This is a genomic window from Humibacillus xanthopallidus (assembly GCF_044793955.1).
Lineage (GTDB): Bacteria > Actinomycetota > Actinomycetes > Actinomycetales > Dermatophilaceae > Humibacillus > Humibacillus xanthopallidus_C.
The window spans coordinates 1,835,173-1,950,515 of the sequence record NZ_CP084995.1; the positions used below are offsets into that span (position 1 = coordinate 1,835,173).

Below are 115,343 nucleotides of genomic sequence, written 5' to 3' on the forward strand. Positions count from 1 at the left end.
ACCGGCACGTTGAGGTCGAAGCGGATCCCGATCAGGCGGACGGCGAAGCACGCCAAGCCGGCAACCAACGCCGGGATCCAGCCATGCAGCCCGATCTCGAGGCTCACCACGGTGATCGCGGCGCCGATCAGGGCCGGGACGGCATAGAGGCCGCTCCGCAGGACCGTCGGGACCCGGCCGATGAGCACATCGCGGATCGTGCCGCCCCCGACCGCGGTCACCGCGCCCAGGATGACGGCCGGAAGGGGCCCGAGCCCGGCATCCATGGCCTTGGTGGCTCCCGTGATGGCAAACAGGCTGAGGCCCACGGCGTCGAGTACCTCGATCGGGAAGCTCAGCCGGTCGAGTTTTCGGCCCCACCCGAAGGCGATGAGGGCACCGGCACCGGCGACCGCCAGATAGCGCCAGTCACGGAACGTCGCTGGGGGCAGAGACGCGATGATGACGTCGCGGATGATGCCGCCGCCCAGGGCCGTGATCATGCCGAGCGTCAGCACCCCGACCAGGTCCAGCCGCGCCGCGCGAGGGCAGTGAGCGCTCCGTTGAGGGCGAAGACGGCGGTACCTGCGAGGTCGAGAAGGAGCAGGCCGGTCGTCGCGCTCACGCTCACGCGGGCTGCTCATGGGGATCCGGGCTCGCCATGCCGACACGGTACGCCCGGACAGGCTGGTGAGCCGTCGGACGGACCGGCCGCTCACTGTGGCAAGTGAGACTCGGAGCCAGGTCCCAGTCTTCGTGGGTACGGTCATCTCTCCGTGGGACCGTCTGCTTGAATCCACGAAGGGTGAGGCCGATGACATCCGCCGACGACGTGCTGGCCGGGCTGCACGACACGCGAGGCTGGCGGGAGGACTTCTACCGCGACCTGCACGCCCATCCGGAGCTGAGCGGCCAGGAGTCGCGTACGGCCGCCTCCTGCGCCGAGCGACTCGGCGAGTGGGGTTTCGAGGTCCACCGGCTCGGTGGTGGTGTCGTCGGCGTCCTGTCGAACGGGCAGGGCAGTACGGTCCTGTGCCGCGCCGACATGGACGCTTTGCCGGTGAAGGAGCTGACAGGCCTGCCGTACGCGTCCACCGCCACGGCGACCGACGAGGGGGGCGCGACGGTGGGGATCTCCCACGCCTGCGGGCACGACGTGCACGTCACCTGCCTACTCGGTGCCGCCCAACTGCTCGCGGATCGACGCGAGCAGTGGCACGGCACCTTCGTCGCCCTGTTCCAGCCCGCCGAGGAGACGGCGTCCGGGGCTCGGGCCATGCTCGAGGACGGGCTGGCACAACGCATCCCGAGACCCGACGTCGCCTTCGCCCAACACGTCCTGGGACTGGAAGCGGGCACGATCGGCACGACCATCGGCCCTGTGATGTCAGCGGGCGACAGCATCCGCATCACCGTCTTCGGTCAGGGCTCACACGGCTCGATGCCGCACCTGAGCGTCGACCCCGTCGTGCTCGCGGCATCCATCGTGATCAGGCTGCAGACCATCGTGGCCCGGGAGACCAAGCCCGGAAAGTTCGCCGTCGTGACGGTCGGAAGCAGCGTTGCCGGCACCAAGAGCAACATCATCGCCGACCGCGCAGTGCTGCTGCTCAACGTCCGCACGTACGACGACGACATCCGTCGCCAAGTGCTTAGCGCCATCGAGCGCATCGTGCAGGCGGAGTGCGACGCCGCGAGGTCACCGCAGCCACCGACATTCGAGTACTACGACCAGTACCCCCTAACCAGCAACGACGCCGCGGTCGCGGCGCGGGTGCGCAGCGCCTTCCAGCGACACTTCCCCGACCACATGGTCGACCTCGGACGGGTCACCGCCAGCGAGGACTTCAGCCGGATCCCGGACGCCCTCGGGACGCCATACTTCTACTGGGGCGTCGGAGGATTCGCCCCAGGCACCACCGCGCCGCCGAACCACTCCCCCTACTTCGCACCGCTGGTCCAGCCCACGCTCGACACGGGCACGTCGGCGCTCGTCGTCGCAGCGCTCGACTACCTCGCCCACGGCCGGGACCCCGTTGCCGTCGCGATTGCATGAACGACCGGATCTGCCGCGTTGAGGGCGGCTACGCTCGCCCGAACTGCCGCAAGTGGTGCTCGGCTGGCAGCAACGGTCGCGCCCAGTGAGTGTCCGGCGGGCGTCGCCGATGGACGGCAGCGCGCGCGGAGGCGGGGGACGTTGCCTTGGGGTTCGTACTCGTCTCAGGATCCGGCACCGCCCATCGTGCGGCCCGGCCGCGGTCAGACCCTCGAGCTTGACCGCCGTGCCGCAGTGACGATGACCACCGTCATCCCGACGAACAGGCCACCGAGCAACAACGCGACGATGCCGACGACCTGAGGACCCCAGGTCCAGAGCAGGTTGTCTCCGACCGCGACGATGGCGCCTTGGTCGGTGCTGCCGAGGGTGACCCGGTAGGCGCCGGGCTTCTCGGCCTGGAAACTCAGCACCGCGTCGCCGATACGGTTGGCGACGTTCGGGACGTCGTAGCGAAGCTCGCCGCGGTATGCCGCCACCGGCACCTCGGCTCCGGTCGGTCCAGTCACCGTGACAGCGGGCACAGACGGGACCGCTGCGGTCCGGTCGTGCTCCAGGTAGAGCAAGCGGGTCCCAGCGTCGGTCACGAAGACCACCGCAGTCTCCGTTGGCGCCACACGGACGAAAGCGTCGACGTGGGCTCGCCAGCCGAGGAACGCGAACGCCCCCCAGGTGACTGCGCCGAGCGTCGCCATGACGGCGACTACCGCGCCGATCCAGTACCCCGCCGTCCCGGGCCGTCGCTTCGTCGGTGTGGTCGACGGCGCAGCCCCCGGCACCAGCGCCGGCCTCTGATTGGTGGTGTGCGTACTCATGCTCCTCGCCCCTTGTCCGATCGCCGATGCCGCGTCGACGCGGTTCGCCGATGCGGCCCCGCGGGAGATCGTCACCGGCCCGGCGCGCGTCTCGGGGCTGGGTCCGCGTTGGCCCTGCGGGGCCGGCGCGGTACGGGGCTCAAGGGGTGACAGGTCGGGTGCCCGGTCTCTCCTGCACCATCAACGATAGGCAGGATCCTTGCTCGACGACGGTCTACCGTTGCCGAGATCACGTGCGCGACGGCCGGCCTTCGGGTGAGCGCCTCCTGGTGGTTATCGACGTGTTATCGACCCCTGCGCGTGGCGTCAGCAGCGCCAGCAAAGCGCCTGCCTACCGCGCACTGCTGGAGGGCGTCATGACACCTCCGCCCCCCTTTCGCCTCAGATGGCGGGAGCCGCGGAGCCGGCTCCTCTGGGTTCACCAGCCGTGTCTCCGAGCTGTCCTTGTTGAACGCCCTGAGCCCCGGCGGCCGCCCGGAACCGATCGTCGTGCCGCTGCTCCAGGGAACGGCCGCCGCTCCAGGGCGGCATCGCTGAAGGACGGCACGCGAGCGGGAGACCCGGGTGCACCAATGCATCCGGGTCTCTCGGGTTCGGCTGGTCAGGCGTGCGCCATCGGGGCGCCGTGCGCGTGCACGAGGCCGGCGTGGTCGACAATCTCGACCAGCCACACGACCAGGATCGAGGCCATGAACGCGGCGAGCAGCACCTCGGCGGCGGCCGCTTCGGCGAAGGCAAAGGCGACCAGTCCCAGGACCAGCGAGATGACCGCTAGCCCGGTCTCCACCTTGCCTGCCCGGTCGAAGGCATCACCGCTCCTCATCACGAGGAACGCGGCGGTACCCAACACCAGACCGACGGCGGACATCCCTCGCGGGTCCTTGACGAACGGCATCTCGCCGTTGACCAAGTAGCCGACATACGGCACGCCGATGGCGAGAACGAGGACAGTTCCGATCACATCTCTCAACTTCAGTTTCATGATCACACCTCCTTCCACCTCCCACGCTCGGCCGCCACACATGCACGCGTCAGAGCCGAAGGTCCCGACCCGGCTGTGTTCTCGAGCACCCCGGTCCGGCGTAAGACACGCCTCCGTCTCAGCCGCGCTGCGCGGTTGGTGACATCGTCGACGTCCTCCGCCGGCGCCCACTTGCGGGTGGCCCAGCCTCTGTGAACGCACTCACCTGCCGCGGACGGGACGTCCGATCCTGCCGCGACCCGCGCGGTCGTGGCGATGAGCATGCTGGCCCTTGCTCCAGTCTGAGTACTCGGCGAGCCTCAGCCGCCACGGCCTTGCGCCGCTGTGGCCGCGTGAGCCACCGGACGCCGAACGTCCGCGATCCGGAGTACGTTTCCAAGCATGTCCGACTTCGCGATCAAGGCGCTCACGCCGGAGACGTTCGACGACTTCGCCGCTCTCGTCGAGCGGAACAAGGGCATGTTCGCCAGCTGCTGGTGCACGCATTTCCATCCCGATGACCGCGAGCGGGACACCACCGCCGAGGACAACCGGGCGTTCAAGAAACGCCGCGTAGAAGAGGGGATCGCGCACGCGGCGCTGGTCTACAACGGCGACCTCGCCATCGCCTGGGCAGAGTACGGCACACCTGAGGAGCTACCCCGCATCCAGCACCGCAAGGAGTACCTCGCCACCGCCGAGCGACTGCCGGACTACCGGATCACTTGCATCCAGGTCGAGAAGGTCCACCGCGGAAAGGGCTTGGCGTCGGTGGCTCTGCGCGGAGCCGTGGACCTGATCGCGCAGGCGGGCGGCGGCCTGGTCGAGGGCTACCCCCACGACACCGGCGGGGTCCGGAAGAAGAACTCGTCATTCCTCTACAACGGCACACGCACGATGTACGAGCGCCAGGGCTTCACTTACGACCGTCCCAAGGGACTAGGCAACTGCGTGATGGTGCGCGAGGTGCCCCCGAGCACGGCTGCCTGAAACGCACTCTCATGCACTGAGGACGGCTACGGGACGTCCGAATCTGCCGCGGACGGGACGTCCGATCCTGCCGCGGACGGGACGTCCGATCTTGCCGCTCGGAGCCTGTTTGCCCAACCCGTCGCGGGACGGTCTCCGACGATTGATGATCGTTGCGTGGCAGAGTGCGCGCATGACTGAGGACCCCCTTGAGGGTGAGAGCCATTCGGAGTCTGGCCTGACCGACGGCGCCTTCGCGCCCGAGTGGTCCGATGACGACCGCCCACGGATCCCTCGAGTGGCCGGCGAGCGCGAGGCGCTCACGGCCTACCTCGAGTACTACCGGGCAACCGTCGAGATGAAGTGCCGAGGCCTCAGCACCGAGCAGGCCCGGACTCGCTGCATGCCGCCGTCGACGCTGTCGTTGCACGGGCTAGTCCGACACCTCGCCGGCGTCGAGCGCTGGTGGTTCCAGCAGAACTTTGAACGGCGCGACGTCCCGTTCCTCTTCTTCACCGAGGACAACCCCGACCTCGACTTCAACCCGCCGGCGGACGCGGACTTCGGATCAGACCAGGACGCTTGGCGAGCGGAGTGCGCGGTCTCCCGCGACATCGTCGCCGCCCACGGCCTCGATGATCCGGCGCGCCCGTTGGACTGGTACGAGGACGTCGACCTGCGCTGGCTGATTCTGCGGATGATCACCGAGTACGCCCAACACTGTGGGCATGTCGATCTGCTTCGCGAGGGGATCGACGGCAAGACCGGCGCGTGAGCGCTATCTGGGCGCCCCCGCCCGCGGGTGGTTAAGTAGCCCGCGGAAGACGCACCTTGATCTGCGTCCGCACGTGCCGCCGTCAGGATGGTCGACACGCGGCGGTGTGACGCACGTCGCGAACGCGCTCATTGCCGATCATCCGGAAGTTAGTCGCAGCCGCTCGCATCAGCATGAGCTGCCAAGTCGCGGTGTCCCGGGTGGTTGTTTGGCGATCCGCGACGCGCGCCTTGCTCACCGCGGCGAGGGCATCAGGAAGCGTGTAAGGCTGCCCTCTCGCGAAACGCGAGCGGCCACTCCTTACCGTCTCTCGGAACCAATGCCAGCGCCCCCATTGGCTGGCCGACCCGGGTTCGATACCCATGAACATGTGTGAGTGAGATCGTCCCCGGCAACGAGTCAGCCGCACCTCAGATTGCGCCGCCATCCGCATCGGCGGTACGCGGGGGCCCTTCAGGTCTCAGCCTGCCGGGATGCCGTGGTCATTGCGGTAGGTGCGCAACCGCTTGATCCGGCCGTCCTCGACGGTGAAGATGTGGCAAACCGTGCTGACGTAGTCATTTCCGTCGCGGCTGATGGTGGACAGTTGCTCGACCAGGACGTCCTTGCCGGCCTGGACCACGTTCGTGTTCTCGGTCCTGAGGACGGATCCCGCGTTAATCGGTGCACCGAGCCGCTCGACCATTTGGTCGGCGCTCGTGTACGCAATCCGCCAGGGCGAGTCCGTCCACGCGCTGGCCAGCTTCACCTGGACGTCGTCGGCGAGGAAGCGGCGCAGGGCCTCGTAGTCTTCGGGTTGCTGCGAGTTCCGGGCGCGCTGGCTCGCCTCGATCCACGCCAGGACGAGGGCGACATCGTCGGGCATGAGCTCGATTCAAGCAGCGATGACCGGCTCGGTCGTTGTCTATGGTCAAAGTCGCGCTGACGGTGGCCACGCTGGCCCTCAGAAACGATCGTTCTGGACCAGCAGTGCGCGCCTCAGGACGCCAGCGCCCACCGACAGGACCCGCACGAGGAGCGGCATAGGAAGGCGATGACCGGATGAGTCCGGCGCTGCTGGCTCCACGGCGACCCCGACGGTCATCGGGTGTCGGCAACCTCCGTGAGCCAGGAACCTACGATCGAGGCGAGTCGGTCCTCGGCAGGTGGCCAGTCGCTGAACACTTGGCGCCCCAGGTTGCCGATCGTCGAAGCTGGCACTTGCTCCCAGGCCCCGGCTCTCAGCATCGGCTTGTTCTGGTCGAGGTATCGCGGATGCGGGTCAGTCGCCACCTCCCACTTCGCCTCCGGGACGGCGCTCGTGATGATGTCGATCACGTAGGAGATCAGTCCGTCGAGCAGCTGGAGGGAGGCCTCGTCGAGTCGCTCGTGCTCCCCGAGCCCCAGCCTCGACCAGGACGGCTGATGTCCGGACGGACCGAGCCGGAGCCTCTCCTTCGCCCACACCCACAGCGGTCCGAGGCTCTCGACCGAGTGGTCCAGGTGGACAGCATCGCCCACGGCGAGCTCGAGATGCCGCAGGGCGGGGGACCGCTCCTGCAGGAACTCCTCGAGGGCGGCCGCCGCCTGCTGCTCAGTCAGGTGTGCGTACGGGGTCATGGAAGATGGTTAACGCAAAGATCCCGTTCTCGTCGAGAGGTTCAAGACGGCCGGGTCGGCACCCATCGACCTCAACTGCCCGCGGGCGACGAAGTTGCAGACCACCTGCTGGCCGTCCGCCCTGAGCAGGGCATCCGGGAAGCTGACGGAGAGCCCGACCACTCTTACGGCGGAGGACTTCTTCGGCCTCCCAGACCCGTGGCCACCAGGCGAGCCCGGGCCGGGCGAACGTTAGGACGGCGGCTGAAGGTGGCAGGGCATACTTTCCGGCTGCGTCGAGTACAACGTCTCGACCGGCAGCCAACAACTCGTGTGTACGTACACATCCGCGCATCGGCGTGTGGGTGAGAGACAGGCGTGCGCCCGAAAGGCGGCGGTGTGACCCATCGACGAGGTCACGGATTTGATGGTCACGGCGTCGTTACTGGCGGCGACCCGCCACTAGTCTCGCGGTGTGCCCGAGTTCAGCTGGCGACCGGCCAACCACGCGACGAGCGAGGACGTCGAGGCCGTGTTCGACGCCGGCGGCGCCGGCAAGTGCCGCTGCCAGGCGCTCAAGGTGCCGGGCTGGATCTGGCGCGACACGACCCAGCAGGAGCGCGACGCCGCACTCCTTGAGCAGGCCGGCTGCGGCACGAGCGGCCCCACATCCGGCCTCGTCGGGTACCTCGACGGCGGGCCGGCCGGCTGGGTCGCGATCGAGCCGCGGGAGAACTACCCGAGGATCTGGGCGCGGCAGAAGTCGTGGATGCGGATGGACCCCGACCTCGAGGGCGTCTGGTCGGTCACCTGCTTCGTCGTGCGCAAGGTGTTCCGTCGACAGGGACTGATGTACGAGCTCGCCGCCGCAACCGTCGAGTACGGCAGGCAGGTCGGCGCTCGCGTCCTCGAGGGCTACCCCACCGAGCCGCCGCCGGGTAAGACGGTGATCTGGGACGAGGCGTCGGTCGGGCTGCTCCAGGTCTTCCTCGACGCCGGCTACGAGGTCAAGGCGTCGCCCACCCTGCGCCGGAGGGTGGTGCGACACCGACTCGGCGTGTCGTCCTGACGGTCGGTTCCGTCCAAGCCCAGGCGGAGTTGTCGTATCCGGGCCTACCGCTCTGTGCGGCCGAATGAGGCTCGCGTCCAAGCCCCGGCCGCTTCTCACCCTGGCCGTGGCGCCATTCTTACGCCCCTATTCGGGCCGAGAACCTCCCCATCGCTCAAGAACCGTGGCCGGGTCATTCAGCGACATCGGCCCCCACGCGTCACCGGCGGGAAGCGTCTCGTCTATCTCGCTCCACCGCGCCCACGCCGACTCCCGCGTGACCCCCAGTGCGGCAGCGATTTCAGTCCACGACATGCCGGCCTTTCGGGCGTACCGCACAGTCATGAGCTCGGTGCTGTCACAGCTCCGCCGCACCTCCCCTATCGCGGACAGGGTGGCAAGCACCTCGCGCTCCCAGCCGTCCGGACTGGACCAGGAGCCCCCCGCGTTTCGAGGGCCCTTCATCGCTCTGTGGACCGTAACCCCGCCGCTATATCTCGCCATCCCGTCAGGGTGCCACCCCGTTTGTCCGGCGTCTTGGGATCTTGGTAGATGGTCGGCTCGCGGCGGAAGGACTCACGTCGAGTTCACGACATGTCGACGGGGGACGGCGCGGACAGCCCTGGGCGCGGGAGGAAGTCCGCTCAGCGAGAACTCACCGGCCGTCCAAGGAGCCAACGTCGGCGATCTCCCACGCTTCAGCGATCTTGCCGTCGTGAAGGTGGCAGATGACGGCCTGATCCATCTGAGAGGATTGCCCGCTTCCTGGGACGCCGGCGAGGTCGTGGCGCAGTGTCCCAGTGACGATGACGCGCGCCATTTCCACGTTCCCCTGGGCCACGACCTCCTGTACTCCGTGGCGAAGATCGGGCATGGCTGTCACTGCCTCGCGCCACACCTGCTTCTCTGATTCAAGGTCCTTCGTTGAGAGCCCCCGGGGGGCGTGGAGTACCACATCGCGATGGAGCAGGTCATCGAAGGCCTCAACATCACCGCAGTCACCGGCGGCCAGCCAGCGAGCGACGACGGACGCGGGCTGATCCATGCCTGATTGTCCCCCAATAGCGGCATGACCTCCGTCTTCGGCGCGGATCCAGGTCCGATGAGATGGGGTCAGGTCCGCCTCGAAGACTTGGGAGGTCGCGATCTCGGGAACCACTGGATGAAAGCAGCCCTGGTCTGGGGAGTCGACCTCGACGATGATTGTCCAGGTCTTCGGTCAGCCATTAGGTAGGAACCAGGCGGTGTGAACTTTGCCCTGCGCCGGGCTGACCGCGAACACGTCAATTTGCCCGACCCGGGCGGATTCCACCCCGAGCGGTGTGAGGGAGGGGAAGTCTTCGTCGCCGACCGGGGACCAACCTTGCCACCGCGGCGGGGCCGGGGCGGAGAACAGTGGTGCAGCAAACCAGGCTGTCCAGACGCGCTCGTCCTGACCGACAGCGAACAGGTCGATCTGTCCGGGGCGGGCGCTGATCGCAGCCACGGGGGTGCCCTGCGCGAACGTTCCGTGCAGGACCGGTTGCCAGCCCTGCCAGCCCTGCGGGGGATGGAACCACGCGGTGTACACCCGCCCGTCCTGACCGACCGCGAACAGGTCGAGCCAGCCTGGCTGGTCCGAGACCACCGCCACGGGGGTGCCCTGCGCGAACGTTCCGTGCGGGACCGGTTGCCAGCCCTGCCAGCCCTGCGGGGGATGGAACCACGCGGTGTACACCCGCCCGTCCTGACCGACCGCGAACACGTCGATCTCGCCTGGGCGGGCGCTGATCGCAACCACGGGGGTGCCCTGAGCGAACGTTCCGTGCAGGACCGGTTGCCAGCCCTGCCAGCCAAGATCTGTTCGCGTGACCAAGGTGCCGTCTGATACGACAGGGGCAGCCGCCTCGCAGTAGCGCCGAAGGGCATCCAGGCGGTTGAGGTCGGCATCGCCGACCGCGCGGGCGTCGGCGGTTGCCACGATGAACGCCAGCCGCCAAGGGACGGGGTCCCGGCGTCGCTGCTCGACCTCGGGGGACAGAACGACCTGGCTGGTCGTCGCGCGGGCCGCTTCCCCCCAGAGGATAGCCCCGCGGGCGCCGCCTGCGGCTGCCGGCCCGATCGCGCCCCGGACGATGGCCGTGACCGTTGCGACACCGAATCGCCCGGCTGGCGCTCGTACGAACAGCTTTGGGGCTTGGTCGACGCCCGGTCGGTGGTCGTAGGGCTGGTCCCACGGCGCGCCGAGAACAACCGAGGTGCCGGACTCGCGCATCTGGCTGTACGTCGCTTCCGGGTGCTCGGGAGCGGCCACGTAGGGCAGCGGTACGTCCCGGAAGGTCACACCATCGGGCACATTCAGCTGCGGGCCGCCCGGCCACGTCCGGACTCCGCCGACCAGCGAGATCGTCCGAGGCACCTCGCTCGCGTCGTAACGCCAGGTCACCAGCGTGTCGAACTGGCACTCCACCAACACGGCCGCCTCGGTCTTCACCAGTACGCCGACAGCGGTCGGAGTAGCCACCACCCGCAGGGTCCCGACGGTTTGCCACGTGCTCATGTCACCAGCCGTCGGCGCCGCTGCAGGATTGTCGACGCCGCCGAACAGGTCGTCGGCCCCGACGCCTGTCCGCTTCGCTTGGAAATACAGGAACGAGCCGTCGTAAGCGACGCGAAGCGCCACTTTCGCCCCACCGAGGGCGTCGTATGCCGCGCTCAGATCACTCAGGGGGCTGGCCCATCCTGTGGCCGGGTGAGTCGCACCCAACATGCGATGGTCATTGAGGAAACCGAAGTACGCGTAGCTGCCGTCGGCCAGTGCGACGTAGAGCCCGCTCTGGTACTTCATCGGCGTACCAGCCGCAAACTGCGGGTACAGCCAAGAAAAGCGGCCACCGGTCGCCCGATAGCACTCCTCGGCCCGCTTCAACCCGAGAATGAACAGGTCCAAGTCACATAACCGGCCACCCAAGCGAATCGTGGGCAGCCCGGTTGGCGAGACAGGCAGCGCGAGGTCCCGTTGGGTCCACTGCTGCTGCCCGTAGCCTTGCTCGGCGACATCCCAGTTGATGCCATCCATGAACGAGCCGTCCGCGTTGAAATAGATCCCCCAGTGCTGGTCCGAACGGCCGAGAAGTGCTGGCCCGTCATATCGCTGGCGACGGAAGATGTTGACCGTCAGGGGCCAGCTCCCCAAGACTGCGCGCGTGCCTTCGGGCAGAGCGAACCGCAGATCAGCTGGGACGAGCCATCCGTGTACCGCCTCGTGCAGAAGCACCCAGAGGGCGTCCGCCATGATGGCCTCTGACATGTCACCTGGGATGGCCCGCATGTCGCCGACGCCGCGAAGAGGTCGCGGGACCGCCTGAGCATCGTCCGGGGCCAGTGTCGCGAAGTTCGCCGAGTTCGGGTTCGCCGCGGGTTGAGCCGGATACGGAAAGACCACCCACAGCGTATGACTGCCCCGGGAAACGGGGCTGTTCTGCGCCGAGTAAATCGCCTGCTGAAGTGCCGGCCGGTAGTCGGCCTCGGGACGGGTGACATCGATTCCGTCGACGATGAGCAGGTTCGGAAACGGCCCACGCACTTGAAGCGTCATGATGAGCCCTCCTCGTAGGGCATGCGAACCGGGGCAACTCACGTTACCGCTCCGGAATCCTGAACTCCGGCTAGTACAAAGAACCCGCCGCCACCGGTCAAGGCGCCGGAGCCGCGGAGATGGGCCCTGCTGCTACTACGGACCCCCGCGGCCCTGCGGCACCCTGCAGAGATCGAACATGATCACTACCGTCACAACCACGTCAGCGCGCAACTGCTCGCGGCAGAACGGACCGGCTGACAGACCCGTTGCGATTCAGCCAGAGACCGCAGGCCGCCGCCCGGGCTGATCCGGCGTTCTGGCTTGTGGAAACAGGGATTGGGGCGCCGCGCGGGCAGTAGCGTATTTGTCGGAACGCGCACCCCTCTGAAAGTCGGGGCACTCCGCTCGTGGCCCCAGCGCGAACCGAGGGCAACGGTGATGGCAATGATCACGGTGCGGATATCACGGTGGTGGGTGGTGGCCGTGCTCTGCGGGCTGGCCTCCGCTGTACTTCTTACGGCTGTGACGTGGACAGCATCTCCCGTCGACGGCGCCCCGTTGAAAGGTTCGGTCTCCGGCCGCGCCGTGATGGTGGCTGCCGACCCCCCGAAGATGACGGCCATACCTGATCCAGCACCGGTCGGCGCGACGATGCTCGTCACTGGTTCGGGACACTGTTTCCTCTACTGGCAGGGGCACGACGGCTATTTCGAGGTGTCGCTGGGCTTCGGAGATGGCACAACTGTTCGGGCTCAGGGAGTCCGCGGCAACTTCACCGCGGAGATGACCGCGCCGACGTCCCCCGGCAGCTACGTCCTCACCAGTACCTGCCTGCACACCACGGCGGAGAAGGGCATTTCAATTGGCATCACGGTCATCGAGCCAGAGCGCCCCCAACCCCAGGCCTCCGTCAGGGTGGATCCCACGACCGTCGCTCCGGGCGACACCACCCTGATAACCGCCAGTTTGGTGCCGGCAGCGTGTACCGACGGAGAGATGGAGCTGAGCTTTGACGCAAAGCGTGTTGCGTCGATGTGGACGATGATGGGCGGCGCGCCTGGCGGCTCAACGGAGTTCGCAGTTCCCCCGGACACGGCGCCTGGCATTCACAGCGTTGCGGTGACGTGCACGGCACCTGACAACACCATCGTCTCGCTGCCCGTCACTGACCTCACCGTCACACGCACGGCAGGCCCCACGGACGGCTCCAGCGCTCCGAAGCCGGTCGTGACCGCACCGAGACTGTCCAGCACTACTTCCACCCCGCCCACTTCAAGCCAACCCCCCACCACTCAAACCACGTCAACCCTCACTAGCAGGCCCCCACCGACGTCACCGACTCCGGACGAAACAACCAGCGCTGGCACCACCTCGCAGGCGGCAGGCGAGGGGGCGGCCGGCGATCCTCCGGACGTCGACACCCCCCCAAAGCGGGCCGCCGTCGCCACATGGCTTCGTCCGCCGACGGACCCGGGACTCCTGGACACGACGCACCTCACAACTTCCGCCGTTCTGGCGCTGCTGCTCATGTTGCTCATCGGCTTCCCTGCGCAGCTATTCGAGGCCACCTACGAGGAAAACCACGAGCGCATCAGGGCGTTCCTTGGGCGGCACCGCTACCGGGTCATCCCTCGACGTAAGCAGCAGAGCAATGTGCCGGCACCGGTCGCGATCGCCGGTTTCGCGGTCCTCGGTGCCGTCCTTTACAGTCTCACCGACCCCAACTTCGGCAAAGACGGAACGCAGACCTTCCTGGATGCGATCGGCTTCCTGGTTGCCCTGCCATTGATCACCCTCGCCTTCGAGGTACCCGCGGAGCGCTACGCCCGCCGCGGGGGTCGCGTGCCGGCCCGGTTGCGAGTGCTGCCCACAGCGCTGGTCATCGCCCTGGTGTGTGCGGTCGTCTCCTACCTTGGGGAGTTCCAACCGGGCTATGTCTACGGCTTGATCGCAGGCTACGCGGCCCTGAAAACCTCGCGCTTGGATCCGGCGGCGTCGGCCCGCGCTGTTCTGTTCGGAAGTGGAACTGTGGCCGTGGTGTCGCTGCTCGCCTGGCTGGTGTGGGCGCCGCTCGACTCGGCACTAACAACCGCCGGAGTCTCCGGTGCACCACGGGTAGTCGACGCCGTGCTGGCGACCGGGGTGCTTGTGGGCGTCCAAGCACTTGCCTTCCAACTGCTGCCGCTCACGTTCCTCGACGGACACGCAGTGAACCAGTGGAGCCGAACGCGTTGGCGAGTCGTATATGCCATCGCGCTGTTCGCGCTCATCGCCGTCACGTTCCACCCCCGCACCCGGAACGACACCACCGATCCGCAAATTCTGATGATGGTGGCCTTGTTCGCCGTCTTTGGAGCAACCTCCATCGCGTTCTGGGCGTGGTTCCGCTTCACGCCCGAACCCATGCCCTCGGGTGGCGGCAACGGCGGCGCATGAACCGTACGACGTCACACCGACCGGCACAGCCCGATCCTCTCTGAAAGACACCGCTGGGCAGCCGCGCTCCGATCGAAGAGCAACCCCCCCTGGGGCACCTCCCGGCTTTCGCAGCCATGTGGTGACCCCCGAGATCACCGTTGCGGGCCGACACGGCCCGCTTGCGGCTCCAGTGGAGCCCGGCCTCGCGGAGCTCCTCAGCACAGCGAGGCGCCCAAATCGAGAGGCCTTACCAACCGATTGATGGTCCGCTCAACCTTCGGGTCTGCCTCCCAATGAGTCATCGGAGCGCTGTGAAGGTGTCCCGCTGCCACGGCTGCGCGGTCGGTATAGGCAGTCGACGTGAGACCCTCGGATGCGTACGCTCCGCATCCACCCGTCCAGAATCGACTACCGTCCGGACCTCTGTGTTGCCGCCAGACAGTGCGCGTCGGCTGGCGGCGCAGAGACGCACCCGTTGCGCCCTTGCCGGCACCGGCCGCTCGACCACGTATCGGGTCTCGCTGCCGCCAGCCCGCTCGAGTTCCCGTATCCAAGCCGGGTCGCTCCGTCGGCGGGCGACCCCGCTCGCACCATCTGTGGGGCTCATCCGTCGTGGGCGGCTCCGCCGGAGCCCTGATCGGCTACGTCGGCATTAGGGCTCAGCGAATACCCGTATGTCGCAGCCCTTGAAGTCGGCGAGGTAGACCTGAGAGCGTCCGTTCGGCTCGAGCAGCAGCGGGCCTTCGCCTCGGGGCACCGTGCCGAGGTGCACAAGCTGTCCGTCCGCGGCATCGTTCAGCTCGAAATCGCACTTGGCGTAGTTGTTGAACGCCAGGATCTGCACAGCGACTTTACCGGGCGCCTTCGGTGCCGCGAAGACGTCGGTGTCACCCGTGCCGGCCTTCCAGCTGAAGGGCAGCACGGCATTCCCGGACCCGGGGCGCTGGACCACGCGGCAGCGCGGGTCGTTGGCTACCCACCGGAACGTGCCTGTGGACTGCATCTGGAACGACTTGGTCCCCCAGACATCCTCGAATAGCTCCTCTAGGCCGGTGTCGGTGTCTGTCAGGGTGACATCGCAGCCGTTAGCCATCTTGTCGCTGATGAGGAGCCGCCACGGGCCTGCCGCGGTGATCTCATTGCCTGCCGGGGGTTCGCGGTCCGGGATGAGCAGGGTGGCCGCGGTCCCGGCGGCCGTCAGGACCAGCGCAGCCGCGGCAGCGTAGACCCGGCGGCGCCGCGGCCACACCCGCCGGGCGAGGCCAGTTGGTCCGCCGACCGTGAGCGCGCCCTCTGCTGGCTCTACCTGAAGAGACCGGGTGCGGGCCCCATCCCTTGGACCATCTGCCGGCGCGGTGCGCTCCATTCTTCGCGGGTCTGGCTCTCCTGTCGGCGAGACGGGACCTGCTATCGGAGGGACGGGTGCTGCACCGGGCTTGACCTCGAAGAGGCGGGTGTCGTCGCCGCGCACACAGAGAACCGGTGTCACCCACTCGAGCGTGTCTCGGGTGACGCCAAGGATGCCGATCCGCCCGCTGCGCATCGCCTCGTCGATGGCGCGACCGCGCGCGAGCGACATGTAGAAACCGCGCGCGAAGGCGATGGCCGCCTTGTCACTGATGGCGAACTGCATCGCAGCGACAGCGTTGATCCCGCTGCGTACCAACGCAGCCGCCGTACCCGAGAAGAGGTCGTCCGTGCTCTCGGCCGCGGTGAGGCACGCGTTGAGCACGACCAGTCGCGGCCTTTGCCTGGCTTCGTGCAGCAAGTCCGCGAAGCTGCTCGCGTTGACCAGGTCCGGTCGCCCGTCAGGTCTGACGAACGCGAGCACGCCCTCGTCTCGTGTGTGGTCGTACGAGCCGTGCCCGATGAAGTGCAGTACGTGCCACGTCTCGTCGAGCAGCTTCTCGTGCAGACGCTGCCAGCTTGCATCGAGGAGCCACTCGAGGTGGATCCATCCGGTTTCGACCTGCTCGCCCAGGGCCTCTTCCAAACGTGCCCGTTCGCCGGCAACGTCCAGTGCGGGCAGCGTACTCGGCGATGCGATGAGCGCGAGCACCCGCAGCGGCGGCTCGAGGGGCAGAGTCGGCGCGGAAGGCGTCGTCCCGATCTGCCGCAGCAGCGGCTCCTTGCGACACAGGTATATGCGCCCCTCACGGTCGTAGAGGGACTCCCAAGGCAGCGCAGCGAGCCCCGGCGCCGTGAGCCGAAGAAGCAGGCGCACCCCATCACCACGGGTGTCCGCGACGGCGACACTGGTGCGGTACGCCTCGCGCACCTGCCCAGCGAAAACAGTGTCGAAGAGCAGGGTGCCGACCGCCTCCAGCGATGACTCGTGCGCCGGCGTGACACGACGAGCCGCGATCGACGAGGCGAGAATGCTGTCCTCGAGGCCGTGCCGCTGCGCGAGCAGCCGCTCGACGTCGAGCGCGCACGTCGAGGTGGGCTCCCCCGCGCCGACCGAGCGAAGCACCCGCACGGTGAACCGACCGGCCACGCCCGCCGGCCCGATCTCGACCTCCATCACCGAATCCATACGCCGCCTCGCCGGTGCACTCTCGATCATCCCCTCGATTCGTCAGGGTGTCAGCCGAAACGCACCCCGCATCACCGTCTGACCGAGCCGACCGAACACTCCCGTTAGCCTCCTCTGCCGCAGAGTCGGCGCAGCTTTCCTGGGCGGCGACTGGGCTCACGAATTGTGCGACCCGTGGAGTCACCTCACGCGGCGACTGGCTACCGGACCAGACCCCGCTCGTCGCCGCACGGCGGCCGGGCGCTTGGCCCGCATCGACGCTAGACGCCTCCATCACGTGCGCCTGCAGGCGGTGGAGAGACGCATCTGCAACCCGAGCATCGGTGCTCAGCGCCGCCCATTCGGCGCGGCGGCGATTAGCGGCTTCAGGGGGTGAGGGCGGATGCCTGACCCCCAGGCCACCGCCTCAGTCCTGCACTCGGCGGTCGACGAACATCTCCAGCCGCCGCCGGGTGCTCTCCTCGTCGACGGAGAGATGCCCGTTGACAGCTCGGGCCGCCCAGCCCAGCCTGGTCGCGAGGCGCGCGGCCTCCACCAGGTCGGCGTGCGAGAGGTTCGGGTAGGGGGCCTCGTAGGGCGCGAGGAACGTGTCGCGGAACGGTCCGGTGTCAACGGAGCTCTCCACGTCGTCCAGGCCCCAGGCGATCTGGCCTTCCAGCGCGACGGCCAGCACGAAGAACGGGTGGGAGACACAGGCGTCCCCCCAGTCGACGACCCAGTGGCGACCATCGCGCACGAAGACCTGCCCGTCGTGGAGGTCGTCGTGCTGCACGGACTCCCTGATGCCGTAGGCCGCCAGCTGCTCACACAGCTCGGCCACCCGGTCCGCCGCGGAGCGGAAGCGAGGCCCGGCGTCGATCTCCTCCGTGAGCGCGGCGTAACCCGCCGGGAGGGTGGCCAGCCGCAGGTCGGGGACCCCGATTGCGAGCAGGGTATCGACGTCGTCCTCCATCGCGACGCTGATCCGCGCCACTGAGTCCAGGACGGGGTGCCACCGCTCCAGGCTCGCCTCGATGACCACCAGCTCACGCATCCGCGTCCCCGCGTCTCGCATCAACATCCAGCCGCGTTCGAGGTCGGCGGCCAGCAGCGGCTCGACCCGGTCTGGGACGCGTTCGGCGAGCAGCGTGATCACGGCTGCTTCGTGCTGGAGGGGGCCGTGGTTGGCCTTGAACCACACCGGCCCGGCGGTCGTCGGGACCTTGAGCACGGTCGACCACACCCGGACGTGCGGCTGCTCGACGTCCCCGGTGCGCACCAGCCCAAGCGCTTCGGTCTGCTCATCAACCCACCCCTGGGCACCGGCAAGCCACTCGGGGTCGGTCCAGAGTTCGGTCACGGTCCCGTTGTAGCGGCTGGCGCTCCGGTCCCGCACCCCGTTTTCACCGTTCACCGGGTCCGGGGCGTCGTAGTCGGCCACCTTCGCGGACAGGGTGCGGACCCAGGTGATCGCCGTCGCTGAGCAGGTGGTCGAGTGCGGAGCGCAACAACCTCATGCTCACCCGTCCGAGTGACTCCAGGCGCCGGCTGGCGGCGGATTGACGCACCTCTCTCGGGGCTGGCCGGTGGAGCGAACGGCGCCCGTGGCGGATGATGTGCGGGTGAGCACGGCGCGCTTCTACGACGGGTTGGCGGCGACGTACCACGCCCTCTACCCGGACTGGGAGAAGGAGGTTCACGAGCAAGCACGCGCACTGAGCAAGCTTCTTGGAAGCCCGGCCCCCGGTTCGGCCATCGCCGATGTCGCGTGCGGAATCGGCACCCAGCTGCTCGGACTGGCCGAGGCCGGGTACGACGTGTTCGGTTCGGACGTGAGCCGCGCGGCCGTGCACCGAGCACGAGCCGAATGTGTCAAGCGAGGCCTCGTCGCGCATGTTGTCGTCGCGGACATGCGAGCTCTGCCGTGGCCCGACGCCAGCATGGACGCCGCCATCTGCGCAGACAACGCGATCGCCCATCTCCTGAGTGATGACGAGGTGACGAGCGCCTTCGACGAACTGCGACGAGTCTTGCGACCTGGGGCGCGACTTGCAGTCACGATCCGCGATTACGACGCGGCGCTGCGCGAGCGGCCCTACGGCACTGCGCCGCAGGTGATGGGCACGCCGGGACTCGGACGGGTGATCACCTTCCAACTGTGGACCTGGCACGGCGCCAGCGACATCTACGACCTCGAACACTTCCAGCTGACATGTGAAGACGAGGGTGCATGGAAGACCTCACGACGGACGGCCACCTTCCGGGCCTATACCCGTGCCCATCTGCTCGAGCTGGCCTCCGGTGCGGGCCTTGCCGCAGCTCAATGGCTGACCCCGCGTCACGCAGAGGACTTCCAGCCCGTCCTGATCGCCGCCGGCCCAACCAGAGAAACGCCGCACCCCACCTGAACCCCACCCCGACCTCGCGGCAGTGCGCATCACGCGGCGGAAGGACACTGCCGCTTCGCGGCGGAGTGCCGCACCTCGCGAACGCCTTCAGTGCGTCATGAGCGCGCACTTTGGTGGCCGGGGGGGGGCGCGCCGGTCGGTCCCAAGGAGCAGCAGCAGTCCTCAGTGGTGCCCCTCCGCCTGACGCCGGGCGGATAACAAGCACCGGGCACAGTCGGACGTGCAAGCGCAGCGGCTCCCCGCCGACGGCGAGCACCTCGTCGGCGCCCCCGCCAGGTGTCGGCCCACGGCCGTTTGCTCTACAGCGGACACAAGCGCGAGACCGGCGCCTACGACGCATCGGGCCCGAGGTCAGCTCCGGGCACCGCCCTTGCACCCCCTAAAGTCCAGAGATGGAACAGATCACGATCCCGTGCCCGACCGATGGTTGTAGCGGCGAAGTCACGACGACGGCAGAGCCGATCATCTCCGGTACCGAGTGGGCGATCCAGGACCTCGGTGACGAGCCGGCTGTGCGGTGCTCCAAGGGTTGCAAGTCTCCGGCCGAGCTCGAAGAGCCGGTGAAGGCCGCCCTGCAGGCTGGCTGAGCGTGCGGCCGATGTCCGCATCTGGTGCTGGCCGGCCTCGACTGCCGCGGCGTGCGTAAGACGAGACGGTGCCGGTCAGTGAACCACCAGGAGCCGACCAGGCTGAGGTGGTTCCCGCGGCTCGGCGTCCCACCTGCGAGCATCGCGGTTGGGTGACCAGCAGGCGCGGCGAGAGGGGGCAAGAGAGGTGCCCCGCCCCTCCTCTGTCAGGCGGCGACGAGGTCGTCGATCAGGTGATCGCTGCGGACGCGCCCGCCACGACGCCCGGGTCGAGAACCTTATGCAGCGCCTCTGCGGTGGCGTAGGTGGTCACGAAGGTGGCGCGGCTGCCGCCGCCCCTAGCGCAAGCTCTTGGGTGGACCAATCGGCAGATCGCCACTGAGCTCTTCATGAGCGCCTTTCTGTATTCACTGCCAGCGTGCAGGCCCGAACGTGCCAACTCCAGCTTGCGCTGCTGGGGGCAGCACGTGCGGTCGTGGCCTACTGGGTATGGCACCGATGTGGTGAGAGCCCTGATATTCGGTGTTGTTGCATCGAGCGCCTTGGTCATTGGCGCCCTGGTCGGCGGCAGGGTCAGCCTGCCCAAGCGCCTGCTCGCCGCGATGCTGGCGTTCGCCTCAGGTGCGCTGATCACAGCGCTGGCCTTCGAGCTGTTCGAGGACTCCTACGAGAAGGGCGGCATCTGGCGCGCGGCCGCCGGGTTGTTCGTCGGCGCCGCAGTGTTCACCCTGATCAGCCAGCGGCTGGACCGACTTGCCGAAGGTCATCGCCCCAGCGACCCCGGCAGCGAGAAGCTCGACGTGGATGCCGCCACCTCCGACACCACGCCAAATCCCGCCTCCACGACCGGCGCCGCGGGCCTGGCCCTCCTGGCCGCGGTCACCCTGGACGGCGTCCCCGAGAACCTTGCCTTGGGCATCTCTTTGAGCGAGGAAGCCGGGGGTCTGGCGTTGCTTGTGGCGATCTTCGTCTCGAACTTTCCGGAAGCGCTGGTGGGCAGCGCGTCCATGAAGACGCAAGGTCGGTCGCAGCGCTTCATCTTGGTCACCTGGTGCTTGTGTGCCGTGCTGCTGACGATCGCGGTCGTGCTGGGCAGTGTCTTTCTCTCAACCGTGTCGGACACGGTCGTGTCCCTGCCTCTGGCGTTCGCGGCTGGAGCGGTGCTCGCCTCGCTGGCGGACACCCTCATGCCGGAGGCCTACGAGCAAGGGGGGCCGACGGTGGCCCTGAGCACCACAGCGGGGTTTGTTGTTTCGTTCGTCCTGTCAACGTTGTGACGATCGAGGCTGGATATGGTCGCGCTCATCCGGCTCGGAGGGGCTGCCCACGTCGCACCGACCTAGTAGCGCGAGCGGAGGGGAGATACACCGGGCCACCCGGAACGTGTCAACGCGGATGACCCCGCCGCCTTAGCGAATTCGCGCCTGATAGACGCAGTTCCGTGACAGCCCGGACCGCGGCAAGAGAGGGGGAGTGGCGCACTTTCGGTCATCCGGTTGGGTCAAGGCTACGGTGCAGCAAGGGGGCCTGAGGGCCTGAGATGAGGCGAGCGTTGAAAGGCCTCGGATCTGGGGGCATGCTCCCGCAAGCCGGAGGCACCGTTCGCAGGTCAGGGTCCGTTGTCGGTGAGTTCGCCATACCCAACCTGACTCAGATCCCGGGTGGCGTCCCCACGTGGAAGAGGTGATGAACCTTGATCGCCGTCACCGCGAGTTGCAGTCGGAGGGGCGCGGTCGTGCCCCCGCAGTTCCACTGCACCTCGGTCGGTTCCGTGGAGTCGACGTGAGCGGTCGCGGCAATACTCGTCCCTTGGCCGGGAGCCAGAGTCATTTGGTTCAGGGAACGATTGTCTGCGCCGACGAAGAGCGAGCATTCGACCTCGGAGGGGCCGGGAGCCTCGGCGGCGAGGCGGATGCTGGCGGCGGCGTTGACGATGAATGCGCCTGGCGGGAGATACAGCTGCGTGCAGTAGCCGTTGCTCGGGAGCGGGTCTTCCGGGGTCCATTCCTGCCAATATCCGTCAACCGGTGGCTCTTGTGGTGGCTTGGGGGACTTCCCCTGTGGGGCGCCGTGCCTCTCTGCCTTCGAAGGCTTGATCCTTGGCCAGTCCTGAAGCAGCTGAGTCATGTCCTTCTCTTTCTTCCTTGCCGGACGATGCGGCCTCGCCCGACAACTCCTGTCGGCGGTGCGGGGCCAGCAACCGAGGGCTCTCGGTATCGCGCTCGGTCCTCACCGGCCACAAGAGCCCTATCTCGATCATCCCCCCGCCAACGGGACTGGGCCGCTGCCAGACTGGATTGTCACATCGGTGCAGGAGCTGGAAACCCCGGAGCCGTTACGGAGACCTGGGTCCGAAACCGTCTCGTGTTGTTTGTCCCGTAGCACCCTTCGCGCAAGTACGCGGGTCAGTGAGGGAACGAACGATCCATGTGTGGAAGGTCGGCGTTCGTTCGTGCTGGAGCCCAACCGCTCTGGCGACGCACTCACTGGTTGGGCTTGAGGCGGTTGAGCATGTACGTCGCGAGCCTCCGGACGGAGTCGTCATTGTCGTTGCTCACCGCGTGCAGGTCTCGGATCAACTGATTCTTCAGAAACGGATTGGCATCCGCGATCTTATACATGGCAAGCATCGCTGACAGGCGCACCTTGTGGGCCGAGTGTGTCAGGCCTTCCCTGACCTTCCGGTATTTACGGATTGGCTCTTCGGAGCCGTGAGTCGCCGGCCCGGAAATCGGCACCGAGTAGATAACCGTCTTGGAAGCGTTTCCGGGCTTGCCGACGTCGAATCTCTTGCCTTCCACCAAGAAGTATTCACGCGAAAGCCTCATCCCGACAAATTTGAGGTCCTGAAGGGTGACATTGAGATCGCCACCCGGCGTCGCGTTCACCCAGTAGTCCGATTGGACGGTCACGATCGCCCATACCGTTTTCGCAGGGTCATCGGCGGCCAACCTGTTGAACACGGCCTCCTGCTCCTTCAGGGCATGCTGCAGCGCCGGGTCGATCTTTTTCGAACTCAACTCGCCATAGGCTTCGTTGTGAATGTGCACTTCGGGCGGAAAGAGAGACATGAGCAGCGCCTGCAGCAACAGTCCCGGGGCCTCCCTGGCCAGGAACCGCCCGGCGTTCCTGAATCGTGACGCCTCGATGCGCACACGCGTGCCCGCTCCCGCCTCTCCAGCTGGCGGAGCCTGCACTTTTGGTTGGGTCGCCGGCCCACCCTCCGAACCGCCTTTCACCTCCGAGGTGGGAAGAGGGCCGGGAACTTTCTCCACTTGAGCGGGGGCCTGCTCCGCCTTCGCGAGCGCGTCCGTCGCGGCCCTTTCTTCCGCGGCCTTCAGCTTAGCCTTTTCCTTCGAGCTCATGCCGCGTCGCTTCGAAATGTTGGGAGGCGCGTGCCGGACCCGCAGCTGCTCGGCCTCGTCGATGAACTGCGTTTCTGTCTGCGGTTTAGTATCAGGGATCCCCTGACCCGGACGGCCGAGCCTGGGACCCTTACCGGGCACACGCGTATTGTCCCAGGGCAAACGCGCTCCGGCTCTCTCGAGCCCCGCCCGAATCTCCGCCTCGAAGGCCTCGATGTTTATTGTGCTGCGGGCGCGGAACGTCCAAGCGTCCGCGGCGAGCTTGCGGCTCCACTTGTTCCCTGCGGACACGTACTCGTCGAAACGTTTGGCGATCTTAGCCACGGTTGTCTTTCCAACCTTAAGAAATTCGCCCGTCGTAGCGTCCCGCAAGACGTACACGATCTGCGTCTGACCGCCCTCGAACTTGAGCGTCTGACGCCACCGAGACTTCGTCAGGTCGATCTCGACCTGCTGCCCCGACTTCGCAATTTTGCGAGGCGCTCGCTGGATCGCCGGCGCTTTGAGTGGGGAGGGTGCGGCGGTCCCCGCTCGCGCCTCCTGTTCGGACGAATGCGCCGGGTCGAGCACCGGCGCCCCAACAAGCTCGTGGTCCTCGAACGCCGCCTGCTGGACGATGTGGGTCAGCTCGTGAAGAAGGTTCGCGTGTCCCTCATCCGTCGCGGGGTCGATTGCGCCGTCCTCCGCGACAATGTGCCGGCCCAGCGTGAAGGCCAGCGCTCCGACTGCTGAGGTGGCCTCGGCCGCCACTCGGCCGCGCTGCACGCGAACATTCCCGAAGTCGTGCCCGAAGCGCCGCTCGGCCTCGCGGCGCACCCCGGGCTCGAGCGGCTCACCCGGCACACGCATGAGCTGGTCGCCGAGCCCATCGACCCCAGGCGTCGATGGCCCGCGCGCCTGCGCTACGACGGCCGGCGATGACGGCCCATCCGCCCGCCCATGCTGAGATGCAGCGATCCTGCTGAAATCCCACTGGCGGCGAGGCGGACCTTGGAGCATCCAGGCTTGTTCAACGTCCGCCGGCTTCTGGTGCTGTTGTGTGATGCCGTTCGCCGGAACTTCCGTTGCCTTCGCGTGTGCCTTGGCGATCTTCGGAGCAAACACGGCGATCCTCCCGGCTCGAAGAAGATGACGCCCTTCCAGTATGCCCAGAGATGGCCGGTGGCAATCGCGGCTCACGTCGACGGTCCTCATTTCGTGCGACTGCGGACGCCGCTGTTCGACGAGGACGACGCGACGAGCGACGAGATCTGGCGCGGTCATGCGCGCGAGTGGGTCACGCAGGTCGTCCCCCAGCCCAGCGTCGCCCGATCCCGCTCATCGAGGCCGATGGCCAGATCGTGGCGACAGCGATCGGCACACTAGAGGTTGGTGTCCCGAGTCCGCACTGCCCTCGAGGACGCACGGTCCGGCTTGCGAACGTCATTACTCTCGCTTGCGCACCAGGGCGCCGGCCATGGCACCCTGCTCGTCAACGCGTGACCGAATGGGCCAGATCGATCAATGCGGACCGCGTCGACCTCGGCGCCACGCCGCAGGGCCAGCGGATCAACGCGAGGTCAGGATTCGTCCCTACTTCCGCGCCCTCATGAAGCTCGTCCTCCGACACCCGGCCGAGCACCAACGTGACCAGTCACGGTGATGACATATCCGTTGCGCGCCCGGGCTACATGCGGCGCAAAATCGCGGTTTCTCAGGGCGGCCTGGGGCCCGTGGGCCGTGGTTGTTCGACCCTGGCAATGGGCCCCCGATCGGACTAGCGTGCAGCCCACCAGGACGTTGGCGAGGTGTTGCATGGACATGAACGACGATCGGGTCGCCGAGTTCCAGCGGCTGCACTCCGCCGGGTGCTTCGTCATGCCGAACCCGTGGGACGTAGGCAGCGCGCGAGCCATGGAACGGCTGGGATTCAAGGCCTTGGCCACAACGAGTGCCGGACTGGCCTGGACGCTCGGCGTCGCGGACACGCACGTCACCCGCGACCAAACACTCGACCACCTACGTCTCATCGCGCGAGCGGTGAGGGTCCCGGTGAACGCTGACTTCGAGGGTGGCTACGCCGTCGACCCCGCTGATGTCGGCGCGAACGTGACATTGGCTGTGGCCACCGGGATCGCCGGCCTCTCGATCGAAGACTCGTCCGAAGACGAAGCCGATCCACTCTTGGGGTTCGACCTGGCCGTGCGACGTGTCGCTGCCGCACGGCGAGCTATCGATGACAGCGGCACGGGCGTCGTTCTCACAGGTCGCTCCGAAGGCTTTGTCTGTGGGCGTCCTGACATCGAGGAAACCATTCGTCGCCTCCAGGCCTATGCCGAGGCCGGCGCGGATTGCCTCTACGCCCCTCGAATCGACCAGCTCGAGCACGTCTCCGCGATCGTGGCCGCGGTGTCACCGAAACCGGTCAACCTGCTGATCAACGCTCCGTTCACCACCGTCGATGAGGCCGCCCAGTTGGGTGTACGCCGGATCAGCGTGGGAGGCACACTCGCGCGTACCGCATGGGGTGGATTCCTGGCGGCCGCCGAGGAGATCGCAGACTCGGGGACCTTTACTCGCTTCGAGCAACTGCCCAACGTCGACGCACTCTTCAGCCTCTGACAGGCTGCCTCGCCCTTCAACGAACAGCCCGTATCGCGGCGGAAGGTCGCAGGTCACGACCATCGGCTGCATGTGAATCGCGTGACGTCTGAGGCGTCGCTCGGGCTCTCACCTGAGCCCGTCGGATCGACTCCCAGCCTGAGTCGGCACTGGCCGTGGTGGCGGGCTTCGTAGGGCACGGCGGGCAGGTCCTAGTGACGGGTCGCGTTGGTGGCTTGCCTGGAACTCGTTCGCCTCGGAGAACCGGTGAGAGTCTTTGAGGTGCGTCTGTCTGGTCCTGGCCCAAGGTGCCAGATGGCGAGGTAGCTCCGGGCTTGTGCGACCCCAAGAACGTCCGCCAAGACCTGCGGCGAGCGAGGGCGCCAGGAGGAAGCGAGGCGCTCGCCAGCGCCAGAAGATCGGCCAGGAAGTCACGTCCCCAGGGGCGGAGGCGCTCGCTTGGCCCAGGACGCGGGTTGAGCTCGCAGAGTCGGGCAGGGTGCGGCCGGCGCCACAGGATGTAGCCGCGGTCAACGACAGCCATGGCCCTGCACTCGAGGAGGCCCTCGCAACGGACCCACCCGGCTCACAAGCGGGGCCTGGATAGCTGAAGAGCCCGGCCCATGGGGCCGGGCTCTTCACCTGCAGATTGGTGCGCCGCCAGGGACTCGAACCCCGAACCCAGTGATTAAGAGTCACTTGCTCTGCCAATTGAGCTAGCGGCGCAACGAGGGGAAACGTTAGCAGTCGCCCCGGGCCGTCACAAAATCGGCGGAGGCCTTGCCGGGGGCAAGGCGGCGGACGGGTGGCGGCACGGAGGCAAGTTGCCGCCGAGTGGGCAGGAGTGCTGCGGTGCAAGGCGTCTGGGTCACTCCTCGTTGACGATGATCACCTTGAGAGCGTGCTCGTCGGCCGCCTGCGCGAAGGTGTCGTAGGCCTCCATCATCTGGTCGAAGGTGAAGCGGTGGGTGATGAACTTGCCGGGGTCGATCTCGCCCGCCACGATCTTGTCGAGCAGCTCAGGAGCGGTGGTCGCGTTGACGAGGCCGGTCGTGATGGTGATGTTGTTGATCCAGTCGCGGTCGAGCGGGAAGCTCACTGCCTCGCCGTGGACCCCGACGTTGGCCACTCGGCCACCCGGTCGGATCGAGTCGAGGGCGACCCCGAAGGTGGCCGGCACCCCGACCGCCTCGATCGCGACGTCGACACCGAGCCCGTCGCGGCTGCGCTTCTTGAGCTCGGACACCACGTCGTCACCGGACGCGTCGATCGTGTGCGTCGCGCCGAACGCGCGGGACTCCTCGAGCCGGAACTTGTTGCCGTCGACCGCCACCACCTCGGCGGCTCCTGCCGCGCCGGCTGTCATGACGGCTGCCAGCCCCACGGGGCCGACGCCGATGACGGCGACGACGTCACCCTCTTTGACGGCGCCGTTGAGGACGCCGATCTCGTAGCCGGTCGGCAGGATGTCGCTCAGCATCGTGCCCTGCTCGGCCGTGACCCCCTCGGGCAGCGGGATGAGGCCGTTGTCGGCGAAGGGCACGCGGACGAGCTCGGCCTGGGTGCCGTCGATGAGGTGGCCGAAGATCCACCCGATGCCCCCGAGGGTCTGGCAGTGGGAGGTGAGCCCGGCCGTGCAGTAGTCGCAGGTCATGCACTTGCTGATGCAGGAGATGATGACGCGGTCGCCCACCTTCACCGTGGAGCAGCCCGGCCCCACCTCGGTCACGACGCCGACGCCCTCGTGGCCCAGGATCCGGCCCTCCTCGACCGTCGGCACGTCACCCTTGAGGATGTGCAGGTCCGTGCCGCAGATCGTCGTCGCCTCGACCCGCACGATGGCATCGGTGGGGTCCTGGATGACCGGGTCCGGCACCTCGTCCCAGGACTTCTTTCCGGGACCGTGATAGACGAGCGCCTTCATCGTGCACCTCCGCGTGCGATCGGGAACGGTCCGCCCAGCGAACACCCCCACGGTCGCCGCGGACGTCTCATTGTGAGATGGCGGCGCTGCGAGACCTCGACGTCCTAGGCGTCGACGATGACGGGGATGATGAGGGGGCTCCGACGGGCCTGGCGGTGGACCCAGGTCGACATCGCACGTCGGACGAGCTCCTCGACCTGCTCGATGTCCTCGATGTTCTCCTTCGTGGCGGTGGTGAGCGCCTTCTGGATGGCCGGGGTGGCCTTGGCGAAGTCACCGGGCTCGTGCTCGAACCCGTGCGCGAGGTAGTCGGGCTCCTCGGTGAGCTTGCCGGTGTCGGGATCGACGATGCAGACGATCGTGATGACCCCTTCCTCGGCGAGCGTGCGGCGCACGTGGAGCGACTCCTCGGTGGCGCCGCCGACCGTCATGGCGTCGACATAGACGAGCCCGGCGGGGACGGAGCCGGTGATGCTCGCCTGGCCGTCGACGAGGTCGATGACGGCCCCGTCGTGGGCGATGAGGGCGCGCTTGCTGTCGACCCCGGTGCGGATGGCGATGTCGGCGTTGGCCCGCAGGTGGCGCCACTCCCCGTGGACCGGCAGCACGCTCGAGGGCCGCACGATGTTGTAGCAGTAGGCCAGTTCGCCGGCGCTGGCGTGACCGGAGACGTGCACCTTGGCATTGCCCTTGTGCACGACGTTGGCACCCCAGCGGGTGAGCTCGTTGATCACGCGGTAGATGGCGTTCTCGTTGCCGGGGATGAGCGAGCTCGCGAGCAGCACCGTGTCACCCTCGGTGACGCGGATCGGGTGGTCGCGGTTGGCCATCCGCGACAGGGCGGCCAGGGGCTCGCCCTGCGAGCCCGTGCAGATCAGCGCGATCTGGTTGGCCGGCAGCCGTTCGAGCTGCTTGAGGTCGACGACGAGGCCCTTGGGGATGTCGAGGTAGCCGAGGTCTGCGGCGATGCCCATGTTGCGCACCATCGAGCGGCCCACGAAGGCCACCTTGCGTCCGTGGTCGCGGGCGGCGTCGAGCACCTGCTGGATGCGGTGGACGTGGCTGGCGAAGCTCGACACGATGACCCGGCCGGGCGTCGTCCGGAAGACCGCCTCGATGGCGGGGGAGAGCTCGCCCTCGGACACGGTGAAGCCGGGCACCTCGGCGTTGGTCGAGTCGACGAGGAAGAGGTCGACGCCCTCCTCGCCGAGGCGGGCGAACGCGCGCAGGTCGGTGACCCGGCCGTCGAGGGGGAACTGGTCCATCTTGAAGTCGCCGGTGTGCAGCACGAGGCCGGCGGCGGTGCGGATCGCCACGGCGAGGCCGTCGGGGATCGAGTGGTTGACCGCGACGAACTCGCAGTCGAAGGGCCCGAAGGTGCGGCGGTCGTCCTCGCTCACTTCGACGGTGACCGGCGTGATGCGGTGCTCCTTGAGCTTCGCCTCGAGGAAGGCGAGGGTGAGGCGGGAGCCGACGACGGGGATGTCCGGCCTCTCGCGCAGCAGGTAGGGGACGCCCCCGATGTGGTCCTCGTGGCCGTGGGTCAGCACGATGGCGTCGACCTTGTCGAGGCGGTCGCGGATCCAGGAGAAGTCGGGGAGGATCACGTCGACGCCCGGCTGGTGCTCCTCGGGGAAGAGCACGCCGCAGTCGACCACGAGCAGCCGGCCGGCGTGCTCGAAGACCGTCATGTTGCGACCGATCTCACCCAGCCCACCGAGGGGGACGATCCGCAGGCCGTCGCGCGCCAGCGCGGGGAGGTCCTGGGAGCGCCGGGAGCCTCTGCCCCGGCCGCGGGACTGCTGCCGTCGCCCGCCGCCGGTGCTCACAGGCCACGCTCGAGACGGCGTGGAGCGGTCGGTCGGCTCGGGGTGGTCGGGTGCGGTGTCATGGTGATCCTTCTGCTGCGGTGCGGCGGTGGCGGGCACGTGGTGCGGGGCAGGTGGTGCCCAGCGTCAGTGACCGGCTCCGAGGTGGCCGGCCAGCCGGTCGTGACGTTCGAGACTCGAGTCGTTGAGGCCGGTGATGGTGACGGTCTTGCCCTTGCGTTCGTACTTCGTCGTGATGGCATCGAGCGTAGCGACGGTCGATGCGTCCCAGATGTGGGACCTCGACAGGTCGATGATGACGTTCCTCGGATCGCCCACGTAGTCGAACTGGTGGACGAGGTCGTTGCTCGAGGCGAAGAAGAGCTCGCCCTCGACGGCATACACGACGGTGTCGGGGTCGGGGTGGGCGACCGGCACGACGCGGGTGAAGTGGGCCACGCGCCGGGCGAACATGACCATCGCGACGATGACACCGACGATGACGCCGATGGCGAGGTTGTGCGTGATGACGACGACGGCGACCGTGGCGAGCATCACCAGCGTCTCGCTCTTGGGCATCCGCCGCAGGGTCCGGGGCTGGATGCTGTGCCAGTCCATCGTGCCGACCGAGACCATGACCATGACGGCGACGAGGGCCGCCATCGGGATGACCGCCACGATGTCACCGAGCCCCACGACGGCCACGAGCAGGAAGACACCGGCGAGGAAGGTCGAGATGCGGGTGCGCGCCTGCGAGGCCTTGACGTTGATCATCGTCTGGCCGATCATCGCGCAGCCGCCCATGCCTCCGAAGAAGCCGGTGATGATGTTGGCCGCGCCCTGGCCCCAGGCCTCGCGGGTCTTGGAGGAGTGGGTGTCGGTCACGTCGTCGACGAGCTTGGCCGTCATGAGCGACTCCATGAGGCCGACGAGCGCCATGGCCAGCGCATAGGGAGCGATGATCGTCAAGGTCTCGAGGGTGAACGGCACGTCGGGGAAGAGGAGGCTCGGGAGGCTCTCCGGGAGCGTGCCCTCGTCGCCCACGGTCGGCACCGCGATCGAGGCGACCACGGTGAAGAGGGTCAGCACGACGATGGCGACGAGCGGGGCGGGCACGGCCGAGGTGATGCGGGGCAGCAGCACCATGATCGCGATCCCGACGGCGACAAGCGGGTAGACCACCCAGGACACGCCGATCAGGTACGGCACCTGCGCCAGGAAGATGAGGATGGCGAGGGCGTTGACGAAGCCGACCATCACCGAGCGAGGAATGAACCGCATCAGCTTGGCGACTCCGAGCACCGCGAGGACGACCTGGATGACGCCCCCGAGGATGACGGTCGCGATGAGGTAGTCGAGGCCGTGGTCGCGCACCACCGGCGCGACGACCAGCGCGATGGCTCCGGTGGCGGCCGAGATCATCGCTGGGCGGCCGCCGAGGAAGGCGATGCTGACCGCCATCGTGAAGGAGGCGAAGAGCCCGACCCGGGGGTCGACGCCGGCGATGATCGAGAAGGAGATCGCCTCGGGGATGAGCGCGAGCGCGACGACGAGGCCGGCCAGGACCTCGGTGCGCAGCCGGCGGGGGGAGCGGAGTGCGGCGCGCACCGACGTGACGTCGTGCTCGTGGGCGAACGGGGACGGGGGCGCAGTCGATCCTGCGGTGGGGGCGGGCACAGTCGGCTCCTCGGTGCGATGGGACGGGCTGCACGCCCCGGAGGGACGTGCAGCCGTGGGCACCCGGGACGACGGTGTCCGGGTCAGGTCGTTCAAGTCGGGTCGATCAGGTCGGGTCGTTCAGCTCAGGGGGGTCAGTCGCGTCGGCGCGTCTCGTCGGCGAGCTGGACCGCGAACGCCTCGGCGCTCTCGACGCGCTCGCGCAGGACGCCCAGCTTGTGCTCGACGAGTGCGTGGAAGGTGCGCAGGTGCTCGAGCAGCTCGGCCCGGCGACCGGCCGTCAGCCCGCCCCTCGAGAGCTGCTCGCGGACCTCGATCAGCTCACGCATCTGCTCGAGCGAGAAGTCGAGCGGCTTCATCCGCTTGATGAGCAGCAGGCGCTCGACGGCCTCGTGGCCGTAGAGCCGGAAGCCGCCGGGGCTGCGCTGCGGCTCGGGCAGCAGCCCGACCTCTTCGTAGTGCCGGATGGTGCGCAGGCTGAGGCCGGTGCGGTCGGAGACGTCGCCGATCTGCAGCAGGTCGGTCGGCTGGCGCGCCTCGGTCACGGACTCTCCTCGTCGTCGTTGTCGTGCGGTCAGCGAATCTACCCTTACGTGAGGGTAGGGTTCAAATCCGCGAGCGGGGCGGCCCGGGCAGCCCCGCAACCAGCCCCAGAACGCACGGTGGCCCGGTCCCTCGTGAGGGGGACCGGGCCACAGATACACCCCGCTCGTGCGGGGACCATGGGGTGAGTGACGGGACTTGAACCCGCGGCCACCTGGACCACAACCAGGTGCTCTACCAGCTGAGCTACACCCACCATGCACAGGACGAGCCGGGCCCGAGGGCTCGGCGTCGTGGGACTGCGTCGTCAATCGTACAGGCTGCCCGAGGGTGGTCGTGACCACCCTCAGCCGGACGGCATACCGGCTCGGCGGTGTGCCGTCGCGACGCTCAGGGGGCGATGACGTGGGGCTGCGCGAGCGCCTTGGCCGTGGCGCTGTCGGGACCCGGCTGGGGCACGAAGACGGCCTGGCGGTAGTAGCGGAGCTCGGCGATCGACTCGCGGATGTCGGCCAGTGCGCGGTGCCCGCCCGACTTCTTGGGGGCGTTGAAGTAGACGCGTGGATACCACCGGCGCGAGAGCTCCTTGATCGAGCTGACGTCGATGATGCGGTAGTGCAGGTAGGCCTCGAGGTCGGGCATGTCTCGGGCGAGGAAGCCCCGGTCGGTGGCGACCGTGTTGCCACCCAGCGGGGCCTTGCGCGGCTCGGGGACGAAGGTGCGGATGTAGTCGAGCACGATGTGCTCGGCCTCCTGGAGCGTCACTCCGGCGTCGAACTCGGTGATGAGCCCCGAGGTCGTGTGCATGTCGCGCACGAAGGGGTCCATCTGCTCGAGGGCCTCGGCCGGCGGCTTCACGACGACGTCGATGCCCTCGCCGAGCTGGTTGAGCTCGAAGTCGGTGACGAGCGCGGCGACCTCGACGAGCGCGTCGGCGTGCAGCGACAGCCCGGTCATCTCGCAGTCGATCCAGACGATCCGGTCAGCCATGGCCCTGTGGTTGGAGTCGCTCACCGCTCCACCATAAAGGCACCCGGCGCCGTCGTCGGTCGCGCTGCCCACACCGACCGTCCCTGCACTAGCCTGCGGGCATGACCTCAGGGGACGTGACGACCGGTCAGCCGAGCGGCGGGGGAGCGAACGCCGGTGGGCCGCAGTGGAGTCCGGTGCCCAACCCGACCCGGCGGCCGATGCTGCGCACCGCGACCACGATCGGCGTCGCGACGTCGGTCTTCCTCGTCGCGCTGCTCATCCTGCTCTCGATCCTCGGGGAGCGACTGACGGCGCAGACCATCACCACGGCCGCGCTGGTCGCGGTCATCCCGCTCCTCGTCATCGTGCCGACCTTCCTGTGGCTCGACCGTTTCGAGGCCGAGCCGGTGCGCTACCTCCTGTTCGCCTTCTTCTGGGGCGCGCTCGTCGCGGTCGTCGGTGCCTTCTTCCTCAACACCTACGGCCTGCGGCTGCTCGTCGAGTCGCAGTGGACCGACCCGCTCGAGACGGGAGCCGTCTACCTCGCACCCGTCACCGAGGAGACCCTCAAGGGTCTCGGCATCCTGCTCATCTACCTGCTGCGCCGTCGCGAGTTCGACGGCATCATCGACGGCATCGTCTACGGCGGCATCATCGGGGCCGGCTTCGCCTTCAGCGAGAACATCCTCTACCTCGGGCAGGCCTACGACACCTACGGCGACGAGGGCCTCACCGCCACCTTCATCGTGCGCGGCATCATGGGTCCGTTCGGGCACCCGCTCTTCACCGCCCTCACCGGCATCGGCATCGGCATCGCCGTCACGTCGCGCCGCCCGCTCGTGCGGGTGCTCGCGGTGCTCGGCGGCTGGATCTGCGCCATGCTGCTGCACGGCCTGTGGAACCTCTCGGCGCTCGCGGGCATGGAGGGCTTCCTCGCCGCCTACGTGACCTACCAGGTGCCGCTCTTCCTCGCCTTCATCGGCTTCCTCGTGTGGCTGCGCCGCCGTGAGGGCCGGCTCATCGGGCAGTACCTCTCGCCCTACGCCGACGCAGGCTGGCTCACCCACGGCGAGGTGGCGATGCTCGCCTCGCTGCGCCAACGTCGCGAGGCCCGGGCCTGGGCGCGCCAGACCGGAGGCGCCGCGGCCAAGCGCTCGATGAACGCCTTCCAGGACAGTGCGAGCGACCTCGCCCTGCTCCGCTCGCGGCTCGTCCACGGCACCGCCGAGGCGGATGCGACGCAGCGCGAGCTCGTGCTCCTCGAGGCCGTCACGGCCCACCGGCGCGACTTCGTGGGCTCGCCCGTCACCTGAGCCGGCGCACCCCGTCCGCTTGCCTATCATGGGACGTCGCCCACCCCGGTGGGACCAGCCCCCGTAGCTCAGCGGATAGAGCAAGAGCCTTCTAATCTCTTGGTCGCAGGTTCGAGTCCTGCCGGGGGCGCGTTGCGCGCATGGCGAGAACGGGTACTGACGGGTATACCCCTTCACCCAGGAGCCTCGGTTGCCACCGGTCCGACTCACCCCCGCACTGCGGGTGCTCGCCATCCCGAGCGCCCACCCCTACTCCGAGCGACTGCGCTCGACGAGCCCCGACGCGAGCGGGGTCGTGCACCTCGACGACCCCGCGGTGCCCGGTGCGCCCGCGGGGCAGTGGTGGCCACCGACGGCGCTCGACGCCGAGTGGGTGCGTCGTCACGCGGGCGAGGTCGATGTCGTGCACCTGCACTTCGGCTTCGACGCCGCCTCACCGGCTGACCTGAGCCGTTGGGTGCAGGCGCTGCGCGAGGCCGGCATCCCACTCGTCCTCACGCTCCACGACCTCGTCAACCCGCACTTCACCGACCAGAGCGCCCACCTGGCCCGCCTCGACGTGCTGGTGCCGGCCGCTGACGCGCTCATCACGCTGACGGCGGGTGCCGCGTCCGAGATCGAGCAGCGCTGGGGACGGTCGGCCGAGGTGCTCGCGCACCCGCACGTTGCTCCCCTCGAGCTTGTCGGAGCGCCCCGTCCGGGCGACCTCGACGAGACGCGTCCCTTCGTCATCGGCATCGACCTCAAGAGCCTGCGGGCCAACGTCGTCGCCGAGCCGGTCGTGCGCGTCGTGTCGGAGGCGGTGGCCACCCTCCCGCACGCGGAGCTCGTCGTCGACCTGCACCGCGACGTGCTCGACCCCGCTCACCCGCGCCACGACCGCTTCCTGCTGCAGTCGCTCGCCGATCTCGACGGCCGGGGACGGCTGCGCGTCGCAGTGCACGAGCGTCGCTCCGACGCGCAGCTGTGGGAGCACCTGCGTGGTCTCGACCTCGCCGTGCTGCCCTATGCCTTCGGCACCCACTCCGGCTGGGTCGAGGCCTGCCACGACCTCGGCACGACGGTGCTCGCGCCGCGCACCGGGCACTGGGTCGAGCAGCAGCCGATGCTGACGTTCGGCTGGCGGGTGGGGGAGGACCCCGACGAGGGCCAGGTCTTCTCCGCCGTGCAGCTGGCCTTCTGGGACCGCCCCCACTGGCAGGCCGACGCAGCCGAGCGCGCCGAGCAGCAGGCGGCCCTCGCTGAGCGCCACGAGCAGCTGTATGCCGGCCTGCTCGGTCGGTCGGTCACCGCACCCGCCGCGGCCGTGGGCCTCCACCCGCTGCCGACCAACGGGGTGCTCGAGCCGGCTGCCGCGACGTGACCGGCGTGGCCCCTGCTCATCCGGCTCACGCCGGCAGCGACATCGCGCGCCGGCCGGTCGTGGGCTGGTATGCCCACCACCTCGGCGTCGGCCACGTGGCCCGGGCCCGCGTGGTGGCTGCGCGGATGCAGGCCGACGTGACGATCCTCAGCTCGGCCCCGCGGCCGGACGACTGGCCGAGCGAGCGGTGGGTCGACCTCCCGCGCGATGACGCCGCCGAGGGCCACGACCACACCGCCGGCGGCGTGTTGCACTGGGCGCCGTTGCAGCACAGTGGTTTTCGCTCGCGTATGCAGATCATCTCGGCGTGGGTCGCCGAGCAGCGACCGGCCACCTTCGTCACCGACGTGTCTGTCGAGGTCGCGTTGCTCGTGCGCCTGCTCGGCGTGCCGGTGGCGACCTTCGTCAAGCCGGGTGACCGCAGTGACCGCCAGCACCAGCTCGCCTACGACAGCGCCACGGCGCTCATCGCGACCTGGCCCCGGGCGGCCTCGATCGTCGGGGGCTGGCAGCCCCGCTGGGACGACAAGACGACCTGGCTCGGGTCGTTCTCGCGCTTCGACGACCGAGCGCCCGTGGCACCGCCGCGCGGCCGCCGGGTCGCGCTCGTCTGGGGCGCCGGAGGCACCGACGTCACCGAGGCGCAGATCGACGCGGCCCGCCGGGCGACGTCCGACTGGTCGTGGACGGTGTGCCGCGACGTCGGTCCCGACGCGCTGTGGCAGAGCCTGCAAGACGCTGACGTCGTCGTCGGTCACGCCGGTCAGAACGTCGTCTCGGAGGTGGCCGCCGCGCGGCGCGGTGCGGTGATCATCGCCCAGCGCCGTCCGCACGACGAGCAGCACTTCACCGTGCGCGGACTCGAGGCGACCGGCGTGGGCCACGGCCTGTCGACCTGGCCCGAGCCCGGTGTGTGGCCGAGCCTGCTCGAGTCGGCCTCCCGGATCGACGTCGACGGGTGGAGCCGCTGGACCGACGGGGGCGGAGCGGCGCGGTGTGCCGCCCTCATCGACGCCCTGGCCGGCGTCGAGAGCTCGTGACGACGACTGCGCCGACGACCGCGCTCCTCACCCTCGCCCACGGTCGCCACCACCACCTCGAGGAGCTGCTGCGCGGGCTGGCGGCCGGGTCCGTCGCGCCTGACCTGCTCGTCGTGGCGGCGATGGACGACCCGGAGATCGCCTCTGTCGTGCGCACCCACGCCCCGCCCGAGGTGCCCGTCGACGTCGTCGCCGTCGACGCCCACCGGTGGGGGCTGCCGCTCGCGGCCGCGCGCAACCGGGCTGCGGCGCGTGCCATCGCCGCGGGGGCCGAGCTGCTCGTCTTCCTCGACGTCGACTGCATCCCGGGTCGCCGACTCGTCGAGCGCCACCGCGAGGTGGCCCAGGGTGCGAAGCCCGGCTCAGACGACGTGTGGTCAGGTGCCGTGCACTACCTTTCGCCGCGCACCCGTGGGGAGCGTTACACCGCAATGGAACTCGAGCAGTCGCGACCCCATGCGGCTCGCCCCGTGGCCCCGCCTGATGGCGTCGTTGCCACTGACGACCTCAGGCTCTTCTGGTCACTCTCCTTCGCCATCACCGCCGACACGTGGCAGCGAGTGGGCGGCTTCGACGAGGGCTACGACGGCTACGGCGGCGAGGACACCGACTTCGCGATGAAGCTGGCGCGAGCGGACGGCCGGTTGTGCTGGGTCGGCGGCGCACCGGCATACCACCAGCACCACGAGGTGGAGAGCCCACCGCGACGCCACCTCGCCGACATCGTGCGCAACAGCAACCGCTTTGCCGGGCGGTGGGGGTGGTTCCCCATGGAGGGATGGCTCGCGGCCTTCGCCGACGAGGGCCTCATCACGCTGGCTGGCCGGACTCCCAGGTGGCACCTGACTGCAGCCGGTCATAGAGCAGCTCGTAGGCCGTGACCATCCGGTCGAGCGAGAGGTGCTGACGCGCGTGGCGCCGCACGACCGTGCGGTCGAGGTCGACAGCCTCGACGGCGGCGGCCGCGAGCGCCGGCACGTCGCCGGGGCGCACGAGCCGCCCCACCGCTGACCGGGACCCGGGGGCGGGCTCGTCGGTCACGTCGTGGAGCACCTCCGGTATGCCGCCGCGGGCGAAGGCGACCACGGGTGTGCCGCACGCGAGCGCCTCCGCGACGACGAGGCCGTAGGGCTCGTCCCAGACCGGCGTCACGAGCGCGGCCGCCGACGACCCGATGAGCGAGACGAGGTCAGGAGTCGCGAGGTGCCCGGCATACGAGATCTGCGGTCCGAGGCGCGGACGCACCATGGCGTCGAAGTAGTCGGGGTCCGCGATCGGGCCCGCCAGCACGAGGGGCATCCCGGCGAGCCGGGCGGCCTCGATCGCCAGGTGCGGCGCCTTCTCGGGCACGAGCCGGCCCGACCACACCAGCCCGGGACCTCCGCGTCCCGCCTGCCAGGTGCCGAGATCGACGCCGTTGGGCACGACGTGGGCCTCGTCGTCGGGCCGCAGGACCCGCCACTGCCGGGCCACGAAGCGGCTGACGGCAGCGAACTCGCCCCGGCCGCTGTCACCCCGGGTCAGCTCGATCGCCGACTCCAGCCACGGGGTCGGCGGCGTGTGCAGCGAGGTGAGCATGGGCGGCACGAGCAGCGGGCTCATCGCGACGGGGAGGTGGTGCAGGGCATGGTTGTGCACGACGTCGAACTCGTCACCCCGAGGGCCGGCGAGCGACATCAGCAGGCGCAGGTAGGCGTGGTGGGCGGCCATGAAGCCCTCGACCGGCATCGACACGTCACCGGCGGCGGTGCGCGACGGGGCCCAGCCGCCCACGGGCAGCACGTGCTCCTCGTCGGCCTCGTCCGAGCCGTCGGCAGCAAAGAGCGTGACGTCGTGGCCACGGGCGACCAGCGCGCGTCGCAGCTGCCACACGAGGGACTCGAGGCCCCCGGCGAAGGGCTGCGCGATGGGGTGGTCGCACGGCGCGATGAGGGCGATCCGCAGTGGCATGGACGCGCGACCGTTGACGAGGTCGCGCACGACGCTGACGGAGCGGGCGGGGGTGCCGGAACGCTGGACGCCGTCGGGGCGCCCGAGGGCCGGCTGAGGGTCGCCGATCACCCTGCCGGGTTCTGGTCTGTGCCTGTCACCCCCCACTCCTACCCGCGTGCGGTGTCGGTCAAACCGGCGACCTCGGCCGCGGAGGGGCGCGGTCTCGCTGAGCGGGACCGTGTGAGGGGCGCGGGGCCCCTGACGGGTAGGGGCTCCATGTGACCCGGGACCTGACAGACGCGCGCTCGATCGAGCCCGATGCGCGCGACGCCTCCAGCGACGTCCGGGCGATCACGGCAGATCCCGCCCGCGCCCGCCACTACGGGCACTTCTACGGGCTCGAGCCGCTGCCCGACGGCGACCGGCCCCTGCTCGTCGTGCACGGCAACTGCCAGGCGGAGTCGCTTCGACAGCTGCTCCAGGACGCGCCCGGCGCGCCGTGGTCGAGCGTGCGCCTCCCGCCGGTGCACGAGCTGGCCGCCGACGAGGTGCCGCTGCTGCAGCGGCTGCTCGCCCGGGCCGACGTCGTGCTCACGCAGCCGATTGCCGACGACTATCACGACCTGCCGCTGGGCGCCGGTCAGGTGCAGCAGACGGCCACCCGGGCCCGCACCGTGGTGTGGCCCGTCATCCGCTACTCCGGGCTGCACCCGTGGCAGATCGTGCACCACCATGCCGAGGAGGGTGACCCCCCTCTCGTGCCCTACCACGACGCCCGCACGGTGCTGCGCGCCGCCAGTGGCGCCCCGCTCCGCCCGGCCGCGCAGGTGGCGGTCGCCGTCTCGGAGTCGTCGATCGCCGAGCTGCGGCGGCGCGAAGCGGCGGCAGGGGCCGTGCCCGTCAGCGACCTCGTGCTGGAGGCCGGAGCCGGGGCCATGCGCACCATCAACCACCCCGCCAACCCCGTGCTGGTCGGGCTCGCCCGACGGGCGGAGGAGGTGCTGGGTCTGCCGGCCACGGCCGTCGATCCCGGTCGCCGCCTCCTCGACGCGGTGCACGCGCCGGTCGAGGCGGAGGTGCTGGACGCCCTCGGGATCGACTCGAGCGCGGCTCGCGAGTCCTGGCTCATCGCGGGCGAGCCGGTGCCCGACGCGGAGGTGGCGGCGACCCAGCTGGCCTGGCTGCAGAGCCGGCCCCACGTCGTCGACGACATCGTGCGCAGGCATCGCACGCAGCTCGCCCTGCTGGCTGAGCTGGCAGAGGACCCCGCGGCGTCGGCGGGCCCGGCAGACCGATGAGCGCGTATGCCGTCGTGGGCCCCGAGCGCCACGGCGTGGTCATCCACGCCCTCCGTCTCGCAGCGTCCACCCCGGGTCTGGGCGCGCGGCTCGTCCGCATCAGCACCACCGACCCCACGACGGCTGCCGACGACCTTCGGCGCGCCCTCGTCGGCCACGACAGCGCGATGATCCACGTGACCGACCACCTCCTCGGGCGCAGTCCTGCCGAGGCCGCCGACCTCGTCGAGGACCTGGCCCGCACCAGTGCGCTCGCCCTCTGCCTACACGACGTCCCGCAGCCCGAGGAGGGGGAGGCGAGGCACGCTCGTCGGCGGGCGGCCTACCGACGCTTCGTCGAGAGCGCAGCGGTCGTCGTCGTGGCGAGCGAGCACGAGCGCACCCTCCTCGCCCGATGCCTCGACGAGTCGAGTGACACGCCGGTCGTCGTCCTCCCGCTGCCGCTCGAGCGGGTCGGGGCCGCCGCGACCGAGCGACCGGAGCCAAGTCCCGGAGTGCCTCAGGTTGGTGTGCTCGGATTCCTTTATCCCGGAAAGGGACTGGAGGAGGTCATCGATGCCGCTGCGATCGTCGCTCGCGGTCATGAGGTCGCCGTCGTCAACGTCGGGGGTGTCTCCTCGGGTCACGAGTCGCTCGTCGACGACCTGACCGCGCGCGCCGATCGTCAGGGGACGCGCTTCACCCTCACCGGCTACGTGCCCGAGCGCGACCTCCCCGAGGTGCTGCAGTCGGTGGCCGTGCCCGTCGCGGCTCACCGGCACATCTCTGCCTCAGGATCGATCAACACGTGGATTGCACTGGGGCGCAAGCCGATCGTCCTGGCCGGGGCCTACACGCGCGAGCTCGCGGAGCGCCTGCCCGGGGTCGTCACGCTCGTCGACGACGCTGCCGGCCTGGCGAGCGCGATCGGCAGAGCCCTGCAGTCGCCCGACAGCACCTGGGTCGACGACGCCGTCCGTCTCGGCCCCACATGGGCCGACAGCGCCCTCGCACACGAGGCCGTCCTGAGGAGCATCCCTTGAATTCCCCTGTCCAGCAGTGGCCCTCGCAGGTGCAGTCGTCGTCGCCCGAGCTGCGGGTGAGTGTCGTCGTGCCCTTCTATGAGCGGCAGGACCAGCTCGACAGGCTGCTCGCCGGACTCGACCTCCAGACCCTGCCCGCCTCGCGCTTCGAGGTTGTCATCGCCGACGACGGGTCGAGCGTGGCCCCACGCGTCGGCGACCGCGACTTCGTGACCACGGTCGTCCGGCAGCGCGACGAGGGCTTCCGGCTCGCAGCGGCGCGCAACCTCGGGGCCTCGGCCGCGGTGGGTGACGTGCTCGTCTTCATCGACCAGGACTGCGTGCCTGCCCGTGACTACCTCGAGAAGGTCCTGTCGGTGACCACGTCGCCGTGGGACCTCACGGTGGGTCACCGGCTGCACGCCGACCTCGACGGCTGGACGGGTGATGCCGTGCGCAGCTGGCTCGGCGGGGACGGCGAGCAGCCCGAGCCGATCGACGAGCCGGAGTGGCTGCTTGACGGCTACGAGCGCACCGCCGACCTGACGCGCCCCGATGACCGCGCCTACCAGCTCGTCATCGGCGCTGCCGTCAGTGTGAGCCGTCACCTGCACGAGCAGCTCGGAGGCTTCGACGAGACCTTCCGTGCCTACGGCGGCGAGGACTGGGACTACGGTCACCGGGCCCACGTGGCCGGTGCCGAGATGCGGTGGCTCGCTGACGCGGTGGTCTGGCACGACGGGCCCGACCTGCCCGGCCGGGGTGACCTCACCGCCACGAAGAACGCCGAGACGGTCGCGCTCGCGCGCCGTCTGCCCGATGCCGACGTGCGCGGCACCCACCTCGTGTGGTCGATCCCCGAGGTGGTCGTGCAGGTCGACACCGGGGGCGCCGACGATGCCGTCGTCATCGCGAGCGTCGAGTCGCTGCTCGCCGGCACCGACGCGCACGTGTGGCTGGGCGACGGCGTCGAGAGCCCGCTCGAGGACCCACGGGTGCACGCAGGCCGGCCGGGCCCCGCTGTGCTGGCGCGAGCGCGCTGGCTCGTAGACTGCGCGGCGGTGCTCCTGCACGGCACGACGCTGCGCGAGCTGACCCGCGCCGCCCCGGTCGGGAGCCCTCACCTGCAGATCTGCTCGACCCGCGATGCCAACCGGCAGAGTCGTGGCCTCGAGCCGGTGCGGCCTCGGTCGCTGCCTGCCGGTGTGCGAGTGGAGCACCTGGTCGAGACGCCCGTCCTCGAGCGCCACTGGCAGTCACGCGCGACGCGGTGACGGCGTGACGTTCGAGGGGCTGGTCGAGGTGCCGACGAAGGGCCCACGACGATGCCTGCAGATCCCCTGCGAGACAGGGGCGTTTCGGTTTGGTGAGTTCGTGCTGACAAGGGAGGATTGCGCTCGTGGCGGGTGAATCAGGGGCGGGCAATGCCCGGCTGCTCGGGGCGGTGCAGGGCCTGAGGTCCGCCGTCTCGGAGGTCAGCCTCCCGCTCGACCTCCCCGGTTCGGCCGAGGGACGCTCCACGCGCACGCGGCTGCTCCACCAGCTCGACGACTACGTCCTCCCACGGCTCACCTCGATCGACGCTCCCCTCCTCGCGGTGGTGGGCGGATCGACGGGCGCCGGCAAGTCGACCCTCGTCAACTCGGTGGTCGGCGGCGAGGTCTCGCTCTCCGGGGTCCTGCGCCCCACGACCCGATCACCTGTGCTCGTGCACCACCCGTCCGATGCCGCGTGGTTCTCCGGCCAGCGCATCCTGCCCGGCCTCGCGCGCATCACCGGGCGGCACTCCTCCTCTGACGGCCCCGGCGCCGTTCGCCTGGTGTCGAGCGAGGCCGTGACCGCGGGCCTCGCCCTTCTCGACGCCCCCGACATCGACAGCGTCGTCGAGGCCAACCGCGAGCTCGCCGGCCAGCTGCTCGCCGCCGCCGACCTCTGGATCTTCGTCACGACCGCCGCCCGCTATGCCGACGCCGTGCCGTGGCACCTGCTGCGCGAGGCGAGCGAGCGCGGCACCGCGGTCGCCGTCGTGCTCGACCGGGTGCCGCCGGCCGCTGTCGACGAGATCCGCACCCACCTCGCGACGATGCTGCGCGAGCAGGGCCTCGATCGGGCCCCCATCTTCACCGTGCTCGAGTCCGACCTCGTCGACGGGCTGCTGCCCGCCGACCAGATCGAGCGACTGCGCGGCTGGCTCGCGGCGCTGGCCGGCGACGCGCAGGCGCGGGCCGTCGTCGTGCGCCAGACGCTCGAGGGGGCACTGACCTCGCTCGACCTGCGCACCCAGGCGCTGCTGACCGCCGGAGCCGAGCAGGCAGCGGCAGGCGAGGCGCTCCTGGAAGCCGCCCGCACGGCATACGGCGATGGCCTGACGCAGGTGCACGAGGGCATGGAGGACGGCAGCCTGCTGCGCGGCGAGGTGCTCGCCCGCTGGCAGGAGTTCGTCGGTACGGGGGAGTTCTTCCGTCAGGTCGAGTCGACGGTCTCGCGGGTGCGCGACCGCTTCACCTCCTTCCTCAGAGGCGAGCCGGCGCGCGCCGACAACCTCGGAGAGGCGCTGCAGTCCGGTGTCGAGGCCCTCATCACCAACCGCGCCGAGCTCGCGGCCTCGACGACCGCCCGCGCCTGGCGCGTCCTGCCCGGGGGTGAGCAGCTGCTCGCAGCAGACCCCGGTCTCGCCCGGTCGAGCGACGCGGCCCGGCCGCGGGCCGAGCGGCTCGTGCGCGACTGGCAGGGCGACATCCTCGAGATGGTGCGGGCCGAGGGCAAGGACCGTCGCACGACGGCCCGCATCATGGCCTACGGCGTCAACGGTCTCGGGGTCGTGCTGATGCTCGTGACCTTTGCGAGCACGGCCGGGGTCACCGGCGCCGAGATCGGCATCGCGGGCGGCACGGCCGTCGTCGGTCAGAAGCTGCTCGAGGCCGTCTTCGGAGACCAGGCCGTGCGCGAGCTGGCGCGCCAGGCGCGCGAGCGTCTGCTGGCCCGCGTCGAGGAGCTGTATGCCGCCGAGCGTGAGCGCTACGAAGGAGCCGTGACGACGGTGCACGTCGACGCCGACAAGACCCGGACGCTCGAGCAGGCGGCTGCCGCCGTGCGGGCCGCCCGATGAGCCCGCTGAAGATGGGTCGCGCCAAGGTCAAGGCGGTGCCGGCCGCCGAGGTCGGGGAGCGCACGAGCGCCCTCTCGATGGCGCTGCTCGCGGGGGCGGCCGAGCTCGACCCGCTGGCGGTCGACCGGGCGCGCCGCGTCGTCGACAAGGCGGTCGAGCGCGGCGGCATCACCGGGGACCACACGGTCGTCGCCCTGGCAGGTGCCACCGGCAGCGGCAAGTCCTCGCTCTTCAACGCCCTCGTCGGGTCCGACGTCGCCACGATCGGCGCCCGTCGGCCGACGACCTCGCTGCCCACCGCGGCCATCTGGGGTGACTCCGACGCCAGCGAGCTGCTCGACTGGCTCGCCGTCGACACCCGTCACGTCGTCGAGGCGACCCCAACGTCCGACGTCGCCGCTGCCGGAGGTGGCTCGGCCGGCTCGGCCGGTGCCCTCGACGGCCTCGTGCTGCTCGACCTGCCCGACTTCGACTCGCGCGAGGTCGCCCACCGCGTCGAGGCCGAGCGCATCCTCGAGCTCGTCGACGTCTTCGTGTGGGTCACCGACCCGCAGAAGTATGCCGATGCCCGGCTGCACGACGACTTCGTCTCGATCCTCTCGCGTCACGGCGCCGTCACGCTCGCGGTGCTCAACCAGTCCGACCGGCTGTCGGAGGCCGGGGTGAAGGCGGTCGTCAGCGACCTCGGCGCCCTCCTCGAGTCCGACGGAGTCAGCAAGGCGACGGTGCTGCCCACCTCGACGGTGACCGGGGCCGGCATCGACAAGCTGCGCCAGCGCCTCGCCAATGCCGTTGCAGGACATGCGGCCTCGCGTCAGCGACTGCGCTCCGACCTCGTCGGCGCAGCCTCGACCCTGCGGCACGGCGTCGCCGACAGCGAGCCCGACACCGCCTCGCTCGACCGCCGGGCGCTCGACACCTCCCTCGCGAGGTCGGCCGGCGTGCCCATCGTGCTCGACGCGGTGGCGCGCGACTACCGACGTGAGGCGTTCGCCCACACCGGTTGGCTCTTCGCCCGGTGGACCAAGGGCTTCGCCGCCGACCCCCTGCGCCGGCTGCGCCTCGACCGCACCGGTGGGCGGCCGCCGATCCCGGTCGAGATCCAGGGCGCCGACGTGCGTGCGGTGCTCGGCCGGTCGTCGATCCCGACGCCCACCGCGGCGACCGTCTCGGCGGTCGACCTCGCGACCCGCACCTTCGTGCGCGACGCCACCGACGGGCTTCCGGTGCGCTGGCAGCAGTCGGTCGAGGACGCCGTCGACGGGGGAGATGGCGCACTCGCCGACGCCCTCGACCAGGCGATGCTCACCACCTCGTTGCGCGCGCGCCGGCCGATCTGGTGGCTCATCGTCAACATCGTGCAGTGGGCCCTCGGACTCATCGCGATCGCAGGCCTCGTCTGGCTGGCGGTGCTCTGGGTGGTGGGGCTGCTCGCGCTGCCGCGTCCCGAGACGCCCTCCTTCGGCATCCTCCCCGTCCCGTTGCTCATGCTCGTCGGGGGAGTGCTGCTCGGCCTCGGCCTCGGCGTGCTGTCGCGGTGGTGGGCCCGCATCGGCGCCCGGCGACGACGAGCCGTCGTGGGCGAGCGCCTGACCGCCTCGGTGGCCGCGGTGGCCGACGAGCGCATCCTCGCCCCCGTCTCCGAGGTGCTCTCACGGCACCGCGAGACGCGCCAGCACCTCGACGTCGCCGCGCGCTGAGGATCGTCCACACCTCCCTCCGTGCGGCACGGCGTCGTCCACAGGCTCGCTGCACGGGCTTCTGCGGGCCGTGAGCTGCGACGCAGAGTGGTCCTCAGCGGCGGCGATCGCGTCGCCGCACCGAGATGAGGAGCACTGCGCATGAACGAGACCCGCATCACCGTGCACGGCAACGTCGTGACCGACCCGGTGCAGCGCACCGGCCGCACGGGCAGCATCTACACGACCTTCCGAGTCGCGCACACGCCCTACCGCCGCGGCGCCGACGGTCGCTACTACGACGGCGAGACGAGCTTCTACAGCGTCATCACGTTCAGTGCACTGGCGGCCAACGCTGCCGTGGCGCTGCGCAAGGGCCAGCCGATCGTCGCCGAGGGCAACCTCACGGTGAAGCAGTACGTCGGCAACGACGGCCAGCTGCGCACCACGGCCGAGATCGACGCCGACCACGTCGGGCACGACCTGTCGTGGGGACGGGCCACCTTCGAGCGGGTGAGCCGTGCGGCCGCGCTCGGTCACGACCGGACGGCCGACCCCGACGTGCAGGCCACGGTGCGCGCGATCGCGGAGGGAGCGGCCCCGCCCGCCGAGATGCGCCCCGCCCACGTCGACGCCGATGGGGTCGTGGGCGACGACTACGACCCCGACCTCGATGCCCTCGATGACCTCGACGGCCCGGACGAGCACGACGAGATCGAGCCGCGCCGGTCGGAGCTCGGTGACCCCGAGACCGACGACTACGAGGTCGTGCCCCCGCTGTCGGCCTGACCCCGGGGTGAGCCCCGATCCAGGTCAGCGCATCCGGCTCCCGGGATCGAGTGGGCACGGCCGCCACGTGGGTCAGACTGGTCTGGTGGACCGAATCAGAGCGGACGTCGACAGCCGCCCGCCCGTGCCTGCACGCACGCACGATCGTCCGTATCGCGGTGATGACGACTTCTGGCGCGTGCGTGGCCTGCTGCTCGAGACCTACCCGATCACTCCGGTGGACTTCAACTGGGAGATCCGGCGGTGGGACGGGCAGCGCTTCTACCGCGAGCACCAGGACCCGGCCGGTGATGGACGCATCCATCTCTGGGAGGACGAGGGTGGGCGGCTCATCGGCGCGGTGCACCCGGAGGATGCCGGCGACGCCTTCCTCGAGCTGCACCCGGACCACCGCCACATCGAGGAGGAGATGATCGCCTGGGCCGAGCAGCACCTCGCCGTGACGGTGGAGGAGGGAGCGCGCAGGCAGCTGGACGTCTTCGCCTTCGACTACGACGTACCCCGTCGGAGGATCCTGACGCGCCGGGGGTTCGAGCGGCTGCCAGAAGGCGCGGTGACGCGGCGCCTGCGCCTGGGTGCCGGCCTGATCCCGGCATCGCAGCTCGCTGACGGCTACGGCATGCGCACGACGTGTCCCGGGGTGGGGGATGCCCAGCGCATCGCGGACCTCCTCAACGCCGCCTTCGACCGGACCGTTCACAACGCCGCTGAGTACCAGGCCTTCACCACGACGTCCCCGTCCTTCCGACATGATCTCGACCTGGTCGCAGAGGCGTCCGACGGCTCCTTCGCGGCCTACGCCGGTGTCACCTACGACAGCGTCAACCGACGAGGCATCTTCGAGCCCGTGTGCACCGATCCCCGCCATCGGCGCCAGGGGTTGGCGCGCGCTCTCATGCTCGAGGGGGTCCGGCGGGTGAGGGCCCTGGGAGCCGTCGATGTCTACGTGGCGACCGGCGAGACCAATCCAGCGAACGAGCTCTATGACTCCGTCGGTTTCACCGAGGCGTACACCGGGGGCTCCTGGCGGAGGGTGTGGTAGCCCTCCGCTCCGCGCAGGGCACCGGGAACGGGCCGCGTGCACCGCGCGGATTCGGTGTGGCACGCGCGGGCCGATAGCCTTCGGGACATGGCCGAGTACATCTACACCATGACCCGTGCCCGCAAGGCGCACAACGAGAAGGTCATCCTCGATGACGTCTCGATGTCGTTCTACCCGGGCGCCAAGATCGGCATGGTCGGCCCCAACGGCGCCGGCAAGTCGACGATCCTCAAGATCATGGCCGGCCTCGATCAGCCGTCCAACGGCGAGGCCCGCCTCGCGGCCGGGGCGACGGTCGGCATCCTCCTGCAGGAGCCGCCCCTCAACGAGGACAAGACCGTCCTCGGCAACGTCGAGGAGGGCGCCGGCGAGATCAAGGCGAAGCTCGACCGCTACAACGAGATCTCCGCCGAGATGGCCGACCCCGACGCCGACTACGACGCCCTGCTGACCGAGATGGGCAAGCTCCAGGAGGACATCGACCACGCCGACGCGTGGGACCTCGACAGCCAGCTCGAGCAGGCGATGGACGCCCTGCGCTGCCCGCCCGGTGACTCGCCCGTCACCAACCTCTCGGGTGGCGAGCGCCGCCGCGTCGCCCTGTGCAAGCTGCTCCTGCAGAAGCCCGACCTGCTGCTCCTCGACGAGCCGACCAACCACCTCGACGCCGAGTCGGTGCTGTGGCTCGAGCAGCACCTCGAGAGCTACCACGGCGCCGTCATCGCCGTCACCCACGATCGCTACTTCCTCGACAACGTCGCCCAGTGGATCGCCGAGGTCGACCGCGGCCGCCTCTACCCCTACGAGGGCAACTACTCGACCTACCTCGAGAAAAAGTCCGAGCGCCTCACGATCCAGGGGAAGAAGGACGCCAAGCTCGCCAAGCGACTCAAGACCGAGCTCGAGTGGGTGCGCAGCAACGCCAAGGGCCGTCAGGTCAAGAGCAAGGCGCGCCTCGCCCGCTACGAGGAGATGGCGGCCGAGGCCGACCGCACGCGCAAGCTCGACTTCGAGGAGCTGCAGATCCCGCCGGGCCCGCGCCTCGGGTCGACGGTCATCGAGGTCAAGAACCTCAAGAAGGGTTTCGGCGACCGCGTCCTCATCGACAACCTGTCGTTCTCGCTGCCGCGCAACGGCATCGTCGGCGTCATCGGACCCAACGGTGTCGGCAAGTCGACCCTCTTCAAGACGATCGTCGGCTTCGAGCAGCCCGACGGCGGCGAGGTCAAGATCGGTGACACCGTGAAGATCTCCTACGTCGACCAGGGCCGTGAGGGCCTGGACCCCAAGAAGAACCTCTGGGAGATCGTCTCCGACGGCCTCGACTACATGAAGGTCGGCCACGTCGAGATCCCGTCGCGCGCCTACGTGTCGCAGTTCGGCTTCAAGGGACCCGACCAGCAGAAGCTGGCCGGCGTGCTCTCGGGTGGCGAGCGCAACCGCCTCAACCTCGCGCTCACCCTCAAGCAGGGCGGCAACCTGCTGCTGCTCGACGAGCCCACCAACGACCTCGACGTCGAGACGCTCGGCTCGCTCGAGAACGCCCTGCTCGACTTCCCGGGCTGCGCCGTGGTCATCACCCACGACCGGTGGTTCCTCGACCGGGTCGCGACGCACATCCTCGCCTTCGAGGGCACCGAGGACAACCCGGCCAACTGGTACTGGTTCGAGGGCAACTTCGAGTCCTACGAGGCCAACAAGATCGAGCGACTCGGCCCCGACGCGGCCCGCCCGCACCGGGTCACTTACCGCAAGCTGACCCGCGACTGACCACCGCGTCAGCACCTCAGCACGAAACGTGCACCCATCGACCCACCGTCGACCCCCGGGGGCTCGGGTCAGATCCAGCCCTTGCGGCGGAAGACGACGTAGAGCAGCCCGCCGATGCCGGCGATGATGACGGTGCTGAGGAGCACGCCGGAAGGCTGGCCGAAGCCCGGGTAGGGCACGTTCTGGCCGAACCACCCGGTGACCGCCGTCGGCACGGCGATGATGGCGGCCCACCCGGTGAGCTTCTTCATCACGGTGTTGAGCCGGGCGTCCTGCAACGACAGGTTGGTCTCGAAGATCGTCGTGATCATGTCGCGCAACGACTCGGTCCACTCCGAGGCGCGCAGCACGTGGTCGTAGAGGTCGTCGTAGAAACCGTCGAGCTCGGTGTGCCGCTCGGAGAGCTCGCCGCGGTGGCGCAGCACCGCGTTGACGACGTCGCGCATCGGCAGCACGACCCGGCGCAGCTCGACGAGTTCCTTGCGCAGGCGGTAGGTGCGCACCTGCACCGCGTGGGTCTGGCCGTGCTCGCCGAAGAGCTGGTCCTCGAGCCCCTCGATGGCGTCGTCGAGCCGCTGGATCGTCTCGAAGTGGCCGTCGACGACCGTGTCGAGCAGTCCGTGCACGAGGGCACCGACCCCGAGGCAGAGCAGCTCGGGGTCGTCGTTCCAGCGCTCGAGCACCGGGCCCATGTCGAAGTGGGCGCTGCCGCGCACCGTGATGATGCCATTCGGCAGGACGAAGGCCGAGATGCGGCTGGTGTGCAGGCGTGACTCCCTGCCGACGGGAGCCGTGGGGTCGTCATCGACGTCGAGGTCGGTCGCGTAGACGGTGAGGAAGGTGTGCTTCGCGTGCCGGGTCGCCTTGGGCCGCTCGCCGCTCGTGATCGCGTCCTCGACGGCGTGGGGGTCGAGACCGAGCTCGTGGGCGAGGGAGAGCAGCTCGCTGTGGTCGGGCTCGCAGAGGTCGACCCAGACGAGCGACCCGTCGCGGCCCAGGTGCTCGGACACCGCGTGGAGGGGGAAGTCCTCCTCGACGACCTTGCCGTCCTCCCACCGGCGCGTCGTGATCTGCCCTGCGCGCGCGGTCGAGCCTGTGCTGGTGTCCACGCACCCAGTCCTACACCCGGCGTGAGTGGTCAGGCGATGAGGGGGCTGACCTCGCGCGTGGTGGGTCGCTCGCCGAGGGCAAGTCGCCACGCCTCGGCCAGCCTGCGACCCACCTCGTCGGCCTGGTCGGGTGCGACACAGAACGGCACGCGCACGAAGCGCCCGAGCCCGCCCTCGACCCCGAACTGCCCGCCACGAGCCAGGCGCACGCCGGCCGACTCGGCCACGCGCGCGAGGTCGTCACCGCGGTCGTCGGGCAGCTCGCACCAGAGGTTGAGGCCGCCGCCCGGCACGGTGAAGCGCCACTCCGGCACGTGCCGCCGCAGGGCCTCGACGATCGCGTCGCGTCGGGCCCGCGCCTCGCGTCGACGCTCGGCGAGCAAGGCCTCGCCCTGGGTGAGCAGGTCGACGACGACGAGCTGCTCGAGCACCGCCGTGCCGAGGTCGAGGCTGTGCCGTGCCTCGATGACGCGCTCGACCGACCCGCGGGGCGCGCGCACCCAGCCGACGCGCAGGCCGCCCCACCACGTCTTGCCGGCGCTGCCGAGCGTGTGGGCCTCCGGGGCCGAGACGGCGAACGGCGCCACCCGCGCGGGTCCCCCGTCGGCACCGTCGTCCAGCCCCAGCTCGACGAAGGTCTCGTCGATGACGGGCACCGCGCGCGCACCACGGAGCACGTCGCCCACGGCCCGGCGCGTGGCGGCGGGCATGAGGAGCCCCGTGGGGTTCTGGTGGTCGGGGATGAGGTATGCCGCCCGCGCACCGCTCTGACGCAGGCCGAGCTCGATGCCGTCGACGTCCCACCCCCGCGCCGTCAGCTGGGTGGGCACCGCGCGGTAGGCCGAGCGCCGCACTCCCACAATGGCATTGGGGTAGGTCGGGCTCTCGATCAGCACTCGGTCGCCGACCTCGAGCTCGGCCCGCAGCACGGCCGACAGCCCGGCATGGGCGCCGGAGGTCATGATCACCTGGTCGGGGGTGGTGGGCAGCCCGCGACCGTCGAACCACGCCGCGACGGCGGCCCGCGCCTCGGGCAGGCCGTGCGGGTGGTAGCCCGCAGTCGCGAGGTGACGCGGCAGCTCCGTGAGGGCGCGCTCGTAGGCGGCGGTGACACCGGCTGCGGCCGGCAGGGCGGCATACGTGAGGTCGATGACGTCGGGCGGCACGTCGGTCGGGATGAGTCCGGCTTGCGACAGCGCGAGCCCCGACGGCCCGGCCGGGAGGCAGACGACGCTGCCGGACCCACGGCGGGTGGCGACGAAGCCCTCGTCGCGCAGGGCGTCGAGCGCCGCGCCCACGGTCGTGCGCGAGAGTCCGAGCTCGGTGGTCAGGGTGCGCTCGCTCGGCAGCCGGGTGCCGACCAGGAGGCGCCCGTCGGAGACGAGCCGGCGGATGCCGTCGGCCAGACCGCGGTAGGCCGGGCGCGGCAGGGGAGCGGTACCGAGCAGCAGGGCCAGTGAGCGAGCGGAGATGGTGCGCACCAGACCACTGTCGCACGATTGGCCCTTAAAACCCAGACCACTGAGGTACAGACTGGTCGTCATGCGACGCCACGTCCCCCTGCGCAACCTCTCGCCCCGCCAGCAGCTGCAGGCCGGGCGACTCCCTCGCCGGGTCGTCCAGCTCATGGTCGGGCTCACGCTCTACGGGGTCTCGATGGCGATGCTCATCCGCTCGACGCTGGGCCTCGACCCGTGGGACGTCTTCCACGCGGGCATCGCGACGCACGTGCCGCTCACCTTCGGCCAGGTGACCATCATCGTCGGCGCTCTCGTGCTGCTGCTGTGGCTGCCGCTGCGCCAGTGGCCGGGCCTCGGCACCATCGCCAACGTCGTCGTCATCGGTCTGGCGGCGGACGCCGGGCTGGCGCTCATCGCTCCTCCCGAGGACCTCTGGGCGCGCGCCCTGATGCTCGGCACCGGCATCGTGCTCAACGGCATCGCCGGCGGCCTCTACATCGGCAGCCAGCTCGGCCCGGGACCGCGCGACGGCCTGATGACGGGCTTCGCCCGCCGCACCGGACTCTCGATCCGCTTGGTGCGCACGACGATCGAGGTCGTCGTGCTCGGTGCGGGCTGGCTGCTCGGTGGCCCCGTGGGTCTGGGTACGGTGCTGTATGCCGTGACGATCGGCCCGCTCGTGCAGTTCTTCCTGCCGCGCCTCACGGTCGACCTCGGGCCGAAGATCACGCCCCCCGTCACCGACCGAGCCAGCCTCCTCGCCGACGAGCGCGCCTGAGCCGTCGAGCCTCCCGCGGTCAGCCTCCCAGCCGCCACGAGTGCAGGACCCGGCAGTCGCCTCGTGCATACCACGCCAGGTCGAGCCGGTCGGCTCGTGAGCGCGCCGGCACGTGGGGCGCGGCGAGCCGCAGCGTCGACTCCGCGGTGACCTCGTCGGAGACGGCGTCGAGCGTCAGGTGGGGCACGACGGCGCCGAACTCGCCGGCATACGGCGGGCACTGGGGGAAAGCCCGCCACAACCTCCCGGTCAGCGCCTCGAACGGGGCCGTCGGCTCCGGGAGGAGGTGGATGATCCCGTTGGGGAAGACCCCCAGCTCCTCGAGCGTGAAGTCGAAAGGCGCTGTCGCACCAGCGATCTCGGCGACCTGTCCGAGCGCCTCCGGCGTGAGCTCGGTCGGCGGGAGGAAAGGCCCGAGCGCCGTGACGTGGGCGTGCACGAAGCACGGGTCCGCCGAGACGTAGTCGCGGTCGTAGTGCTCGCTGCGAGCCCGCACGAACGGCTCGAGAGCGGGCACCGGCACGAGGAGGACGCTGTGACCGCTCATCGGCTGGCCCGTGGGTGCAGGGTCAGCGACCGGCGCCGACGAGGCGCAGCGCGAGCGCGGCGTTGGTCGCACCGATCTGCGTCGGCGTGCGCTTGATGGTGGGGGAGTACCACCGGGCCACGTCGACGGCGATCGACAGCAGGGCGAGCGCCGTGTCGGCGCTGTCGTCGACCGCGAAGGTGCCGTCGGCGACGCCCCGGTCGAGCACGTCGCGAACGAGCGAGTCCATCTCCTTGCGCAGGGCGAGGACCTCGGCGTGGTGCTCGGCCGTCAGGTGGTGGTGCTCGTACTGCACGACGCGCGCGACCTGGTACTGCTCCACGTGCCACTCGGAGAAGCGCGCCATCAGGGTCTCGAGCTGCTCGGTCGGGGTCGTTCCTTCGGCGATGGCCCGTCGAAGCAGGCGCAGGGCCGACTCGTGGCCGCTGCGGCTGAGGTTGAAGAGCAGCTCCTCCTTGGAGCCGAAGTGGACGTAGACGCCGGCGGGCGAGAGGCCCGCCCCGGACGCGATGTCGCGTGTCGTCGTGGCGTGGAAGCCCTTCTCGGCGAAGGCGTGGGAGGCCGCCTGCATGAGCCGGTCGACGGTCGAGGCGTCGGGGTCCGACGTCGACGTCGTGGTCGGACTCGGGGTCGTCGTGGGGTGCGGCACGTTGACAGCATGCCGCAGGGGAGAGAAACTAAGCAAGCGCTTAGTTACCCGTCGGTATGACGGGTCGGCGCGTCGCACCCAGTGATCACGCCCGATGGAGGACGGATGCCCCGCAACATCTATGACGAGGACCACGAGGCGATGCGCGCGTCGGCGCGCGAGTTCGTCGCCCGCACACTCGCGCCGCGAGCCGAGGAGATGATCGCGAGCAAGTCGATCCCGCGCGAGATCTGGCTCGAGGCCGGCAAGCAGGGCTTCTTCGGCCTCGACATACCGGAGGAGTTCGGGGGCGCCGGCGTCGACGACTACCGGTTCAACGCCGTCGTGGCCGAGGAGATGTCGCGCTTCAACGCCGCGACCAGCTCGTGCTTCGGCATCCACTCCGATGTCTGTCCGCCCTACATCGTCGACCTCGGTACGGAGGAGCAGAAGCAGCGCTGGCTGCCCGGCATGGCGAGTGGCGAGCTCATCTGCGCCATCGCAATGACCGAGCCCTCCGGTGGCTCCGACCTCGCCGCCCTCAAGACGACCGCCGTGCGCGACGGCGACGGCTGGATCCTCAACGGCTCCAAGACCTTCATCACCAACGGCTACCAGGCCGACCTCGTCATCGTGGCTGCGCGCACCGACCCGAGCAAGGGCGCCAAGGGCATCACCCTGCTCATGGTCGAGCGCGGCATGCAGGGATTCGTCAACGGCCGCAAGCTCGACAAGGTCGGCATGGACGAGTCCGACACGGCCGAGCTCTTCTTCGAGAACGTCCGCGTGCCTGACGAGAACCGCCTCGGGGAGGAGGGCATGGGCTTCATCGCGATGATGCAGCGCCTCCCGCAGGAGCGCGTGGGGGCCGCCGTCTCCAACGTCGCCCACGCCAAGGCGATCCTCGAGGAGACGATCCAGTACGCCAAGGACCGCAAGGCCTTCGGCCAGCCGATCGGCGCCTTCCAGCACAACAAGTTCCTGATGGCCGAGCTCGTGACGAAGATCGAGGTGGCCGAGGCCTACGTCGACGACTGCATCTCCGCCCACGCCGAGAGCAAGCTCTCCGCCGTCGACGCGGCCAAGGCGAAGTGGTGGAGCTCGCAGGTGCAGAACGACGTGCTCGACCACTGCGTGCAGCTGCATGGTGGCTACGGCTTCATGAACGAGTACCGCGTGGCCCGCGCTTGGCGCGACGCCCGCGTGACGAAGATCTGGGCCGGCTCCAACGAGATCATGAAGGAGCTCATCGGCCGGGACCTCGGCTTCTGATGGGGGCTCACGAGGGAGCGGTCGCGATCGTCACCGGCGCGAGCCGCGGCATCGGTCTGGGCATCGCGGAGCGGCTCGTCGCCGAGGGCGCCAAGGTCGTCATCACGGCCCGCCGGCCCGAGGCGCTCGCCGCCGCCGTCGAGCAGCTCGGCGGCCCGGTGAACGCCCTAGGCGTCGCCGGCAACGCGGCCGACGAGGCCCACCAGGACGAGGTGATCGCCACGGCACGCGGGACGTTCGGCGGCCTGCACCTGCTCGTCAACAACACCGGCATCAACCCCGTCTACGGGCCCATGGTCGACACCGACATCGAGGTCGCCCGCAAGGTGCTCGACGTCAACGTCGTGGCGGCCTTCTCGTGGATCAAGAAGGCGATCGCCGCCGGCTTCGGCGACGAGGCGCACCCCGCCGCGGTCGTCAACCTCGCGTCGGTCGCCGGTCAGGGTGCGTCGGGCGTCATCGGGTGGTACGGCGTGTCCAAGGCCGCGCTCATCCACCTGACGACCGAGCTCGGCTTCGAGCTGGGTCCGGACGTGCGGGTCAACGCCGTGGCCCCCGCCGTGGTCAAGACGAAGTTCGCCGAAGCGCTCTACGAGGGGCGCGAGGAGAAGGTCGTGCGCGCCTACCCGATGAAGCGGCTCGGGCTCCCCGAGGACATCGCCGGTGCCGTGAGCTTCCTGCTCAGTGCCGACGCCTCCTGGATCACGGGACAGACGCTGACGATCGACGGCGGCGTCACGCTGGGTGGCGCCCTCTAGGCAATCTCATTGTCCTGCAACAGGACTCACCGCTGTCGTATGCCGTCCGGTCCCGTACGCGAGCACGGGGCCGGACGCATGTCGGGCGCGGTTTGACAATGCTTAGGTGACCCTTACTAAGGTAAGCCTCACCTAAAGCGGGCACGTCGGTGCATCGCGGCAGGTCCGAGTCCCTGACAGAGAGAGCCCACCGTGTCCCGCCTCAGAACCGCCGCGCTCGCGGCCGTCGCCTCGCTCCTCGTCCTCGCCGGCTGCACCACCGGCCCCACCGGTGGCGGCGCCGCACCGGCCCCCGCGACGACTGCAGCGGGCGGCAGCGGGGCCACGGGAGCCGACCCGGCGGCATACCCCGTCACCCTCAAGGACGCCTTCGGTGAGGCCACCATCACGAAGGAGCCCCAGCGCGTCGTCACCCTGGGCTGGTCCGACGCCGACCACGTCGCCGCGCTCGGTGTCGCACCGGTGGGCGCCCCCAAGGTGAGCTGGGGTGGCAACGCCAACCTCTCCACCGACTGGTTCGACGCGCAGCTCGCGACGTTCGGTGGTGTCGCGCCGACGCGCTTCGACGACGCCGACGGCAACCCGATCGAGGAGATCGCGAAGCTCCAGCCCGACCTCATCCTCGCGACGAACTCCGGCATCACGAAGGACGAGTACGACAAGCTGAGCAAGCTCGCGCCCGTCGTGGCCTACCCGAAGGTCGCCTACGGCACCTCGTGGCAGGAGTCGCTCGAGACGATCGGCAAGGCGCTCGGACGCCAGACGCAGGCGTCGGCCGTCGCGGCGAAGACCGTCGCTGCGCTCGACGCGGCGAAGGCGACGTACCCGCAGCTCGCGGGCAAGACCTTCATCTACGGCTACATCGCCCCGACCGACCTCTCGCAGATCGGCTTCTACACCCCGAGCGACCTGCGCCCGCAGATGCTCACCGAGCTCGGGCTCAAGAACGCGCCGTTCGTCGAGGAGCGCGCCCAGGGGTCGAAGGAGTTCTACCTCACCGTCAGCGCCGAGCAGGCCGCCACCCTTGAGTCCGACATCTTCCTCACCTACATCACCGAGGACTCCGAGGTGGGCGTCATGACCAAGGACCCGCTCGTCGGGCAGGTGCCGGCGATCAAGTCGGGTGCGCTCGTGGCGACCAAGGACCAGAAGGTCGGCCTGACGATGAGCTCGCCGACGCCGCTGTCCATCCCGTTCATGACCGAGCTCTTCGTGCCGCTCATCGCAGCGGCGGTCGACAAGGCCGACGCGGCCTGATGAGCGACCTCCGCACCGCCGACCGAGCAGGTGGGACGGCTCCGGCCGCTCCCGCCGGCTCGGCCGACGGTGTGGCCCCGGCGCGCGGGGGGCGCCACGGTCACGGGGGGCGCCACGGTCACGGGGGGCGCCACGGTTACGCGGGGCATGGGGGACACGGTGGTCGCGGGGGTGCTCGTCGACGCACCCCCGCGCTCGCCGCCGCCCTGGTCGGACTCCTGCTGCTCACGGTCGCTGCGTCGATCATGCTGGGGTCCAAGGCGATTCCCGTGGGGGACGTGCTGCAGGTGCTGACCGGCAGCGGTGACGCCGTCGCCGACCGCGGCATCGTCGAGGCACGCCTGGCGCGGACGGCCGTGGGGCTGCTCGTCGGCGCCGCTCTCGCCGTCGCCGGCGCGGCGATGCAGGGTCTCACGCGCAACCCTCTCGCGGACCCGGGCCTGCTCGGGGTCAACGCCGGCGCCTCCCTCGCCGTCGTCATCGCGATCGCGATCTTCGGCGTGGGCTCGCTCACGGGCTACGTCTGGTGGGCCATGGCCGGCGCCGGCCTCGCGGCCGTCCTCGTGCACGCGCTCGCGGGTCTCGCCGGGGGAGGGGTGACGCCGCTGCGGCTCACCCTGGCGGGCGCCGCCGTCACCGCGGGTCTCGCGAGCTGGTCGTCGGGGCTGCTCGTCTCGAGCAAGCAGTCCTTCGACTCCTTCCGCTTCTGGCAGGTCGGCACGATCGGCGGGCGGGGCCTCGACCTCGTCGTCACCGTGCTGCCGTTCTTTGCCGTCGGGCTCGTCGTCGTGCTCCTCGCAGTGCGGCAGCTCAACGCCCTCGCGCTCGGTGACGACCTCGCCCGCGGGCTCGGCGAGAACGTGCTGCTCGCTCGCGTCACGGTCGCCGTCGGTGTTGCTGTGCTCTGCGGCGCCGCCACCGCCCTCGCCGGCCCGATCGGCTTCCTCGGGCTCGTCGTGCCGCACGTCGCCCGCTTCGTCGTCGGTCCCGACCACCGCCGGATCATCCCGGTCTGCCTCGTGGCCGGGCCCGCCCTGCTGCTGGCCGCCGACGTCGTCGGCCGGCTCGTCGCACCGCCGAGCGAGGTGCAGGCGGGCATCATGACCGCGGTCGTCGGGGTGCCCTTCTTCATCGTGCTCGTGCGGCGTGGACGGATGGCGAGCCTGTGACCGCCGACCTGCTCAGCCGAGCGGCCCCCCGCACCGGTGCGGTCGGGGGGAGCGCCGACCTCCGGAGGATCGTGCGGGCCCGGCGCCGTCCCCTGCGTCGGGTCCGTGTCGTCATCGCGCTGCTCGCCCTCGCCGCCGTCGCCGCGGTGCTCGTGCGGGTGCTGCTCGGCGACTACGTCGTGGCGCTGACCGACCTCGTGCCGATCCTGCGCGGCGAGACCCTCCCCGATGCCCCCGGCGCCTCCTTCATCGTCATGGAGGCGAAGCTCCCGCGCGCCCTCCTCGGCGCCCTCGCCGGCATGGCCTTCGGAGCGTCCGGCGCGATGTTCCAGACGACGCTGCGCAACCCGCTCGCGAGCCCCGACATCATCGGGATCAGCCTCGGTGCCTCCGCTGCCGCGGTCATCGCGCTGACCTTCCTCGACGCCCAGGGGCTCTGGCTCCCCGCCGCGGCCCTCGCCGGCGCCCTCGCCGTGAGCGTGCTGATGTATGCCGTGTCGCGCGGCACCGCGATGGCCGGCCAGCGCATGGTCCTCGTCGGCATCGGCATCGCGGCCCTGCTCGGCAGCGTCATCCAGTTCGTCATGACCCGCACCTCGATCCAGGACGCCCAGGCTGCCCTCGTGTGGCTGACCGGCAGCCTGGCCCGCGCCACGTGGCCGGTGATCGGTCTGCTCACGGTCGCCGTCGTCGTGCTCGCACCCCTGCTCGCCGGGTGCGCGCGGTGGATGCGCCTGGCCGAGCTCGGCGACGACCTCTCGACCACGCTGGGTGCACCCGCGGTCCGAGCCCGGCTCGGCCTCCTCGTCGCCGTGGCGCTGGCCGCCGTCGCGACGAGCGCCACGGGTCCCATCGCGTTCGTCGCCTTCCTCGCCGGCCCGATCGCGCGCCGCCTGTGCGGCGGCCGGCCCTCGCTCTGGGCCGCCGCCCTGGTCGGCGCGGTCGTCGTCGTCCTGTCGGACTTCGCCGGCGACTACCTCATCCCCGACGTCAACCTGCCGGTCGGCGTCGTCACGGGTGCCCTCGGTGCCCCTCTGATGCTCGCGGTCGTCGTGGCCGCGGGCCGCGCCGGAAAGGCATGACATGGCTGCCCTGACGATGCGCCCGACCACGAGCGGCTCGTCCGCCCTGCGAGCACGCGGGCTGACCCTCTCCTACGACGGCCGGCGCGTCGTCGAGGGCCTCGACCTCGATGTGCCCGCGGGCCGGGTGACCGTCGTCGTCGGCCCCAACGGCTGCGGCAAGTCGACGGTGCTCCGCGGGCTGTCCCGGCTGCTGCGACCCACAGGGGGCACGGTGCACCTCGCCGCGGGGGGCGACGACGACGACGTGTGGTCGTTGCGGCCCAAGGAGTTCGCCCGCCGCGTCGCCCTGCTGCCGCAGAGCCCGCCCCTGCCCGAGGGCATCACCGTCGTCGACCTCGTCGGACGCGGCCGCCACCCGCACCACACGCTCGTGCGCCGGTGGTCGGCCGCCGACGACGAGGCCGTGCTGCGAGCCATGCAGGCCACCGGCACGGTCGACCTCGCCGAGCGGCACGTCGAAGAGCTGTCCGGCGGCCAGCGGCAGCGGGTCTGGATCGCCCTGACGCTCGCGCAGGAGACCGACATCGTGCTGCTCGACGAGCCGACGACCTATCTCGACGTCGCGCACCAGATCGACGTGCTCGACCTGCTGTGCGAGCTCAACCGCACGCGGGGCACGACCGTCGTCATGGTGCTGCACGACCTCAACCTCGCGGCCCGCTACGCCGACCACGTCGTCGCGATGCGTGACGGCCTCCTCGTCGGCAGCGGGGCGCCCGGCGACCTCATCGACGAGGACTTCGTCTCCCGGGTCTTCGGCCTGGGCAGCCGCGTCATCCCCGACCCCGTCACCGGCTCGCCGCTCGTCGTCCCCACCTCCACCCACCCGCAGACCGGAGCCCCCTCGTGACCTCCACCACCGTCAGCCCCGTGCTGCTCCTCACCGCCGTCGTGCGCCGGGTCGAGCGGCTGAGCCCGTCGTTCGTGCGGATCCGCTTCGGCGGGCAGGGCTTCGAGCACCTCGGCCCCGAGGGCCCGACCCTCGACCAGCGCGTCAAGCTGCTCATCCCCGCCGCGGGCCGGTCGGTGCCCACGGCGCTGCTCGACCCCGAGAGCTGGTATGCCGAGTGGCTCGCCCTCCCCGAGGCCGAGCGTGGGCACATCCGCACCTACACCGCCCGCGCTGTCGAGGGGGAGGGGGAGGAGCGCCAGCTCGTCGTCGACGTCGTGCTGCACGGTCCGGATGCGCACGGTTCGGGAGCCGGCCCCGCCGGCACGTGGGCTGCACGTGCCGCGGTCGGGGACGAGATCGGGCTGCTGGCGCCCCGCCGCGGGCACGAGCGCACCTTCGGCGGCATCGAGTTCGCGCCGGGCGGGGCCCGGCGTCTCGTCTGCGTCGCCGACGAGACGGCCGTGCCGGCGCTGGCCTCGATCCTCGAGTCCCTGCCCGACGACGCCACCGGCGTCGCCGTCATCGAGGTCCCCGACGCCACCGACTTCCTCGACGTGCGCGTGCCCGCAGGCATCGAGGCGCACTGGATCGCCCGCGGCCGACGTGCCCGCGGTGAGCAGACCCTCGCCCTCCTGCGGGAGTGCCTGCGTCTCGACACCGACGGGCGAGCCGTCGCCGACCTGCCCTCCCTCGGACGGGCCGACCTCGACGACGACGTCTGGGAGACGCCCGTCTACAGCTCGTCCGGTGACGACGTGACAGCCGCCGCCGACGATCCGAGGGCTCTCGGGCCGGACGACACCTATGCCTGGGTCGCCGGCGACTCGGACACCGTCAAGGCCTGCCGCCGGCTCCTCGTGGGTGAGGGTGGCATGCCCCGTGCGCAAGTCGCCTTCATGGGGTACTGGAAGCAGGGACGCGCCGGCTGAGACAGCGCTCCCGCGCCACCCGGCATACCCCGGCGGTTGTGCACGGGGGCTCCGGGCACGCAAGAATGGCCCCTGCGGCCACTGTCGTCCGCCTGTCGCCACGCCGTGGCGCCGTGGCCCGTGCCGCGAACGACGACGGAAGAAGGTCCATGGAGATCTGGCCCGGCAAGCCCTACCCCCTCGGAGCCACCTACGACGGATCGGGTGTGAACTTCGCCGTCTTCTCCGAGGTCGCCGAGCGCGTCGAGCTCTGTCTCATCGACGACGACCTCGTCGAGACCCGCATCGACCTGCCCGAGATCGACGGCTTCGTGTGGCACGGCTACGTGCCCTACGTGCAGCCCGGCCAGCGCTACGGCTTCCGCGTGCACGGGCCCTACGAGCCGGCCAAGGGGCACCGCTGCAACCCGAGCAAGCTCCTCCTCGACCCCTACGCCAAGGCGATCGAGGGGCAGGCCGAGAACGACCAGTCGCTCTACTCCTACACCTTCGGTGACCCGAAGGCCGCGACGACGAAGAAGGTCAACCTCGACGACAGCCTGCGCCACACGATGCACTCGGTCGTCATCAACCCGTTCTTCGACTGGGGCGACGACCGCCCCCCGCGCCACGAGTACCACGAGAGCATCATCTACGAGGCCCACGTCAAGGGGCTGTCGATGATGCACCCGGAGATCCCCGAGGAGATCCGCGGCACCTACGCGGCCATCGCCCACCCGGCGATGATCAAGCACCTCAGCGACCTCGGCATCACCGCCATCGAGCTCATGCCGGTGCACCAGTTCGTCCAGGACGCGCCGCTCGTCGACCGCGGCCTGTCGAACTACTGGGGCTACAACACGATCGGCTTCCTCGCGCCGCACAACGCCTACGCCGCCGGCGGCGAGCGGGGTCAGCAGGTGCTGGAGTTCAAGGCGATGGTCAAGGCGCTGCACGCGGCCGACATCGAGGTCATCCTCGACGTCGTCTACAACCACACCGCCGAGGGCAACCACATGGGCCCGACGCTCGCCTTCCGCGGACTCGACAACAACAGCTACTACCGGCTCGTCAGCGACGACCTCACGCACTACTACGACACGACCGGCACCGGCAACAGCCTGCTCATGCGCAGCCCGCACGTGCTGCAGCTCATCATGGACTCGCTGCGCTACTGGGTCACCGAGATGCACGTCGACGGCTTCCGCTTCGACCTCGCGGCGACCCTGGCCCGCCAGTTCCACGAGGTCGACAAGCTGTCGGCCTTCTTCGACCTCATCCAGCAGGACCCGGTCGTCAGCCAGGTCAAGCTCATCGCCGAGCCGTGGGACGTCGGCGAGGGCGGCTACCAGGTCGGCAACTTCCCGCCCCTGTGGACCGAGTGGAACGGCAAGTTCCGTGACACCGTGCGCGACTTCTGGCGCGGCGACGGCGGTGCGCTCGGTGAGTTCGCCTCTCGCTTCACGGGATCCAGCGATCTCTACGAGCACTCCGGCCGCAAGCCGATCGCGTCGATCAACTTCGTCACCGCGCACGACGGCTTCACCCTGCGCGACCTCGTGTCCTACAACGAGAAGCACAACGAGGCCAACGGCGAGGGCAACAACGACGGCGAGAGCCACAACCGCTCGTGGAACTGCGGCGTCGAGGGCCCGACCGACGACCCCGAGATCCGCGACCTGCGGCTGCGCCAGCAGCGCAACTTCCTCACCACGCTGATGCTCTCGCAGGGTGTGCCGATGCTGCTGCACGGCGACGAGCTCGGGCGCTCCCAGGGCGGCAACAACAACGGCTACTGCCAGGACAACGACATCTCGTGGATCCAGTGGGTCCTCGACAGCGACGACCAGAAGCTGCTGACCTTCACCCAGTCGCTCGTCAAGCTGCGCCGCGAGCACCCGGTCTTCCGCCGGCGCCGCTTCTTCGCGGGCAGCGCCGACCACGGCGGCGAGAGCGAGCTGGGAGACATCGCGTGGTTCACGCCCGAGGCGGAGCACATGGACGAGGACGCGTGGCACAACGGTCTCGCCAAGTCGCTCATGGTTTTCCTCAACGGCTCGGCCATCCCGGCACCCGACCCTCGCGGCAACCGGGTGCTCGACGACTCGTTCCTCGTGATGTTCAACGCCTACAGCCAGCCGTTGAGCTTCACGCTGCCGGACGAGGAGTACGGCTCGGAGTGGATCCCCGTCGTCGACACCGCGGCGCACGACCTCGAGAGCAACCCGCTCGACCCGTCGTGGCAGATCCAGGTGCAGCCGCGGAGCATCGTCGTGCTGCGCTGCCCCCGGGTCTCGGTGCCGGCCAGCGTCCCCGGGCTCACCGAGGAGGCCACCGCGTGACCGGCGACCGGACCATAGTCTCGACCCACCGGCTGCAGCTCGAGCCCGACTTCACGCTCGACGACGCGGCTGCCCAGGTCGAGCACCTCGCGACCCTGGGGGTCTCGCACCTCTACCTGTCGCCGGTGCTGCAGGCGTCGTCCGGCTCGAAGCACGGCTACGACGTCATCGACCACACGCAGATCGCCGAGGGGCTGGGCGGTGACGAGGCCTTCGCGCGGCTCGTCTCGGCGGCGCACGCTGCCGGGCTGGGACTCGTCGTCGACGTCGTGCCCAACCACATGACGACGCCCACGCCACTGTCGCTCAACCGACCGCTGTGGTCGGTGCTGCGCGAGGGCCGGTCCTCGGCGTATGCGTCGTGGTTCGACATCGACTGGAACGCCCAGGGCGGGCGCATCCTCGTGCCCGTGCTCGGCGCGACCCTCGAGGAGGCGCTCGCCGCGGGTGAGATCGAGGTCGGCGAGCACGACGGCGAGCCGGTCGTGCGCTACTACGACCACGTCTTCCCCCTCGCCCCCGGCGTCGACGCCGGTATGCCGCTGCGCGAGCTGCTCGACGCCCAGCACTACCGCCTCGCCTCGTGGACGATCGCCGACGACGAGCTCAACTACCGTCGCTTCTTCGACGTCACCTCGCTCATCGCGGTGCGGGTGGAGGACCCCGCCGTCTTCGACGCGACGCACCAGGTGCTCGTCGACGGCATCCGCGGCGGCGCCATCGACGGCCTGCGCATCGACCACCCCGACGGTCTCGCCGACCCCGAGGGCTACCTCGAGCGGCTGGCGGAGCAGACCGGCGGCGCGTGGGTCGTCGTCGAGAAGATCCTCGAGGGTGACGAGCAGCTGCCCCGATCGTGGCGCACGGCCGGCACCACCGGCTACGACGCGCTGCTGCGGGTCGGTGGGCTCTTCGTCGACCCCGACGGCGCCGCGCCCCTCGACGATCTCTCGACCGAGCTGCTGGGGGAGCGGCAGGACCTTGAGGCGATCGTCACCGAGTCCAAGCGCTGGGTCGTCACCGTCATGCTCGCGACCGAGGTGAGCCGCCTCCTGCGCCTCGTGGCGCGGGCCAGGCCCGACCTTGCCCTTGATGCGGCCCGCGAGGTCATCGAGGCGATGCTCGTCGGCATGGACCGCTACCGCGTCTACCTGCGCCCCGGCGTGCCGGCAGACGCGGCTGACGCTGCAGAGCTCGAGGCGACGGTGGTCCGGGGATCGCACGGACGCGCCGAGGAGCTGCCGCGACCGGTGGTCGAGGCCGTCATCGACCTCGCTCTGGGCCAGGCCTCTCCCGTCGACCAGGAGGCGCAGGACGAGTTCGTCGTGCGTTTTCAGCAGACGTGCGGGCCGGCCATGGCCAAGGCGATCGAGGACACCGCCTACTACCGCTACGTGCGCCTCGTCGGACTCAACGAGGTCGGGGGCGACCCCACTCGCGTGGGGGTCTCCGCTGCCACCTTCCACACCTTCGCGCAGGGCCTGCTCGAGCGGTCACCTGCGACGATGACGACGCTCTCGACGCACGACACGAAGCGGGCCGAGGACGTGCGCGCCCGCCTCTTCGTGCTGTCGGAGCGTCCCGAGGCGTGGGCGACGTGGGTGCGCACCGCCCGCGAGCTGGCCGGGCCGGTGCGTGCCGACGAGCTCGACGTGCTGACCGAGTACTTCCTCTGGCAGACCGTGGTCGGCGCCTGGCCGATCAGTGAGGAGCGGCTACAGGGCTACGCCCTCAAGGCGATCCGCGAGTCCAAGCTCTTCACCCGGTGGACCGAGCCCGACGAGGCCTACGAGGCTGCTGTCGCGCGCTTCGTCTCCGGTGTCGTGACGAGCCCCGAGATCGTCGCTCACGTCGAGTCGTGGGTCGAGGCGACGCGCCCGGCGACGCGGGCGGCAGTGCTCGGTCAGAAGCTCGTGCAGCTGACGATGCCCGGCATCCCGGACGTCTACCAGGGCACCGACCTGGTCGACCTCTCCCTCGTCGACCCCGACAACCGCCGGCTCGTCGACTACGACGAGCGCAGCCGCCGCCTGGCGCGACTCGACGCGGGCGCCGCCCCGGCCGACCTGCACGACGAGAAGCTGCTCGTCACCGCTGCCGCCCTGCGCACCCGCCGCGAGTGGTCGGAGTGCTTCGTCGGGCCCGACGCCGACTACCAGCCGCTCGACACGACGAGCCCTCACGCCGTGGCCTTCGGTCGTGGCACGCCGGGTGAGGTCTCGGTCGTCGCGGTGGTGACCCGGCTCGCCGGCCGGCTGCACGACGCCGGCGGTTTCGGCGACGCCACCGTGATGCTGCCGGACGGATCGTGGAGCGACGTCCTCTCGCAGCGCGCCCTCGAGGGTGGCCCCGTGCCGCTCGCCTCGCTCGTCGGGGCGTCGGACGGGCTGCCGGTCGCACTGCTCGTGCGCGTGGAGGACGACCAGTGAGCACCCTGCTCGGCGTGTGGTCCCCCGGGGCGCGGCAGGTCGCCGTCGTCTGGTCGGCAGTCACAGCCGAGCCCGACGCCGAGCGGACGGGTGACGTCACCCTGTCACCCATGACGGCCGAGGCCGACGGGTGGTGGAGCTGCACGCTGCCCCACGCCGGCGACGGTGTGCCGATCGACTACGCGTTCAGCATCGACGGCGGCGACCCGCGGCCCGACCCGCGCAGCCCGTGGCAGCCACGCGGGGTGCACGCGCCGAGCCGCACCTTCGACCCGGCGGCATACCCCTGGGGTGACGGCGACTGGCGGGGCACCCGCGGCGGGCGTGGCGTGACCGGGGGCGTCGTCTACGAGCTGCACGTGGGCACCTTCACGCCGGAGGGCACCTTCGACGCGGCGCTGGCGCACCTCGACCACCTCGTCGCGCTCGGCATCGACCTCGTCGAGGTCATGCCCGTCTCGGCGTTCGACGGCCCGTGGGGCTGGGGCTACGACGGCGTGCACCCGTATGCCGTGCACCACGCCTACGGTGGCCCCGCGGCCTTCCAGCGCTTCGTCGACGCGTGCCACGAGCGGGGGCTCGGTGTGGGCCTCGACGTCGTCTACAACCACCTCGGGCCGACGGGCAACTACCTCGCGGAGTTCGGCCCGTACTTCACCGACGCCCACCACACGCCGTGGGGCCCGGCGGTCAACCTCGACGCCCCGGGCAGCCACGAGGTGCGGCGCTGGATCATCGACAACGCTGCTCGCTGGCTGCGTGACTTCCACGTCGACGCCCTGCGGCTCGACGCCGTGCACGAGCTGCGCGACGACTCCGAGCGCCACATCCTGGCCGAGCTGTCCGACGAGATCGCCACTCTTGCAACGGAGCTGGGCCGTCCCCTCGACCTCATCGCCGAGTCCGACCTCAACGACCCGGTCATGGTGACCCCCACCACCGAGGGTGGTCTCGGCATGACCGCGCAGTGGGACGACGACATCCACCACGCGCTGCACGTCGCGCTGACGGGTGAGACCGAGGGCTACTACGCAGACTTCGCGGGTGGCACCGAGGCCTGGCCGGAGGGCGGGTCGCTCTCCGTGCTCGCCAAGACGCTGACCGACGCCTTTTTGCACGACGGGCGGGTGTCCACCTTCCGCGGACGCCCGTGGGGTGCCAAGGTCGACCCCGAGGCGCGGTCGGGGCACCAGTTCTTCGCCTACCTGCAGACCCACGACCAAGTGGGCAACCGCGCCACCGGCGACCGCATCAGCGACTCGGTCTCACCGGGGCAGCAGGCGGTCGGCGCGGCGCTCTACCTCCTGTCGCCCTTCACGCCGATGGTCTTCATGGGCGAGGAGTGGCGCGCCAGCACGCCCTTCGCCTTCTTCACCTCGTTCTCCGACGAGGCGCTGGCAGACGCCGTGCGCCACGGTCGGCGCGCGGAGTTCGCCGCGCACGGCTGGGCCGAGGACGACGTGCCGGACCCCCAGGACCGCTCCACTCGCGACGCGAGCGTGCTCCGGTGGGCCGAGGCGGTGACACCGGGACACGTCGAGATGATGCACTTCTACGTCGCGCTCATGAAGGTGCGCCGCACCGAGCCCGACGTGGCCTCGGGTGACCTGCGGGCCACCTCGGTGCAGGTCGACGAGGACGCGCGCTGGATCATCATGTCGCGCGGCAACGTCCACGTCATCGCCAACCTCGCTGGCCGCTCGCAGGTCGTGCCGTTCTCTGGTGAGGTCGCCAAGGTGCTCGCGTCGTGGGGGCGTGCCCCGATCATCCGCGGCGAGGGCGTGCGGCTCGACGGCCACGACGTGGTCGTGGTCCGCACCTTCTGACCTCCCCGACGCGCCGCCCTTCCGACTAATCGAAGGAGCATTTCGTCGGGCCGCACCCGGCCATCGCCCTCCTCACCAATCGAAAGAGCAGTTCGTCGCCCTTCCGCGCGACCGCGCGGCCGCGCTCGACGGCGACGAACTGCTCTTTCGATTGTCCTGGGGGTGGTGGCGTCGCGACCGTTTGAGTGTCGTCGTCAGGACTGCTTGACGCGGATCATGCCCTCTTGGGCCGTGGTCGCGACGAGCACGCCGTCGCGCGAGAACATGTGGCCGATCGCGAGGCCACGTCCACTGATGGCCGAGGGCGACTCCTGCGCGTAGAGCACCCAGTCGTCGGCGCGGGCGTCGCGGTGGAACCACATCGAGTGGTCGAGGCTCGCGACCCGCAGGCGGGGGTCGGTCCAGACGAGGCCGTGTCGCCGCAGCACCGGCTCGAGCAGGGAGTAGTCGCTGGCGTAGGCGAGGACGGCCGCATGGAGCAGCGAGTCGTCGGGCAGGCGGTCGACGGCACGCATCCACACGTGGTTGCTGGCGACTTGGTCGGCGCCGGCGTCGAGGAAGAGGTTGCCCTCGACGGGCCGCAGCTCGATCGGGCGGGACTCCGCGATGTGCCGTGCCCCGGGGTGGTCGACCCCGCGGAACTCGTCGGCAAGCGAGCGCAGGTCCTCGGGTGAGGGGACGTCGGGGGCGGGCTCCTGGTGATCGAGCCCACCGGCACGCTCCTGGAAGGAGCAGACCATCGACATGATCGGCGCGCCCTTCTGCACCGCGTGCACCCGACGGGTCGAGAAGGAGTTGCCGTCGCGCATCTCCTCGACGGCGAAGCGGATGGGCAGCGTGTCGTCACCGGGTCGCATGAAGTAGCCGTGGAGCGAGTGGATCGGCCGGGCGTCGTCGTCGTCGCTGACGTCGCGCACCGTGATGCCCGCCGCCATGACGCACTGGGCCAGCACCTGACCACCGAAGACGCGGCCGTGCGGCATCTTCTGGCTGCGCCCCTCGAAGACCCGGGCCGACGTGGCGCCGATCGACTCGGCCGCGTCACGCCCGGCGACATCGGTCACGGAGATGCGCGCCGTGCCGACGTCCCGGAGGTCGAGCACGTCGAGCAGGTCGTCGATGGGCGACAGCGCGGGGGAGGTGTCGGTCACGATGTGACCTTACCGAGGCTGCCCCGGATCTCTGTGACGCGCCTTCCGCTGGACGCGGTGCCGGCCGGCTCTCGCGGTGCCGCCGGCGGCGCGTCAGGCCTCCTGGGCGAGGACGAGGGGCAGCACGCCCGGCACCCCGGCCTCGCGGAGCAGCCCGGCGCAGACCGTGAGGGTCCATCGGGAGTCGGCGACGTCGTCGACGAGCAGCACCGGTCCGGGGATGCCGCTCAGCGCGGTCGCGAGGTCGGGCCCGACCGCGAGGCGGCCCCACACGTTGGCGAGCCGGAAGGCACTGTTGCCGCCAGGGTCGCCGACGGGCCCACCCTCGACGAGGTCGAGCGCGCCGAGGTAGGGCAGGCGGCCCAGCTCGCCGAGGCCGGCCGCGAGCGACCGCACGAGCTCGGGGCGACGCCGCGACGGGATCGACACGATCGCGACCGGCCGCTCCTGCCAGCCCCACCCAGCGAGCACCTCGACGCAGGCCCGCACCACCTCGGTCGGCACCTCGCGGTCGGGGCCGCGCAACAGCTCGCGCAGCCGCTGGCCCCAGCCAAGGTCGGACAGGCGAGCGACGGCGCGGCCCTCGTCCATCGCGATCGCCGGCGCGATCTTGCCCTTGAGCGGCACCCCCAGCCGGTCCATGCCCGTGGGCCACTGGGCCCGCGCGTCGAGCACCACGCCCGGCCGCTCGAGCCGTGAGCGCGCCGTGTTGACCGCAGCCTGTGGGACGGAGGTGTCGAACCACGGCGTGACGCACCGGTCGCACCGCCCGCAGGGCTCGGCCGTGTCGTCGTCGAGGCACTCCTGCAGGAAGGCCATGCGGCACTGGTCGGTGCGCTCGTAGTCGACCATCAGCTGCTGCTCGCGCTCGCGGGCCTCCGTGACCCGGTCGTAGCGCTCGGCGTCGTAGCTCCACGGCGCGCCGGTCGCCGTCCAGCCGCCCTGGACACGCTGCACCGCCCCGTCGACGTCGAGCACCTTGAGGAGCAGCTCGAGACGAGTGCGCCGCACGTCGACGATCGACTCGAGCGCGACGGTCGACAGGGGTCGGCCGGCCTCGGCGAGCGCCCGCAGCACCGCGTCGGCCTGGTCCTGCCGCGGCATCGACGCCGAGGCGAAGTAGCGCCAGATGTCCTTGTCCTCGGGGCCGGGCATGAGCAGCACGTCGGCGCGCTCGGTCGCGCGGCCGGCACGGCCGACCTGCTGGTAGTAGGCCACGGGCGAGCTCGGGGCCCCGAGGTGGAGCACGAAGCCGAGGTCGGGCTTGTCGAAGCCCATGCCCAGTGCCGACGTGGCCACGAGGGCCTTGACCTCGTTGTCGCGCAGGGCGGTCTCGAGGCGCACCCGCTCCGAGGTCTCGGTGCGACCCGTGTAGGCCGCGACGGTGTGGCCGGCCTCGCGCAGGGCCACCGCGACGTCCTCGGCAGCAGCGACCGTCAGGGCGTAGACGATGCCCGAGCCCGGCAGCTCTCCGAGGTGGGCGATGAGCCAGGCGAGGCGCTGCTCGGGGGCGGCGAGGGGCAGCACGCCGAGACGCAGGGAGGCGCGCGCCAGCGGCCCCCGGAGGGTGAGCACGTCGCGCCCACCGGCACCGAGCTGCTCGACGACGTCGGTGACGACGCGCGCGTTGGCCGTCGCCGTGGTCGCGAGCACCGGCGTGCGCTCGGGAAGCGTCGTCAGCAGGTCGCGGATGCGGCGGTAGTCGGGCCGGAAGTCGTGGCCCCAGTCGCTGATGCAGTGTGCCTCGTCGACGACGAGCAGCCCGCACGACTCGGCGAGCGCGGGCAGCTGCTCGTCGCGAAAGCGCGGGTTGTTGAGGCGCTCGGGGCTGACGAGCAGCACGTCCACCTCACCGCGGGCCAGGGCCCCGGAGACAGCGCCCCACTCGTCGGCGTTGGTGGAGTTGAGGGTGACCGCGCGGATGCCTGCGCGCTCGGCGGCGGCGATCTGGTCGCGCATCAGGGCGAGCAGCGGGCTGACGATGACGGTCGGGCCGGCCCCCTCCGCCCGCCGCAACGCCGTGGCGACGAAGTAGACGGCCGACTTGCCCCACCCCGTGCGCTGCACGACGAGGACGCGCCGGCGGCCGTCGACGAGCTCGGTGATCGCCTCGAGCTGGCCCTCGCGGAAGTCGACGTCGTCGCGCCCCACGAGCCGCCGCAGGGCCGCCGTGGCGCGCTCGCGCAGGTCGACCAGGACGGGGGCGGTGGGGGAGCTCGACATGGCACCCAACCTACGGGGCCCCACCGACCTCGCCGGACGGCATACCGGCTGCTGTGGACGGGCGACGCCAGACGGCGCCGCGCGGCGGGGGTGTGGACGGGCTGGAAGGATGGGCCCATGACCGACCGCGCCGACCTCGCTGACCACGCCGACCGTGCCCGACCGCCGTATGCCGCGCACGTCTCGCTGCGCTGGTCCGACATGGACGCCTATGCGCACATCAACAACGTGCAGTTCCTGCGCCTGCTCGAGGACGCCCGCGTCATCGCCTTCCGCGACTGGTTCGAGGCGGGGGGCGCGACCGACCGGTCGCTGCTCGAGGAGGGTGTGCTCGTGTCGCGCCACGAGATCGAGTACCGCCGGCCCCTCGGCTTCCGCCACGAGCCCGTCGAGATCCACCTGTGGGTCTCGCGGGTCGGTGGCGCCGGTTTCGACGTCGCCTACATAGTGACGGACCCCGAGGGCGTCGGCGAGGGGCCGGGAGGCACGATCTACGCCGTCGCGGAGACGGAGCTCGCGCTCTACGACTTCCGCACCGCGATGCCGCGCCGCATGCGCCCCGACGAGCGGGCCTCGGTGCTCGAGCACGTGGGTGACGCGGCTCCCTTCCGACGCCGGAAGCGGTGACCGCGTGCCGACCCCGGTGACCGAGATCGACCTCGGCGACCCCCGCGCGGTCTCCGACCTCGCGACCTTCGTCGGTCGCGCCAAGCAGGCCAGCCCCGAGGGCGCCGTGCGGCTCCAGCTCATGGGGCCGCTGCTCGTCACGACTGTCGCCGTGATCGAGGGGTCGGGGCTGCTCGGCGAGGGCACGGTGCTCGGCCTGCGTGCCGTGCGGGTCGCGTCGGAGGGGCTGCTCGACACGACGGTGGCGCTCGCTGCGGTGTCCGACCGCCTCGCGCGCGCCGACGGCACCACGCGGGTGCTGACGGTGCCGCCAGCCGAGGTGCGCGTGCCCTGGGCCGCGATGGCCGCCCCCCGCAGCGGCTGGGAGCCCGTGGGCAGCCTGGCGTGCGAGGACGTCGACTCGATTGCGCGACAAGGCATCTCGCAGGTCGCGGAGGGCACTCCCGACGGCGCGGGGGGTCAGGCTGTCGCTGCGCTCCGGAGACGCGTGTGGTCGGCGATGAGCGAGACCGTGCCACCGATCGCCGCGGGGCTGGCCTTCGGGGCGCACGTGCTCGGCTTCACCGCGCCGGGTGAGCAGGCGGCCGTGGCAGCACACGGCCGGTGGACGCGCCTCAGCACCTCACGAGGTCACGTGCTCGTGCGCTGACGCGCCGCACGGCCCAGCCGGTATGCCGCTCAGGGCGCTCCCGTCCACGCCCCGCGCTCCACGAGGACGTCCTTGAGCACGTCGATGCGGTCGCTCACGAGGCCGTCGACGCCGAGGTCGAGCAGGCGGTGCATCTCGTAGGCGTCGTCGATCGTCCAGACGTGCACGTGCTTGCCGTGGCGGTGCGCGGCAGCGATGAAACGTGCGGTGACGATCTGGAGCCGGCGGCCCCGCAGCGGCACGCTGGCCGGCACCTGGAGCACGTCGGCCGGGGTGCGCACCAGGGAGGTCAGCCAGTCGGGGGAGAAGCGCAGCAGTGCGGTGCCGGGCACGCCGGCCGCGGTGGCGACGCGGCCGCGCGAGAGCCGGCGGAAGTCCGACAGGTGACGCTGGTGGAAGGAGCCGACGCACACGCGGTCGTGCAGGCCGTACTCCTCGACGAGCCGCCAGAGGGGCGAGGCGGTGCCCGGCGCCTTGAGGTCGATGTTGAGGCAGATGCCCGGGAAGGCCTCGACCACCTCGCTGAGAAGGGGGACCCGCTCGTGCTCGGGCCCCGACCCGAGCCGCGCGGCCTGCACCTGCTCCCACGGGAGGTCTCGCAGCCGACCGGCACGGTCACCCACCCGGTCGAGCCGGGAGTCGTGGAAGGCGACGAGCTGGCCGTCCTTCGTCACGTGGACGTCGGTCTCGAGGTGGGTGTAGCCGAGGGCGACGGCATGGCTGAAGGCCGTCAGCGTGTTCTCGAGGCCGAGGTTGGGGGCATAGAGCGCGCCCCCGCGGTGGGCGAGGGCGACGGGAGTGTGCGCGAGGTAGGGGCGCGGCGCGGCCATGCCTGCGAGGCTATCGCCGCGCTGAGTCAGAGGCCCAATGCGTCGGCGGTGGTGCCCCGGCCGGCCTCGAAGGCCGCGCCGTCATTCATCATCCACATCACGACATCGTCAGGTGTTCGACTCTCGAGCTCGCGGTAGATCTCCCACTGTCGCGTCGGCGAGGGACCCTTGACGGTGATGTCGGTGCCGGCCTCAGGTGTGGCATCGGACCCGTAGGCGACGACCCCGTCGGAGAAGGACAGCGAGAAGCCTTCGGCGAACACGGTGAGCAGCCCCCCGGGCACGCCCGCGAGGAGGCTCTGCACCTCTGACACGGGCAGGTCGATGTTGATCATCCATCCGGACACGTCAGGGTCTTCTCTCCACGATCTCGCCGCCACGCGTGATGACGAGCACGACGTCGATGCGATCGTATCGACGGATGGCCAGGTCGACCTGCCGGAGCGCCTCCTCGAGGCTCAGCGGACTGCGGGCGAGGTCGATGACGATGCGGGGCGACTGGTCACGCGCGAACCTCACCGCCTGGACGACTGTGCCGGAGCCGCTGCCGACGGGCGACTTGAACTCCCATGGCGCGCCGCGGATCAGGGCATCGGGTGACTTGGCGTCGTTGGACCGTGGGAGGAACTCGAGCTCGAAGCCGGCACGACGCAGGCGCTCGGCGGTGTAGAGCTCATGGGCCTCGGGCCGAGGCTGGGCAGCTGCCTCAACCCGTTGCGGCTCTCGGTCCGAGATGACGCTCGTCAGGGCGTCGAGTCGCTCCTGTCGGCGGGCAGCCGCGACCTGCTCGCTCGTGGGCAGCGTCGGTGCTCGCCGGGCCCCAGCGGCGAGCAGAGCGGTCGTGGGCACGTCGGAGCCACCACCGAGGGAGCGCAGGTGGTCGAGTCTGGCCGTGATCGCCGCGGTGCGTTGCTCGTCGACCCTCGTCTGCTCGAGCTCGGTGTTGGAGCGCACGAGGGAGATGACGAGGTCGTCCTGCGTGCTGCGGTTGGTGCCCCCGCTGGCCAGGGTGGCGAGGGCAAGACCGACAGCCTGGGGTCCCTCGCGCCACGACAGCGCGAGGGCCTTGGCCTCGGCCAAGGTGCGCCACATCGACCGGTTGGCGACATCCCGACGTCGAGCGACCTCGATGAGAGCCGCTGACGTCGCCTGCTCGAAGAAGCCGATGCGGGTCGTCACGTCGTCGAGGCCGCCCTGCCCCTCGCCCGGCGTGGACTGCTGCACGGCCCGCGCGACCTCACCCTCGATGAGGCGCTGGTGGGCCGGTGAGGGCGATCCGCCCGCCCCGGTGGCGCGTGAGGGCTCCGCCCCCACCGCCAAGGCTCCGATGAGCCCGGTCAGCTCCTCCAGCCGGAGGCGAGGCTGGTGCCGGTCGCCCACGGGGGTGCTCCAGGCCACGGCCGCCCCGGCATCCGGCTGGGCGAGCGTCGCATCGATGGACTCCGGCATGTCGAGCACCCAGTCGACAGCGGCAGACTCGAGCACCGAGGAGTTGCCCTCATAGAGCAGGATGGTCGAATGCTCCTGCTGGGCAAGGGAGTTGGTCCGACTGATCTCGGCCATCACGCGAGCCCTCAGGGTGGCTGCGTCGTCATGGCCGGTCAGACCCACGGTGGCCGCCAGCAGTCGGGAGAGGTCGTCGTTGGTCGCCAGGGCCAGGTCGGGGTGGGTCGAGGTCGAGCTCGACTCGTAGGTGAGCCAACGTCGGACCAGGGCCTCGGCGAGCACGAGCGGCCCGCCTCGGGAGTTGGTCAGACCGTGCCCCTCGACCGGCGATGACAGCAGCTCGACGACTGCCGTGGGGTCGTCACCCGCCTCGAGCAGCAGGGTGTGGAGCGCGTCTCCGGTCCTGTCCGCGTCGTCGAAGAGAGACGCGAAACGGGCACCACCCGCAGGGGCGAGCGTGCTGCCGTGCACCCGCTCCGCATCGGCGTCGCGGGTCTCGCCGATCTCGGCCGCGGCGGCACCGGCGGTGAGGCGACGCAGCAGCGATGGTGGCACGCGCGCTGACCACCCCGACTGCCTCGCGCCGATGACGAGCTGCCCGAGGAGCCAGTAGCCACTGGCCCGGGAGGTGGTCGAGTCGGCAGCGACCACCCTGCTCAGTGACGCCACGAGGTCGTCGCGGAGCAGGGCGGCTGTGGAGTCGAGACGGCGGGCGGTGCCGGCGTCGTGCCCGGCCGAGGCTCCCGGCGCGACGGCGGTCAGCAGGAGCCGGCCGAGGGCCCCGATCGCCTGCCTCGACACGTCGACCGGGACGTCTGCGTCGCCGAGGGCCAGCACGAGTCGGCCCAGGCCGTTGACGCCCAGCGTCTCGACGAGGGCCTGGGCATAGCGGGGGTCATCCCCGCGGTCCTGGGCGGTGCGCACGAAGGCACGCAGGGCATGGGCCGTCGCGGGCTCGGCAGGTCCCACCGTCAGCAGGCGCCGGAGGACCTGGGCATCGGACCCGGCCACCCGCCCGATGTCCGCAGCGGCAGCAGCTCCGCTGGCCAGGGGCAGGCCGTGGATCAGCCTGTCGCGCAATGTTGTTGCCGTCAGACGGGTGCCGATCGGAAAGGTCTCGTCGTTGAGGGCGGCAAGCGCCGCCGCGGTGCGGTTGGCCGCCCGGTCCAGCTCCTGCCGGAGCTCGGCGTGCTGGTGCGAGAGCCGCACCAGGCGCGCCTCGTGCTCCTGCGTGAGGCGCATGATGAGGCCGGCCGCGTCGGGATCGCTGCCCACCCGGAGGCGCACGGCCGCAACGGCCAGGTGATGCTGCTCGACGTCACGGTCCCAGTCGCGCTGCAGCCGCGCGACGGCGTGCTGGCTGTGCTCGAGGAGGGCTGCATGGCGCTCGAGAGCCCTCGCGGCGGCTGGCAGGTGGAGCAGTCCCGAGGTGCACCGACGGACCAGCTCGATGGACTCGTCCACGGCCGCCTCGGCGGCGGACCCGGTCCAGACGAGCGGCAGGATCGTGGCCAGTCGGCCGCGGAGGGTGGCGGTGGTGTGCGCCGAGTGAGCCGCCCGGCGCAAGGCGACCGCGGCTGCCCGCAGTGCGCCCGTGTCGCCCGGAGGGGTGGGCAGCGCGGTGGTCCCGGAGCCGGGCAGTCCGCCGGATCCGGGGGATCGGCCACGGCTCACGGTTGCCTCGGGGCGCCGACCCGTGGCCCGAGCGTGCCGGAGATCCCGGAGATCGAGCCGAGGGCCGATGCTGCCGCGAGCTCTGTGTCGCGCTCGCTGCGCACGGCGAGGTCGAGCCCGCCCCGAAGAGCGGTCACGGCATCGGCCATGGCGTCGATGGTCTGCGCGTGCACGTGACGGAAGCGGTCGACCTCGGCGGAGAGCCCCGGCTGGCCGGTGCCGACCGCACACCTGGCGGCAGCCGACGCGGCAGCCACGGCGTCGGCCACGGCGCGCAGCGTGTCAGCGTCACGGCTGATCTCTCCGCCGACCGTGGAGACCTCCCCGCGGTCCATCTCGTAGCGCGCCATGAGCAGACCCTAGGGAGGTCCGTCGAGCCGCCTTCCGACTTCTCCACAGGGACGCGCAGAGGGCACCCCGCTGGTGCGGGGTGCCCTCTGTGAGTCTCGCTCTCGTCAGTGCCAGACGGCCCAGACCGTCGTGTCGCGCGGGACCCGGCCCTCGTCGAGCGCGCCGGAGGCGACGACGACCTCGGCGCCCGCGGGCAGGTCGACGGGCGTGTCGCCGAAGTTGCTCACGACGAGCACGCGGTCGCGGGCGTCGCCGCCGTTGGCGAGCGCGAGGACGTCAGCGGCATACCCCTCGACGAAGGTGAGCGAGCCGGTGCCCAGGCCCAGCATGCGGCGCTGGTGCAGGAGCGCTCGGTAGAGCTCGAGCGTCGAGCCGTCGACGCCCTGCTGACGGTCCACGGCGTAGTCGGCGTAGACGGCCGGCTGCGGCAGCCAGGTCGCGTCGGACGGTCCGAAGCCGAGGCTCGGGGCGTCGGCCTCCCAGGGGATCGGCACGCGGCAGCCGTCACGGCCGATCTCCTTGCCCGCGGTGCGCGCGAAGGTCGGGTCCTGACGGAAGGCGGCCGGCATGTCGGTCGAGTCCGGGAGGCCGAGCTCCTCGCCCTGGTAGATGTAGGCGCCACCGGGCAGCGAGAGCATGAGGGCCGTTGCGGCGCGGGCCCGCTGGAGGCCGAGCGCGCGGTCGGGCTGCGGGTCGGTCGCGGAGATGCCGTTCATCCGCGGCGTGCCGACGGGGAAGCCCAGACGCGAGGCGTGACGCACGACGTCGTGGTTGGACAGCACCCAGGTCGACGGTGCGCCCACGGAGTCGGCCGCCTCGAGCGATGACCGGATGACCGCGCGCAGCGCGTCGGAGTCCCACGGCGCGGCGAGGAAGTCGAAGTTGAACGCCTGGTGCATCTCGTCGGAGCGCACGTAGCGCACGGCGCGCTCCTGCGGCTCGACCCACGCCTCGGCGCAGAGGATGCGGTCGGGCGTGCCGTAGGAGTCGAGGATCGCGCGCCAGGAGCGGTAGACCTCGTGCACGCCGTCCTGGTCCCAGTAGGGGGTGTTGACGCGGTGGTGGTCGGACTCGAAGTCGGTGTTGCCGAGCATCACCGTCCGCTCCTCCTGCGTGTCCGGCAGGCCCTGCTGCTTGATGAGGCCGTGCGCGACGTCGACGCGGAAGCCGTCGACCCCGCGGTCGAGCCAGAAGCGCAGGATCGCCTCGAACTCGGCGCGCACCTCCGGGTGCTCCCAGTTGAAGTCGGGCTGCTTGGGGTCGAAGAGGTGCAGGTACCACTGACCGGGCTCGCCGTCCGCCTCCGTGACGCGCGTCCACGCGGCGCCGCCGAAGACCGACTCCCAGTTGTTGGGAGGCAGCTCGCCGCGCTCGCCACGGCCTTCGCGGAACATGTAGCGCTCCCGCTCGGCCGAGCCGGGGCCGGCCGCGAGAGCCGCCTGGAACCAGACGTGCTCGTCGGAGGAGTGGTTGGGGACCATGTCGACGATGATCTTGAGGCCGAACTCGTGGGCCCGCTCGATCATGGCGTCGGCGTCGGCGAGCGTGCCGAAGAGGGGGTCGACGCTCCGGTAGTCGGCGACGTCGTAGCCCGCATCGGCCTGGGGGGAGGTGTAGAACGGTGAGAGCCACAGAGCGTCGACGCCGAGGTCGCGCAGGTGGTGGAGGCGTGCGGTGATGCCGGGCAGGTCACCGATGCCGTCGCCGTCGCTGTCGGCCCACGACCGCGGATAGATCTGGTAGATCACCGCGTGGCGCCACCAGGCCGCGTCGGGCCGGTCGGCGGCGTGCACCGGGGTGAGGGCCTCGCGGATGGCGTCGGCGCCCTCGTGGTCGGGCCGGTGGTGGGTCATGGTGGAGGCTGCTGCTCGGGTCACGACGCACCATCGTTCCCCATGGAGGGCAAGATTCAAAACAGGTTTGCAAGAAATTGCACGACTTGGCGCCGACGGGGGTGGGCCCGCAGTCGGCGCGGAGCGGTAGAACGGTCGGATGAGAACCGGCTTCGTCGTCCCGTATGCCGCTGAGCGTGAGTTCGTGGATCTCGCGCGCCTGGGTGAGGAGCGGGGGTGGGATGCCGTCTTCGGCTGGGAGGCGCTCTACGGGATCGACGCGTGGGTGCAGCTCGGAGCCGCGGCGATGGTGACTGAGCGCATCCGGCTCGGCACGCTGCTCACGCCCGCCTCGCGGCACCGTCCGTGGGACCTTGCCTCCACAGTCGGGTCCGTCGACCGGATCAGCGGCGGGCGGGCGATCATGTCGGTCGGTCTCGGGGCGCTGCACCCCGGGTGGACGGCCTTCGAGCCCGACGAGGGTCGGGCCGTGCGGGCCGCAAAGCTCGACGAAGGCCTCGCCATCTGGGCAGGGCTCCTCGAGGACGCCGGGTCCTTCACCTTCGAGGGCCGCCACTACAGCGCGGGCGCCAACGACTTCATGCTGCCGCCGCCCACGCCGCAGCGTCCCCATCCGCCGGTATGGGTGGTCGGTGCGCCGACCCCTGGCGGTGGCCGGCAGCGCTCGCTCGAGAGGGCTGCCCGCTGGCAGGGAGTGCTGCCGGCGATCCACCCACCGCAGGAGGGCACTCCGAAGTCACTGGACGACTTCGCCGCGGTCGTCGAGGGTGTGCGCGCCATCCGCTCCGAGCTGGGTCTGCCGTGGGACGGCTACGACGTGGTCATCGAGGCGGACTCGTGGGGCTCGTTCACCTCGCTCGAGCCCGCCGAGCCGGCGGCCTGGGAGGAGGCCGGGGCCACGTGGTGGGTCGAGAGCTGGTGGGACGTGCCCCAGGGGCCGGAGGGGCTGGCCGAGGTGCGTCGCCGCGTCGAGGCCGGCCCGCCGCCGCTCTCCTGATGGGGTGACGCCGCGGGCTGGGACGGAGCGGGTGACGGTGTCATGCGTGGGGCCACCGCTACCGTCGGGGCATGACGACCTATGTCACTGCAGCCTTCTGCCTCGTGCGAGACGGTCGGCTGCTGACCGTCCGCAAGGCTGGATCGACGCGGTTCATGCTGCCGGGCGGCAAGATCGAGCCGGGGGAGAGCCCACGCGACGCGGCCGTGCGCGAGGTGATGGAGGAGGTCGGCGTCGACGTCTCTGGCGTCGGCACACCGCTCGGCCGCTTCCACGACGTCGCCGCCAACGAGCCCGACGCGTGGGTGGACGCGACCATCTACGTCACCGACCTGCGGGAGCAGGACGCGCCGGCTCCGCTCGCCGAGATCGCCGAGCAGCGGTGGCTCGGGTTCAACGAGGAGCTGCCCGAGGACCTGGCGCCACTGCTGCGCAACCACGTCGTCCCCGCCCTCCGCGCCCACCTCGCCACGCCTCGACCGGCGCACTGAGCGGCACCGACGGGCACGAAAGTCGTCCTGACGGGCGCTGTCCCTGCACCCATCGGTGCGCTCGGGAGCACGCTGAAGGGGACGTCGCCCGGATCCGGGCGACGTCCCCTTCAAACATCAGGGTCAGCGCGGGCCGCGGCCCATGCCGATGACGCCGGCCTTGGCCGCCTTCTTCACCGCGTCGGCCTCGGCCTGCGTGAGCTTGCCGTCCGTGACGGCCTGGGCGAGCTTGTCGTCGAAGGCCTTCAGGTGCTCGGCCTCCTCGGCAGCCCGGAGGTCGGCGATCGCCGTCTTGACCTTAGCCGCGTCGATGCCGAGCTCGGCCGCGAGCTTGGTGGCGAACTCGTCCTGCATCGCCGTGGGGTCGGGCTTGGTCGTGCTCCCGCTCGACTGCCGGGCGGCCTTCATCTCGTCGCGGACCGCCTTGACGGCGTCCTTCAGCTTCGTCTCGTCGACGCCGAGCGCCGTCGCGAGGCCGGCGAGGTCAGCGCCCTTGCCCATCCCCATTCCCATGCCCTTGCCCATGCCGCCGCCGTGGCGACCGCCCGGACCCCAGCCCTTGCCCTGGCCGGGGGCCGCGGCGCCGGGATCGGCCGCGCTCTTGTCAGCGTCGCCTTGGGTGGACGTCGCCGACGGGTTGGGCGTCGGTGTGGCGTCGTCGGCCCGGGCCACCTGCGTGACGCCGAGCCCGATCGCAGCCACCGCTGCACCTGCCGCGGCGAGGCCGACTGCCTTCGTGCTGATGGAGGCCATCTGTGTCCCTTCGTCTGGACGCCGGGCTGACGCCCGACGCCGGATGTGTCTCTCTCCAGAGAACACCCGACGGATGTGCGTCGCACCGTGATCCGCCTGTGACTTGCTGTGAGTCGGCGCGAGTCGTGGAACCCAGCGGGGGTGGGACCAGTGCGGGTCAGAAGGACTCGGTCGGACCACCGCTGTTGACGAGGGAGTAGGCGGCCCGCGTCAGGTAGTCACGCAACCGGTCGTCCTGCTCTGGCTCGAGCTCGAGGGAGTCGACGGCGTTCATCATGTGCAGCAGCCAGCGGTCGCGCATGTCGGGCGTCACGGCATACGGCATGTGGCGCATGCGCAGCCGCGGGTGACCGCGCTGCTCGGAGTAGGTCGTCGGACCGCCCCAGTACTGCTCGAGGAACATCCGCAGCCGCTCCTCGGCGGGCCCGAGGTCGTCCTCGGGATAGAGCGCCCGCAGCGGCTCGTCCTGTGCGACGCCGCGGTAGAACTCGTGGACGAGTTTGGCGAAGGTCTCGTGGCCTCCGAAGTCGTCGTAGTAGGTCACGCGGACGAGTCTCCCAGAGTGCTGCGGCCGGTCACGTGGCGGTGCCCTGCGGCGCCGCACCGCCGTAAGGGGGCAGGACCGGATGGGGACTGCGCACGCCGGCTTCGTCGAGGGCCCGCTTGATGCGCTCGCGCATCTCGCGCTGCACCCCGAACTGCTCGTTGGCCAGCGTCTTGGCGAGGACCCGGATGGTGATGGCTCCTGCGGTGATGGACTCGACGCCGACGACGTTGGGCTCCTCGAGGAGCACGTCCTTCCAGGCCTCGTCATCGTCCATGACGCTGACGACGTCGCGGATGACCATGATCGCCGCGTCGACGTCCTGGTCGTAGGCGATGGCCACGTCGACGATCGCCGTCGACCAGCCCTGCGTCTTGTTGCCGATGCGGATGATCTCGCCGTTGCGCACGTACCACGTCATCCCGTTGGCGTCGCGCAGCGTCGTGACCCGCAGCGAGACGTTCTCGACGGTGCCGATCACCTCGCCCGTGTCGATGACGTCACCGACGCCGTACTGGTCCTCGATGATCATGAAGATGCCGGACAGGAAGTCCTTGACGAGGCTCTGCGCGCCGAAGGCGAGGGCGACGCCACCGACACTCGCCGACGCGAGCATGGGCCCGAGCGGGATGCCGACGAGGGAGAGGACCGTGAGCGCGGTGATGCCCCCCACCACGAAGGTCGAGATGCTCTTGAGCAGCGCCCCCATCGTCTGGGTGCGCTGCACGTGCCGGGTCTGCGCGACGCCGACCGCCTGCAGGGCGAGCCCCGCCCCGGGGATCGACGCCAGTCGCTCCGCACGCCGCGAGGTCGCCGACGCCACGACCCGGTCGATGAAACGGTGCAGCAGGAAGCGCGCCACGTAGCCGACGACGAGCGTGATGATGATGAGCAGCGGAGTGCCGACCAGCCAGGCGCCGACCTCCTCCCAGGTCAGGGTCGACAGGCCCGCGAGCGTTGTCGAGACGGTGTCCACGGGGTCCTCCCCCCAGGGTGTCGGCGGCGGCTGGGTGGCACTCGGGGCGACGGTGCCGGTCGAGGCGGTCAGGGTGGTCAGGGCAGTCGTGAAGGGAAGGATCACAGCGTCTCAGTCGGGAGGGGTCGGGTGGTGCTGTCAGGTGGGCTCGTGGACCCGGCGGGTCGACGTGCCCCGACGGTATGCCGTGGGGCCGGGCCGCGTGAAGCAGCCCGGCCCCAGCCGGGTGGGCTCAGCCCTGGCGGTCGCGAGCCTGGGCCAGCAGGGCACGGGCCACGGTGTCGCGGTTCTCGGCCACCGTGCGCACGAGGCCGGGTGCGGCGTCGGGGTGCTCCGCGAGCCACCGGTCGGAGGCCTGCTTGAGCTCCTCGCTCGCGAGCGCGAACGGGTAGAAGCCGCCGACGACCCGCTCACCGATCGCGACGCTGCGCGCCTCCCAGGCGTCGACGAGCATCGCGTGGTACTTCTCCACGTAGGGCTCGAGCAGCGACAGGTCCGTGCTGCGCCGGAAGCCCGCACTCACGGCCTCGACCATCTGGTTGGGCAGCACGTTCTGCTCGACCGCCTTGGCCCACGCGTCGGCCTTGGCCTCTGCCGTCGGGCGGGCCGCGAGCGCCTCGGCGTGCCGCTCCCGGCCCGTCGAGGTCGGGTCGCGGTCGAGCTCGCCCTGCAGCTCGGCCTCGTCGGCGACGCCGAGAGCGGCGAGCGCCTTGACGAACGTCCACCGCAGCTCGGTGTCGACGGTCAGGCCCTCGAACGCCGACTCACCCGAGAGCAGCGCGCGCAGGCGCGGCTCGTCGGACGCGTCCCGGGTCGTGTTGGCCCAGGCCTCGACGAGCTGGAACTGCGCGTCGCTGCCGGGTGCCGCGGTCTCTGCCAGCGCGGCGAGCGACGAGCTGAGCCGGGCGGCGGTCTCGGCCCGGTGCTCGGGAGCCGTGTAGAGGCGCGTCGCCGTCACGACCTGGCCGACGAGGACGCGCAGCAGGGTCGAGTCGGTCTCGCCGGGCAGCGTCTCGAGCACGAAGCGCACGAAGTCGCGAGCCGGCATCTCGGCGTCGCGGGTCATGTCCCACGTGGCGCCGAGCACGAGCGAGCGGGGAAGCGAGTCGGCGAAGCCCCGCGGCAGCGACAGCGCGGTCGCGAGCGAGCGCTCGTCGAGGCGGATCTTCGCGTAGGCGAGGTCGTCGTCGTTGACGAGCAGCAGGTCGGGCTGCTGCTGGCCCACGAGGGCGTCGATGTCGGTGCGCGCCCCGTCGATGTCGACCTCGTCGTAGCCGACGCGCTCGAGCACGTCGCCCGACTCACCCGCCCGGACGGCATACCGCCCGATGCCGAGACGGTGCGGGCGCAGCGTCGGGTGGGAGGCGGCGGCGCTCTGCTCGACGGCGAAGGAGGTGTAGCGCCCGTCGGCGTCGACCTCGAAGACCGGCCGGAGGGTGTTGACCCCGGCGGTCTCGAGCCACAGCGTGCTCCACTGCGTGAGCTCACGGCCCGAGGCCTTCTCGAGCTCGCTCAGGAGGTCGGCGAGGGTCGTGTTGCCCCACGCGTGCTTGGCGAAGTACTCGCGCAGCGCGGCGACGAAGGGCTCACGGCCGACGTAGGCGACGAGCTGCTTGAGCACCGAGGCGCCCTTGGCGTAGGTGATGCCGTCGAAGTTGACCTCGACGTCCTCGAGGTGGCGCATGTCGGCCGCGATCGGGTGGGTCGAGGAGAGCTGGTCCTGGTCGTAGGCCCAGGCCTTCTCCGACGTGCCGAAGGTCGTCCACGCGCTCGTCCACTCGGTGGCCTCGGCCTGGCACGTCGTCGACGCCCACTCGGCGAACGACTCGTTGAGCCAGAGGTCGTCCCACCACCTCATCGTCACGAGGTTGCCGAACCACATGTGCGCGAGCTCGTGCAGGATCGTCAGGGCGCGGCGCTCGACCTTGGCCTCGGAGACCTTGCTGCGGAAGACGTAGACCTCGGTGAAGGTCACGGCACCGGCGTTCTCCATGGCGCCCATGTTGTATTCGGGCGTGAAGATCTGGTCGTACTTCTCGAAGGGGTAGGGCTGGTCGAACTCCTTCTCGAAGAACGCGAAGCCCTGCTTCGTGCACTCGAAGATGTTGTCGGCATCGAGGTGCTCGGTGAGCGACCTGCGGCAGAAGATGCCGAGCGGCACGACGCCCGCGCGGGTCGTCACCTGGTCACGCACCTCGTCGTAGGGGCCGGCGATGAGGGCCGTGATGTAGGAGGAGATGCGCTGGGTCGGCGCGAACGTCCACGTCGCGCGCTCGACGCCCTCGGCCACGCCGGCGGCCTCCGGCTCCGGGGTCGGCGAGTTGGACACGACCTTCCAGTGCGCGGGGGCCGTGACGGTGAAGGCGAAGCTCGCCTTGAGGTCGGGCTGCTCGAAGACGGCATACATCCGCCGCGAGTCGGGCACCTCGAACTGCGTGTAGAGGTAGACCTCGTTGTCGACGGGGTCGACGAAGCGGTGCAGTCCCTCGCCGGTGTTGGTGTAGCTGCCCGTCGCGTCGACGACGAGCTCGTTGTCGGCCTGCAGACCGGGCAGTGCGATGCGGGAGTCGGCGAAGACCTCGCTCGGGTCGAGCTGTGCTCCGTTGAGGGTCACCGACTCGACCGAGGCCGCGATGAGGTCGATGAAGGTGTCGGCCCCGGGCTCGGAGCAGCCGAAGCGCACCGTCGTGACGGTGCGGAAGTGCTCCGGGCCGGTCGTGAGGTCGAGCCCGACGGCATAGCTCTCGACGGTCAGGATGCTGGCGCGAGCGGCAGCCTCGTCGCGGGTCAGGTTCTTGCCGGGCACGGGGGTGACCTCCTGGGCAGGTTGCGTGGGCACGACGCGTCGGTCCGACGGCGACGTCGGCGGCCATCCTCGCACGAAGGGAGAGGGGTGCCACCACCGCTTTGCCGCTCCGGCGGCGGTGCCATGATGGGGCGCATGGCCGATGCGAACGAGACCACCCCGACCGTCGACGAGCGCAGCGGGGGAGCCGCGACGGGCAAGGAGTCCGTCGAGATGTGGTTCGACCCGATGTGCCCGTGGGCGTGGATGACCTCCCGCTGGCTGATGGAGGTCGAGAAGCACCGCGACATCGAGGTCACCTGGTCGGTGATGAGCCTTGCCGTCCTCAACGAGCACGCCGAGAGCCTGCCGCCCGCCTACCAGGCGATGATGCAGCGCGCGTGGGGTCCGGTCCGCGTCGTCATGGGCGCCGCGGCGCAGCACGGTGACTCGGTCGTCAAGCCGCTCTACGACGCGATGGGCACGCGCTTCCACCCGGGGGGAGAGCAGGACGTCGCGACCGTCATCCGTGAGGCGCTCGAGGACGTGGGCCTGCCCGCCGAGCTGGCCGAGCTCGCGAGCACCGACGCCAATGACGAGCCGCTGCGGGCCAGCCACCAGCGTGCGATCGACCTCGTCGGCACCGACGTGGGGACCCCCGTCATCGCCGTCAACGGCGTCGCCTTCTTCGGCCCCGTCGTGACGCCTGCGCCCAAGGGCGAGGCAGCCGCCAAGCTGTGGGACGGCTGCGTCCTCGTGGCCGCGACCCCCGGCTTCTTCGAGCTGAAGCGGACGCGCTCGCGCGGCCCGGTCTTCGACTGAGCCGACCCGCTCGACCCCCCTCACCTCCCACGATTCCCACAACGATTCCGGCAACGCACCCAAGGACGGACATGCGCATCCACATCGGCGGCGACCACGCGGCATACGAGCTCCAGCGAGCCCTCGTCGCCCACCTCACCGAGGGCGGGCACGAGGTCGTCGACCATGGTCCGACGGACTACGACGCCCAGGACGACTACCCCGTCTACGTCCTGCGGGCGGCGGAGGCGGTGGCGGCCGACGAGGGGTCGCTCGGCGTCGTGCTCGGCGGCTCCGGCAACGGTGAGCAGATGGCGGCCAACAAGGTGCGCGGCATCCGTGCAGCCTTGGCGTGGTCGGGCGAACTCGCTGCTCTCGCAAGAGAACACAACAACGCGCAGGTCGTGTCGATCGGTGCCCGCTTCACGTCGGTCGACGTCGCCAAGGAGATCGTCGACACCTTCGTGCGGACCGAATTCACCGATGAGGCACGGCACAGCCGCCGGCTGGGTATGGTGACCGCGTACGAGAACACGGGCGACCTGCCGGCGCTCCCGGAGTCGGGCGCGAGCTGACCCGGCGCGGCCCCGGCCCGGTCCGACGCGAGCCGCGGAGAGGGGGCCAGGTGCCCACCAGCGAGAGCATCGTCTCTCGGCGCCCACGCTACGCGGCCGGACCCGTTCGTCGGCTGCGGTTGCTGGGCCAGTGGCTCGTCCGCAAGCCCTGGGTGATCGTCACCTTCTTCCTGCTGCTGGGGATCGTGGCGAGCGTCGCCATCGCCCTCTGGCCGATGCAGGTGCCGTGGACGACGTTCACCTTCCTCGCTGTCGCGGCCGGGCTCTTCCTCGAGCCGCGTCTGCTCGTGACGGTGTATGTCGGCCTCTTCCTCGCGCTGGTTTCGCTCGGTGTCGCGCTCGGCGCGACGAAACCGGCGACGATCGGTGCGCAGATCGTCACCCTCGGCACGATGGGCCTCATGCTCTGGCTCTCCAACGCACGCGCCCAGGCGGGTGTGGTCGGCGTCGGCGGCGAGTCGATGCTCGTCGACATGCGCGACCGCCTGCGCGCCCAGGGCGAGCTGCCCACCCTGCCGCCGTCGTGGGGCGCTGAGGTCGCGCTCGAGTCGGCCTACGGCGACGGGTTCGCCGGGGACTTCGTCGTCGCGAGCCGCTCGACGAACGGCCGGATGCTCGAGGTCGCGCTCGTCGACGTGTCGGGCAAGGGCCGCGAGGCCGGTGCTCGCTCGCTGCTCCTGTCGGGCGCCCTCGGCGGCCTCCTCGGCGAGATGAGCGAGGGCGGCTTCCTCCAGTCGGCCAACAACCACCTGTTGCGGCTGCGCTGGCCCGAGGGCTTCGCCACAGCGGTGCACGTCGCCATCGACCTCGAGACCGGCCACTTCACCATCGGGTATGCCGGCCACCCGGCTGCCGCGCAGTACGCCGCGGGGTCGGGTCGGTGGCGAATGCTCGCCGGTGGCCGCGGGCCGCTGCTCGGCGTCATCGAGCGGGCCGAGTTCCCGCGCGAGTCGGGCACCATCCGCCGCGGCGACGCCCTCGTGCTCTACAGCGACGGGGTCATCGAGGCGCGCGACAGGGCCCTCACCGACGGCATCGACCGCATGCTCGGTCGGGCGGAGTCGTTCATCCGCACCGGCTTCGAGGGCCTGGCCCAGCGGCTCTGCGACCAGGCGGCGGCGGGCCTCGGTGACGACCGGGCGGTCGTCACCATCTGGCGCAGCTGAGCAGCGAGATCGACTGGCGTCACTACGATGCCGAGGTGACCGACCACTTCGAGCAGGACGAGCAGACCGACCGGCCCGAGCCCGAGCACCCCGCGCGGGTGCGCAGCTTCGTGCGACGCGGCCGGCTCTCGAGCCTCACCCGTGACCGGATGGAGCTGCTCGGGCCGTCACGGGCCCTGCCCGAGGGGCCCTTCGACCCACCGGCGGCGTTCGGCCGGGTCGCCCCGGTCGTGCTCGAGATCGGATGCGGCCACGGCCACGCCGCCATTGCCTATGCCGCGGCCCACCCCGAGCACGACCTCGTCGCCATGGACGTGCACACTCCCGGACTGGCGCGCATGCTCGCCGACGCCGAGGAGGCGGGGGTGCCCAACCTCAGGGTGGAGGTCGGCGACGCCGTGCTCTTCCTGCAGGAGCGCGTCGCCGACGACACCTTCGACGCGATCCACCTCTTCTTCCCCGACCCGTGGCGCAAGAAGAAGCACACGAAGCGGCGCTTCGTCAGCCCCACCAACCTCGACCTGCTCGCCCGCGTGCTGCGACCCGGTGGCCACATGCTCATCGCCACCGACCAGGACTTCTACGCCGCCCACGTGCTTGCCGAGGTGGCCCAGCACCCGCGCTTCGAGGCGAGCCGTGCCCCACGACCGGCCTGGCGTCCGTCCGACGGGTTCGAGGCCAAGGGCCTGGTCGCCGGCCGCACGATCACCGAGCTGCGCCTCGATCTCGTCGGCTGACCCGCACGTTCCCCGCAACACACCGAGAAATCGTCAACTCGCCGTGGCACACCACGCAGAGTTGACGATTTCTCGGTGTGTTGCCGAAGTAGCTGGTCGGGGCAACAGGACCCGTGCTTGCTGCCGCGGCTCGTTCCTCGCCGCGCCTGTTCGCCCTCCCGGCAGCCTGTGTGCCCCGACGAGCGAAAGGCCCCGCTGGAGGCGACTTCGTCGCGACCAGCGGGGCCATCCGGTTCGGTCGGGGCAACAGGATTTGAACCTGCGACCTTCCGCTCCCAAAGCGGACGCGCTACCAAACTGCGCCATGCCCCGTCGTGCTCTGCCGTGTCCCGTCGCTGCTGTCCGCGACACGCGCACACCCGCGGGCCGAGTCGATTTCGGCTCTCGGGACGCGAACCAGTAGGCTAGCGCCTCGGATCGCCGGGTCACGTCGGCGGCCTGCGGGCGTAGCTCAATGGTAGAGCCTCAGTCTTCCAAACTGATCACGCGAGTTCGATTCTCGTCGCCCGCTCCAGAGCCTGAAATGCCTTGGCCCCCAACACCGGCGCCCTTACGGTGGAGCACATGTTCCGACCCGACCTGCAGGACGCCCTGCGTGACAGGGACGCGGTCATCCGGTCGTTCTTCGCCGCTGACGGCAGCCTCACGAGCATCCCGACCAAGATCCGCAAGCGCCTCGTCGTGCTCGACCGCCTGTCGCAGGAGTTCGAGCCGGGGGAGAGGTACGACGAGACCGCGGTCAACAACCGGCTCCGAGCCTTCCACCCCGACGTCGCCGCGTTGCGCCGCTACCTCGTCGAGGAGGGCTTCCTCGACCGGGCCGACGGACAGTACTGGCGCAGCGGGGGCTCGGTCGACTGACCCGGCCGGACGGCATACCCCCGGCCGTGCGACGCGCCGGGGACGTGGCGTGTCAGCGGAAGCCGAGCACCTCGCTGAGGTAGCTCTCGGCGCCGTCGGCCTCGAGGCCCTCCTCGAGGGCAGCAGCGGTGCGCGGCGACGGCCACGCATGGATCCAGAAGAGCGCCAGACCGCCGGGCAACGCGATGAGCAGCGTCAGCCAGCTGTGCGGGGTGAAGGCGAACGACACGGCGAAGGCGACGAGCACCGGCGCCTCGGCGAGCGCGGTGCGCAGGATCGTCGTCGAGGTGAAGAAGCGCAGGCTCGTCGCCTCGGCGTTCTCGCGGGGCAGGCCGTGGGGCAGGGCCGGCACGGTGTAGCCGATGCGGCGGATGAGCAGCGCCGACCCGACGAGGGCGACCAGCACGATGCCGATCGCGAGAGGGGAGGGCATCGGTGCCGACGGATCGACGATGATGCGCACCGCCGACAGCATGAGGGCGCCCATGCCGACCATGGCGCTGACCATCTGGATCGGCCGCAGCGCCGCACGATCCGGGGCACCGGACGGCGGGGGCGACGGGGCCGGCGACTCGCTCATGGAGCCCGAGCCTAGGCGATGCGCGACCCGCCACGATCCGCGCATTTAGCCATCTGCGTGCGGGCCGATAGCATGGTGCGCTGGCCCGTCCGTTCACCGTCGACGTCCACGTCGGCACCACCCAATGGAGTACCCGCAGTGAAGAGTGCGCTCGAGACCCTCAGCCCGACCCGGGTCAAGATGACCGTCGAGGTCCCGTTCGAGGAGCTCAAGCCGAGCCTCGACGCAGCCATCAAGCACATCGGTGAGCACATCCAGGTGCCCGGCTTCCGCCAGGGCAAGGTGCCCGCCCGTATCATCGAGCAGCGTGTCGGCCGCGCCGCCGTGCTCGAGGAGGCCGTCAACAACGCCCTGCCGACCTTCTACGGTCAGGCCATCGAGGAGAACTCGGTGCGCCCGCTCGGCCAGCCCGAGATCACCGACCTCACGGTGCCCGCCGCCGACGGTGACGACCTCAGCTTCACCGCCGAGGTCGACACGCGTCCCGAGATCGACCTGCCCGACTTCTCCGACATCGAGCTCACCGTCGACGAGGCCAAGGTCGAGGACGAGGCCGTGCAGCAGCGTCTCGATGACCTGCGCGCCCGCTTCGGCACCCTCAAGGGTGTCGAGCGCGCCGTCCAGGACGGCGACTTCGTCTCCATCGACCTGGCCGCCGAGATCGAGGGCGAGAACATCGACGAGGTCACCGGCGTCTCCTACGAGGTCGGCTCCAAGAACATGCTCGACGGTCTCGACGAGGCCCTCATCGGCATGTCGGCCGACGAGACCAAGACCTTCACCGCCCCGCTCGCCGGCGGTGACCGCGAGGGCCAGGAGGCCGTCTGCACCGTGACCGTGACCGCGGTCAAGGAGCGCGAGCTGCCTGAGCTCGACGACGAGTTCGCCCAGCTCGCCTCGGAGTTCGACACGCTCGAGGAGCTCACCGCCGACCTCACCACCAAGGTCGAGATCGACGCCAAGTTCGCGCAGGGCGTCGCCGCCCGCGACAAGCTGCTCGAGGTCATCCTCGAGCAGGTCGAGGTGCCCATCCCCGAGAGCATCGTCTCCGCCGAGGTGCACAGCCACCTCGAGGGCGAGGGTCGTCTCGAGGACGACGAGCACCGCGCCGAGGTCGACGAGAGCACCCGCAAGGGCCTCAAGACGCAGCTGCTCCTCGACGCGATCGCCGAGAAGGAGCAGGTGCAGGTCCAGCAGGAGGAGCTCATCGAGTTCCTCGTCATGAGCTCGCAGCAGTACGGCATGGACCCCAACCAGTTCGCGCAGTCGCTCGACCAGGAGGGTCAGATCCCCGCCATGGTCGCCGAGGTCGCCCGCCGCAAGGCCCTCGCGTCGGTGCTCGAGAAGGTTGCCGTCAAGGACACCGCGGGCAACGTCGTCGACCTCAACGAGGCCGTGCCCGGCACGGAGGGTGACGAGGACGCCGAGGTCGTCGCCGACGAGTCGGTCGAGGACACCGCCGACGTCGAGGCCGCCGCGAAAGCCTGACCCACCGCTTGACGTATGCCGTGAGGCCGGCTCCCGCTCGGGAGCCGGCCTTCGGCATGCCCGGCCTCCACCCCCCGCTGGGCCGGGCCGGCCGGATTGGCGTGACTCACGCACGGGTACGTCCTGAGCAGTCGCCACCGCGGCGGCGCAGTGTGACAAGGGAGTCAGAGATGAGCACCATCGACGAGTCGGGCGCCTCCATGGCGGACTCCGACATCAACAGCACCCACCCTGACGGCACCGACGACCCGGCCGGTGGCACCGCCGCTGGTGACACGACCGCGGAGCAGGCCTCCGGTGGTGACGCGAACCGCGGCAACCTCGATGGCAGCACCGCCGTCAACGAGCCTCGCGAACGCTCGCTCGACGAGGCCGGCGGCAACGGCTCGTTCGACGACGCCTCCGAGACGAGTGGCACCGGGGATGCCGCTGCCTCCGACGCCGGGGAGTCCGGCCAGGACAACGGTCTCTCCGAGTAGGCCCCCCAGCCCGGCGGGCGCACACCGGGCATGATGGCGCGGACCCCGCCTGACGGCATACGTCGGCGGGGTCTGTCGTGTCACGCGAGCGCGCTCTTGCGCGCGCCCCGCTCAGGTTTGTGCGCTCAGGGCGAACACGGCGCGGTTCGGGAAATCTGGTCCCCACCTCGGGCGTTAGGGTCAGTGACGAGCCAGCCGGCGGCTGCTCCACCCTCGGGTGGGGCCCGCGCGACTGGACCACTTCGAACGATGGAGACACGGTGATTTCGGAGACCTCCGCCAACGGCAACGGCATGCCGGGTGGTCTGGACGACCACATCTACAACCGCCTGCTCAAGGAGCGGATCATCTTCCTCGGGTCCGACGTGCGCGACGACAACGCGAACGCCATCGCGGCGCAGCTGCTGCTGCTCTCGGCCGAGGACCCCGAGAAGGACATCTGGCTCTACATCAACAGCCCCGGTGGCTCGATCTCGGCCGGCATGGCCATCTTCGACACGATGAACTGGATCCCCAACGACGTCGCCACCGTCGCGATGGGCATGGCTGCCTCGATGGGGCAGTTCCTGCTCTCGGCCGGCACCAAGGGCAAGCGCTACGCGACGCCCCACGCCCGCGTCATGATGCACCAGCCCTCGGGCGGCATCGGCGGCACGGCCACCGACATCAAGATCCAGGCCGAGCAGATGCTCTACGTCAAGAAGCAGATGGCGCGCCTCATCGCCGAGCACACCGGTCAGTCGATCGACCAGATCGAGAAGGACTCCGACCGCGACCGCTGGTTCAGCGCGGAGGAGGCCAAGGAGTACGGCTTCGTCGACCACGTCTTCAGCCGCGCCGACCAGGCGGTCGAGGGCGCTGGCGTCGGCCAGGCCGATGCGAAGACCGACAGCTGAGCCCGGCGGCACCCGAAGGATTGTGGAGACAGACATGATGATCAACCCCACCGCGCGCCTCGGCGACGTGGCCCAGCCCTCCAGCCGCTACATCCTGCCGCAGTTCGAGGAGCGCACCTCCTACGGCATGAAGCGCTCGGACCCCTACAACAAGCTCTTCGAGGACCGCATCATCTTCCTCGGCGTGCAGGTCGACGACGCGTCGGCCGACGACATCATCGCCCAGCTGCTCGTGCTGGAGTCGCTCGACCCCGACCGCGACATCCTCATGTACATCAACAGCCCGGGTGGCTCGTTCACCGCAATGACGGCGATCTACGACACGATGCAGTTCGTCCGGCCCGACATCCAGACGTTCGTCATCGGCCAGGCGGCCTCGGCCGCGGCCGTGCTGCTCGGCGCCGGCGCTCCCGGCAAGCGCTTCGCCCTGCCCAACGCGCGCATCCTCATCCACCAGCCGGCGCTCTCGGGCGGCGACTACGGCCAGGCGTCCGACATCGAGATCCAGGCCAACGAGGTGCTGCGCATGCGCACCTGGCTCGAGGACACGATGGCCCACCACACGGGCCGCACGTCGGAGCAGGTGCGCACCGACATCGAGCGCGACAAGATCCTCTCGTCGGAGGCGGCCAAGGAGTACGGCCTCATCGACGAGGTGCTCGCCTCGCGCAAGGCCTCGCTCGAGCAGTGAGCTGAACGCACCCAGCGCGTATGCCGTGGGGCCCGGTCCGTCTGGACCGGGCCCCGCGGCATTCCGGCTATGTTGGGCTCATGGCCAGTGCTGAGTTCGAGTCCGCCGTCGAGAGCGTCAAGGGACTGACCCGTGACCCCGGCAACGACGTCAAGCTGCGTCTCTACGCGCTCTACAAGCAGGTCACCGAGGGCGACGCCACCGGATCGCGGCCGGGGATGATGAACCCCGTCGGTCGGGCGAAGTACGACGCTTGGGCCAAGGTGTCCGGCACCGCACCCGAGGCGGCCGAGGAGCAGTACATCGCGATCGTGCGCGACCTCACCTCCGCCTGACGTCGCCTGACCCTGCGCGCGCTGCGACGATCCCGCCACGGCTGGATGGTTGCGGCGGGTCCTCCCCGTAGACCGCAGCCGTCCCGCCACGGCTGGATGGTTGCGGCGGGTCCTCCCGGTTGATCGCAGCCGTCCCGCCGCGGCTGGATGGTTGCGGCGGGTCCTCCCGGTTGATCGCAGCCGTCCCGCCGCGGCAGAGATCCGGTGGCCTGTGGATGAGGATCGGAGCCGTTGGCGCCGTCCCGACAGGATCGGGACATGGCGACAGACGAGTCCTCGCCCTTCCGTCGGGGCCAGCGACCAGCGGGTGTGACGGACTGGCACCTGCCCACGCCCGCCTTTCGTCGGCTCTTCCACGACGTCTACATCGACCGAGCGGCGGAGCTGTCGCCCGCGATGCTCGCCCGGGCAGCCCTCCTCGTGGTGCCGGACGCGACCGTCTCGCACCACAGCGCCGCTCGACTGTGGGGAGGTGTCGTCCTCGGAGACTCGCTCTTGCGGCGCAGACGGGTGACGGTGGACCTGCTCGTCGAGGCTGCGACGGCTCACCGCGGCACAGGAAGTCGCTTGGCCCGCAGGGCCGCCTCGCTGGTGCGCGCCGACGTCGACTCGGGCATGGAGACGCGGCTGCGGATGCTCATGGTGCTGTCCGGCCTGCCGGAGCCCGTCGTCAACCACAAGATCCGCTGGCCGGACGGGCAGGTCCGTCAGCGCGGCATGACCGTGCCGCCCGTCGACGACGAGTGGCGGCGGCACTTCGCCAGCCTCCCGGAGGACCTGCACGAGCCGGCGTGAGCCCGGGCGGTGCGGTCCATCCATCGTCCCTCCGTGGCGGGATGGATGCGGAGGATGCGGCCCAAAGCCCACAACCATCCAGCCACGGCTGGAAGATGGCACTCTCGCGCGGCAGACGTCGGCCTGGGTTGGGTGCGGGCGGGGGAGGGACGGCATACGACGTCGGGGTGGTGGGCTGCGCGCAGCCCGCTGACCTGCGGATATTCAGTGGAAGCGGGTTCTAGTCACAGGGGCGTCGTTTGTCAGCCATCAGCGGACAAACGGCGTTGCGCGAGCGGGCACGGCCCGGTCCGTCGTCTAATAGGAGTCGGCCCCGGACGTTGGGGCCAGCCGGGTGCACCCCAACGCTCGGCGCCGACGGACCAGGAGCGAATCGGTGGCACGCATCGGAGAAGGCGGAGACCTCCTCAAGTGCTCTTTCTGCGGAAAGAGCCAGAAGCAGGTCAAGAAGCTGATCGCCGGTCCGGGGGTCTACATCTGCGACGAGTGCATCGACCTCTGCAACGAGATCATCGAGGAGGAGCTCGCCGAGAGCAGCGAGCTGGGCCTCGACCACCTGCCGAAGCCGCGCGAGATCTTCGACTTCCTGCAGAACTACGTCGTCGGCCAGGACACCGCCAAGAAGTCGCTCGCGGTCGCCGTCTACAACCACTACAAGCGCATCCAGGCCGGTGAGGGCCCCAAGCGCGACGACGACCACGTCGACATCGCGAAGTCCAACATCCTGCTCATCGGGCCGACCGGCTCGGGCAAGACCTACCTCGCCCAGACGCTCGCCAAGATGCTCAACGTCCCGTTCGCCATCGCCGACGCGACGGCCCTGACCGAGGCCGGCTACGTCGGCGAGGACGTCGAGAACATCCTCCTCAAGCTCATCCAGGCCGCCGACTACGACGTCAAGAAGGCCGAGACGGGCATCATCTACATCGACGAGGTCGACAAGATCGCCCGCAAGAGCGAGAACCCCTCGATCACGCGCGACGTCTCGGGCGAGGGCGTGCAGCAGGCGCTGCTCAAGATCCTCGAGGGCACCACGGCCTCGGTGCCGCCGCAGGGCGGGCGCAAGCACCCGCACCAGGAGTTCATCCAGATCGACACGACCAACGTGCTCTTCATCGTCGGTGGCGCCTTCGCCGGCCTCGAGAAGATCATCGAGTCGCGCTCGGGCCGCAAGGGCCTCGGCTTCGGCCAGCCCCTGCACAACCCGAAGGACCTCGGCGACAGCTTTTCCGACGTCATGCCCGAGGACCTCCTGAAGTTCGGGCTCATCCCCGAGTTCATCGGCCGCCTGCCCGTGCTGACGACGCTGACGCCGCTCGACCAGCAGGCCCTCGTCAACATCCTCACGGCGCCGCGCAACGCGCTCGTCAAGCAGTACCAGAAGATGTTCGAGATCGACGGCGTCGAGCTCGAGTTCACCGACGAGGCCATCGAGGCCGTGGCCGACCAGGCCCTCCTGCGCGGCACCGGTGCCCGTGGCCTGCGCGCGATCATGGAGGAGGTGCTGCTGCCGGTGATGTTCGACGTGCCGAGCGACGACGGCATCGCCCGCGTCGTCGTCACGCGCGAGGTCGTGCTCGACAACGTCAACCCGACGATCGTGCGCCGCGACGTGGAGCCCCGTGCCAAGCGTCAGCGCAAGGAATCGGCCTGACCCGCCCGGCTGTGCGCTGAGGTCTGTCCGAGGTGACCGCGCCGTTCCGGCCGCACGCCGGTGACACCGCTCCCGTGCAACAGACGGGGACGACCTGCGGCTCGGCGTCGTTGACGATCGCCCGGATGCTCGTCAACCCGGCCTTCGCCGAGTGGATCCGCGCCGGCGTTCGTCGCGACGCGCGCGCTGCCGGCGTGTCCGGTGCGCCCGACGTGGGCACGGTGGCCCAGCGCTTCGCCGCCTACGAGCAGGTGGTCGCCGGACGCACGAACGCGCTCGTCAGCGCTGGGGGCAAGCTGCAGCTGCCGTGGCCGCGGGCCCTCGGCACGCCGCCGTGGGGCGCGCGTCACGAGCTCGAGTTCGGAGCCGCCGACCCCGACGCCGACTACGACGTCACGTGGCTGCGCCTGCGCAGTCGCGCCGGCCTCGAGCGGGCGTATGCCGCCTTGCGGGCTCGTGTCCGCGACGGCCGACCCGCTCTGCTCTACATCGGCAACGCGCAGCTGCCCCGACACGTCGTGCTCGTCATGCCGCCGTCGGGGGAGCAGGAGCTCGACGTCTACGAGCCGTCGATCGGACGCATCGTCGACCTGCCGAGGCAGGCCTTCGTCGGCAGGCGGCTGCGGATGGCCGGCTGGGACGTGCCCTGGGCCGCCGTCTGGGACGATTCTCACCCCTGACCTGGAGTCCACTCAGATCGAAAGAGCAATCCGTCCGGCGTCCCGTGGGACCGCGGGGTCGCGCTTGCGCGGACGGATTGCTCTTTCGATTGGGGCTCAGCCCATGTGGGCGGGGGCGGCGCCGTCGTGGGCCAGCTCCTCGTGCTTGACGTTGAGGAAGACCAGCGTGATGACCCCGCCGATGGCGATCATGATCGCGGCGACGAGATAGGCCTTGCTCGCGCCGTAGGTGAAGGCCTCGTCGGCGATCATCTTCTGCGCGGCGGCCATCTGCTCCTGGGTGGGGGCGGGACCACCCTGGGGCATCTTCGCGGTCAGCTCGGCGACCTTGTCGTTGAGGTTGTTGACGAAGATCGTGCTCAGGGTCGCGAGACCGAGCGTGCCGCCGACCTGCTGCATCGTGTTGAGCACGGCCGACGCGACCGAGCTGTCCTCGTGCGCCACCGCGTGCACGGCGGTCAGGGTGAGCGGCACGAAGATCAGACCCAGCCCGAAGGCGAGCACGACGATCCAGGGAAGGAGGTTCGCGGCATACGTGCTCTCGGGCGTGAGGTGGGTGAAGCCCCACATGCCGAGCGCGGCGAAGGCGGCGCCGGCGCCCGAGATCCAGCGCGGGTCGACCTGCGCGATGAGCCGGGAGGCGATCTGCGCGGCGACGACGATGCCGACCGAGAACGGCAGGAACGCGAGGCCGGTCATGAGGGCCGAGTAGCCCAGGATCGTCTGGATGTAGATGCCGAGGAAGTAGAACATCGCGAACATGCCGGCACCGACGATGAGCATGACGAAGTAGGACGTGCCACGGGTGCGGTCACCGGGGATGCGCATCGGCAGCAGGGGGTGTGCGACGCGCGTCTCGATGACGACGAAGGCGATGAGCAGCAGCACGCCGGCGGCGAGGTAGGTGACCGTCGTCGGGTCGCCCCACGACGTGGTCGCCGCGTGCGTCAGGCCGTAGACGAGCGCGGAGAGACCGGCGATCGAGGTGATGGCGCCCGGGATGTCGAGCGAGCCGCGACCGTCCTCGGACTCGGTGAGGATGCGCTGTGCGAAGAACGCGACGAGGATGCCGATCGGCAGGTTGATGAAGAAGTTCCAGCGCCAGTCGATCTCGGTCAGCGCGCCACCGAGGATGAGGCCGATGGCCGCTCCGGCGCCCGACATGGCGGCGAAGACACCCATCGCCTTGTTGCGCTCCTTGCCGGCCGGGAAGGTCGTCGTGATGAGCGCGAGGGCGTTGGGCGCCGCGAGTGCGCCACCGAGGCCCTGCACCGCGCGCGCGATGAGCATCTGCGACTCGGTCTGGGCGATGCCCGCGACCAGCGAGGCCAGCGTGAAGAGAGCGACACCCCAGACGAACATCCGACGACGGCCGTAGAGGTCACCGAGACGGCCGCCGAGCAGGAGCACGCCACCGAAGGCGAGCGTGTAGATGGTGATGACCCACTGGAGGTTGGCCTGGCTGAAGCCGAGGTCCTCCTCGATGTGGGGCAGGGCGATGTTCACGATCGTGCCGTCGAGCACGATCATGAGCTGGGCGGCGCAGATGATGAAGAGCGCCAGACCGAGCTGCTTGGGCGGTGCGTCGTGGGACGTGAACTCCTGTGACGGGTCGTTCACCTCGTCGACCGAGGCCGAGGACGAAGACATGGGTGTTCCTCTCGAAGACGTGCGGGTTGCGGTGGGTCGCCCCGTCGCGACCGGTCAGCCGTGGCTGGCGGGGTCGGTGACGGTTGCGGCGCAGGCCGGCAGGACGACGGTGTCCACGAAGTCGGCAATGCGATCCGGGCCGGGCCGTCTCCCCGAGAGCAACGTCTCGTGGACCGACATGGCCGGGAGGATCATGACGAGGGTGTCGAGGTCGGCGTCGGGGCCGAGCTCACCCCGGGATCGGGCGCTCTCGAAGACCGCTCGCGCGGCCTTGAGCTTGGGAGCGATGAAGCGCTCGTGGATGCCACGGGCCATCTCGGGCTCGCGGTGGATGACGGGGAGCAGGGCGCTCCACGTCTGCATGACGGCCTCGTCGTCGAGACCCCCGACCGCGCACGCCTGAGCGATGAGATCGCCGCGGAGTGAGCCGGTGTCGGGGTCCTGGTCGGCGGGGCAGCCGATGAAGAGGGCGAGCGCGTCGATGACGAGATCGCTCTTGTGGGGCCACCTGCGATAGAGGGTGGCCTTCGAGGCCCGCGCAGCAGCCGCGACGGCGTCGAAGGTCAGTCGGTCGTAGCCGACCTCCCGCAGGACCTCGATCGCTGCCTCGAGGAGCTCCTGCTCACGGTCACCGGAGACCCGGGGACGGCTGACAGGGGCGCTCGCGACGCTCACGTCGTCCATCCCCACCTCGACCCCCTCGGTCACGTTCACATGAAACGAAACTGTTTCGTTTCATGAGGAGCGTAGGTCGCGGATGCGACGGATGCAAACACGTTTCGGCCCGGCCCCTGACCAGCGGCCGGTCACTCGGGTGTCGCGGGCGGGCTCGTGCGCACCCACCAGAGCCCCGCTCCAAGTCCGAGGAGACCGACGACGAGGCCGGCGGCCCCGAGCTGCAGCTCGCGTCCCACGAGGGCCGCGACCGTCACGGCGACGGCGCCCGCGGCGCAGAGGGCGACGAGGACGTGCCGCGACCACTGCGCCACCGTCGCCCGGCTGAACGACCCAGCCGGAGGCGAGGCCGCCGACAGCGCCGGAGCCGCGTGTCCCGCGATCACGCCGGCCGCCGCGACGAGCGCCCACCACGAGAAGGTCCCCTCGGGCGTGAGCACGAACCAACCCACGAGCAGCACCACCCACAGCGCGAGCGGGACGGCCGACCCGGCCCACGGCATCGTGACGACCGGCACCAGCACGAGGAGCCACCACACCCCGTCGAAGCCCCCTACCGCGCGGTGCATCGCCCCGAGGTAGACCAGGACCCCGGCGGTCGTGACGGCGGTGGCCCCCAGCTGGGCGAAGGACCACTCCGGCCCGGCCCCGAAACGCAGGGTGCGTCGCCGCTGCGGCGCAGCGGATGGTGCGTCGGGCAGCGTGGCCGCCGTCGTGCGTCGCCGGCCGGTCAGTCTCTCCCAGGGCCGCATCGCGTCACCGCCTCGCGAGGCGCGGCGCCGACGCGCGACGCGCGATGTCGCGCAGCACCAGGTCGAGTGATCCCGGCCCGCGCCAGGGGACCACGGGGACGCCGCGCATGCGCAGGCTGGTCACCTGGGCCTCCCGGGAGAGCAGCCGCATCCGCCAGGCGAGCGACTGGTAGACGTCGCCGGTGCCGGCGACGAGGTGGTCGGGGAAGGTGTCGACGACGACGACCGTCGCGCCGCGGGCCGCGAGGGTGTGGGCGAGCGAGACCATCGTCTGGTCGATGAGCGGCGAGAGCACGAGGCAGAGGGCGTTGGGGTCGATGCCGCGCAGCGCGTGCTCGCCGGTGTCGTGCCGCTCGGTGGCCGGAGTGATGAGCGAGAGGGTGTCGAGCACCCGCCGCAGGTGGTTGGTGCCGGACCCGGTGCCGAGCGGCGGCACCTCGGCGGCACCGACGGTGCGCAGGGTGAGCCGGTCGTTGCTGCGCAGGAAGTGCTCGCTGATGGCCCCGGCCGCTCGCACCGTCACGTCGAGGCTCGTCGGGCGACCGTCGATCCCCTCGCGCGGGCCGAGGTCGCTGAAGGCGTCGACGAGCAGCACGACGTGGGCGTCCTCGTCGGTGAAGGTCGAGGTGACGTGCAGCGTGCCGGTGCGCAGGGAGACCGGCCAGCTGATCCGGCGGAGGCGGTCGCCGGGGTGGAAGGCCCGGATCGTGTTGAACTCGCTGCCCGAGCCGGGACGGTTGGACCGGTTGAGCCCGACGATGCCGCGCGGGTGGGGGGTCGGTGCGCTCGCGTCGAAGGCCGCGGGCAGCGGGAGCGTCGCGGTGTCGAGGTCGGGCAGGTCCTCCGGTCCGACCCGGTAGGCACCCCACGCGCTCGTCAGGCACACCGACACGGTGCCGAGTCGACGCCGGCCCCAACGCGTGCTGCGCAGCCCCATCGTGGCGCTGCCGGCGTCGAGCGTGGCCACTCCGCCCGCGGGCTGCCGGTCGACGAAGGGCACCCGCGCGACCGTGACAACACCGTGCACGTCGGGCAGGCTCGGCTCGGTGACGACGCGCAGCCCCGCGGCCTGGCCCTCACGCAGCGTGACGTCCGAGAGCCGGGCCGTTGCCGTCACCGTCTCGCGTGGTCGGGCCAGCTGCCCCCACACCGCCGCCACCGCGAGCGGCGCGACGAGCACGAGCAGGTCGGGCCGCCGCCCGAGCGCCGCCAGCACCGCTCCGAGCCCGGCGAGGGCGATCGCGCGCTGGTGCGCGGCGGTCGGGTGCCACGCGCCCAGGGTGCGCGAGGCCGTCGCCCGCAGCGTCCGCGTGCTCATGGGGTATGCCGTTCGCCGCCTGAGCCGGACGCCGACCCTCGGGTGGCCTCCCGGGCCGACGGGGTGTCGACCGTGCGCAGGATGCCCGCCACGACCCCGGCGCCGCTGACGTTGCTCATCCACAGCTCGGGCTTCACGGTGATCCGGTGCGCGAGCACCGGCAGGGCGACGGCCTTGACGTCCTCGGGGGTCACGTAGTCGCGGCCGTCGATCACGGCATACGCCCGGGAGCAGAGCAGCAGGCCGAGCGCGCCGCGCGGCGAGGCGCCCATGAGCACGTCACCGTGGGTGCGGGTGGCGGCCGCGAGGGCCACGCAGTAGCGCCCGATCGACTCGTCGACGACGGTCGCCTCGATCGCGGCCTGCATCGCGAGCAGCTCGTCGGGGGTGACCACGGCGTCGAGGACCTGCTCCTCCTGCTGGCGGGCCATCCGGTTGGACAGGATCTGCCACTCCTCGTCGAGCGACGGGTAGCCGAAGGAGACCCGCATGAGGAAGCGGTCGAGCTGGGCCTCGGGCAGCGGGTAGGTGCCTTCGTACTCAACGGGATTCGCGGTCGCGAGCACGTGGAAGGGGCGGGGGAGCGGGAAGGTGCGACCCTCGACGGTAACCTGCTTCTCCTGCATCGCCTCGAGCAGCGCCGCCTGGGTCTTGGGGGGCGTGCGGTTGATCTCGTCGGCGAGCAGCAGCCCGGTGAAGAGCGGCCCGGCTCGGAACTCGAACTCCCCCGAGCGCTGGTCGAAGATGAACGACCCGGTGATGTCGCCGGGCAGCAGGTCGGGCGTGAACTGCGCTCGCTTGAAGTCGAGCCCGAGGGCCTGGGCGAAGCTGCGCGCGGCCAGGGTCTTGCCGAGCCCGGGGAAGTCCTCCATGAGGACGTGCCCGCCCGCCAGCACGCCGGAGAGCACCAGAGTGAGCGCCTCGCGCTTGCCGACGACCGCGCGGTCGACCTCGTCGAGCACCCGGCGCGCGAGCTCGCTCGCCCGCGCGATGTCGATCGTCCCCGGCGCCGGTGACGTCTCTGGCCCACGCGGGGGTCCACTCACGGGATCACTCATCACGTCACCACTTCTCGATTCGGGTCAGCAGGGGGTCGAGCCGGTCGGGCCGGTAGAGGTCCGGCGGTGGCAACCCGACGAGCAGCTGCCAGAGCTCCGGCGGCGTGACGGCCTCCGCCCAGCGCGGCTCCTCCTCGGCGACGAGCCCGTGCTTGGCATAGAGGCGCTCGCGGATGAGGATCTGCAGCTGCACGTGGAGGTCGTGCACGAGCGCCTCGCGTCCCTCCTTGGCGAGGTTGGCCGCGGCCAGCCGCCCCGCGAGGTTGGTGACCCGGAAGTCGTTGCCGCGTCCCTGCCCGGTGATCTCTCCGTCGACGAGCGGCCAGACCGTCAGGTGGTGGGCGTCGGCGTGGTCGACGACGTGCCACAGCAGCGCCGCGAGGGCGACGAGGACGGCGAGCAGCACCGGCACGTTCGGGGAGGTGCCGAATGCCACCGTGACCGCAGTGACGACGACCCACGCGACGAGCAGGCCGACGATGCGCCGCCTCCACGGCTTCAGCGCCGCCGCGGCGCCACTCCAGCTCCACGCCGTCGGCGCCCCGGCCGTGGGTGCCTGGGTGGTCGGCGTCGCCGGCGAGGGTATGCCGTCCGGCCGGGTCACCGGGCCCCTCCGACGGTCACGACCCGGGCGAGGTCCGCGTGCAGGGTCTCGAGGTCACGCAGGGCGCGCTCGCGGTGCGACTCGTCGAGCTCGTGCACGGAGAAGCGGGCCTCGCGGTAGAGCGCGGCGAGGTCGCCGAGCCGCAGCCGGTCGATGTCCCACGTGCCGATGACCCGTTCGGTGAACTCCGTCGAGGTCTCCGCGGGGTCGCGGGGCAGACCGGTGGCCGCGACCGCGGTCTCGAGGTCGAGCCACGCGGCGACGATGGCGTTGCGCGGAGCGCCCGTGCGCAGCAGCTCGACCCGCTGGTCGGCCGAGCGCAGCAGCTCGACCGGCACGTCGGGGATCTCGAAGCTGGGATCCTCGTGGAGGGTGATGCGCGGCCGTCGCCACAGCGCGACGAGGATCCGGATGAGCACTGCCATCACGATGACGGCCGTCAGCACGAGGACGATCTGCACGAGGGCGATGAGGAACGGGGAGGGGTCCGACGGGGCGATCTCGCTCTGCGTCGCAGTCGACGTCGAGGTCGGCGTCGGTCTGCTGCTGGTGGCGATGCTGGGCACCGGGGGCAGGGGGATCGAGACGTCCGGACGCGACAACAGCGCCACCGGGCGCGCCACGGCCGCCACGACGAGCGCCGCCATGACGACGATGCCGCACGCCACGGCGACCAGCACCCCTCGCCTCGACATGCGAGCAGCCTATGTCCGGGGCGCCCCGTGACGGGGCGTCCCGGACAAGCGGACGGGTCAGGCCTGCGCGGGCTGCTTCTCGACGGGGACGAGCTCGGCGTCACGGACCTCGATGAGGTCGCCCACGGCATACGCGAGGTCGGTGATGCGTCCGCTCGCGCGGAGGTCGCTCTCGGCCTCACGCACGTGCCCGAGGGCTGCCTCGGGCGCGACGAGCGTCATCGTGCGCACCTCGGCGCGCATGCCGACCTTGGCCTCGGACTTCACCTTGCGCACCCCGGCGAGGGCCGCGCCGACCGAGCCGAGCAGCCGGGCATCGCCGCCGGACGGCAGCTCGGACCGGACCGGCCAGCTCTGCCGGTGCACCGAGCCCTGGCCGAACCACGACCAGACCTCTTCGGTGGCGTAGGGGATGAACGGCGCGAGGAGGCGCAGCAGGGTCTCGAGCGCGAGCCGCAGGGCAGCGCGGGCGCTCGCGGCGGCCTCGTCGCCCTGGCCGCCGTAGGCGCGGTCCTTGACGAGCTCGAGGTAGTCGTCGCAGAAGGACCAGAAGAAGGTCTCGGTCACCTCGAGCGACTTCGTGTAGTCCCACGACTCGAAGCCTGCCGTGGCCTTGTCGACGACATCGCCGAGGCTGGCCAGCATCGCGAGGTCGAGCGGGTGGGTCACCGCGGTGTGCAGGTCGCCCTCGACGTCACCGAAGCCCAGCGCGAACTTGCTCGCGTTGAGCACCTTGATGGCGAGGCGCCGGCCGACCTTCATCTGCCCGGTGTCGTAGGCAGCGTCGGTGCCGAGGCGGCCCGAGGCCGCCCAGTAGCGCACCGCGTCGGCGCCGTGCAGCTTGACGACGTCCTCGGGCGTCTCGGCGTTGCCCTTGGACTTGCTCATCTTCTTGCGGTCGGGGTCGAGGATCCAGCCGCTGATGGCGGCGTTGCGCCACGGCACGGTGCCGTGCTCGTAGTGCGCCCGGACGACGCTGGAGAAGAGCCACGTGCGGATGATGTCGTGGCCCTGCGGGCGCAGGTCCATCGGGAAGATCGTCTCGAACAGCTTTGCGTCAGAACGGTGCCCGCCGCCATCGGCGATGGGCCAGCCCGCGGCGATCTGCGGCGACAGCGACGACGTCGCCCAGGTGTCCATGATGTCGGGGTCGGCCACGAAGCCGCCCGGCCGGCCGCGCTGCGACTCGTCGTAGCCCTCGGGCACGTCGATCTGCGGGTCGACCGGCAGCGCCGACTCCGGAGCGACGATGGGGTGCTCGTGGTCGGCCTCGCCGTCGGCGTCAAGGGGATACCACACCGGGAAGGGCACGCCGAAGAAGCGCTGGCGGGAGATCAGCCAGTCGCCGTTGAGGCCGTCGACCCAATTGGCGTAGCGGGCCCGCATGAAGGAGGGGTGGAAGTCGACCTCGCCGCCCCGGGCGACGAGGGCGGCGCGCAGGTCGGCGTCGCGGCCACCGTTGCGGATGTACCACTGGCGCGACGTCACGATCTCGAGGGGCTTGTCGCCCTTCTCGTAGAAGTTCGCCTTGCGCTGGGTCTTGACCGGCTCGCCGTCGAGGTCGCCGGACTCCCGCAGCGCTGCGACGACGGCCTCACGGGCGCTGAAGGTGGTCTTGGTCGCGAGCGACGCGGCATACAGCTGCTCACCGGGGCCCCCGGCGATCCAGTCGGGGGTCTCGGCCTGGAGCCTGCCGTTGCGCGTCATGAGCGAGCGCATGGGCAGCTGGAGCTCGCGCCACCACATGACGTCGGTGAGGTCACCGAAGGTGCAGCACATGGCGATGCCGGCGCCCTTGTCCATCTCGGCCGCGCGGTGGGCGACGACGGGCACCTCGACGCCGAAGAGCGGTGAGGTGACCGTCGTGCCGAAGAGCGGCTGGTAGCGCTCGTCGTAGGGGTGCGCGATGAGGGCGACGACGGACGGGATGAGCTCGGGTCGGGTCGTCTCGATGAAGACCGGCTCGCCGCCGTCACGGTGGAAGGCGACGCGGTGGTAGGCGCCGGGGTAGTCGCGCGCCTCGAGCTCGGCCTGGGCCACGGCCGTCTGGAACGTGACGTCCCACAGACCTGGCGCCTCGCTCTGGTAGGCCTCGCCGCGCTCGAGGTTGCGCAGGAAGGCCTGCTGCGCGACAGCGCGCGAGCGGTCGTCGATGGTGCGGTAGGTGATGTCCCAGTCGAGGCTGAAGCCGAGGCGGCGGAAGAGCGACTCGAAGGTCACCTCGTCCTTGACCGTGAGGATGTCGCACAGCTCGATGAAGTTCTTGCGGCTCACGGGCTTCTGGTCGGCGGACCTCACCGCCTTGCCGTTCGCGTCGACGCCGCCCTCGGCGGGCGGCACGAGATCCGGCTCGTAGGGCAGGGTCGCGTCACCGCGGACGCCGTAGTAGTTCTGGACCCGGCGCTCGGTCGGCAGGCCGTTGTCGTCCCAGCCGATGGGGTAGAAGACCTCGAGGCCGCGCATGCGCTTGTAGCGGGCCATGCAGTCGGTGTGGGTGTAGCTGAAGACGTGGCCGACGTGCAGGCTGCCGCTCGCCGTGGGCGGCGGGGTGTCGATGGCGAAGACCTGGTCGCGGGGGAGCTCCAGGGCCCGCTCGCGGTCGAAGCGGTAGGTGCCGCGGTCGGCCCATACCTGCGTCCACTTCTCCTCGAGGCCGTCGAGCGTCGGGCGCTCGGGGATCCGCGAGGTGGGCGCAGGTGCATCAGTCATGGTCCCAATCCTTCCATGGGTGCCCCACTGCCCTCGACCGCCTTTCGGCGGGCCGGCGCTTGCGGGCCGTCGGGCACCGGATCGGCCATCGGCGTGCCGAAGCGCAGCGGGGCAGGGCAGAGTGTCCCCATGGAGCCCGTCTACACCCCCGTCATCAGTTTCGCGCGCGCACTCTTCGCGGCGCAGGGACTGAAGTTCACGATCCTCGGCGACGAGAACGTGCCCACGCACGGGGGAGCCGTGATGGTCATCAACCACACGGGCTACTTCGACTTCGCGTATGCCGGCCTCGCCGCCCAGAAGTCCGGCCGGCTCGTGCGCTTCATGGCCAAGGACACCGTCTTCACGCACCGCATCAGCGGCCCGCTCATGCGCGGCATGAAGCACATCCCCGTCGACCGGGCGGCGGGGGCGGGGTCGTATGCCGCCGCCGTGGCTGCCCTGCGCGACGGCGAGATCGTCGGCGTCTTCCCGGAGGCGACGATCTCGCGCTCCTTCGAGCTCAAGGACTTCAAGAACGGCGCCGCGCGCATGGCCGCGGAGGCGGGCGTGCCGATCCTGCCGCTCGTCATCTGGGGCTCGCAGCGGGTGTGGACCAAGGGCCTGCCGCGCCGGCTCGGGCGCACCAACGTGCCGATCATCCTGTCGGTGGGCGAGCCGATCCCGGTCGCAGCCGACGCCGACGTCAACGAGGTGACCGCCCGCTACAAGGCGGTGATGGCCGAGATGCTCGACGTCGCTAGGGCCGCCTACGAGCCCCTCACCGGGCCCGACCTCAAGTTCCTGCCCGCGAGCCTCGGTGGCACGGCCCCGACACTTGCCGAGGCGACCCGGCTCGACCGGGAGGAGGCGGCCGAGCGCATCCGCAAGCGCAAGGAGGAGCGCGAGAAGAAGGCTGCCGCCGAGGCCGCCAAGAAGGCCGGTCCGACGGCCTGACCGGCGGCCTGACCGGCGGCCCGACAGGCCCGGTAGCCTTCGGCCATGGCACGACAGGCACGTCAGCGCGTCCCCGAGGGGCCGGCGCCCGACCCGGCCGTGCAGAAGCTCCGCATCCGCTACACCAAGCGGGGCCGGCTGCGGTTCACCTCGAGCCGCGACTTCCAGCGCGCCCTCGAGCGCGCCCTGCGCCGCGCCGACGTGCCGATGGCCTTCTCGGCCGGCTTCCACCCCCACCCCAAGATCAGCTATGCCAACGCGGCCTCCACGGGCACGGCGAGCGAGGCGGAGTACTTCGAGATCTCCGTGACCCAGCGCGTGGACCCCGACTCGGTCCGGGTGGCCCTCGACGAGGCGCTCCCGCCGGGCATCGACGTCCTCACCGTCGTCGAGGCCGCGCCCGGTGCGCTCGCCGACCGCCTGGAGGCCAGTGACTGGCTGCTCGAGTTCGGCGAGCTGGACGTGCCGACCCTCCGCGCTGCCCTCGACGCGTTGATGGCCCGCGACACGGCCGAGGTCACGCGGATGACGAAGTCGGGGCCGCGCACCTTCGACGTGCGCGGCGCCGTGCTCACCGCCGTCGTGCAGTCGCCGGAGCAGGCCCGCGCGGCTCTGGCGGAGGCGGCCGACACGGCCGCGCAGCTCGGACCTGATCACCCCATCGCGCCGGACTGTGCGATACTGCGCATGGTCGTACGACACACCACACCTGCCGTACGCCCCGACGACATTCTGACCGCGCTGCGTGAGATCGCCGAGCTGCAGCCGCCGCGTCCACCCCTGGTGACGCGATTGGCGCAGGGACCGCTCGACACCGCAACCGCGAGGGTGACCGACCCGTTGACCTGACCCAATCCAGGGGCAGACACCGGCAGGGGTTGCCGACGAGAGGGTCGACGGCATTCGATCACGGGGCCGCGCCCAGCGCGAACCGTTTTCGGGTGTAGCGAGACGACTTCCGTCCGCCGCAGACGCGGCACGACGACTGCGATCCGCACCAGTGCGGTGTCGACGGCCCCGGCCGAGCGTGTGGTCACACCGCACCTGACGGGAGGCTGCCTGATGGCACCCAACGACACCACACCCACCTCGAGCGACACCGACGCCTCGGACGACTCGAGCGACTCGACGCTCTTCGCCCCGCCGGTCGGTGAGGCCGGCGACAGCGTCGCCGAGACCGGTGACGCACCGGCCGCCGCGCCGAGGACGCGCACGACGCGCAAGCGCGCCACGGCCAAGCGCACGACCAAGAAGGTTGCCGCGGCACCCTCGGCCGAGGCCGTCCCGGGCGACGACACGGCAGTCGCCGCCTCCGACTCGGCCGATGCGGCCGCGGCCCCGTCCTCGGACGCTCCCGAGGGTGGCGAGGCCGCCGCCCCGGCCGCCAAGAAGGTGGCCAAGCGGGCGCCCCGCAAGCGGGCCTCGCGGGCCAAGGCCACCCTGAGTCCGACAGAGCCGGCTGAGCCGGCCGAGCGCGCCGCAGCAGCCCTCGAGGAGCTGTTGGCGGAGCAGTCCGGCGCGTCCTCCCGCCCGCACGGGCAGTCCGATGAGCACCGGCAGCACGAGCCCGTCGCGCTCGACGCCGAGAGCGTCCCCGCCGCCGACGACGCCGACGCGAACCTCGTGGGCGAGGACGCCGACGAGGACGACGCCGTGAAGGATGGCGCCGTCGAGGACGCGCCGGCCGAGGAGAGTGTCGCCTCGAGCCCGGCCGTGCCGAGCCTCAGCCTGCTGTTCCAGGCACCCGAGCCCACCCCCACCCGTCGCCGCCGCTCCGCCGTGCGCGATGCCGGGCCCGTCACCCCGGCTGCCGAGCCCGCCGACCGGACCCCCACCCCGTCCACGACCCCGGTGCAGGACCAGCCCGAGCCCGAGGTCGCTGACGCCGCGCTCGAGGCGCCGGCCGACGAGGCCGAGCGCGAGACGAGCGCCTCCGTCGAGGGCGACGAGGAGTCGACCCCGCGTCGCTCGCGTCGCCGTCGCGGCGGCAAGGGCCGCCGTGGTCGCGGCTCGTCCGACCTCGACGACGAGTCGGGCGACGACACCGCCTCGTCCGACACCGCCGGGGCCGACGCCGCCGACGACTCCGAGCCTGCCGGTCAGCAGGAGCAGGACGACCAGGACGCCCAGGAGGGTGACCGGTCCGACTCCGACGACGAGGGCGCCACCAGCCGGCGTCGCCGCCGTCGCCGCCGCGCCGGGTCGTCGTCCGACTCGGGCGACGACACCCCCAGCGTGTCGACCCGCGTGCGCCAGCCGCGCGCCGTCAGCGACGAGCCGACCGGCGTCAAGGGCTCGACCCGCCTCGAGGCCAAGAAGCAGCGTCGCCGCGAGGGCCGCGAGGCCGGCCGCCGCCGCACCGTCATCACCGAGGCCGAGTTCCTCGCCCGCCGCGAGGCCGTCGACCGGGTGATGGTCGTGCGCAACCGCCAGGGCCGCACCCAGATGGGCGTGCTCGAGGACGGCGTGCTCGTGGAGCACTACATCGACCAGGCGACCAACGTGTCGATGGCCGGCAACATCTACCTCGGCCGCGTGCAGAACGTCCTCCCCTCGATGGAGGCGGCGTTCGTCGACATCGGCAAGGGCCGCAACGCCGTGCTCTACGCCGGCGAGGTCAACTGGGACGCCGCAGGCCTCGAGGCCGGGCAGCCCAGGCGCATCGAGCACGCCCTCAGCTCGGGCCAGACGGTCCTCGTGCAGGTCACCAAGGACCCCATCGGCCACAAGGGCGCGCGCCTCACCTCGCAGATCTCGCTGCCCGGCCGCTACCTCGTCTACGTGCCGAACGCCTCGATGACCGGCATCAGCCGCAAGCTGCCCGACACAGAGCGCGCCCGCCTGAAGAAGATCCTGCGCGAGGTCGTGCCCGAGAGCGCGGGCGTCATCGTGCGCACCGCCGCCGAGGGGGCGAGCGAGGAGGAGCTGCGCGCCGACGTGGAGCGCCTCACGAGCACGTGGGAGGAGATCCAGACCCAGGCCGAGGCCTCTTCCACCCCGCGGGCCGGCAAGAGCAAGGGCAAGAAGAAGAACGGCGGCACCGGTTCGGTGACGGCCGGCACGGCCCCGATGCTCCTGCACGGTGAGCCCGACCTCACGGTCCGCGTCATCCGCGACGTCTTCAACGAGGACTTCAAGCAGCTCGTCGTCCAGGGCGACCAGGCCTGGGACGAGATCCACCCCTACATCACCTCGGTCGCGCCCGACCTCGCCGACCGGTTGACCAAGTGGACGTCCGAGGAGGACCTCTTCGTCCACCACCGCGTCGACGAGCAGCTCGCCAAGGCGATGGACCGCAAGGTGTGGCTGCCGAGCGGAGGATCGCTCGTCATCGACCGCACCGAGGCGATGACGGTCGTCGACGTCAACACCGGCAAGTTCGTCGGCTCCGGCGGCAACCTCGAGGAGACCGTCACCAAGAACAACATCGAGGCGGCCGAGGAGATCGTGCGCCAGCTCCGGCTGCGCGACATCGGCGGCATCATCGTCATCGACTTCATCGACATGGTCCTCGAGAGCAACCGCGACCTCGTCGTGCGCCGCATGCTCGAGTGCCTCGGCCGCGACCGCACGAAGCACCAGGTCGCCGAGGTGACCTCGCTCGGACTCGTCCAGATGACCCGCAAGCGGGTCGGCTCGGGGCTCATTGAGGTCTTCTCCGAGACGTGCCAGCACTGCAACGGGCGCGGTTTCATCATCCACACCGACCCGGTCGACCGTGGCGTCAACCAGCCCGAGGCCCCCAGCGAGCCGAGTGGTGGCGGACGCCGTCGCGGTGGCCGCGCCGGCAGCACCCCGCAGGGCAACGGAGGCAACGGCTCGGGCGGCGGCAACGGCTCCGGCTCCTCCGGCAACGGTGCGGGCTCGGGTCGCTCGGAGAGCTCTGCCCCGGTCGAGCCGCCGAAGCACACCGGCCCGACCGCCGCCCAGATCGCGGCCGCCGCGCACGCTGCGGCGCTCAAGACGGCCGCCGCCGTCGGCGACGGTCACCCGCACGCCTTCCCCGACGACGACGGCCCGTGGGCCGGCGACGACGCCCCCGCCCAGCCGGCGGAGGCCGACGCCCCCGCCGTCGAGCTCGAGTCCGAGGTCCCGGAGGCCACCGAGCAGTCGGCACCCGAGCAGGAGGCACCCGAGCCGGAGTCGCCCGAGCCGGAGGCACCCGAGCCCGCGGTCACGGCCGAGGTCGTCTCGGAGGCGCCCGTGGAGGTCGTGGTCGAGGTCGAGCCCGCTCCGCGCGGTCGCCGTCGCCGCGGTCGGGTGGTGGCCCCCGCCGGGCCCCCGCGCGGCAGTGCCGCCGGTTCCGACGGCGCCGATGCCTGACGCCCAGCACGTCACCGTGCTCGGCCGGTTTGGTCCACAGCCGGTCGAGCCGGTAATCTAGACCCTCGGTGCGCCCACCGGGCCCGTGTTGACGAGCCGGTGCTGAAAGCGGCGTCCCACCCCTTGATGAGAGAGTGAGTTTCACTGTGTACGCGATTGTTCGCGCTGGCGGTCGCCAGGAGAAGGTGTCGGTGGGCGATGTCCTGCTCGTCGACAAGGTGACGGGTCAGCCCGGCGATGCCATTGAGCTCACGCCGCTGCTCCTCGTTGACGGCACGACCGTCACGTCCGATGCCGACAAGCTGTCCAAGGTCTCGGTCACGGCGGAGGTCGTCAAGGCCGCCAAGGGCCCCAAGATCGTCATCATGAAGTTCAAGAACAAGACCGGCTACCGCAAGCGTCAGGGCCACCGTCAGCCGCTGACCCAGGTCAAGATCACCGCGATCAACGCGTGATCCACCCGGAACCCAGAGACTCACGAGAGAAGGACTGACATGGCACACAAGAAGGGTGCGTCCTCGACCCGCAACGGTCGCGACTCGAACGCACAGTTCCTCGGCGTCAAGCGTTTCGGTGGCCAGCGCGTCAAGGCCGGCGAGATCCTCGTCCGCCAGCGCGGCACGCACTTCCACCCCGGTGAGGGCGTCGGTCGCGGTGGCGACGACACGCTCTTCGCCCTCGTGGCCGGTGCGGTCAAGTTCGGCTCGAAGCGTGGCCGCAAGACGGTCAACATCGAGGTCCCGGAGACCGCTGCTGCAGAGTGATCCACCGTGATCACCACCTGATGTTCCGGAAGGGCGGGCCCGTGTGGCCCGCCCTTCCGGCTTTCCCGGCCGGACGGCATCGCCTGGCGCCGGGGGTTCGCCCCCGAGCAGGTATGCCGCCCGCCACCCCAGATCTGGAAGAGTGACCTCCCATGGCAGTGACCTTCGTCGACCGCGTGGTGCTGCACCTCAGCGCCGGAGCGGGCGGGCACGGTGTGGCCTCCGTCAAGCGCGAGAAGTTCAAGCCGCTGGGCGGCCCCGACGGCGGCAACGGCGGACGGGGTGGCTCGGTCATCCTGCGCGTCGACCCGTCGTCGACGACGCTGCTCGACTACCACCGTCACCCGCACCGCAAGGCCGGCAACGGAGCCCCCGGCGCCGGTGACGAGCGCAACGGCGCCGACGGCGACGACCTCGTGCTGCCGGTGCCCGAGGGCACCGTCGTCAAGGACGGCGCCGGCCACATCATCATCGACCTCGTCGGCATGGGCACCGAGCACGTCATCGCCGCCGGTGGGCGCGGCGGTCTCGGCAACAAGGCGCTGGCCAGCGCCCGCCGCAAGGCCCCCGGCTTCGCCCTGCTGGGCGAGCCGGGCGAGGACATCGAGGTCGTGCTCGAGCTGAAGTCGCTCGCCGACGTCGCCCTCATCGGCTTCCCGAGCGCCGGCAAGTCCTCGCTCGTCTCGGTGCTCTCCGCCGCCAAGCCCAAGATCGCCGACTACCCCTTCACGACGCTCGTGCCCAACCTCGGCGTCGTCACCGCGGGGTCGAGCCGCTTCACCGTGGCCGACGTGCCCGGGCTCATCCCCGGCGCCCACGAGGGCAAGGGTCTCGGCCTCGAGTTCCTGCGCCACGTCGAGCGCTGCTCGGTGCTCGTGCACGTCATCGACTGCGCGACCCTCGAGCCGGGCCGCGACCCGATGACCGACCTCGACGTCATCGAGAACGAGCTGTCGCTCTATGTGCCCGACGCCGACCTCGGTGGCCGCCCGCTCGCCGAGCGCACCCGCATCGTCGTGCTCAACAAGGCCGATGTGCCCGAGGCCCGTGAGCTCGCCGAGATGGTCAAGCCCGACCTCGAGGCGCGCGGCATCGAGGTCTTCATCGTCTCGGCCGTCGCCCACCAGGGCCTGCGCGAGCTGACCTTCGCGATGGCCCGCCACGTCGACGCGGCCCGCAAGGCGATCGAGCACGTCGTGCCGCCGCGCGTCGTGCTGCGACCGCGCGCGGCCGACGACCAGGGCTTCGCGGTGACCAAGGAGAGCGGCCCCGACGGCGTCTTCTACCGGATCACCGGTGCCCGCCCGGTGCGCTGGGTGCGCCAGACCGACTTCAGCAACGACGAGGCCGTCGGCTACCTCGCTGACCGCCTCGGCCGCCTCGGCGTCGAGGAGCAGCTCTTCAAGGTGGGCGCCGTCGCCGGCGACACCGTCGTCATCGGCCCGGGCGACGACGCCGTCGTCTTCGACTGGGAGCCGACCCTCCAGGCCGGCGCCGAGCTGCTCGGCAACCGCGGCACCGACCTGCGCCTGTCCGAGTCCTCACGCCCGACCCGTGACGAGAAGCGCGAGTCCCAGCGCGACCGCTACGCCGCCCGCGCCGCCACGCAGGAGGAGCTCGAGGCCGAGCGCCGGGCCGGCCTCTGGCAGCTGCGCGACAACGAGGCCGACACCGACGCCTGACGTCACGGGACGTCGGCAGACGTCGCGGGGCGCTGGGACTGCGGAGACGGCATACGCCGGGGTCGTCGCGCATAGGGTGTCACCCATGAGTTCGTGGGGCGCGTTGCTGCGTCGGGGCCACCTGGGCACCGAGGCCGACCGAGCGACCTTCCGCACCCTGCACACCGCCCTGCTCGCCTCGCCGCCGCTGCGTCAGGGGCTCAACCCGGCGAGCGCCGAGCGCTCGCTCAAGCACCTGCGCACGCTCCTCGGGGCGCCCGCCGTCGCGATGACCGACACGACGCGCCTGCTCGCGTGGGAGGGCGGCCGCGCCCACCACGCCGGCCAGCCGGCGGTCATCGCCGCGGCGACGCTCGGCCACGGCCGCACCACCGTCGTCGACGGCGCCGACATCGCCTGCGACGAGCCCTCGTGCGTCGTGCGGCACGCCATCGTCGCGCCCCTCGACATCGAGGAGAAGGTCGTCGGCACCCTGCAGGTCTTCACCGACCAAGCGTCGGCGGGCCTCGTGCGCGCCACCAACGAGGTCGCACGCTGGGTGTCGGGGCAGCTCGAGCTCGCCGAGCTCGACGCCTCGCGCACGCGGCTCATGGAGGCCGAGGTGCGAGCGCTGCGGGCCCAGATCAGCCCGCACTTCATCTACAACTCGCTGACGGCGATCGCCTCCTTCACCCGCACCGACCCCGAGCGGGCGCGCGAGCTGCTGCTCGACCTCGCGGAGTTCACCCGCTACTCCTTCCGCAAGCACGGCGAGTTCACGACGCTCGCCGAGGAGCTGCGATCGATCGAGGCCTACCTCGTCATCGAGAAGGCCCGCTTCGGCGACCGGCTCACCGTGACCCTGCGGGTGGCCCCCGAGGTGCTGCCGGTCGTCGTGCCCTTCCTCTGCCTCCAGCCGATCGTCGAGAACGCCGTGCGCCACGGCCTGGAGCGCAAGCCCGGCGACGGCGAGATCACGATCCTCGCGCAGGACTCCGACCGTGAGTGCGTCGTCACGATCGAGGACAACGGCGTCGGCGAGGACCCCGAGCGCCTGCGCCAGGTGCTCGGCGGCGACCCGTCGAGTGACTCCGTCGGGCTGGCCAACGTCGACGAGCGGCTGCGGGCGACCTTCGGCGACGACTACGGGCTCGTCATCGAGACGGCCCAGGGGGCGGGGACCAAGGTGACCGTGCGCCTGCCGAAGTTCCAGCCGGGGGTGCGCGCATGAGCACTCCACCCCGAGCCGGTATGCCGTCCGACGCGGAGCCGCTGCCCAGCACCCTCCGCGTGCTCGCCGTCGACGACGAGGCGCCGGCGCTCGACGAGCTGGTCTGGATGCTCGAGCGGCACCCGGCCGTGCGCCAGGTCATCCCCGCGGCCTCGGGAGAGGCGGCCCTGCGGGTGATCCACGAGGAGCAGCTCGACGCGATCTTCATGGACGTGCAGATGCCCGGCCTCAGCGGTCTCGACCTCGCGCGCGTGCTCTCCCGCTTCACGACCCAGCCGCCGGTCGTCTTCGTCACCGCGCACGAGCGGCACGCGGTCGACGCCTTCGAGCTCAACGTCGTCGACTACGTGCTCAAGCCGGTGCGTGACGAGCGCCTGTCCGAGGCGGTGCGTCGGGTCCTGCACCGGCTCGAGGGAGCCGATCCCGCGCCCACCGCCTCCGACGAGAGCATCGTCGTCGAGCTGGGCGGGGTCAGCCGGCTCGTGCCGCGCGCCGACGTGCTCTTCGTCGAGGCGCAGGGCGACTACGCCCGCCTGCACACCGCGA

General features: G+C 70.7%; 98 protein-coding genes and 5 tRNA genes (2 of these 103 only partly in view). 59 read left to right on the forward strand and 44 right to left on the reverse strand.

The annotated features are described in order from the left end of the window. Positions 1-482, reverse strand: partial view of a trimeric intracellular cation channel family protein gene (locus LG278_RS08125; protein ID WP_404392696.1) — the 5' portion only. It extends 25 nt beyond the left edge of the window; only the first 482 of its 507 coding nucleotides appear in the window; its start codon is at positions 480-482; its stop codon lies beyond the left edge, outside the window. A gap of 311 nt (positions 483-793) precedes the next feature. Between LG278_RS08125 and LG278_RS08130 the strand changes: the two genes are divergently transcribed. Continuing rightward, a complete protein-coding gene (locus tag LG278_RS08130) occupies positions 794-2,035 on the forward strand; it encodes an amidohydrolase (RefSeq protein WP_404392698.1) in 1,242 nt (413 codons plus the stop codon). Positions 2,036-2,238: 203 nt separating this feature from the next. Here the strand turns inward: LG278_RS08130 and LG278_RS08135 are convergent, their stop codons facing one another. Together LG278_RS08135 and LG278_RS08140 are read right to left on the reverse strand one after the other, a co-directional pair. Further along, a complete protein-coding gene (locus LG278_RS08135) occupies positions 2,239-2,925 on the reverse strand; it encodes a hypothetical protein (protein ID WP_404392700.1) in 687 nt (228 codons plus the stop codon). Between the two features lie 526 nt (positions 2,926-3,451). Further along, positions 3,452-3,832 carry a hypothetical protein gene (locus tag LG278_RS08140; protein WP_404392702.1) on the reverse strand — a complete coding sequence of 127 codons (381 nt, stop codon included), beginning with the start codon at positions 3,830-3,832 and terminating at the stop codon, positions 3,452-3,454. A gap of 381 nt (positions 3,833-4,213) precedes the next feature. Here LG278_RS08140 and LG278_RS08145 point away from each other — a divergent pair, with 381 nt between their 5' ends. Continuing rightward, positions 4,214-4,801, forward strand: a complete 588-nt coding sequence (locus LG278_RS08145; protein WP_404392704.1) for a GNAT family N-acetyltransferase — start codon at positions 4,214-4,216, stop codon at positions 4,799-4,801. Between the two features lie 277 nt (positions 4,802-5,078). Continuing rightward, complete coding sequence (locus tag LG278_RS08150) at positions 5,079-5,555, forward strand: DinB family protein (protein ID WP_404392706.1); 477 nt, start codon at positions 5,079-5,081, stop codon at positions 5,553-5,555. Positions 5,556-6,015: 460 nt separating this feature from the next. Here LG278_RS08150 and LG278_RS08155 read toward each other — a convergent pair whose 3' ends face one another. After that, positions 6,016-6,420, reverse strand: coding sequence for a nuclear transport factor 2 family protein (locus LG278_RS08155; protein WP_404392708.1), 405 nt, complete (start codon positions 6,418-6,420; stop codon positions 6,016-6,018). A 215-nt stretch (positions 6,421-6,635) separates the two neighbouring features. After that, entirely contained in the window at positions 6,636-7,154 is a 519-nt protein-coding gene (locus LG278_RS08160; protein WP_404390386.1) for a hypothetical protein, read from the reverse strand. A gap of 454 nt (positions 7,155-7,608) precedes the next feature. Between LG278_RS08160 and LG278_RS08165 the strand changes: the two genes are divergently transcribed. Continuing rightward, entirely contained in the window at positions 7,609-8,202 is a 594-nt protein-coding gene (locus tag LG278_RS08165; protein ID WP_404392710.1) for a GNAT family N-acetyltransferase, read from the forward strand. Positions 8,203-8,836: 634 nt separating this feature from the next. On the opposite strand, the gene LG278_RS08170 is transcribed toward LG278_RS08165, so the two are convergent. Next, on the reverse strand, positions 8,837-9,226 hold the full coding sequence (locus tag LG278_RS08170; protein WP_404392712.1) for an ester cyclase: 390 nt from the start codon (positions 9,224-9,226) through the stop codon (positions 8,837-8,839). Between the two features lie 174 nt (positions 9,227-9,400). Then, positions 9,401-11,758, reverse strand: a complete 2,358-nt coding sequence (locus LG278_RS08175; protein WP_404392714.1) for a hypothetical protein — start codon at positions 11,756-11,758, stop codon at positions 9,401-9,403. Between the two features lie 420 nt (positions 11,759-12,178). Here LG278_RS08175 and LG278_RS08180 point away from each other — a divergent pair, with 420 nt between their 5' ends. Further along, positions 12,179-14,176, forward strand: a complete 1,998-nt coding sequence (locus tag LG278_RS08180) for an FGLLP motif-containing membrane protein (protein WP_404392716.1) — start codon at positions 12,179-12,181, stop codon at positions 14,174-14,176. Positions 14,177-14,810: 634 nt separating this feature from the next. Here the strand turns inward: LG278_RS08180 and LG278_RS08185 are convergent. Next, on the reverse strand, positions 14,811-16,682 hold the full coding sequence (locus LG278_RS08185; RefSeq protein WP_404392718.1) for a CHAT domain-containing protein: 1,872 nt from the start codon (positions 16,680-16,682) through the stop codon (positions 14,811-14,813). 418 nt (positions 16,683-17,100) lie between these two features. Next, positions 17,101-18,114, reverse strand: coding sequence for a phosphotransferase family protein (locus LG278_RS08190; RefSeq protein WP_404392720.1), 1,014 nt, complete (start codon positions 18,112-18,114; stop codon positions 17,101-17,103). Between the two features lie 181 nt (positions 18,115-18,295). Between LG278_RS08190 and LG278_RS08195 the strand changes: the two genes are divergently transcribed. The 3 genes from LG278_RS08195 to LG278_RS08205 all read left to right on the forward strand — a co-directional run bounded on the left by LG278_RS08195 (position 18,296) and on the right by LG278_RS08205 (position 20,945). Next, positions 18,296-19,081 (forward strand): class I SAM-dependent methyltransferase, encoded by a 786-nt coding sequence (locus tag LG278_RS08195; RefSeq protein WP_404392722.1) that lies wholly within the window; start codon positions 18,296-18,298, stop codon positions 19,079-19,081. A gap of 392 nt (positions 19,082-19,473) precedes the next feature. Continuing rightward, positions 19,474-19,668, forward strand: coding sequence for a hypothetical protein (locus tag LG278_RS08200; protein WP_404392724.1), 195 nt, complete (start codon positions 19,474-19,476; stop codon positions 19,666-19,668). A gap of 305 nt (positions 19,669-19,973) precedes the next feature. After that, positions 19,974-20,945, forward strand: coding sequence for a ZIP family metal transporter (locus LG278_RS08205; RefSeq protein WP_404392726.1), 972 nt, complete (start codon positions 19,974-19,976; stop codon positions 20,943-20,945). A 373-nt stretch (positions 20,946-21,318) separates the two neighbouring features. On the opposite strand, the gene LG278_RS08210 is transcribed toward LG278_RS08205, so the two are convergent. Continuing rightward, a complete protein-coding gene (locus LG278_RS08210) occupies positions 21,319-21,795 on the reverse strand; it encodes a hypothetical protein (RefSeq protein WP_404392728.1) in 477 nt (158 codons plus the stop codon). Positions 21,796-22,151: 356 nt separating this feature from the next. Then, a complete protein-coding gene (locus tag LG278_RS08215) occupies positions 22,152-24,296 on the reverse strand; it encodes a DUF4157 domain-containing protein (protein ID WP_404392730.1) in 2,145 nt (714 codons plus the stop codon). 531 nt (positions 24,297-24,827) lie between these two features. Between LG278_RS08215 and LG278_RS08220 the strand changes: the two genes are divergently transcribed. Beyond that, the gene (locus tag LG278_RS08220) at positions 24,828-25,634 is read left to right on the forward strand and encodes an isocitrate lyase/phosphoenolpyruvate mutase family protein (RefSeq protein WP_404392732.1); all 807 of its coding nucleotides are present in this window, start codon (positions 24,828-24,830) and stop codon (positions 25,632-25,634) included. A gap of 629 nt (positions 25,635-26,263) precedes the next feature. Here the strand turns inward: LG278_RS08220 and LG278_RS08225 are convergent. From LG278_RS08225 to orn, 7 genes are all read right to left on the reverse strand, one after another. Beyond that, positions 26,264-26,339, reverse strand: a tRNA-Lys gene (locus LG278_RS08225). A 142-nt stretch (positions 26,340-26,481) separates the two neighbouring features. Beyond that, complete coding sequence (locus LG278_RS08230; RefSeq protein ID WP_404392734.1) at positions 26,482-27,537, reverse strand: zinc-binding dehydrogenase; 1,056 nt, start codon at positions 27,535-27,537, stop codon at positions 26,482-26,484. Between the two features lie 104 nt (positions 27,538-27,641). After that, positions 27,642-29,366, reverse strand: coding sequence for a ribonuclease J (locus LG278_RS08235; protein WP_404392736.1), 1,725 nt, complete (start codon positions 29,364-29,366; stop codon positions 27,642-27,644). 126 nt (positions 29,367-29,492) lie between these two features. Next, positions 29,493-31,022, reverse strand: a complete 1,530-nt coding sequence (locus tag LG278_RS08240) for a SulP family inorganic anion transporter (RefSeq protein ID WP_404392738.1) — start codon at positions 31,020-31,022, stop codon at positions 29,493-29,495. Between the two features lie 134 nt (positions 31,023-31,156). Continuing rightward, a complete protein-coding gene (locus tag LG278_RS08245) occupies positions 31,157-31,567 on the reverse strand; it encodes a MerR family transcriptional regulator (protein WP_404392740.1) in 411 nt (136 codons plus the stop codon). Positions 31,568-31,745: 178 nt separating this feature from the next. Then, positions 31,746-31,821: transfer RNA gene (locus LG278_RS08250), tRNA-His, on the reverse strand. A 134-nt stretch (positions 31,822-31,955) separates the two neighbouring features. Further along, positions 31,956-32,555, reverse strand: coding sequence for an oligoribonuclease (gene orn, locus LG278_RS08255; protein WP_404393581.1), 600 nt, complete (start codon positions 32,553-32,555; stop codon positions 31,956-31,958). Positions 32,556-32,656: 101 nt separating this feature from the next. Here orn and LG278_RS08260 point away from each other — a divergent pair, with 101 nt between their 5' ends. The 5 genes from LG278_RS08260 to LG278_RS08280 all read left to right on the forward strand — a co-directional run bounded on the left by LG278_RS08260 (position 32,657) and on the right by LG278_RS08280 (position 37,134). After that, a complete protein-coding gene (locus tag LG278_RS08260) occupies positions 32,657-33,850 on the forward strand; it encodes a PrsW family intramembrane metalloprotease (RefSeq protein WP_404392742.1) in 1,194 nt (397 codons plus the stop codon). Between the two features lie 57 nt (positions 33,851-33,907). After that, positions 33,908-33,980: transfer RNA gene (locus LG278_RS08265), tRNA-Arg, on the forward strand. A gap of 60 nt (positions 33,981-34,040) precedes the next feature. Further along, positions 34,041-35,213: a glycosyltransferase family 1 protein gene (locus tag LG278_RS08270; protein WP_404392744.1), complete on the forward strand. Its 1,173-nt coding sequence runs from the start codon at positions 34,041-34,043 to the stop codon at positions 35,211-35,213. Between the two features lie 5 nt (positions 35,214-35,218). After that, positions 35,219-36,253, forward strand: coding sequence for a hypothetical protein (locus LG278_RS08275; RefSeq protein ID WP_404392746.1), 1,035 nt, complete (start codon positions 35,219-35,221; stop codon positions 36,251-36,253). After that, on the forward strand, positions 36,250-37,134 hold the full coding sequence (locus LG278_RS08280; RefSeq protein WP_404392748.1) for a galactosyltransferase-related protein: 885 nt from the start codon (positions 36,250-36,252) through the stop codon (positions 37,132-37,134). The genes LG278_RS08275 and LG278_RS08280 overlap by 4 nt, the downstream gene beginning before the upstream one ends. Here LG278_RS08280 and LG278_RS08285 read toward each other — a convergent pair. Continuing rightward, positions 37,064-38,314 (reverse strand): glycosyltransferase, encoded by a 1,251-nt coding sequence (locus tag LG278_RS08285; protein ID WP_404392750.1) that lies wholly within the window; start codon positions 38,312-38,314, stop codon positions 37,064-37,066. The genes LG278_RS08280 and LG278_RS08285 overlap by 71 nt on opposite strands. Before the next feature lie 149 nt (positions 38,315-38,463). Between LG278_RS08285 and LG278_RS08290 the strand changes: the two genes are divergently transcribed. The 8 genes from LG278_RS08290 (at position 38,464) to ettA (ending at position 48,873) form a co-directional block, all read left to right on the forward strand. Next, positions 38,464-39,483 (forward strand): WcbI family polysaccharide biosynthesis putative acetyltransferase, encoded by a 1,020-nt coding sequence (locus tag LG278_RS08290; RefSeq protein WP_404392752.1) that lies wholly within the window; start codon positions 38,464-38,466, stop codon positions 39,481-39,483. Further along, complete coding sequence (locus LG278_RS08295; RefSeq protein ID WP_404392754.1) at positions 39,480-40,505, forward strand: hypothetical protein; 1,026 nt, start codon at positions 39,480-39,482, stop codon at positions 40,503-40,505. The genes LG278_RS08290 and LG278_RS08295 overlap by 4 nt, the downstream gene beginning before the upstream one ends. Continuing rightward, the gene (locus tag LG278_RS08300) at positions 40,502-41,758 is read left to right on the forward strand and encodes a glycosyltransferase family 2 protein (protein ID WP_404392756.1); all 1,257 of its coding nucleotides are present in this window, start codon (positions 40,502-40,504) and stop codon (positions 41,756-41,758) included. The genes LG278_RS08295 and LG278_RS08300 overlap by 4 nt, the downstream gene beginning before the upstream one ends. 125 nt (positions 41,759-41,883) lie before the next feature. After that, positions 41,884-43,593: an ABC transporter gene (locus LG278_RS08305; RefSeq protein ID WP_404392758.1), complete on the forward strand. Its 1,710-nt coding sequence runs from the start codon at positions 41,884-41,886 to the stop codon at positions 43,591-43,593. Next, positions 43,590-45,293, forward strand: a complete 1,704-nt coding sequence (locus LG278_RS08310) for a YfjP family GTPase (protein WP_404392760.1) — start codon at positions 43,590-43,592, stop codon at positions 45,291-45,293. The genes LG278_RS08305 and LG278_RS08310 overlap by 4 nt, the downstream gene beginning before the upstream one ends. A 141-nt stretch (positions 45,294-45,434) precedes the next feature. After that, positions 45,435-46,061: a single-stranded DNA-binding protein gene (locus tag LG278_RS08315; RefSeq protein WP_404392762.1), complete on the forward strand. Its 627-nt coding sequence runs from the start codon at positions 45,435-45,437 to the stop codon at positions 46,059-46,061. An 85-nt stretch (positions 46,062-46,146) separates the two neighbouring features. Next, positions 46,147-47,103, forward strand: coding sequence for a GNAT family N-acetyltransferase (locus LG278_RS08320; protein ID WP_404392763.1), 957 nt, complete (start codon positions 46,147-46,149; stop codon positions 47,101-47,103). An 87-nt stretch (positions 47,104-47,190) separates the two neighbouring features. Then, positions 47,191-48,873 (forward strand): energy-dependent translational throttle protein EttA, encoded by a 1,683-nt coding sequence (ettA, locus tag LG278_RS08325; RefSeq protein WP_404392764.1) that lies wholly within the window; start codon positions 47,191-47,193, stop codon positions 48,871-48,873. A gap of 68 nt (positions 48,874-48,941) precedes the next feature. Here the strand turns inward: ettA and LG278_RS08330 are convergent, their stop codons facing one another. Then, positions 48,942-49,982, reverse strand: a complete 1,041-nt coding sequence (locus tag LG278_RS08330; RefSeq protein ID WP_404392766.1) for a magnesium transporter CorA family protein — start codon at positions 49,980-49,982, stop codon at positions 48,942-48,944. Between the two features lie 29 nt (positions 49,983-50,011). Next, positions 50,012-51,463: a PLP-dependent aminotransferase family protein gene (locus LG278_RS08335; protein WP_404392768.1), complete on the reverse strand. Its 1,452-nt coding sequence runs from the start codon at positions 51,461-51,463 to the stop codon at positions 50,012-50,014. Positions 51,464-51,524: 61 nt separating this feature from the next. Between LG278_RS08335 and LG278_RS08340 the strand changes: the two genes are divergently transcribed. Next, positions 51,525-52,220, forward strand: a complete 696-nt coding sequence (locus LG278_RS08340; RefSeq protein WP_404392770.1) for a YitT family protein — start codon at positions 51,525-51,527, stop codon at positions 52,218-52,220. A 19-nt stretch (positions 52,221-52,239) separates the two neighbouring features. Here the strand turns inward: LG278_RS08340 and LG278_RS08345 are convergent, their stop codons facing one another. Both LG278_RS08345 and LG278_RS08350 read right to left on the reverse strand, forming a co-directional pair. After that, positions 52,240-52,767: a 2'-5' RNA ligase family protein gene (locus LG278_RS08345; protein WP_404392772.1), complete on the reverse strand. Its 528-nt coding sequence runs from the start codon at positions 52,765-52,767 to the stop codon at positions 52,240-52,242. Between the two features lie 22 nt (positions 52,768-52,789). Further along, positions 52,790-53,416, reverse strand: coding sequence for a TetR family transcriptional regulator (locus LG278_RS08350; RefSeq protein ID WP_404392773.1), 627 nt, complete (start codon positions 53,414-53,416; stop codon positions 52,790-52,792). 105 nt (positions 53,417-53,521) lie between these two features. On the opposite strand from LG278_RS08350, the gene LG278_RS08355 reads away from it, so the two are divergent. From LG278_RS08355 to treZ, 10 genes are all read left to right on the forward strand, one after another. After that, positions 53,522-54,667: an acyl-CoA dehydrogenase family protein gene (locus LG278_RS08355; RefSeq protein ID WP_404392775.1), complete on the forward strand. Its 1,146-nt coding sequence runs from the start codon at positions 53,522-53,524 to the stop codon at positions 54,665-54,667. Then, the gene (locus LG278_RS08360; RefSeq protein WP_404392777.1) at positions 54,667-55,425 is read left to right on the forward strand and encodes an SDR family oxidoreductase; all 759 of its coding nucleotides are present in this window, start codon (positions 54,667-54,669) and stop codon (positions 55,423-55,425) included. Before LG278_RS08355 ends, LG278_RS08360 begins: the two co-directional genes overlap by 1 nt. Positions 55,426-55,617: 192 nt before the next feature. Beyond that, entirely contained in the window at positions 55,618-56,682 is a 1,065-nt protein-coding gene (locus LG278_RS08365; RefSeq protein WP_404392779.1) for an iron-siderophore ABC transporter substrate-binding protein, read from the forward strand. A 269-nt stretch (positions 56,683-56,951) separates the two neighbouring features. Continuing rightward, the gene (locus tag LG278_RS08370) at positions 56,952-57,851 is read left to right on the forward strand and encodes a FecCD family ABC transporter permease (protein WP_404392781.1); all 900 of its coding nucleotides are present in this window, start codon (positions 56,952-56,954) and stop codon (positions 57,849-57,851) included. Continuing rightward, positions 57,848-58,933 (forward strand): FecCD family ABC transporter permease, encoded by a 1,086-nt coding sequence (locus tag LG278_RS08375; protein WP_404392783.1) that lies wholly within the window; start codon positions 57,848-57,850, stop codon positions 58,931-58,933. Before LG278_RS08370 ends, LG278_RS08375 begins: the two co-directional genes overlap by 4 nt. A 1-nt stretch (position 58,934) precedes the next feature. Beyond that, entirely contained in the window at positions 58,935-59,786 is an 852-nt protein-coding gene (locus LG278_RS08380) for an ABC transporter ATP-binding protein (RefSeq protein ID WP_404392785.1), read from the forward strand. Beyond that, entirely contained in the window at positions 59,783-60,757 is a 975-nt protein-coding gene (locus LG278_RS08385) for a siderophore-interacting protein (protein WP_404392787.1), read from the forward strand. Before LG278_RS08380 ends, LG278_RS08385 begins: the two co-directional genes overlap by 4 nt. 149 nt (positions 60,758-60,906) lie before the next feature. Next, on the forward strand, positions 60,907-63,078 hold the full coding sequence (gene glgX, locus LG278_RS08390; RefSeq protein ID WP_404392789.1) for a glycogen debranching protein GlgX: 2,172 nt from the start codon (positions 60,907-60,909) through the stop codon (positions 63,076-63,078). Beyond that, positions 63,075-65,507: a malto-oligosyltrehalose synthase gene (gene treY, locus LG278_RS08395; RefSeq protein ID WP_404392791.1), complete on the forward strand. Its 2,433-nt coding sequence runs from the start codon at positions 63,075-63,077 to the stop codon at positions 65,505-65,507. The genes glgX and treY overlap by 4 nt, the downstream gene beginning before the upstream one ends. Continuing rightward, a complete protein-coding gene (gene treZ, locus LG278_RS08400; RefSeq protein WP_404392793.1) occupies positions 65,504-67,333 on the forward strand; it encodes a malto-oligosyltrehalose trehalohydrolase in 1,830 nt (609 codons plus the stop codon). Before treY ends, treZ begins: the two co-directional genes overlap by 4 nt. Positions 67,334-67,527: 194 nt before the next feature. Here the strand turns inward: treZ and LG278_RS08405 are convergent, their stop codons facing one another. Together LG278_RS08405 and LG278_RS08410 are read right to left on the reverse strand one after the other, a co-directional pair. Beyond that, positions 67,528-68,484: an acyl-CoA thioesterase gene (locus LG278_RS08405; protein WP_404392795.1), complete on the reverse strand. Its 957-nt coding sequence runs from the start codon at positions 68,482-68,484 to the stop codon at positions 67,528-67,530. A 93-nt stretch (positions 68,485-68,577) separates the two neighbouring features. Further along, on the reverse strand, positions 68,578-70,707 hold the full coding sequence (locus LG278_RS08410) for a RecQ family ATP-dependent DNA helicase (protein ID WP_404392797.1): 2,130 nt from the start codon (positions 70,705-70,707) through the stop codon (positions 68,578-68,580). Positions 70,708-70,824: 117 nt separating this feature from the next. Between LG278_RS08410 and LG278_RS08415 the strand changes: the two genes are divergently transcribed. After that, entirely contained in the window at positions 70,825-71,334 is a 510-nt protein-coding gene (locus LG278_RS08415; RefSeq protein ID WP_404392799.1) for an acyl-CoA thioesterase, read from the forward strand. Between the two features lie 4 nt (positions 71,335-71,338). Next, positions 71,339-71,983, forward strand: coding sequence for a hypothetical protein (locus tag LG278_RS08420; protein WP_404392801.1), 645 nt, complete (start codon positions 71,339-71,341; stop codon positions 71,981-71,983). A gap of 29 nt (positions 71,984-72,012) precedes the next feature. On the opposite strand, the gene LG278_RS08425 is transcribed toward LG278_RS08420, so the two are convergent. The 5 genes from LG278_RS08425 to LG278_RS08445 form a co-directional block, all read right to left on the reverse strand. Further along, complete coding sequence (locus LG278_RS08425; RefSeq protein WP_404392803.1) at positions 72,013-72,813, reverse strand: glycerophosphodiester phosphodiesterase; 801 nt, start codon at positions 72,811-72,813, stop codon at positions 72,013-72,015. Positions 72,814-72,839: 26 nt separating this feature from the next. Continuing rightward, complete coding sequence (locus LG278_RS08430; RefSeq protein WP_404392805.1) at positions 72,840-73,160, reverse strand: hypothetical protein; 321 nt, start codon at positions 73,158-73,160, stop codon at positions 72,840-72,842. 1 nt (position 73,161) lies between these two features. Then, on the reverse strand, positions 73,162-75,933 hold the full coding sequence (locus LG278_RS08435) for a hypothetical protein (RefSeq protein ID WP_404392807.1): 2,772 nt from the start codon (positions 75,931-75,933) through the stop codon (positions 73,162-73,164). Then, a complete protein-coding gene (locus LG278_RS08440; protein WP_404392809.1) occupies positions 75,930-76,283 on the reverse strand; it encodes a hypothetical protein in 354 nt (117 codons plus the stop codon). Before LG278_RS08440 ends, LG278_RS08435 begins: the two co-directional genes overlap by 4 nt. A 105-nt stretch (positions 76,284-76,388) precedes the next feature. Beyond that, a complete protein-coding gene (locus tag LG278_RS08445; RefSeq protein ID WP_404393582.1) occupies positions 76,389-78,137 on the reverse strand; it encodes a glycoside hydrolase family 13 protein in 1,749 nt (582 codons plus the stop codon). A 139-nt stretch (positions 78,138-78,276) separates the two neighbouring features. Here LG278_RS08445 and LG278_RS08450 point away from each other — a divergent pair, with 139 nt between their 5' ends. Next, complete coding sequence (locus LG278_RS08450; RefSeq protein ID WP_404392811.1) at positions 78,277-79,134, forward strand: LLM class flavin-dependent oxidoreductase; 858 nt, start codon at positions 78,277-78,279, stop codon at positions 79,132-79,134. A 71-nt stretch (positions 79,135-79,205) separates the two neighbouring features. Further along, positions 79,206-79,625: an NUDIX domain-containing protein gene (locus LG278_RS08455; protein ID WP_404392813.1), complete on the forward strand. Its 420-nt coding sequence runs from the start codon at positions 79,206-79,208 to the stop codon at positions 79,623-79,625. A 123-nt stretch (positions 79,626-79,748) separates the two neighbouring features. Here the strand turns inward: LG278_RS08455 and LG278_RS08460 are convergent, their stop codons facing one another. From LG278_RS08460 to pepN, 4 genes are all read right to left on the reverse strand, one after another. Then, positions 79,749-80,378 (reverse strand): hypothetical protein, encoded by a 630-nt coding sequence (locus tag LG278_RS08460; RefSeq protein ID WP_404392815.1) that lies wholly within the window; start codon positions 80,376-80,378, stop codon positions 79,749-79,751. A gap of 157 nt (positions 80,379-80,535) precedes the next feature. Beyond that, the gene (locus LG278_RS08465; RefSeq protein ID WP_404392817.1) at positions 80,536-80,922 is read right to left on the reverse strand and encodes a globin; all 387 of its coding nucleotides are present in this window, start codon (positions 80,920-80,922) and stop codon (positions 80,536-80,538) included. Positions 80,923-80,953: 31 nt separating this feature from the next. Next, the gene (locus LG278_RS08470; protein WP_404392819.1) at positions 80,954-82,003 is read right to left on the reverse strand and encodes a mechanosensitive ion channel family protein; all 1,050 of its coding nucleotides are present in this window, start codon (positions 82,001-82,003) and stop codon (positions 80,954-80,956) included. 127 nt (positions 82,004-82,130) lie between these two features. Beyond that, positions 82,131-84,704: an aminopeptidase N gene (gene pepN, locus LG278_RS08475; protein ID WP_404393584.1), complete on the reverse strand. Its 2,574-nt coding sequence runs from the start codon at positions 84,702-84,704 to the stop codon at positions 82,131-82,133. A 135-nt stretch (positions 84,705-84,839) separates the two neighbouring features. On the opposite strand from pepN, the gene LG278_RS08480 reads away from it, so the two are divergent. The 4 genes from LG278_RS08480 (at position 84,840) to trmB (ending at position 87,962) form a co-directional block, all read left to right on the forward strand. Further along, a complete protein-coding gene (locus tag LG278_RS08480; RefSeq protein ID WP_404392821.1) occupies positions 84,840-85,505 on the forward strand; it encodes a DsbA family protein in 666 nt (221 codons plus the stop codon). Positions 85,506-85,576: 71 nt separating this feature from the next. After that, positions 85,577-86,059 carry a ribose-5-phosphate isomerase gene (locus LG278_RS08485; protein WP_404392823.1) on the forward strand — a complete coding sequence of 161 codons (483 nt, stop codon included), beginning with the start codon at positions 85,577-85,579 and terminating at the stop codon, positions 86,057-86,059. 50 nt (positions 86,060-86,109) lie between these two features. Beyond that, positions 86,110-87,225 (forward strand): PP2C family protein-serine/threonine phosphatase, encoded by a 1,116-nt coding sequence (locus LG278_RS08490; protein WP_404392825.1) that lies wholly within the window; start codon positions 86,110-86,112, stop codon positions 87,223-87,225. Between the two features lie 35 nt (positions 87,226-87,260). Then, positions 87,261-87,962 carry a tRNA (guanosine(46)-N7)-methyltransferase TrmB gene (gene trmB / locus LG278_RS08495; RefSeq protein WP_404392827.1) on the forward strand — a complete coding sequence of 234 codons (702 nt, stop codon included), beginning with the start codon at positions 87,261-87,263 and terminating at the stop codon, positions 87,960-87,962. A gap of 238 nt (positions 87,963-88,200) precedes the next feature. On the opposite strand, the gene LG278_RS08500 is transcribed toward trmB, so the two are convergent. After that, a tRNA-Pro gene (locus LG278_RS08500) sits at positions 88,201-88,274 on the reverse strand. 128 nt (positions 88,275-88,402) lie between these two features. Between LG278_RS08500 and LG278_RS08505 the strand changes: the two genes are divergently transcribed. Both LG278_RS08505 and LG278_RS08510 read left to right on the forward strand, forming a co-directional pair. Further along, positions 88,403-88,476, forward strand: a tRNA-Gly gene (locus LG278_RS08505). A 50-nt stretch (positions 88,477-88,526) separates the two neighbouring features. Next, entirely contained in the window at positions 88,527-88,823 is a 297-nt protein-coding gene (locus tag LG278_RS08510) for a DUF2087 domain-containing protein (protein ID WP_404392829.1), read from the forward strand. Positions 88,824-88,875: 52 nt separating this feature from the next. Here LG278_RS08510 and LG278_RS08515 read toward each other — a convergent pair whose 3' ends face one another. Beyond that, positions 88,876-89,403, reverse strand: coding sequence for a hypothetical protein (locus tag LG278_RS08515; RefSeq protein WP_404392831.1), 528 nt, complete (start codon positions 89,401-89,403; stop codon positions 88,876-88,878). 138 nt (positions 89,404-89,541) lie between these two features. Between LG278_RS08515 and tig the strand changes: the two genes are divergently transcribed. The 8 genes from tig to LG278_RS08555 all read left to right on the forward strand — a co-directional run bounded on the left by tig (position 89,542) and on the right by LG278_RS08555 (position 96,421). After that, the gene (tig, locus tag LG278_RS08520; protein WP_404392833.1) at positions 89,542-90,891 is read left to right on the forward strand and encodes a trigger factor; all 1,350 of its coding nucleotides are present in this window, start codon (positions 89,542-89,544) and stop codon (positions 90,889-90,891) included. Positions 90,892-91,061: 170 nt separating this feature from the next. Beyond that, positions 91,062-91,370 carry a hypothetical protein gene (locus LG278_RS08525; RefSeq protein ID WP_404392835.1) on the forward strand — a complete coding sequence of 103 codons (309 nt, stop codon included), beginning with the start codon at positions 91,062-91,064 and terminating at the stop codon, positions 91,368-91,370. A 293-nt stretch (positions 91,371-91,663) separates the two neighbouring features. Then, positions 91,664-92,266: an ATP-dependent Clp protease proteolytic subunit gene (locus LG278_RS08530; RefSeq protein ID WP_404393586.1), complete on the forward strand. Its 603-nt coding sequence runs from the start codon at positions 91,664-91,666 to the stop codon at positions 92,264-92,266. A 34-nt stretch (positions 92,267-92,300) separates the two neighbouring features. Then, positions 92,301-92,957, forward strand: coding sequence for an ATP-dependent Clp protease proteolytic subunit (locus tag LG278_RS08535; RefSeq protein ID WP_404392837.1), 657 nt, complete (start codon positions 92,301-92,303; stop codon positions 92,955-92,957). Between the two features lie 80 nt (positions 92,958-93,037). Further along, a complete protein-coding gene (locus LG278_RS08540; RefSeq protein ID WP_404392839.1) occupies positions 93,038-93,292 on the forward strand; it encodes an acyl-CoA-binding protein in 255 nt (84 codons plus the stop codon). Positions 93,293-93,550: 258 nt separating this feature from the next. After that, a complete protein-coding gene (locus LG278_RS08545; protein WP_404392841.1) occupies positions 93,551-94,087 on the forward strand; it encodes a hypothetical protein in 537 nt (178 codons plus the stop codon). A 376-nt stretch (positions 94,088-94,463) separates the two neighbouring features. Beyond that, positions 94,464-95,741: an ATP-dependent Clp protease ATP-binding subunit ClpX gene (gene clpX / locus LG278_RS08550; protein WP_404392843.1), complete on the forward strand. Its 1,278-nt coding sequence runs from the start codon at positions 94,464-94,466 to the stop codon at positions 95,739-95,741. Between the two features lie 32 nt (positions 95,742-95,773). Beyond that, on the forward strand, positions 95,774-96,421 hold the full coding sequence (locus LG278_RS08555) for a hypothetical protein (protein WP_404392845.1): 648 nt from the start codon (positions 95,774-95,776) through the stop codon (positions 96,419-96,421). A gap of 96 nt (positions 96,422-96,517) precedes the next feature. Here the strand turns inward: LG278_RS08555 and LG278_RS08560 are convergent, their stop codons facing one another. The 8 genes from LG278_RS08560 to valS form a co-directional block, all read right to left on the reverse strand. Next, positions 96,518-98,071, reverse strand: a complete 1,554-nt coding sequence (locus tag LG278_RS08560; RefSeq protein WP_404392847.1) for an MFS transporter — start codon at positions 98,069-98,071, stop codon at positions 96,518-96,520. A 54-nt stretch (positions 98,072-98,125) separates the two neighbouring features. Then, positions 98,126-98,779 (reverse strand): TetR-like C-terminal domain-containing protein, encoded by a 654-nt coding sequence (locus tag LG278_RS08565; protein ID WP_404392849.1) that lies wholly within the window; start codon positions 98,777-98,779, stop codon positions 98,126-98,128. Between the two features lie 98 nt (positions 98,780-98,877). Beyond that, complete coding sequence (locus LG278_RS08570) at positions 98,878-99,498, reverse strand: hypothetical protein (RefSeq protein WP_404392851.1); 621 nt, start codon at positions 99,496-99,498, stop codon at positions 98,878-98,880. Positions 99,499-99,502: 4 nt separating this feature from the next. Beyond that, positions 99,503-100,816, reverse strand: coding sequence for a DUF58 domain-containing protein (locus LG278_RS08575; protein WP_404392853.1), 1,314 nt, complete (start codon positions 100,814-100,816; stop codon positions 99,503-99,505). Continuing rightward, positions 100,813-101,874 (reverse strand): AAA family ATPase, encoded by a 1,062-nt coding sequence (locus LG278_RS08580; protein ID WP_404392855.1) that lies wholly within the window; start codon positions 101,872-101,874, stop codon positions 100,813-100,815. Before LG278_RS08580 ends, LG278_RS08575 begins: the two co-directional genes overlap by 4 nt. 4 nt (positions 101,875-101,878) lie before the next feature. Beyond that, complete coding sequence (locus LG278_RS08585) at positions 101,879-102,478, reverse strand: hypothetical protein (RefSeq protein ID WP_404392857.1); 600 nt, start codon at positions 102,476-102,478, stop codon at positions 101,879-101,881. Further along, positions 102,475-103,173, reverse strand: coding sequence for a DUF4129 domain-containing protein (locus LG278_RS08590; protein ID WP_404392859.1), 699 nt, complete (start codon positions 103,171-103,173; stop codon positions 102,475-102,477). The genes LG278_RS08585 and LG278_RS08590 overlap by 4 nt, the downstream gene beginning before the upstream one ends. A 57-nt stretch (positions 103,174-103,230) precedes the next feature. Continuing rightward, positions 103,231-105,882, reverse strand: a complete 2,652-nt coding sequence (gene valS / locus LG278_RS08595; RefSeq protein ID WP_404392861.1) for a valine--tRNA ligase — start codon at positions 105,880-105,882, stop codon at positions 103,231-103,233. A gap of 129 nt (positions 105,883-106,011) precedes the next feature. On the opposite strand from valS, the gene LG278_RS08600 reads away from it, so the two are divergent. The 8 genes from LG278_RS08600 to LG278_RS08635 all read left to right on the forward strand — a co-directional run. Then, the gene (locus LG278_RS08600) at positions 106,012-106,818 is read left to right on the forward strand and encodes a lysophospholipid acyltransferase family protein (RefSeq protein WP_404392863.1); all 807 of its coding nucleotides are present in this window, start codon (positions 106,012-106,014) and stop codon (positions 106,816-106,818) included. A gap of 45 nt (positions 106,819-106,863) precedes the next feature. Further along, positions 106,864-107,667, forward strand: coding sequence for a TIGR03936 family radical SAM-associated protein (locus LG278_RS08605; protein ID WP_404392865.1), 804 nt, complete (start codon positions 106,864-106,866; stop codon positions 107,665-107,667). A gap of 213 nt (positions 107,668-107,880) precedes the next feature. After that, entirely contained in the window at positions 107,881-111,141 is a 3,261-nt protein-coding gene (locus LG278_RS08610; RefSeq protein ID WP_404392867.1) for an Rne/Rng family ribonuclease, read from the forward strand. Between the two features lie 146 nt (positions 111,142-111,287). Beyond that, positions 111,288-111,596: a 50S ribosomal protein L21 gene (gene rplU / locus LG278_RS08615; RefSeq protein WP_404393587.1), complete on the forward strand. Its 309-nt coding sequence runs from the start codon at positions 111,288-111,290 to the stop codon at positions 111,594-111,596. Positions 111,597-111,635: 39 nt separating this feature from the next. Further along, entirely contained in the window at positions 111,636-111,905 is a 270-nt protein-coding gene (rpmA, locus tag LG278_RS08620; RefSeq protein ID WP_404392869.1) for a 50S ribosomal protein L27, read from the forward strand. 152 nt (positions 111,906-112,057) lie between these two features. After that, on the forward strand, positions 112,058-113,587 hold the full coding sequence (gene obgE, locus LG278_RS08625) for a GTPase ObgE (protein WP_404392871.1): 1,530 nt from the start codon (positions 112,058-112,060) through the stop codon (positions 113,585-113,587). A gap of 85 nt (positions 113,588-113,672) precedes the next feature. After that, complete coding sequence (locus LG278_RS08630) at positions 113,673-114,797, forward strand: sensor histidine kinase (RefSeq protein ID WP_404392873.1); 1,125 nt, start codon at positions 113,673-113,675, stop codon at positions 114,795-114,797. Further along, positions 114,794-115,343: the 5' portion of a LytR/AlgR family response regulator transcription factor gene (locus LG278_RS08635; RefSeq protein WP_404392875.1), read on the forward strand. It continues 242 nt past the right edge of the window; only the first 550 of its 792 coding nucleotides appear in the window; the start codon lies at positions 114,794-114,796; its stop codon lies beyond the right edge, outside the window. The genes LG278_RS08630 and LG278_RS08635 overlap by 4 nt, the downstream gene beginning before the upstream one ends.

Coding starts and splice junctions, on each gene's coding strand:
- LG278_RS08200 (WP_404392724.1), top strand. CDS start 19,474: ATGGAACAGATCACGATCCCGTGCCCGACCGATGGTTGTAGCGGCGAA.
- LG278_RS08140 (WP_404392702.1), bottom strand. CDS start 3,832: ATGAAACTGAAGTTGAGAGATGTGATCGGAACTGTCCTCGTTCTCGCC.
- LG278_RS08590 (WP_404392859.1), bottom strand. CDS start 103,173: ATGTCGAGGCGAGGGGTGCTGGTCGCCGTGGCGTGCGGCATCGTCGTC.
- LG278_RS08260 (WP_404392742.1), top strand. CDS start 32,657: ATGACCTCAGGGGACGTGACGACCGGTCAGCCGAGCGGCGGGGGAGCG.
- LG278_RS08460 (WP_404392815.1), bottom strand. CDS start 80,378: ATGGCCTCCATCAGCACGAAGGCAGTCGGCCTCGCCGCGGCAGGTGCA.
- LG278_RS08175 (WP_404392714.1), bottom strand. CDS start 11,758: ATGACGCTTCAAGTGCGTGGGCCGTTTCCGAACCTGCTCATCGTCGAC.
- LG278_RS08185 (WP_404392718.1), bottom strand. CDS start 16,682: ATGGAGGTCGAGATCGGGCCGGCGGGCGTGGCCGGTCGGTTCACCGTG.
- LG278_RS08215 (WP_404392730.1), bottom strand. CDS start 24,296: ATGACCGCGCCAGATCTCGTCGCTCGTCGCGTCGTCCTCGTCGAACAG.
- LG278_RS08530 (WP_404393586.1), top strand. CDS start 91,664: ATGCCGGGTGGTCTGGACGACCACATCTACAACCGCCTGCTCAAGGAG.
- LG278_RS08570 (WP_404392851.1), bottom strand. CDS start 99,498: ATGCGGCCCTGGGAGAGACTGACCGGCCGGCGACGCACGACGGCGGCC.
- orn (WP_404393581.1), bottom strand. CDS start 32,555: ATGGCTGACCGGATCGTCTGGATCGACTGCGAGATGACCGGGCTGTCG.
- LG278_RS08575 (WP_404392853.1), bottom strand. CDS start 100,816: ATGAGCACGCGGACGCTGCGGGCGACGGCCTCGCGCACCCTGGGCGCG.
- LG278_RS08610 (WP_404392867.1), top strand. CDS start 107,881: ATGGCACCCAACGACACCACACCCACCTCGAGCGACACCGACGCCTCG.
- LG278_RS08345 (WP_404392772.1), bottom strand. CDS start 52,767: ATGAGCGGTCACAGCGTCCTCCTCGTGCCGGTGCCCGCTCTCGAGCCG.
- LG278_RS08480 (WP_404392821.1), top strand. CDS start 84,840: ATGGCCGATGCGAACGAGACCACCCCGACCGTCGACGAGCGCAGCGGG.
- LG278_RS08525 (WP_404392835.1), top strand. CDS start 91,062: ATGAGCACCATCGACGAGTCGGGCGCCTCCATGGCGGACTCCGACATC.
- LG278_RS08380 (WP_404392785.1), top strand. CDS start 58,935: ATGGCTGCCCTGACGATGCGCCCGACCACGAGCGGCTCGTCCGCCCTG.
- LG278_RS08450 (WP_404392811.1), top strand. CDS start 78,277: ATGAGAACCGGCTTCGTCGTCCCGTATGCCGCTGAGCGTGAGTTCGTG.
- LG278_RS08315 (WP_404392762.1), top strand. CDS start 45,435: ATGAACGAGACCCGCATCACCGTGCACGGCAACGTCGTGACCGACCCG.
- LG278_RS08445 (WP_404393582.1), bottom strand. CDS start 78,137: ATGACCCACCACCGGCCCGACCACGAGGGCGCCGACGCCATCCGCGAG.
- LG278_RS08545 (WP_404392841.1), top strand. CDS start 93,551: ATGGCGACAGACGAGTCCTCGCCCTTCCGTCGGGGCCAGCGACCAGCG.
- ettA (WP_404392764.1), top strand. CDS start 47,191: ATGGCCGAGTACATCTACACCATGACCCGTGCCCGCAAGGCGCACAAC.
- LG278_RS08230 (WP_404392734.1), bottom strand. CDS start 27,537: ATGAAGGCGCTCGTCTATCACGGTCCCGGAAAGAAGTCCTGGGACGAG.
- LG278_RS08360 (WP_404392777.1), top strand. CDS start 54,667: ATGGGGGCTCACGAGGGAGCGGTCGCGATCGTCACCGGCGCGAGCCGC.
- LG278_RS08455 (WP_404392813.1), top strand. CDS start 79,206: ATGACGACCTATGTCACTGCAGCCTTCTGCCTCGTGCGAGACGGTCGG.
- LG278_RS08340 (WP_404392770.1), top strand. CDS start 51,525: ATGCGACGCCACGTCCCCCTGCGCAACCTCTCGCCCCGCCAGCAGCTG.
- rpmA (WP_404392869.1), top strand. CDS start 111,636: ATGGCACACAAGAAGGGTGCGTCCTCGACCCGCAACGGTCGCGACTCG.
- LG278_RS08515 (WP_404392831.1), bottom strand. CDS start 89,403: ATGAGCGAGTCGCCGGCCCCGTCGCCCCCGCCGTCCGGTGCCCCGGAT.
- LG278_RS08180 (WP_404392716.1), top strand. CDS start 12,179: ATGGCAATGATCACGGTGCGGATATCACGGTGGTGGGTGGTGGCCGTG.
- LG278_RS08295 (WP_404392754.1), top strand. CDS start 39,480: ATGAGCGCGTATGCCGTCGTGGGCCCCGAGCGCCACGGCGTGGTCATC.
- LG278_RS08210 (WP_404392728.1), bottom strand. CDS start 21,795: ATGACTCAGCTGCTTCAGGACTGGCCAAGGATCAAGCCTTCGAAGGCA.
- LG278_RS08485 (WP_404392823.1), top strand. CDS start 85,577: ATGCGCATCCACATCGGCGGCGACCACGCGGCATACGAGCTCCAGCGA.
- LG278_RS08130 (WP_404392698.1), top strand. CDS start 794: ATGACATCCGCCGACGACGTGCTGGCCGGGCTGCACGACACGCGAGGC.
- LG278_RS08605 (WP_404392865.1), top strand. CDS start 106,864: ATGGCACGACAGGCACGTCAGCGCGTCCCCGAGGGGCCGGCGCCCGAC.
- LG278_RS08600 (WP_404392863.1), top strand. CDS start 106,012: ATGGAGCCCGTCTACACCCCCGTCATCAGTTTCGCGCGCGCACTCTTC.
- LG278_RS08415 (WP_404392799.1), top strand. CDS start 70,825: ATGACCGACCGCGCCGACCTCGCTGACCACGCCGACCGTGCCCGACCG.
- LG278_RS08560 (WP_404392847.1), bottom strand. CDS start 98,071: ATGTCTTCGTCCTCGGCCTCGGTCGACGAGGTGAACGACCCGTCACAG.
- LG278_RS08155 (WP_404392708.1), bottom strand. CDS start 6,420: ATGCCCGACGATGTCGCCCTCGTCCTGGCGTGGATCGAGGCGAGCCAG.
- LG278_RS08540 (WP_404392839.1), top strand. CDS start 93,038: ATGGCCAGTGCTGAGTTCGAGTCCGCCGTCGAGAGCGTCAAGGGACTG.
- LG278_RS08580 (WP_404392855.1), bottom strand. CDS start 101,874: ATGAGTGATCCCGTGAGTGGACCCCCGCGTGGGCCAGAGACGTCACCG.
- LG278_RS08145 (WP_404392704.1), top strand. CDS start 4,214: ATGTCCGACTTCGCGATCAAGGCGCTCACGCCGGAGACGTTCGACGAC.
- LG278_RS08440 (WP_404392809.1), bottom strand. CDS start 76,283: ATGGCGCGCTACGAGATGGACCGCGGGGAGGTCTCCACGGTCGGCGGA.
- LG278_RS08535 (WP_404392837.1), top strand. CDS start 92,301: ATGATGATCAACCCCACCGCGCGCCTCGGCGACGTGGCCCAGCCCTCC.
- LG278_RS08410 (WP_404392797.1), bottom strand. CDS start 70,707: ATGTCGAGCTCCCCCACCGCCCCCGTCCTGGTCGACCTGCGCGAGCGC.
- LG278_RS08510 (WP_404392829.1), top strand. CDS start 88,527: ATGTTCCGACCCGACCTGCAGGACGCCCTGCGTGACAGGGACGCGGTC.
- LG278_RS08425 (WP_404392803.1), bottom strand. CDS start 72,813: ATGGCCGCGCCGCGCCCCTACCTCGCGCACACTCCCGTCGCCCTCGCC.
- LG278_RS08220 (WP_404392732.1), top strand. CDS start 24,828: ATGGACATGAACGACGATCGGGTCGCCGAGTTCCAGCGGCTGCACTCC.
- LG278_RS08310 (WP_404392760.1), top strand. CDS start 43,590: ATGAGCCCGCTGAAGATGGGTCGCGCCAAGGTCAAGGCGGTGCCGGCC.
- valS (WP_404392861.1), bottom strand. CDS start 105,882: ATGACTGATGCACCTGCGCCCACCTCGCGGATCCCCGAGCGCCCGACG.
- LG278_RS08170 (WP_404392712.1), bottom strand. CDS start 9,226: ATGGATCAGCCCGCGTCCGTCGTCGCTCGCTGGCTGGCCGCCGGTGAC.
- obgE (WP_404392871.1), top strand. CDS start 112,058: ATGGCAGTGACCTTCGTCGACCGCGTGGTGCTGCACCTCAGCGCCGGA.
- LG278_RS08160 (WP_404390386.1), bottom strand. CDS start 7,154: ATGACCCCGTACGCACACCTGACTGAGCAGCAGGCGGCGGCCGCCCTC.
- LG278_RS08630 (WP_404392873.1), top strand. CDS start 113,673: ATGAGTTCGTGGGGCGCGTTGCTGCGTCGGGGCCACCTGGGCACCGAG.
- LG278_RS08355 (WP_404392775.1), top strand. CDS start 53,522: ATGCCCCGCAACATCTATGACGAGGACCACGAGGCGATGCGCGCGTCG.
- glgX (WP_404392789.1), top strand. CDS start 60,907: ATGGAGATCTGGCCCGGCAAGCCCTACCCCCTCGGAGCCACCTACGAC.